This is a genomic window from Bacillus sp. FCW2 (assembly GCF_021228595.1).
Classification (GTDB): domain Bacteria; phylum Bacillota; class Bacilli; order Bacillales; family Bacillaceae; genus Bacillus; species Bacillus velezensis.
In genome coordinates this window covers 1,031,706-1,146,403 of the sequence record NZ_CP089436.1, presented here as the reverse complement: position 1 = coordinate 1,146,403, position 114,698 = coordinate 1,031,706, and the positions used below count along the sequence as shown (strand labels likewise).

121 protein-coding genes and 4 pseudogenes (2 of these 125 cut by a window edge) are annotated in these 114,698 nt (G+C 44.9%); 23 read left to right on the top strand and 102 right to left on the bottom strand.

Features of this window, described 5'->3' with window-relative positions; translation table 11 throughout:
• Positions 1-282, bottom strand: partial view of a DUF308 domain-containing protein gene (locus K3G25_RS05775; protein WP_087920773.1) — the 5' portion only. 96 nt of this gene lie to the left of the window's left edge; 282 of the gene's 378 nt are visible here — the first part of the coding sequence; its start codon is at positions 280-282; the stop codon falls past the left edge of the window.
• A 133-nt stretch (positions 283-415) separates the two neighbouring features.
• Here K3G25_RS05775 and K3G25_RS05770 point away from each other — a divergent pair, with 133 nt between their 5' ends.
• Complete coding sequence (locus tag K3G25_RS05770) at positions 416-997, top strand: nucleotidase (RefSeq protein WP_007408297.1); 582 nt, start codon at positions 416-418, stop codon at positions 995-997.
• 31 nt (positions 998-1,028) lie between these two features.
• On the opposite strand, the gene K3G25_RS05765 is transcribed toward K3G25_RS05770, so the two are convergent.
• Positions 1,029-1,439, bottom strand: coding sequence for a zinc uptake transcriptional repressor Zur (locus tag K3G25_RS05765; RefSeq protein WP_003153018.1), 411 nt, complete (start codon positions 1,437-1,439; stop codon positions 1,029-1,031).
• 123 nt (positions 1,440-1,562) lie between these two features.
• A complete protein-coding gene (locus K3G25_RS05760) occupies positions 1,563-2,444 on the bottom strand; it encodes a YitT family protein (protein WP_007408296.1) in 882 nt (293 codons plus the stop codon).
• Between the two features lie 118 nt (positions 2,445-2,562).
• On the opposite strand from K3G25_RS05760, the gene K3G25_RS05755 reads away from it, so the two are divergent.
• Complete coding sequence (locus K3G25_RS05755) at positions 2,563-2,817, top strand: DUF2624 domain-containing protein (RefSeq protein ID WP_014418397.1); 255 nt, start codon at positions 2,563-2,565, stop codon at positions 2,815-2,817.
• Between the two features lie 32 nt (positions 2,818-2,849).
• On the opposite strand, the gene K3G25_RS05750 is transcribed toward K3G25_RS05755, so the two are convergent.
• Both K3G25_RS05750 and K3G25_RS05745 read right to left on the bottom strand, forming a co-directional pair.
• A complete protein-coding gene (locus K3G25_RS05750; protein ID WP_014418398.1) occupies positions 2,850-3,743 on the bottom strand; it encodes a deoxyribonuclease IV in 894 nt (297 codons plus the stop codon).
• A 10-nt stretch (positions 3,744-3,753) separates the two neighbouring features.
• Positions 3,754-5,070 (bottom strand): DEAD/DEAH box helicase, encoded by a 1,317-nt coding sequence (locus tag K3G25_RS05745; RefSeq protein ID WP_014418399.1) that lies wholly within the window; start codon positions 5,068-5,070, stop codon positions 3,754-3,756.
• A 165-nt stretch (positions 5,071-5,235) separates the two neighbouring features.
• On the opposite strand from K3G25_RS05745, the gene vrrA reads away from it, so the two are divergent.
• Positions 5,236-5,931 (top strand): VrrA/YqfQ family protein, encoded by a 696-nt coding sequence (gene vrrA / locus K3G25_RS05740; protein WP_012118006.1) that lies wholly within the window; start codon positions 5,236-5,238, stop codon positions 5,929-5,931.
• Between the two features lie 122 nt (positions 5,932-6,053).
• Positions 6,054-6,998: a 4-hydroxy-3-methylbut-2-enyl diphosphate reductase gene (locus K3G25_RS05735; protein ID WP_014418400.1), complete on the top strand. Its 945-nt coding sequence runs from the start codon at positions 6,054-6,056 to the stop codon at positions 6,996-6,998.
• 20 nt (positions 6,999-7,018) lie between these two features.
• Here K3G25_RS05735 and K3G25_RS05730 read toward each other — a convergent pair whose 3' ends face one another.
• The 25 genes and pseudogenes from K3G25_RS05730 to rpsU form a co-directional block, all read right to left on the bottom strand.
• Complete coding sequence (locus K3G25_RS05730) at positions 7,019-8,140, bottom strand: Nif3-like dinuclear metal center hexameric protein (protein ID WP_029973408.1); 1,122 nt, start codon at positions 8,138-8,140, stop codon at positions 7,019-7,021.
• Entirely contained in the window at positions 8,133-8,846 is a 714-nt protein-coding gene (locus K3G25_RS05725; protein WP_215522842.1) for a tRNA (adenine(22)-N(1))-methyltransferase, read from the bottom strand. The genes K3G25_RS05730 and K3G25_RS05725 overlap by 8 nt, the downstream gene beginning before the upstream one ends.
• Before the next feature lie 116 nt (positions 8,847-8,962).
• Complete coding sequence (cccA, locus tag K3G25_RS05720) at positions 8,963-9,325, bottom strand: cytochrome c550 (RefSeq protein WP_003152999.1); 363 nt, start codon at positions 9,323-9,325, stop codon at positions 8,963-8,965.
• A 350-nt stretch (positions 9,326-9,675) separates the two neighbouring features.
• Positions 9,676-10,797 carry an RNA polymerase sigma factor RpoD gene (rpoD, locus tag K3G25_RS05715; RefSeq protein WP_003152998.1) on the bottom strand — a complete coding sequence of 374 codons (1,122 nt, stop codon included), beginning with the start codon at positions 10,795-10,797 and terminating at the stop codon, positions 9,676-9,678.
• A 192-nt stretch (positions 10,798-10,989) separates the two neighbouring features.
• On the bottom strand, positions 10,990-12,801 hold the full coding sequence (dnaG, locus tag K3G25_RS05710; RefSeq protein WP_007408290.1) for a DNA primase: 1,812 nt from the start codon (positions 12,799-12,801) through the stop codon (positions 10,990-10,992).
• Between the two features lie 21 nt (positions 12,802-12,822).
• Positions 12,823-13,329, bottom strand: a complete 507-nt coding sequence (locus K3G25_RS05705; protein ID WP_014418404.1) for a YaiI/YqxD family protein — start codon at positions 13,327-13,329, stop codon at positions 12,823-12,825.
• Positions 13,330-13,584: 255 nt separating this feature from the next.
• On the bottom strand, positions 13,585-14,397 hold the full coding sequence (locus K3G25_RS05700) for a pyruvate, water dikinase regulatory protein (RefSeq protein ID WP_003152991.1): 813 nt from the start codon (positions 14,395-14,397) through the stop codon (positions 13,585-13,587).
• Between the two features lie 25 nt (positions 14,398-14,422).
• Complete coding sequence (ccpN, locus tag K3G25_RS05695) at positions 14,423-15,061, bottom strand: transcriptional regulator CcpN (protein WP_003152989.1); 639 nt, start codon at positions 15,059-15,061, stop codon at positions 14,423-14,425.
• A gap of 100 nt (positions 15,062-15,161) precedes the next feature.
• Positions 15,162-17,201 carry a glycine--tRNA ligase subunit beta gene (gene glyS / locus K3G25_RS05690; protein WP_232489625.1) on the bottom strand — a complete coding sequence of 680 codons (2,040 nt, stop codon included), beginning with the start codon at positions 17,199-17,201 and terminating at the stop codon, positions 15,162-15,164.
• Positions 17,194-18,081, bottom strand: coding sequence for a glycine--tRNA ligase subunit alpha (glyQ, locus tag K3G25_RS05685; RefSeq protein ID WP_003152984.1), 888 nt, complete (start codon positions 18,079-18,081; stop codon positions 17,194-17,196). The genes glyS and glyQ overlap by 8 nt, the downstream gene beginning before the upstream one ends.
• 301 nt (positions 18,082-18,382) lie before the next feature.
• Positions 18,383-19,150 carry a DNA repair protein RecO gene (gene recO, locus K3G25_RS05680; protein ID WP_007408287.1) on the bottom strand — a complete coding sequence of 256 codons (768 nt, stop codon included), beginning with the start codon at positions 19,148-19,150 and terminating at the stop codon, positions 18,383-18,385.
• 36 nt (positions 19,151-19,186) lie between these two features.
• On the bottom strand, positions 19,187-19,330 hold the full coding sequence (locus tag K3G25_RS05675) for a YqzL family protein (protein ID WP_007408286.1): 144 nt from the start codon (positions 19,328-19,330) through the stop codon (positions 19,187-19,189).
• A gap of 155 nt (positions 19,331-19,485) precedes the next feature.
• Positions 19,486-20,391 (bottom strand): GTPase Era, encoded by a 906-nt coding sequence (gene era, locus K3G25_RS05670; protein WP_007408285.1) that lies wholly within the window; start codon positions 20,389-20,391, stop codon positions 19,486-19,488.
• Positions 20,372-20,782, bottom strand: a complete 411-nt coding sequence (locus K3G25_RS05665; RefSeq protein ID WP_017418172.1) for a cytidine deaminase — start codon at positions 20,780-20,782, stop codon at positions 20,372-20,374. The genes era and K3G25_RS05665 overlap by 20 nt, the downstream gene beginning before the upstream one ends.
• A 123-nt stretch (positions 20,783-20,905) precedes the next feature.
• Positions 20,906-21,280 (bottom strand): diacylglycerol kinase family protein, encoded by a 375-nt coding sequence (locus K3G25_RS05660; protein WP_003152974.1) that lies wholly within the window; start codon positions 21,278-21,280, stop codon positions 20,906-20,908.
• Positions 21,261-21,734 (bottom strand): rRNA maturation RNase YbeY, encoded by a 474-nt coding sequence (gene ybeY / locus K3G25_RS05655; protein ID WP_003152973.1) that lies wholly within the window; start codon positions 21,732-21,734, stop codon positions 21,261-21,263. Before ybeY ends, K3G25_RS05660 begins: the two co-directional genes overlap by 20 nt.
• A complete protein-coding gene (locus tag K3G25_RS05650) occupies positions 21,735-23,867 on the bottom strand; it encodes an HD family phosphohydrolase (RefSeq protein ID WP_053284931.1) in 2,133 nt (710 codons plus the stop codon).
• An 80-nt stretch (positions 23,868-23,947) separates the two neighbouring features.
• On the bottom strand, positions 23,948-24,907 hold the full coding sequence (locus tag K3G25_RS05645) for a PhoH family protein (protein ID WP_072176714.1): 960 nt from the start codon (positions 24,905-24,907) through the stop codon (positions 23,948-23,950).
• Positions 24,871-26,095, bottom strand: a pseudogene (yqfD, locus tag K3G25_RS05640) (sporulation protein YqfD). Before yqfD ends, K3G25_RS05645 begins: the two are co-directional and overlap by 37 nt.
• Positions 26,096-26,112: 17 nt before the next feature.
• Positions 26,113-26,394 carry a sporulation protein YqfC gene (gene yqfC, locus K3G25_RS05635; RefSeq protein WP_003152966.1) on the bottom strand — a complete coding sequence of 94 codons (282 nt, stop codon included), beginning with the start codon at positions 26,392-26,394 and terminating at the stop codon, positions 26,113-26,115.
• A 56-nt stretch (positions 26,395-26,450) separates the two neighbouring features.
• Entirely contained in the window at positions 26,451-26,885 is a 435-nt protein-coding gene (locus tag K3G25_RS05630; RefSeq protein ID WP_014418408.1) for a hypothetical protein, read from the bottom strand.
• Between the two features lie 27 nt (positions 26,886-26,912).
• Positions 26,913-27,905 carry a flotillin-like protein FloA gene (gene floA, locus K3G25_RS05625; protein WP_014418409.1) on the bottom strand — a complete coding sequence of 331 codons (993 nt, stop codon included), beginning with the start codon at positions 27,903-27,905 and terminating at the stop codon, positions 26,913-26,915.
• Between the two features lie 24 nt (positions 27,906-27,929).
• Positions 27,930-29,246 (bottom strand): NfeD family protein, encoded by a 1,317-nt coding sequence (locus K3G25_RS05620; protein ID WP_173613468.1) that lies wholly within the window; start codon positions 29,244-29,246, stop codon positions 27,930-27,932.
• 122 nt (positions 29,247-29,368) lie between these two features.
• The gene (locus K3G25_RS05615; RefSeq protein WP_007408278.1) at positions 29,369-29,815 is read right to left on the bottom strand and encodes a GatB/YqeY domain-containing protein; all 447 of its coding nucleotides are present in this window, start codon (positions 29,813-29,815) and stop codon (positions 29,369-29,371) included.
• Positions 29,816-29,829: 14 nt separating this feature from the next.
• Entirely contained in the window at positions 29,830-30,003 is a 174-nt protein-coding gene (gene rpsU, locus K3G25_RS05610; RefSeq protein ID WP_003152957.1) for a 30S ribosomal protein S21, read from the bottom strand.
• Between the two features lie 171 nt (positions 30,004-30,174).
• Here rpsU and K3G25_RS05605 point away from each other — a divergent pair, with 171 nt between their 5' ends.
• Positions 30,175-31,101, top strand: coding sequence for a Na/Pi symporter (locus K3G25_RS05605; RefSeq protein WP_021494332.1), 927 nt, complete (start codon positions 30,175-30,177; stop codon positions 31,099-31,101).
• Between the two features lie 37 nt (positions 31,102-31,138).
• On the opposite strand, the gene mtaB is transcribed toward K3G25_RS05605, so the two are convergent.
• From mtaB to gpr, 12 genes are all read right to left on the bottom strand, one after another.
• On the bottom strand, positions 31,139-32,494 hold the full coding sequence (mtaB, locus tag K3G25_RS05600; RefSeq protein WP_014305444.1) for a tRNA (N(6)-L-threonylcarbamoyladenosine(37)-C(2))-methylthiotransferase MtaB: 1,356 nt from the start codon (positions 32,492-32,494) through the stop codon (positions 31,139-31,141).
• On the bottom strand, positions 32,494-33,264 hold the full coding sequence (locus K3G25_RS05595) for a 16S rRNA (uracil(1498)-N(3))-methyltransferase (RefSeq protein WP_014418412.1): 771 nt from the start codon (positions 33,262-33,264) through the stop codon (positions 32,494-32,496). Before K3G25_RS05595 ends, mtaB begins: the two co-directional genes overlap by 1 nt.
• A 22-nt stretch (positions 33,265-33,286) precedes the next feature.
• Positions 33,287-34,222, bottom strand: coding sequence for a 50S ribosomal protein L11 methyltransferase (gene prmA, locus K3G25_RS05590; protein WP_025649832.1), 936 nt, complete (start codon positions 34,220-34,222; stop codon positions 33,287-33,289).
• Between the two features lie 23 nt (positions 34,223-34,245).
• Positions 34,246-35,373, bottom strand: a complete 1,128-nt coding sequence (gene dnaJ / locus K3G25_RS05585; RefSeq protein ID WP_003152895.1) for a molecular chaperone DnaJ — start codon at positions 35,371-35,373, stop codon at positions 34,246-34,248.
• Between the two features lie 185 nt (positions 35,374-35,558).
• Complete coding sequence (gene dnaK, locus K3G25_RS05580) at positions 35,559-37,397, bottom strand: molecular chaperone DnaK (protein ID WP_007408273.1); 1,839 nt, start codon at positions 37,395-37,397, stop codon at positions 35,559-35,561.
• Positions 37,398-37,421: 24 nt separating this feature from the next.
• Entirely contained in the window at positions 37,422-37,997 is a 576-nt protein-coding gene (grpE, locus tag K3G25_RS05575) for a nucleotide exchange factor GrpE (protein WP_003152892.1), read from the bottom strand.
• 59 nt (positions 37,998-38,056) lie between these two features.
• On the bottom strand, positions 38,057-39,088 hold the full coding sequence (gene hrcA / locus K3G25_RS05570; RefSeq protein ID WP_022552938.1) for a heat-inducible transcriptional repressor HrcA: 1,032 nt from the start codon (positions 39,086-39,088) through the stop codon (positions 38,057-38,059).
• Positions 39,089-39,168: 80 nt separating this feature from the next.
• Entirely contained in the window at positions 39,169-40,308 is a 1,140-nt protein-coding gene (gene hemW / locus K3G25_RS05565) for a radical SAM family heme chaperone HemW (RefSeq protein ID WP_012118022.1), read from the bottom strand.
• Positions 40,309-40,367: 59 nt separating this feature from the next.
• Entirely contained in the window at positions 40,368-42,203 is a 1,836-nt protein-coding gene (gene lepA, locus K3G25_RS05560) for a translation elongation factor 4 (RefSeq protein WP_014418416.1), read from the bottom strand.
• A 132-nt stretch (positions 42,204-42,335) separates the two neighbouring features.
• Positions 42,336-42,674 carry a YqxA family protein gene (locus tag K3G25_RS05555; protein WP_007408270.1) on the bottom strand — a complete coding sequence of 113 codons (339 nt, stop codon included), beginning with the start codon at positions 42,672-42,674 and terminating at the stop codon, positions 42,336-42,338.
• 16 nt (positions 42,675-42,690) lie between these two features.
• A complete protein-coding gene (gene spoIIP, locus K3G25_RS05550; RefSeq protein ID WP_007612673.1) occupies positions 42,691-43,884 on the bottom strand; it encodes a stage II sporulation protein P in 1,194 nt (397 codons plus the stop codon).
• A 67-nt stretch (positions 43,885-43,951) separates the two neighbouring features.
• A complete protein-coding gene (gene gpr / locus K3G25_RS05545; protein ID WP_014418417.1) occupies positions 43,952-45,058 on the bottom strand; it encodes a GPR endopeptidase in 1,107 nt (368 codons plus the stop codon).
• Between the two features lie 202 nt (positions 45,059-45,260).
• Here gpr and rpsT point away from each other — a divergent pair, with 202 nt between their 5' ends.
• Entirely contained in the window at positions 45,261-45,527 is a 267-nt protein-coding gene (gene rpsT / locus K3G25_RS05540; protein WP_003152876.1) for a 30S ribosomal protein S20, read from the top strand.
• Here rpsT and holA read toward each other — a convergent pair.
• Together holA and K3G25_RS05530 are read right to left on the bottom strand one after the other, a co-directional pair.
• Positions 45,490-46,585 (bottom strand): annotated as a pseudogene (holA, locus tag K3G25_RS05535) (DNA polymerase III subunit delta). The gene rpsT and the pseudogene holA overlap by 38 nt on opposite strands.
• Positions 46,586-46,624: 39 nt before the next feature.
• Positions 46,625-46,776: pseudogene (locus K3G25_RS05530) on the bottom strand (hypothetical protein).
• A 40-nt stretch (positions 46,777-46,816) separates the two neighbouring features.
• Between K3G25_RS05530 and K3G25_RS05525 the strand changes: the two are divergent.
• Positions 46,817-46,951, top strand: a complete 135-nt coding sequence (locus K3G25_RS05525) for a YqzM family protein (RefSeq protein WP_003152870.1) — start codon at positions 46,817-46,819, stop codon at positions 46,949-46,951.
• An 18-nt stretch (positions 46,952-46,969) separates the two neighbouring features.
• Here the strand turns inward: K3G25_RS05525 and K3G25_RS05520 are convergent, their stop codons facing one another.
• The 3 genes from K3G25_RS05520 to K3G25_RS05510 all read right to left on the bottom strand — a co-directional run bounded on the left by K3G25_RS05520 (position 46,970) and on the right by K3G25_RS05510 (position 50,572).
• Positions 46,970-49,321 (bottom strand): DNA internalization-related competence protein ComEC/Rec2, encoded by a 2,352-nt coding sequence (locus K3G25_RS05520; protein ID WP_232489624.1) that lies wholly within the window; start codon positions 49,319-49,321, stop codon positions 46,970-46,972.
• Positions 49,322-49,891: a ComE operon protein 2 gene (locus K3G25_RS05515; RefSeq protein WP_003152868.1), complete on the bottom strand. Its 570-nt coding sequence runs from the start codon at positions 49,889-49,891 to the stop codon at positions 49,322-49,324.
• Positions 49,892-49,957: 66 nt separating this feature from the next.
• Positions 49,958-50,572: a helix-hairpin-helix domain-containing protein gene (locus K3G25_RS05510; RefSeq protein WP_014418419.1), complete on the bottom strand. Its 615-nt coding sequence runs from the start codon at positions 50,570-50,572 to the stop codon at positions 49,958-49,960.
• Positions 50,573-50,630: 58 nt separating this feature from the next.
• On the opposite strand from K3G25_RS05510, the gene comER reads away from it, so the two are divergent.
• Positions 50,631-51,452 (top strand): late competence protein ComER, encoded by an 822-nt coding sequence (gene comER / locus K3G25_RS05505; protein WP_232489623.1) that lies wholly within the window; start codon positions 50,631-50,633, stop codon positions 51,450-51,452.
• Positions 51,453-51,520: 68 nt separating this feature from the next.
• On the opposite strand, the gene K3G25_RS05500 is transcribed toward comER, so the two are convergent.
• The 8 genes from K3G25_RS05500 to K3G25_RS05465 are packed head-to-tail and all read right to left on the bottom strand — an operon-like array spanning position 51,521 to position 56,526.
• Positions 51,521-52,258 (bottom strand): class I SAM-dependent DNA methyltransferase, encoded by a 738-nt coding sequence (locus K3G25_RS05500; RefSeq protein ID WP_015417856.1) that lies wholly within the window; start codon positions 52,256-52,258, stop codon positions 51,521-51,523.
• On the bottom strand, positions 52,255-52,611 hold the full coding sequence (gene rsfS / locus K3G25_RS05495; RefSeq protein ID WP_007408260.1) for a ribosome silencing factor: 357 nt from the start codon (positions 52,609-52,611) through the stop codon (positions 52,255-52,257). Before rsfS ends, K3G25_RS05500 begins: the two co-directional genes overlap by 4 nt.
• A gap of 17 nt (positions 52,612-52,628) precedes the next feature.
• On the bottom strand, positions 52,629-53,189 hold the full coding sequence (gene yqeK / locus K3G25_RS05490; protein ID WP_014418422.1) for a bis(5'-nucleosyl)-tetraphosphatase (symmetrical) YqeK: 561 nt from the start codon (positions 53,187-53,189) through the stop codon (positions 52,629-52,631).
• The gene (locus tag K3G25_RS05485; protein WP_017418182.1) at positions 53,179-53,748 is read right to left on the bottom strand and encodes a nicotinate-nucleotide adenylyltransferase; all 570 of its coding nucleotides are present in this window, start codon (positions 53,746-53,748) and stop codon (positions 53,179-53,181) included. Before K3G25_RS05485 ends, yqeK begins: the two co-directional genes overlap by 11 nt.
• A gap of 10 nt (positions 53,749-53,758) precedes the next feature.
• Complete coding sequence (gene yhbY, locus K3G25_RS05480) at positions 53,759-54,049, bottom strand: ribosome assembly RNA-binding protein YhbY (protein ID WP_003152858.1); 291 nt, start codon at positions 54,047-54,049, stop codon at positions 53,759-53,761.
• Positions 54,043-54,885 carry a shikimate dehydrogenase gene (gene aroE / locus K3G25_RS05475; RefSeq protein WP_003152856.1) on the bottom strand — a complete coding sequence of 281 codons (843 nt, stop codon included), beginning with the start codon at positions 54,883-54,885 and terminating at the stop codon, positions 54,043-54,045. The genes yhbY and aroE overlap by 7 nt, the downstream gene beginning before the upstream one ends.
• A gap of 19 nt (positions 54,886-54,904) precedes the next feature.
• On the bottom strand, positions 54,905-56,005 hold the full coding sequence (gene yqeH, locus K3G25_RS05470) for a ribosome biogenesis GTPase YqeH (RefSeq protein ID WP_014418423.1): 1,101 nt from the start codon (positions 56,003-56,005) through the stop codon (positions 54,905-54,907).
• Between the two features lie 2 nt (positions 56,006-56,007).
• On the bottom strand, positions 56,008-56,526 hold the full coding sequence (locus K3G25_RS05465; RefSeq protein WP_007408254.1) for a YqeG family HAD IIIA-type phosphatase: 519 nt from the start codon (positions 56,524-56,526) through the stop codon (positions 56,008-56,010).
• Between the two features lie 356 nt (positions 56,527-56,882).
• Here K3G25_RS05465 and K3G25_RS05460 point away from each other — a divergent pair, with 356 nt between their 5' ends.
• The gene (locus tag K3G25_RS05460) at positions 56,883-57,023 is read left to right on the top strand and encodes a sporulation histidine kinase inhibitor Sda (protein WP_014418425.1); all 141 of its coding nucleotides are present in this window, start codon (positions 56,883-56,885) and stop codon (positions 57,021-57,023) included.
• A 132-nt stretch (positions 57,024-57,155) separates the two neighbouring features.
• On the opposite strand, the gene K3G25_RS20720 is transcribed toward K3G25_RS05460, so the two are convergent.
• The 3 genes from K3G25_RS20720 to K3G25_RS05450 form a co-directional block, all read right to left on the bottom strand.
• Positions 57,156-57,290 (bottom strand): hypothetical protein, encoded by a 135-nt coding sequence (locus K3G25_RS20720; protein ID WP_260564654.1) that lies wholly within the window; start codon positions 57,288-57,290, stop codon positions 57,156-57,158.
• Between the two features lie 75 nt (positions 57,291-57,365).
• A complete protein-coding gene (locus K3G25_RS05455) occupies positions 57,366-58,097 on the bottom strand; it encodes an SGNH/GDSL hydrolase family protein (protein ID WP_014418426.1) in 732 nt (243 codons plus the stop codon).
• A gap of 69 nt (positions 58,098-58,166) precedes the next feature.
• Positions 58,167-58,901 (bottom strand): polysaccharide deacetylase family protein, encoded by a 735-nt coding sequence (locus tag K3G25_RS05450; RefSeq protein ID WP_014418427.1) that lies wholly within the window; start codon positions 58,899-58,901, stop codon positions 58,167-58,169.
• A gap of 235 nt (positions 58,902-59,136) precedes the next feature.
• Here K3G25_RS05450 and K3G25_RS05445 point away from each other — a divergent pair, with 235 nt between their 5' ends.
• The gene (locus K3G25_RS05445; protein ID WP_014418428.1) at positions 59,137-59,763 is read left to right on the top strand and encodes a TVP38/TMEM64 family protein; all 627 of its coding nucleotides are present in this window, start codon (positions 59,137-59,139) and stop codon (positions 59,761-59,763) included.
• Positions 59,764-59,974: 211 nt separating this feature from the next.
• Here K3G25_RS05445 and K3G25_RS05440 read toward each other — a convergent pair whose 3' ends face one another.
• Positions 59,975-61,231: an MFS transporter gene (locus tag K3G25_RS05440; protein ID WP_014418429.1), complete on the bottom strand. Its 1,257-nt coding sequence runs from the start codon at positions 61,229-61,231 to the stop codon at positions 59,975-59,977.
• Between the two features lie 458 nt (positions 61,232-61,689).
• On the opposite strand from K3G25_RS05440, the gene sigK reads away from it, so the two are divergent.
• The 4 genes from sigK to K3G25_RS05420 all read left to right on the top strand — a co-directional run bounded on the left by sigK (position 61,690) and on the right by K3G25_RS05420 (position 65,683).
• Complete coding sequence (gene sigK / locus K3G25_RS05435; protein ID WP_014418430.1) at positions 61,690-62,415, top strand: RNA polymerase sporulation sigma factor SigK; 726 nt, start codon at positions 61,690-61,692, stop codon at positions 62,413-62,415.
• Positions 62,416-62,889: 474 nt separating this feature from the next.
• Positions 62,890-63,732, top strand: a complete 843-nt coding sequence (locus tag K3G25_RS05430) for a sialate O-acetylesterase (protein WP_232489622.1) — start codon at positions 62,890-62,892, stop codon at positions 63,730-63,732.
• Positions 63,729-64,256: a PadR family transcriptional regulator gene (locus K3G25_RS05425; protein ID WP_065180886.1), complete on the top strand. Its 528-nt coding sequence runs from the start codon at positions 63,729-63,731 to the stop codon at positions 64,254-64,256. The genes K3G25_RS05430 and K3G25_RS05425 overlap by 4 nt, the downstream gene beginning before the upstream one ends.
• A gap of 554 nt (positions 64,257-64,810) precedes the next feature.
• Positions 64,811-65,683, top strand: coding sequence for an AraC family transcriptional regulator (locus K3G25_RS05420; RefSeq protein ID WP_182071858.1), 873 nt, complete (start codon positions 64,811-64,813; stop codon positions 65,681-65,683).
• 98 nt (positions 65,684-65,781) lie between these two features.
• Here K3G25_RS05420 and K3G25_RS05415 read toward each other — a convergent pair whose 3' ends face one another.
• The gene (locus K3G25_RS05415; protein WP_167408952.1) at positions 65,782-66,681 is read right to left on the bottom strand and encodes a LysR family transcriptional regulator; all 900 of its coding nucleotides are present in this window, start codon (positions 66,679-66,681) and stop codon (positions 65,782-65,784) included.
• A 130-nt stretch (positions 66,682-66,811) separates the two neighbouring features.
• Here K3G25_RS05415 and K3G25_RS05410 point away from each other — a divergent pair, with 130 nt between their 5' ends.
• A complete protein-coding gene (locus K3G25_RS05410; protein WP_232489621.1) occupies positions 66,812-68,068 on the top strand; it encodes an APC family permease in 1,257 nt (418 codons plus the stop codon).
• A 498-nt stretch (positions 68,069-68,566) separates the two neighbouring features.
• Here K3G25_RS05410 and psiE read toward each other — a convergent pair whose 3' ends face one another.
• The 3 genes from psiE to yrkP are packed head-to-tail and all read right to left on the bottom strand — an operon-like array spanning position 68,567 to position 71,009.
• On the bottom strand, positions 68,567-68,983 hold the full coding sequence (psiE, locus tag K3G25_RS05405; RefSeq protein ID WP_012118039.1) for a phosphate-starvation-inducible protein PsiE: 417 nt from the start codon (positions 68,981-68,983) through the stop codon (positions 68,567-68,569).
• Between the two features lie 45 nt (positions 68,984-69,028).
• Positions 69,029-70,327, bottom strand: a complete 1,299-nt coding sequence (yrkQ, locus tag K3G25_RS05400) for a two-component system sensor histidine kinase YrkQ (RefSeq protein WP_021494348.1) — start codon at positions 70,325-70,327, stop codon at positions 69,029-69,031.
• Complete coding sequence (gene yrkP, locus K3G25_RS05395) at positions 70,314-71,009, bottom strand: two-component response regulator YrkP (RefSeq protein WP_121984376.1); 696 nt, start codon at positions 71,007-71,009, stop codon at positions 70,314-70,316. Before yrkP ends, yrkQ begins: the two co-directional genes overlap by 14 nt.
• Before the next feature lie 267 nt (positions 71,010-71,276).
• Between yrkP and K3G25_RS05390 the strand changes: the two genes are divergently transcribed.
• From K3G25_RS05390 to K3G25_RS05380, 3 genes and pseudogenes are all read left to right on the top strand, one after another.
• Positions 71,277-72,494 carry a DUF418 domain-containing protein gene (locus K3G25_RS05390; protein ID WP_121984375.1) on the top strand — a complete coding sequence of 406 codons (1,218 nt, stop codon included), beginning with the start codon at positions 71,277-71,279 and terminating at the stop codon, positions 72,492-72,494.
• Positions 72,413-72,657: pseudogene (locus K3G25_RS05385) on the top strand (hypothetical protein). The gene K3G25_RS05390 and the pseudogene K3G25_RS05385 overlap by 82 nt, the downstream one beginning before the upstream one ends.
• Before the next feature lie 315 nt (positions 72,658-72,972).
• A complete protein-coding gene (locus tag K3G25_RS05380; protein ID WP_232489620.1) occupies positions 72,973-73,530 on the top strand; it encodes a GNAT family N-acetyltransferase in 558 nt (185 codons plus the stop codon).
• Positions 73,531-74,002: 472 nt separating this feature from the next.
• On the opposite strand, the gene K3G25_RS05375 is transcribed toward K3G25_RS05380, so the two are convergent.
• The 9 genes from K3G25_RS05375 to K3G25_RS05340 all read right to left on the bottom strand — a co-directional run bounded on the left by K3G25_RS05375 (position 74,003) and on the right by K3G25_RS05340 (position 80,109).
• Positions 74,003-74,539 (bottom strand): ATP-binding protein, encoded by a 537-nt coding sequence (locus K3G25_RS05375; protein WP_232489619.1) that lies wholly within the window; start codon positions 74,537-74,539, stop codon positions 74,003-74,005.
• 164 nt (positions 74,540-74,703) lie between these two features.
• Positions 74,704-74,922: a hypothetical protein gene (locus K3G25_RS05370; protein WP_014721544.1), complete on the bottom strand. Its 219-nt coding sequence runs from the start codon at positions 74,920-74,922 to the stop codon at positions 74,704-74,706.
• A 98-nt stretch (positions 74,923-75,020) separates the two neighbouring features.
• A complete protein-coding gene (gene tet / locus K3G25_RS05365) occupies positions 75,021-76,397 on the bottom strand; it encodes a Tet(L)/Tet(K)/Tet(45) family tetracycline efflux MFS transporter (protein ID WP_095061043.1) in 1,377 nt (458 codons plus the stop codon).
• Between the two features lie 33 nt (positions 76,398-76,430).
• Positions 76,431-76,493 (bottom strand): tetracycline resistance efflux system leader peptide, encoded by a 63-nt coding sequence (locus K3G25_RS20860; protein ID WP_368073677.1) that lies wholly within the window; start codon positions 76,491-76,493, stop codon positions 76,431-76,433.
• Between the two features lie 113 nt (positions 76,494-76,606).
• Positions 76,607-77,128, bottom strand: a complete 522-nt coding sequence (gene satA, locus K3G25_RS05360; protein ID WP_014418444.1) for a streptothricin N-acetyltransferase SatA — start codon at positions 77,126-77,128, stop codon at positions 76,607-76,609.
• A gap of 161 nt (positions 77,129-77,289) precedes the next feature.
• Entirely contained in the window at positions 77,290-77,790 is a 501-nt protein-coding gene (locus K3G25_RS05355) for a DinB family protein (protein ID WP_014418445.1), read from the bottom strand.
• A 216-nt stretch (positions 77,791-78,006) separates the two neighbouring features.
• Positions 78,007-78,339, bottom strand: a complete 333-nt coding sequence (locus tag K3G25_RS05350; RefSeq protein WP_014418446.1) for a DUF2651 family protein — start codon at positions 78,337-78,339, stop codon at positions 78,007-78,009.
• Positions 78,340-78,460: 121 nt separating this feature from the next.
• Complete coding sequence (locus K3G25_RS05345; protein WP_014418447.1) at positions 78,461-79,264, bottom strand: HAD-IIB family hydrolase; 804 nt, start codon at positions 79,262-79,264, stop codon at positions 78,461-78,463.
• Positions 79,265-79,296: 32 nt separating this feature from the next.
• The gene (locus K3G25_RS05340; protein ID WP_173613464.1) at positions 79,297-80,109 is read right to left on the bottom strand and encodes a Cof-type HAD-IIB family hydrolase; all 813 of its coding nucleotides are present in this window, start codon (positions 80,107-80,109) and stop codon (positions 79,297-79,299) included.
• Positions 80,110-80,345: 236 nt separating this feature from the next.
• On the opposite strand from K3G25_RS05340, the gene K3G25_RS05335 reads away from it, so the two are divergent.
• Positions 80,346-81,071 (top strand): MurR/RpiR family transcriptional regulator, encoded by a 726-nt coding sequence (locus K3G25_RS05335; protein ID WP_007612737.1) that lies wholly within the window; start codon positions 80,346-80,348, stop codon positions 81,069-81,071.
• A 95-nt stretch (positions 81,072-81,166) separates the two neighbouring features.
• Here the strand turns inward: K3G25_RS05335 and manA are convergent, their stop codons facing one another.
• The 6 genes from manA to K3G25_RS05305 all read right to left on the bottom strand — a co-directional run bounded on the left by manA (position 81,167) and on the right by K3G25_RS05305 (position 88,813).
• Positions 81,167-82,114, bottom strand: a complete 948-nt coding sequence (manA, locus tag K3G25_RS05330; protein ID WP_232489618.1) for a mannose-6-phosphate isomerase, class I — start codon at positions 82,112-82,114, stop codon at positions 81,167-81,169.
• A 14-nt stretch (positions 82,115-82,128) separates the two neighbouring features.
• Complete coding sequence (locus K3G25_RS05325) at positions 82,129-84,087, bottom strand: fructose-specific PTS transporter subunit EIIC (protein ID WP_173613463.1); 1,959 nt, start codon at positions 84,085-84,087, stop codon at positions 82,129-82,131.
• 152 nt (positions 84,088-84,239) lie between these two features.
• The gene (locus K3G25_RS05320; protein ID WP_232489617.1) at positions 84,240-86,192 is read right to left on the bottom strand and encodes a mannose transport/utilization transcriptional regulator ManR; all 1,953 of its coding nucleotides are present in this window, start codon (positions 86,190-86,192) and stop codon (positions 84,240-84,242) included.
• A 222-nt stretch (positions 86,193-86,414) separates the two neighbouring features.
• Positions 86,415-87,332: an MBL fold metallo-hydrolase gene (locus tag K3G25_RS05315; protein WP_232489616.1), complete on the bottom strand. Its 918-nt coding sequence runs from the start codon at positions 87,330-87,332 to the stop codon at positions 86,415-86,417.
• A 46-nt stretch (positions 87,333-87,378) separates the two neighbouring features.
• Positions 87,379-87,861, bottom strand: a complete 483-nt coding sequence (gene ybaK, locus K3G25_RS05310; RefSeq protein ID WP_014418453.1) for a Cys-tRNA(Pro) deacylase — start codon at positions 87,859-87,861, stop codon at positions 87,379-87,381.
• Positions 87,862-87,928: 67 nt separating this feature from the next.
• Entirely contained in the window at positions 87,929-88,813 is an 885-nt protein-coding gene (locus K3G25_RS05305) for a LysR family transcriptional regulator (protein WP_007408231.1), read from the bottom strand.
• 124 nt (positions 88,814-88,937) lie between these two features.
• Here K3G25_RS05305 and K3G25_RS05300 point away from each other — a divergent pair, with 124 nt between their 5' ends.
• Positions 88,938-90,146, top strand: a complete 1,209-nt coding sequence (locus K3G25_RS05300; RefSeq protein WP_014418454.1) for an MFS transporter — start codon at positions 88,938-88,940, stop codon at positions 90,144-90,146.
• A gap of 149 nt (positions 90,147-90,295) precedes the next feature.
• Here K3G25_RS05300 and K3G25_RS05295 read toward each other — a convergent pair whose 3' ends face one another.
• From K3G25_RS05295 to K3G25_RS05265, 7 genes are all read right to left on the bottom strand, one after another.
• Positions 90,296-93,457, bottom strand: coding sequence for a bifunctional cytochrome P450/NADPH--P450 reductase (locus K3G25_RS05295; RefSeq protein ID WP_014418455.1), 3,162 nt, complete (start codon positions 93,455-93,457; stop codon positions 90,296-90,298).
• Between the two features lie 27 nt (positions 93,458-93,484).
• Positions 93,485-94,051 carry a TetR/AcrR family transcriptional regulator gene (locus K3G25_RS05290; protein ID WP_014418456.1) on the bottom strand — a complete coding sequence of 189 codons (567 nt, stop codon included), beginning with the start codon at positions 94,049-94,051 and terminating at the stop codon, positions 93,485-93,487.
• A 209-nt stretch (positions 94,052-94,260) separates the two neighbouring features.
• Positions 94,261-94,800, bottom strand: coding sequence for a class I SAM-dependent methyltransferase (locus K3G25_RS05285; protein WP_007408228.1), 540 nt, complete (start codon positions 94,798-94,800; stop codon positions 94,261-94,263).
• A gap of 172 nt (positions 94,801-94,972) precedes the next feature.
• The gene (locus tag K3G25_RS05280; RefSeq protein ID WP_021494367.1) at positions 94,973-95,128 is read right to left on the bottom strand and encodes a hypothetical protein; all 156 of its coding nucleotides are present in this window, start codon (positions 95,126-95,128) and stop codon (positions 94,973-94,975) included.
• A gap of 172 nt (positions 95,129-95,300) precedes the next feature.
• A complete protein-coding gene (locus K3G25_RS05275) occupies positions 95,301-95,441 on the bottom strand; it encodes a YrzI family small protein (protein ID WP_003152787.1) in 141 nt (46 codons plus the stop codon).
• A 389-nt stretch (positions 95,442-95,830) separates the two neighbouring features.
• Positions 95,831-96,631, bottom strand: coding sequence for a formate/nitrite transporter family protein (locus K3G25_RS05270; RefSeq protein ID WP_007408225.1), 801 nt, complete (start codon positions 96,629-96,631; stop codon positions 95,831-95,833).
• A 267-nt stretch (positions 96,632-96,898) separates the two neighbouring features.
• Complete coding sequence (locus K3G25_RS05265; protein WP_007408224.1) at positions 96,899-97,267, bottom strand: Na-translocating system protein MpsC family protein; 369 nt, start codon at positions 97,265-97,267, stop codon at positions 96,899-96,901.
• Positions 97,268-97,573: 306 nt separating this feature from the next.
• Here K3G25_RS05265 and fdhF point away from each other — a divergent pair, with 306 nt between their 5' ends.
• On the top strand, positions 97,574-100,516 hold the full coding sequence (gene fdhF / locus K3G25_RS05260; RefSeq protein WP_087920802.1) for a formate dehydrogenase subunit alpha: 2,943 nt from the start codon (positions 97,574-97,576) through the stop codon (positions 100,514-100,516).
• 17 nt (positions 100,517-100,533) lie between these two features.
• On the top strand, positions 100,534-101,025 hold the full coding sequence (locus tag K3G25_RS05255; RefSeq protein WP_007612765.1) for a helical membrane plugin domain-containing protein: 492 nt from the start codon (positions 100,534-100,536) through the stop codon (positions 101,023-101,025).
• 38 nt (positions 101,026-101,063) lie between these two features.
• Here the strand turns inward: K3G25_RS05255 and K3G25_RS05250 are convergent, their stop codons facing one another.
• From K3G25_RS05250 to K3G25_RS05230, 5 genes are all read right to left on the bottom strand, one after another.
• Positions 101,064-101,294: a YrhC family protein gene (locus K3G25_RS05250; protein ID WP_012118061.1), complete on the bottom strand. Its 231-nt coding sequence runs from the start codon at positions 101,292-101,294 to the stop codon at positions 101,064-101,066.
• An 83-nt stretch (positions 101,295-101,377) separates the two neighbouring features.
• The gene (locus K3G25_RS05245; protein ID WP_021494369.1) at positions 101,378-102,520 is read right to left on the bottom strand and encodes a bifunctional cystathionine gamma-lyase/homocysteine desulfhydrase; all 1,143 of its coding nucleotides are present in this window, start codon (positions 102,518-102,520) and stop codon (positions 101,378-101,380) included.
• A gap of 1 nt (position 102,521) precedes the next feature.
• On the bottom strand, positions 102,522-103,445 hold the full coding sequence (locus K3G25_RS05240; RefSeq protein WP_014418459.1) for an O-acetylserine dependent cystathionine beta-synthase: 924 nt from the start codon (positions 103,443-103,445) through the stop codon (positions 102,522-102,524).
• A 47-nt stretch (positions 103,446-103,492) separates the two neighbouring features.
• A complete protein-coding gene (gene mtnN / locus K3G25_RS05235) occupies positions 103,493-104,188 on the bottom strand; it encodes a 5'-methylthioadenosine/S-adenosylhomocysteine nucleosidase (RefSeq protein ID WP_014418460.1) in 696 nt (231 codons plus the stop codon).
• Positions 104,189-104,208: 20 nt separating this feature from the next.
• Positions 104,209-104,850 carry a class I SAM-dependent methyltransferase gene (locus tag K3G25_RS05230; RefSeq protein ID WP_021494370.1) on the bottom strand — a complete coding sequence of 214 codons (642 nt, stop codon included), beginning with the start codon at positions 104,848-104,850 and terminating at the stop codon, positions 104,209-104,211.
• A gap of 183 nt (positions 104,851-105,033) precedes the next feature.
• Here K3G25_RS05230 and K3G25_RS05225 point away from each other — a divergent pair, with 183 nt between their 5' ends.
• Entirely contained in the window at positions 105,034-105,237 is a 204-nt protein-coding gene (locus K3G25_RS05225; RefSeq protein WP_003152771.1) for a YrzA family protein, read from the top strand.
• Positions 105,238-105,276: 39 nt separating this feature from the next.
• Here K3G25_RS05225 and K3G25_RS05220 read toward each other — a convergent pair whose 3' ends face one another.
• From K3G25_RS05220 to alaS, 12 genes are all read right to left on the bottom strand, one after another.
• Positions 105,277-105,993, bottom strand: coding sequence for a YrrS family protein (locus tag K3G25_RS05220; RefSeq protein WP_021494371.1), 717 nt, complete (start codon positions 105,991-105,993; stop codon positions 105,277-105,279).
• Positions 105,994-106,056: 63 nt separating this feature from the next.
• Positions 106,057-107,811 (bottom strand): peptidoglycan D,D-transpeptidase FtsI family protein, encoded by a 1,755-nt coding sequence (locus tag K3G25_RS05215; RefSeq protein ID WP_015240280.1) that lies wholly within the window; start codon positions 107,809-107,811, stop codon positions 106,057-106,059.
• 52 nt (positions 107,812-107,863) lie between these two features.
• The gene (gene greA / locus K3G25_RS05210; RefSeq protein WP_003152766.1) at positions 107,864-108,337 is read right to left on the bottom strand and encodes a transcription elongation factor GreA; all 474 of its coding nucleotides are present in this window, start codon (positions 108,335-108,337) and stop codon (positions 107,864-107,866) included.
• Positions 108,338-108,590: 253 nt separating this feature from the next.
• Positions 108,591-109,226 (bottom strand): uridine kinase, encoded by a 636-nt coding sequence (gene udk / locus K3G25_RS05205; protein ID WP_003152763.1) that lies wholly within the window; start codon positions 109,224-109,226, stop codon positions 108,591-108,593.
• Between the two features lie 6 nt (positions 109,227-109,232).
• Complete coding sequence (locus K3G25_RS05200; protein WP_232489615.1) at positions 109,233-110,501, bottom strand: peptidase U32 family protein; 1,269 nt, start codon at positions 110,499-110,501, stop codon at positions 109,233-109,235.
• Between the two features lie 17 nt (positions 110,502-110,518).
• Positions 110,519-111,448, bottom strand: a complete 930-nt coding sequence (locus K3G25_RS05195; protein ID WP_022552896.1) for a peptidase U32 family protein — start codon at positions 111,446-111,448, stop codon at positions 110,519-110,521.
• Between the two features lie 6 nt (positions 111,449-111,454).
• The gene (locus K3G25_RS05190) at positions 111,455-112,108 is read right to left on the bottom strand and encodes an O-methyltransferase (RefSeq protein ID WP_007612793.1); all 654 of its coding nucleotides are present in this window, start codon (positions 112,106-112,108) and stop codon (positions 111,455-111,457) included.
• A 151-nt stretch (positions 112,109-112,259) separates the two neighbouring features.
• The gene (gene mltG / locus K3G25_RS05185) at positions 112,260-113,351 is read right to left on the bottom strand and encodes an endolytic transglycosylase MltG (RefSeq protein WP_017418219.1); all 1,092 of its coding nucleotides are present in this window, start codon (positions 113,349-113,351) and stop codon (positions 112,260-112,262) included.
• 110 nt (positions 113,352-113,461) lie between these two features.
• Entirely contained in the window at positions 113,462-113,743 is a 282-nt protein-coding gene (locus tag K3G25_RS05180) for a DUF1292 domain-containing protein (RefSeq protein WP_003152751.1), read from the bottom strand.
• Between the two features lie 12 nt (positions 113,744-113,755).
• The gene (gene ruvX, locus K3G25_RS05175; protein WP_003152750.1) at positions 113,756-114,172 is read right to left on the bottom strand and encodes a Holliday junction resolvase RuvX; all 417 of its coding nucleotides are present in this window, start codon (positions 114,170-114,172) and stop codon (positions 113,756-113,758) included.
• 8 nt (positions 114,173-114,180) lie between these two features.
• A complete protein-coding gene (locus tag K3G25_RS05170; protein ID WP_003152749.1) occupies positions 114,181-114,447 on the bottom strand; it encodes an IreB family regulatory phosphoprotein in 267 nt (88 codons plus the stop codon).
• 84 nt (positions 114,448-114,531) lie between these two features.
• Positions 114,532-114,698, bottom strand: partial view of an alanine--tRNA ligase gene (alaS, locus tag K3G25_RS05165; RefSeq protein WP_232489614.1) — the final stretch only. Its footprint extends 2,470 nt past the window's final position; 167 of the gene's 2,637 nt are visible here — the last part of the coding sequence; its start codon lies off the right edge, out of view — the gene reads right to left on this strand; its stop codon occupies positions 114,532-114,534.

Below are 114,698 nucleotides of genomic sequence, written 5' to 3'. Positions count from 1 at the left end.
GATATAGCCGACGATAATGCCGCATGCCCCTAATAAAACAGGGAGCACAAACAGGGAAATGATAGAAATAGCCAATGCTGCATACCCTATCCCCCGGCCTTCACTTACTCCGTCCCGGTTATCATCACGGTCTGCTGCCCGGTCAGAAGCACGATATGGCTCTGAAATTTCAGCCGCTGTTTCTTCTGAATAAACATCACGCGTGATATCGGTTCCTTCCGATCCATGATCCACATAGTAGTCGTTGCCTTTTCGATTTTCGTAATCGTATGCCACCTTCAATTCCCCCTTTTTCTTTTATGAAAGGAGCTTTTTTAGTTTCCGCGTTTTTTACGGATTCATGTTTGCTAAACTTTTCTGGTATTGTTAATTGTTTATGTTACACTTGAAGGGATGAATTTATAGGAGTGTGGACATGTTACGGTTAGGTATAGATATTGACGGCACAGTTACGGCACAGGATACATTTGTCCCTTATTTAAACCGCTCATTTCATCTTTCCATTACCTTGGATGATATGACTGATTATGATCTGACGAAGCTTTTGAACATTACAGACGAGGAATTTTGGGAATGGATGAACGTTCATGAAGCAGCCATATATAAAGAAGCGAAGCTCGCGGAATTTGCCAAGCAGGCACTGGACGGACTGAAAGAAGAGCACCGTCTGATCTACATTACGGCAAGACGCGGCCACTTAGAAGATGTTACGCTGGACTGGTTTGCAAACCGGGACATTCATTACGATCACATTGAGCTTGTCGGAGGCCATCACAAAGTGGAAGCGGTCAAAAAACACGGCATTGATTTATTTTTCGAAGATCACCACGGCAATGCGACAATGATCGCAAAAGAAGCAGGCATTCCGGTTATCCTTTTTAACTCCCCATATAATCAGCTCCCCATCGATTCCAATATTATCAGGGTGCAGAATTGGCTTGAAGCCGTCGCCTGGATTAATAAAAACAAACATAGCTTTCAGCATGTGAAAAGCTGAAAAAAAACCTCCTGTATAAGCAGGAGGTTTTTTATCGGCACGCCGGACAGGTGCCGTAAATTTCAAACTTATGGCCGCTGATTTCATACCCTTCCAAATCATCGTGCAGCTTATCCATCGGACAGGACTCAATTTCCTTCGTTTTCCCGCAGGTTAAACAGATAAAATGGTGATGATGATGGGTATAAGAGCATGTAAAACGGAACAGTTTTTCTCCGGAAAGCTCCGTCGTTTCCAAAATGCCGAGTTCTTCATATAACGAAAGATTTCTGTATATGGTATCAAAGCTCAGACCCGGATAGTCGTCATTTAATGCGGCAAGCACGTTTTTGGCGGTCAGATATTTATCAGAATCAGCAAAAAGCTGCAGCATGTCTTCTCGCTTACTCGTATATTTATACCCTTTTTCTTTCAGCAGGTTCAACGCTTCTTGTACGTTCATGAGGACCTCCCCTTTACAACACGGTATCGCTCCAAAAAGAAAATGGCAGCTGTCTGAACAGCAGGCCATTTTCTTATGATGTATCAAATTATACCTATAAAATGATGAAAAGTAAATGAAAGCCTAGTGAATCGCGGTTTTGAACTTACCGCCCCTCGTTTCATGGGTATTCATGATCGTAATAAAGGCGTTTTTATCAATTTCAAACACAATGGATTTCAATTTAGTCACTTCAAGCCTTGTCACGACCGCGTAAATGACTTCTTTGGTTTCATCCGTATATCCGCCTTTTCCCTGAAGCTTGGTAGTTCCCCGTCCAAGCCGGTGCAATATAGCATCTGAGATCTCAGCATATTGCTCTGCAACAATAATGACCGCTTTTGTTTCATCAAGCCCCTGGATGACGGCGTCAATCGTTTTCATGGCAATATAATAAGTCATGAAAGAATACATTGCCTGCTCCGGACCGAACACAAAACCGGCCCAAATGAAAATAAACACATTGATGAGCATAACGAATTCCCCGACTGAAAAGGGCAGCTTTTTCGTGAGAAGGATACCGAGGATTTCAGTACCGTCCATCGAGCCTCCGTTTCGGATGACAAGGCCTACCCCGAAACCGAGCAAAAGCCCCCCGAATACTGTCGCCAAAATAGGCTGGGTCGTAATGGCCTCCACATGGTGCAATGAGGATTCAATCAGCGCTAAACCGACGATTCCGATAACAGTAGAGATGAGAAATGTTTTTCCGATATATTTATATCCGAAAATCATAAATGGAATGTTGAGTAACACAACGAATAAGGCAAAATTGAGGAGGGGATTGGACATAAAGAGGTGGTCTAAAATTAATGAAACACCGATAATGCCTCCGTCGATAAAATTATTAGGGACCAGAAACAATTCAATACTTACGGCGGCTGAACCCGCCCCGATCAGAATCATAATGACCCTGAAGATAAAGTGTAAAAATGATTCTCTTTTATGCTGTTTATTTGGGGTCATAAAATCTCCTTTCCTATAATAACTATTTTAAACAGTAAGCAACTTTATTTTACCATTAAAAGCTGTAACATTTTAATGATCTGCTCAATACATTATGTCTAAAGAGGTGAAAGTATCGATGATTTTAATACAAAGAATTATTTTGCAGCGGCTCAATCAAGTCACTGCGGACGATCTGCTGAAATATTCCAAGCAATACGGAATCAGCATTACGAGGAGTCAAGCGGCTGAGGTAGCGGCTCTGATGCACGGAAAAAACATCAATATTTTTGATGATCAGGAGCGGCTGCGCCTGCTGAAAAAAGTGGAAACGATAACCTCAAAAGAAACGGCGCGGAAAGTTGACGAACTTTTCAATCAATTCTCAGGGTAAGAAAGGAGGGACACCCGCCCCTCCTTTCTTTCTTATTGAGCTGATATTTTTTCAAGAAGCTCCTTATCAAACTGCTTTTCTTTCAGCATTTCGATTTCAAAACGGTACGGCGGCTTCTTATTTTTCTTGTCTTCGCCTACATACGGTGTTTCGAGGATTTTCGGAATATCGGCAAGCTGCTCGTGATGAACGATGTACTGCAGAGCGTCAAAACCGATCTCTCCGAACCCGATATTTTCATGGCGGTCTTTCCGGGCGCCTTTGATATTTTTACTGTCGTTAACATGAAGGACTTTTATCCGATCGATGCCGACGATTTTATCAAACTCGTTAAGAACACCGTCAAAATCATTAGCGACATCATACCCGGCGTCATGGGTGTGGCAAGTGTCAAAGCAGACGGATAGATGTTCATTATGCGTGACTCCCGCAATGATCTCGGCCAGCTCTTCAAAGCTTCTTCCGCATTCTGATCCTTTGCCCGCCATTGTTTCCAGCGCAATCTGCACGTTTTGACCGGGAACAATCACTTCGTTTAAACCTTCAATGATTTTTTTGATGCCCGTCTCAGCCCCGGCTCCGACATGCGCTCCTGGATGAAGCACGATTTGTTTCGCGCCGATCGCTGCCGTTCTTTCAATTTCAGAACGCAGAAAATCAACGCCCAGCTCAAACGTTGCCGGATTTGTCGTATTTCCGATGTTAATGATGTACGGCGCATGCACGACAATCTCGTCGATGCCGTTTTCCTTCATATGGGCGCGGCCCGCTTCAATATTCAAGTCTTCAATTTTTTTGCGGCGCGTGTTTTGGGGAGCGCCCGTATAGATCATAAATGTATTCGCCCCGTACGAAACAGCTTCCTTGCTTGCGGCAAGGAGCATATGTTTTCCGCTCATTGAGACGTGTGAACCTATTTTCAGCAACCCGATTCCCCTACTTTCCTTTGTTAGATTTGTTTCTTCTCTGCTTTCTTTTTATCTTTTCCATTTCGTAGCTCATTTTCTTTTTATAGCCCGGCTTCACTTTTTTCGGTTTTTTCACGAGGCGCTTCGCCATTTGGTCGGCCTCATTCTCCGATTTTTTGCGTTTTTTGCGGCGGTGGCGGTCATCGCCTTTCTTCCATTCGCCGTTTACAAGCTCCGCATAGTCAAACACAATACCCATCTTTTCGAGTCTTACGAGCGCATCTTCGTCAGAAAGCTCATAAATGGTCAGTGCTTGACCTGATGAACCGGCGCGTGCAGTTCTACCGACGCGGTGAACATAAAAATCCAGATCGTCCGGAAGCTCATAGTTGATGACGTGGCTTACGCCTTTAATGTCAATTCCTCTTGCCGCAAGGTCTGTCGCAATGACATAAGTGAATTCCAGATCATTAATCTGCTTCATTACCTTCTTACGCTCACGCGGCGTTAATCCCCCGTGCAGAAGACCGATCCTCATGCCCTTTTCAGTCAGATATTTCGCAATATGGTCAGCCGTGTTTTTCGTATTTGCAAACACAATGCCCAGATAAGGGTTCAGATGAGACATCATATCAAAAAGCAGTTTGTCTTTATCACGCTGTTTAGAAGGAACCAAAACATGTTCAATCTTTTCGGCTGTGATTCTTTTCGGCTCAACATGCGCGTACTTCGGATTTTCCATATACTTTTTCAAAAACGGCTTCAGCTTTTCCGGAATCGTAGCTGAGAACACTAGCATCTGAAGTTCTTCCGGCATACGCGATCCGATGAAATCAACGTCTTCTAAAAAGCCCATGTCAAGCATCAGATCAGCTTCGTCAATGACGAGAGACTGCGCTTTATAGACGTTCAATGCCTGCGCCTTAATCAGATCCGCGATCCGGCCCGGCGTTCCGACGACGAGATGAGGCTGTGTTTTCAGCTTATCAATTGATTTTTGCTTGTCCGTCCCGCCGATGAAGCATTTTGTCCGGATCGGCTCATCTTCCGCACCCTGTGTGATTTTGAGCGCTTCCTGATGAATCTGATTGGCAAGCTCTCTCGTCGGCGCCGTGATAACAGCCTGTACCGTATCAGAACCCGGATCAATCCGATTCAAAATTGGCAATAAATAGGCGTGGGTTTTCCCCGTCCCCGTCTGGGACTGCCCGATCACGCTTTCGTTTTTCAGTACGGCAGGTATCAGACGCTTTTGAATATCTGTCGGTTCATAAAAACCAAGGCGGTGAACTGCATCTATAATAAACGGTTTTAAGTTGTATCCATCAAATTTAGTTTCTTTCATTTTTCCCAGCTCCTTAAAGCGGCACATTCTGTGTCCATCATCACATTATAACCGATTTTACTTAAAAACACCATGTCTCGGGGGAATCCTGTTTTCGAGACAGAAAAGCAAATGCCCCCTCCGATGCATATTGTAATAGCAGAGAGACAGAAAGGAGGTACAAGTATGTTTCCACAGCAGCCGATGAGAAATATGGCGCAGCAGGGCCGGCCGTTTATGAATCCGCGTATGATGATGGGAGGAAGACCGTCATTGCCGGGCCGGCAGCTGATGCAGCAGGGCCGGCAGCTTTTCCCTCAGCAGCAGATTGCCGGAGCGGGCCTGAGAAACGCAGGCACGGGCGGCGGAGGGGGCTTAAAAGGGATGCTTTCCCGTTTTTTACCCGGTTCAGGAGGAGGAAGCGCTGCCGCGTCGGCACCGGCGGCGGCCAGCGGAGGAGCAGGTGCAGGATTGCAGGGAATACAGAACCTGGCAAGTCCGGCATCCCTGTCGAGCATGCTCGGCAACGTTCAGAAGGTGCTCGGCGTGGCGCAGCAGGTTACGCCGATGATCCAGCAGTACGGTCCTTTAGTACGGAGTCTGCCCGCCATGATGAAGCTTTACAGCCAATTAAGCAGCAGTGATGACGAGAATGAATCTGACGAGACGAAAGAAACAGACGAACAGGACAAAAAGGATGAAGCTGAAAAAACAGATGAAACAGAAGATGAAAACAAATCAGACGCCTCATCCAAAACATCAAAGAAGACGTCTGAAAAAGCATCCGCTTCAAAAGAAAAAGACGCCGCACAGGCAGACTCAGCGGAACAGCCGCGTCCAAAAAGAACATCGGGCAGATCAAAGCCGAAATTATATATTTAACATTCTTTGATATCTCACGAAAGATTAGCTATAATGAGATCAGAAGAATGCAAGATTTGAGCCGTTTAACTACGGCTTTTTATATTGCCTCTACACTCACTTTTGATAGGAGGACATCTACATTGAACGTTATCAAAATATCGCCGCGCGGCTACTGTTACGGCGTTGTTGATGCCATGGTCATAGCTAAAAACGCGTCACTCGATAAAACACTGCCAAGACCTATATATATACTCGGAATGATTGTTCATAATAAGCATGTCACAGATGCTTTTGAGGAAGACGGCATTTACACGCTTGACGGCACAAACCGTCTGGAGATTTTAAAGCAGGTGGAAAAAGGAACCGTTATTTTCACGGCTCACGGGGTATCTCCGGAAGTAAGAAAAGTCGCTGAGGAAAAAGGGCTCGTTACGATTGACGCCACATGCCCGGACGTCACGAAAACACATGACTTAATCCGGAAAGTAAAAGCTGAAGGCTATCACGTCATATACATCGGCAAAAAAGGCCACCCCGAGCCTGAAGGAGCCGTCGGCGTCGCTCCTGAAATCGTTCATCTCGTTGAAACAGAGGAAGACGTGAGAAATCTCGATATTCAGGCTGAGAAATTAATCGTTACAAACCAAACGACAATGTCCCAGTGGGACGTCCACGATATTATGGAATCAGTCAAAGAAAAGTACCCGTACGTGGAATACCATCAGGAAATCTGCCTGGCCACACAGGTTCGTCAAGAAGCTGTATCAGAGCAGGCAAAAAAAGCGGACTTAACCATTGTTGTCGGTGATCCGAAAAGCAATAACTCCAACAGACTGGCGCAAGTGTCAGAAGAAATCGCCGGAACAAAAGCCTACCGAATCGGAGACATCAGTGAACTGAAGCTCGAATGGCTGAAAGACGTCAATACCGTCGCCGTTACCGCAGGCGCATCAACACCGACACCGATTACAAAGGAAGTCATCCGCTTTTTAGAGCAGTTTGACCACAACGATGAATCGACATGGCAGCTTGAACACAGTGTGCCGCTTAAAAAAATCCTTCCGAAAGTAAAAATAAAAAACTGAGGCCCGGGGCCTCAGTTTTTTTATAAGAAGGTAAATGGGTTTGTATCTGTTTCGGAAGCGAAAATGCGCACGTCATAGTTTTTCTCTCCGGCCATTGCCGTAAGCTTCTCAGCCGTGCCTTTTCTCATGATCTTTTCAGCATAATGCCCAGGGTCCACAACGTTTAATCCCATCATCATCGCATCATGCGCTACATGGAAATAAAGATCGCCCGTCACGTAAACATCTGCACCCTTCCGCTTTGCCTGATAAATATATTTATTTCCGTCACCGCCAAGAACCGCGACTTTTTTCACCTTGCTGTTTCGCTCTCCGACCATCCGTACTCCGTTAACGTCAAACTTTTCTTTCACAAACAGCGCAAACTCTTCAAGCGTCATGTCTTGCTGAAGTTTTCCGATGCGGCCGAGCCCTTTTTCAAGCGGAGACTGCTCCACCGGATAAATATCATATGCCACTTCTTCATACGGATGGCTTTTTTTCAGCGCTTTTACGACGGTTCTCTCCATACTTGCCGGAAAAACGGTCTCAAGTCTCACTTCATGGACGAGCTCCAGTTCTCCCGTCTGTCCGATAAACGGTTCTGCCCCGTCCAGCGGCTTAAAGCTGCCGATTCCCTCAGAGGAGAACGCGCAATGGCTGTAATTGCCGATATGTCCCGCTCCGGCGTTGCCGAGTGCGGTTCTTACAGCTTCTTCATAGTCTTTCGGAACATATACGGCAAGCTTTTTCAGCGGGTCCGAGTATGTCGGGACGAGCACCTCTGTGTCTATCAGGCCGAGAGCTTCGGCAAGCAGGTCATTAACACCGCCGTCCGCTACATCAAGATTCGTATGAGCCGCATATACGGCAATATCATGCTTTATACATTTCTCAATCAGTCTTCCGCCAGGCTGATCAGTGGTGATCTGTTTAAGCGGCCGAAAAATCGGCGGATGGTGGGCGATAATTAAGTCAACTTTTTTCTCAATGGCTTCATCTACCGTTTGTTCCAGAACATCCAGTGTCACCATGACATTTTTCACCGGCTTATTCAATGTACCGATCTGCAGGCCGATTTTGTCTCCTTCCACCGCAAAAGCCTTCGGTGAAAATTGTTCAAACAGCTGGATGATTTCCTGTCCGTTCACATGTTTAGGCATGTCCGATTACCTCCTTCAGCAGAGAGATCCGCTCTTTCAATTCAGCTAATTTTTCATGATTTTCATCCTTTGCGCTGCGGCTGATCTGTTCATAAATTTGTTCAGTATGCTTAAGTTCCTGGCTCCATTTCCGAAGAAACACTTCATTCCTCTCTTTTAATAAAAACGGACCCGCAAGCATTCCGGCAGCCATCGGCACGTCCCGATAAGGCGTATCACGGTCGCCAGTTTCCGCAACGAGGATTTCATAACACTTTCCGTCTTCTTCGAGAATCACTTCATCAAGCAGTTCATAGCCTTCCTGATACAGCCACTCTCTTATATGAACGGCATGAATATTCGGCTGCAGAATCAGCCGTTCACGCCCCGTCAATTTCGTTTTTCCCGACTCCAAAATATGAGCGATCAGTGCTCCGCCCATGCCCGCGATTGTAATGGCGCCGGCTTCTCCTTTTTCAAGGACGCTCAGCCCGTCACCTTTCCTTACGGAGATAAGAGTGCTTAAGTCCAGTTTTTCCACCTGCTGTTTGGCGGATAGATACGGCCCGTCTGTAATTTCACCGGCGATTGCCCGGCTTGCCAAATGATTCAAAACGGCATAGCAAGGAAGATACGCGTGGTCCGACCCGATATCAGCAACCAGGGCACCCGGAGGGATATATTCCGCCACAGACTGCAATCTTTTAGATAGCTTCATTTCATTCACAATATCACAACTTTTCTCAGGTTCTTTTTCCTTTACTATCATATAAAAAAACCGCCCGGAATCCAAGCGGCGGATAGAGTTTTTCATATGTCTTTTATATAGGGACCGGTAAAGCTTTATTTAATGTCAGAAACCCATTTTGCCATGTCATCCAGCTTTTCGGCCGGCACAAGGCCCGCGGGCATCCCGTTGCCGCCTTTTTCAATTTTTGTTTTAATCTCAGCGACATCTTTTCTTTTGCCGACGCCTTTTAAGTTCGGCCCTGACACACCTTCATAGTTTTCCCCGTGACAGGTGATGCAGTTCGCTTTATAAATCTCTTCAGGTGAAGCGTTTGCAGTTTCCTTCTCGGCATTTTTGCTTTCACCGCCGCTTGCGATCTGATGCGCATCTCCGTTGCCTTTTACAGCTAAAAAGAAAGTCAGCCCTATTCCCAGCACTGCAATGAGCAAAAAAGGAATCAGCGGATTCCACTTCATATCTCCATCCCCCTTTTTCATTCTCCCCCTATGTAAACACTTCTAATTCTAACTTATTTTTACAAAAAGTAAATGGTCTTGCTCAGCAATTTCATTGATTTCACAATTTATACAAAAAGCAAAAATAACTGTTTTGTTTATCACAAAATTATCTTTATTCTATTGTATAATGAATTGTATACGCTTACAATAAAGAATATAAATAAACTTATCTCATTTTCCCCCTTTCAGGACATGCCGCATTTTTTCCGAACTCATTTGCAAAACATATGCTTATCCAGTAAAATAAAGGTATATTATCCATATATCTTATACATAAAAAAGAACGGATCAAAAAGACCCGTTCCATTCTATTCGAGAAAATCCTTCAGACGTTTGCTTCTGCTTGGATGTCTCAATTTGCGAAGCGCTTTTGCTTCAATTTGGCGAATACGCTCTCTCGTTACTCCAAACACTTTGCCGACTTCTTCCAAAGTTCTTGTGCGTCCGTCATCCAGACCGAAACGGAGACGCAGCACGTTTTCTTCACGATCTGTCAACGTATCCAGCACATCTTCCAGCTGTTCTTTTAAAAGCTCATATGCCGCATGATCCGACGGAGATGTCGCTTCCTGGTCTTCGATGAAGTCACCGAGATGTGAGTCGTCTTCTTCACCGATCGGCGTTTCTAAAGAAACAGGCTCTTGAGCAATTTTTAATATTTCACGGACTTTTTCAGGCGTAAGATCCATGTCTTCAGCAATCTCTTCCGGTGTCGGCTCTCTGCCAAGATCCTGAAGAAGCTGACGCTGCACCCGGATTAATTTGTTGATGGTTTCCACCATGTGAACCGGGATACGGATTGTTCTCGCCTGGTCAGCGATGGCGCGTGTAATCGCCTGTCTGATCCACCAAGTCGCATACGTACTGAATTTATATCCTTTACGGTAGTCAAACTTCTCGACGGCTTTCATGAGACCCATGTTTCCTTCTTGGATCAAGTCTAAGAAAAGCATGCCGCGGCCGACATACCGTTTAGCAATGCTGACAACTAAACGAAGGTTTGCTTCAGCCAGTCTGCGTTTAGATTCCTCGTCACCCTCTTCAATTTTTTGAGCGTAGGTGATTTCTTCTTTAGCAGAAAGAAGGTTTACCCGTCCGATTTCCTTAAGGTACATGCGGACTGGATCATTGATCTTTACGCCAGGCGGTACGCTGAGGTCATTAAGGTCAAATTCTTCTTCGGCTTTGGCAAGCTGTTGAATATTAGGATCTTCCGTTTCTTCATTTTCACTAATTAATTCAACACCTTGTTCTCCTAAAAATTCATAATACTCATCCATTTGGTCTGATTCAATTTCAAAGCTGGACATGCGTTCAGCAATTTCTTCATATGTTAAAACGCCACGTTTTTTTCCAGTTTCAGTAAGCTGCTCTTTTACCTGGTCTAATGTAAGTTCTGTTTCTGTTTCGTGGGTTTGTTTATCAGCCATTATGGATCCCTCCTTCCAAAGCTTGCAACGAATTCTAAAAGCGGTATGTTTCTTATCCGACCCGGAAGCCTTCTCTCTTTTTCAGCATGCAGGGCTGCGGATAATAAATGACAATTCATGATGAGGTTAAGCGATCTATTTGCTCCTCCGCAAGGAATCATTGCCAATCAGAACGCAAGCCTCTTTTTGGTGTTACTTTAATGATCGGTTCAATGCAACAATTTCTTGAGCCAGAGACGCAGCTTTCACGAAGTCTTTCTGCCTCTCCGCATCCGCTCTTTCTGCTTCTTTTTCCTTTATCATTGACCATTTTCGGTGATCCAACACTTTTTTTACGTAATCGGATAACTCGGCCTCTGAGAGCTCCTCGTTTACTTGGAGCATCCCTATATCTGAAAGCAGCTGGCTGATTTCCTCATCCTGCATTCTCGCCATAAGATGCTGCGGCGTCATGTCAGCACCCTCTTCATAAACAGCGTACAGGTATGCTGCCAGCGCACGATGTCCGTCAATGTTAAATTCAAAGCCGACACGCTCAATCACTTTCTTTATGACGTTTCGGTCTCTCAGCATATGAGCGAGCAGAAGTCTTTCCGCGTTCTCATAGGCGGGACGGAGACGGCGCCGTTTCGCTTTTGTCGTCACCCGGGCCCGTCTTGTCTGCGGTTCGGCGTTTTTGTCGCCGGGGGCGTTTTGTCTGGCGTAGATGGAAAGCTGTTCCGTCAAAGATTCTACCGAAAGAGAAAATTCCGAGGCGAGCTGCTTCACATACATTTCCTGCTCAAGCGACCCGGAAAGAGCGCTGATTTCTTTCAGCACTTCTTTCATGTAAGCGAGCCGGTCTCCTTCGTCAGATAAGTTTTTCCCTTTGCGGAAATATTGCATTTTAAAAGCCATGACCGTAACGCTTGCATCAATGATATCGGTCCGGAATTTTTCTCCGCCCCGGGTTCTGATATAATCATCAGGATCAAGCCCGTCAGGCAGCATGCTTACTCTTACCTTACAATCGGCTTTCTGGAGCAGGCCGGCCGCTTTCAGCGTAGCTTCGTACCCGGCTTTATCCGAATCGTAACAGAGAATGACCTCCTGAACATTTCTCCTGAGGATTTTCACATGTTCTTCGGTGAGCGACGTCCCCATTGTGGCGATACTTTCTTTTACGCCTGAGCTGACGGCGGATATGACGTCAGCGAAGCCTTCAAACAGAACGGCTCTCTCCTCTTTCCTGATCGGCAGGCGCGCCTTATGAAAGTTATACAGCAGCTTAGATTTATGAAACAGCGGCGTTTCCGGGCTGTTCATATATTTCGGCTGCTGGCTTCCGAGCGCCCTTCCTGAAAAAGCCGCCACGGCTCCGTGGTGATCATGAATGGGAAACATAATTCTGTTTCTGAAACGGTCAAAATACCCGCTGCCGTCTTCCCTTCTGATCAGCAGACCCGCTTTTTCCATCAGTTCTTCCTCAAAACCGCGCTTTTTCAAGAATTTCGTCATGAAATCCCAGGAATCCAGCGCGTAGCCGATTTCAAACTCATCTATGAGCTCTTTCGTAAAACCCCTTGATAAAAGGTAATCTAACGCTTCCTGGCCTTCCTTTGTATTTATTAGCAAATGATGGTAAAATTTCTTCAGAAGCTCGTGGGCTTCCGCCATCTTCTGCTCTCCGGAAGATTCCGGCCTGGATGCAGAGTGAATCGTTATATCATCAGGGAAATCAATCTGATATTTATCCGCAAGGTGAGAAACAGCTTCCGTAAATGAATAGCCTTCCATCTGCCGTAAGAAAGAGAAAACGTTCCCGCCCGCACCGCATCCGAAGCAATGAAAGATCTGCTTATCGCTGGAGACGGAAAACGAGGGCGTGTTTTCCCCGTGAAACGGACAGAGCCCAAAGTAGTTGCGGCCTTGCTTTTTCAATTGGACATAATCACCTATGACTTCAACAATGTCTGCTGACTGCTGCACCTGATTAACTACTTCATCTGGTATGCGGTTTCCCATCTTATAACACTCCGTCGTACATTATTCGATGTTTTGATTTGAAATCCCTTCATCATTCGACAGGATTTTTTTAAGCAGGGTAACAAATCGATTCCGATCTTCTTTATTTAATTTTTTAGGTCCTTTGGAATGAATGCCGCTTCTTCTCATTTTGCCTGACATATGACGGCTCATCAGAGCGAAGTCAATCGTGTCTTCAGTATAAGAACGGCCCCTTTCCGATAAGACGGCAATATTTCTGTTCAGCAAAAGAGAGGCTAAACCGATATCCTGCGTGACTACGACGTCTCCCGATCTCACATGGTTTGCGATATATAAATCCGCCGCTTCTTTATGAGGATCAACGTATACCCAGTTCTCGTCTTTGCTTCTGGAAAGCTGGTAGTGTTCAAATGATGCGACGAAAATAACCCGAACGCTGAATTGCGATGCAATGAGCATTATTTCCTCTTTTACGGGGCATGCGTCTGCATCGACAAAAATCGTCTTTTCTTTTTCATTTAGAAGACTAATTCTCCATCCCTCCATCAATCTCCTGCATAAAAACAAGCGAAATCGCATATGCTCCATGACTGCGGATCTATTTTGAGCTTTGTCGAAAAATTTCCGGGAGTTATTCTTGACATCTTACCCATAATAGTTTATTCGTATCACACGAAGCTTAAACCTAAAAATAAACATTTTATCACAATTTTTTATTATAATACAAACTTCGCGAAGATGCCATCCTTTTTGTTTATTCCCTATTTGCATACCCAAAAACCCAGGATAAAGCGTCCTGAGTTATCGGCCCTTTGTTTTGAGATGATGAATGATGTTCGCTGTTTCCTCGACCGCTTTATTCGAAACGTCAACGACTTGGCAGCCGATCCGGTCCACGATTTTCTCAAAATACTCCAGCTCTTCTTTAATTCTGTTGATATTGGCGTAAATGGCTTTGTCATTTAAGCCGAGAGATTTTAACCGTTCTTTTCGTATATGGTTCAGTTTATCAGGGCTGATCTTTAAGCCGATGCATTTTTTCGGATCAACGCTGAACAGTTCTTCCGGCGGATCGACCTCAGGAACGATCGGCACATTGGCCACTTTCAGACGCTTATGGGCAAGATATTGTGATAATGGGGTTTTAGACGTTCTGGATACTCCGAGCAGGATGATATCGGCTTTTAAAATGCCTCTTGGATCTCTGCCATCGTCATATTTGACGGCAAACTCGATCGCCTCGACCTTTTTGAAATAATCTTCATCAAGCTGGCGGACGCGGCCCGGTTCATATTTGGCGGTCAGACCGTAAGCCGATTCCATTTTATCGATGAGCGGACCGATAATATCGTAATACAGCACATTCGCTTTTTCAGCTTGTTCAACCAGGTATTTGCGCATTTCAGGAACAACGAGCGTAAAACAAATAATGCCGCCGTCCGCTTTGGCGAGAGACACGACTTCATTAATGGTGCCGATATCTTCCACATAAGGTATTCTTCTGATATGCGTATCATCGGCTGAGCCGTTAAACTGGCTGAGCGAGGCTTTTACAACGAGTTCGGCGGTTTCTCCGACTGAGTCTGATACTACATAAATGATGCGATTGTCCATGTTATCCCCCCGTTAGTTTTCAAGCTTATATGATTTCATTTTCTGATAAACTGACAAGTATCTTAGTCATATTCGTTTTGGTAAACCGGCCGATGACCTCAAAGCCTTTATCCGTATCTTTAATAACGGGCAGGGCATCGATCTGTTTTTCAATTAAATACTTGGCGATGTCCATCACATAATCGTCACGCCGGCAGACGGCGATATTCGGCATTCTTGTCATGATAATATGAACCGGTATTGAGGCAAGTTCCTGCTGGCCGATGCTCGCCCGCAGCAAATCTTTGCGTGACAGCACACCGACTAAGACAGCATCACGATCTACGACAAATAACGTGCCGACATCTTCTAAAAACATGGTGCAGATGGCATCGTATACCGAGACATTTTCATTGATGACAACAGGGATCGATTGAAAATCTTTCACTTGCAGCTTTTTCAGTTTATCCGCAAGCAGCTGATTTCCCGTTTTCCCCGTATAAAAATAACCGACCCGCGGACGGGCCTCTAAGAAGCCTGACATGGTGAGTATGGCCAAGTCCGGCCGCAGCGTGGCCCTCGTTAAATTGAGCTGTTCTGCGATATGCTCGCCGGTAATCGGGCCGTTTTCCTTTACAATCTGTAAAATTTGTTCTTGCCGTTTATTTAATTCGATCGTACTCACCACCTTTATGGAAGGGTTTCTTTATCTATGTTTTCATTCTGTGATGTTTATGTAAAAGGGGAAAAGACGATTGCCGATCACACAGCAACCGTCTTTTTCTTTATTTTACAATAAGATGATTCATATTAGCAAAAGACTTGATCACATCTGCAAGAGCGGTCATTTGCGCTAAACGGTTGGTTTTTAATGCTTCATCGTCCGCATTTACCATCGTGTGATTAAAGTAGTCTTCAATCGGCTCCTTTAATCCGCTGAGCACATCAAGCGCCTGTTCATAGTTTTTGGAGGCAAAGCTTTCCGCGACACTGTCTTTTGTTTTTTGATAAGCGTCAAACAGCTTTTCCTCCTGTTCATTTTCAAACAGATCCGGCTTGATATCCCGGCTCTCGCCTTTTTTGCTGATAGAGATAACCCGGCCGAGTGATTCAGCCGTTTCTTTAAAGCCGGGTGCGCCGAGGTGCTTCTCAAGCACTCTTGCCTTATGAACGGCTGCATACGGCTCAAGCTCTGTGCTGTCCAGAACGGCTTCAATAACGTCATGACGGATGTCTTCAGTGTTTAAGACGTATTTCAGACGCTGTGTAAAGAAATCGAGGAGCTCATTTTCTTTTTCCGTTTCTGTCAATGACAGAAGCTCTTTAAACGAAATGTCCCAATTGCGGTCGATCAGAATGGAAACGATGCCGCTTGCCTGACGGCGCAATCCGTACGGATCCTGAGAACCTGTCGGAATTACGTCAATGCTGAAGAAGGAAGCAATCGTATCCAGTTTATCAGCTAACGCCACGACCGCGCCGGTAAAGGTTGAAGGCACTTCTCCCCCGGCCGCTCTCGGCATATAGTGCTCATTGACAGCGGCAGCGACGGCATCATCTTCACCGAGCATGCGCGCATATTTTTCTCCCATTACGCCTTGAAGCTCAGGGAACTCATAGATCATATGTGTAACCAGGTCAAATTTAGAAATCTCTGCGGCGCGCTTCACAAGTTTTTGCGTCTGTTCATCCGCTTTCAGGCGGACGGCAAGTTTGCCCGCAATGGCGGCCACTCTTCTTACTTTATCTCCAAGGGAGCCGAGCTCTTCATGGAAAACGATATTTTCCAGTTTCTTCACGTTTTCATCAATGTTCAGCTTTTGGTCTTCTTTGTAGAAGAACGCAGCATCTGAAAGCCTTGCTCTCAGCACTTTCTCGTTTCCGCGGGCAACATTTTCAATTGCATGGCTGTTCCCGTTTCTTACCGTAATAAAATGAGGCAGCAGATTCCCGTTTTCATCTTTTACCGGGAAGTAGCGCTGATGCTCTTTCATTGTTGTCACAAGCACTTCTTCAGGGATAGAAAGAAACTCGGATTCAAAAGATCCGTAAAGCGCCGTCGGGTATTCCACCAGATGGTTGACTTCGTTCAGCAGGTCCTCATCGATCGGAATGTTCCATTTCTTCTCAGCCGCAAGCGCATCCAGCTGGCTTTGGATCATTTGTTTGCGTTCTTTCGGGTCAGCAATGACGCTTTGTTCTTTCAGCAGCTTTTCGTATGATGACGGCGCATCAACAGATACTTCTTGGCCGAGAAAGCGGTGTCCCTGCGTGTTCCGGCCCGTCTCGACATTTGTGATTTCAAACGGAATGACGTCTTTTCCAAAGAGGGCGGCAATCCATTTGATCGGACGGATATAGCGCAGATCCTGCGTGCCCCAGCGCATGTTTTTCGGAAAATGCATTCCGGCAATCAAATTTTCCAGCTGCGGTAAAAGTGTCTTCGTCTCTTGTCCCGCCTGGAATTTTTGAACGAAGACATATTCCGTGCCGTTTACATCTTTTATATACAGGTCATCCACTCCGGCGCCTTGGCCTTTTGAAAATCCGATAGCGGCTTTTGTCCAGTTTCCGTCAGCATCCAGAGCGATTTTTTTCGCAGGGCCTTTTGCTTCTTCCTGAATATCAGCCTGTTTTTCTGCTACGTCTTTTATATATACTGCCAGACGTCTCGGCGTATTAAAAAGTTTCACTTCGCCATGGGCGATATTTTTTTCAGCCAGCCAGCCGGTCAGCTTTTCACCGAGCTGCACCATGCTGTCATGTAAAAACCGCGCCGGCATTTCCTCGAGTCCGATCTCTAAAAGCAAGTCTTGTTTACTCATGGGAAGAGCCCTCCTCTTTAAGCATTGGGAACCCTAATTTTTCCCGTTCTTCATAATACGTTTTTGCCACTTTTCTCGCTAAGTTGCGGACACGGCCGATATAACCCGTCCGCTCTGTCACCGAGATCGCGCCTTTTGCATCGAGCAGATTAAATGTGTGAGAGCATTTCAGCACATAATCATAGGCCGGATGCACGAGCCCGTTATCCATTTGTCTGATCGCTTCTTTTTCATAGGTGCTGAACAAATGGAAAAGCATATCCACGTCAGATGTTTCAAAAGTATAAACGGAATGCTCATATTCAGCCATCATAAATAAATCTTTCACAGTAAATCCTGACGTCCATTCAAGATCAAAGACGTTTTCTTTGTCCTGAATATATGACGCGAGACGTTCAATACCATACGTGATCTCAACAGATACCGGTTTACATTCAATTCCGCCCACCTGCTGGAAGTATGTAAACTGAGTAATTTCCATCCCGTCAAGCCATACTTCCCAGCCGAGACCTGCACAGCCTAAAGACGGGTTTTCCCAGTTGTCTTCTACGAAACGGATATCATGTTCAAGCGGGTCAATGCCGAGCGCACGCAATGAATCAAGGTAAAGCTCTTGAATGTTATCAGGCGACGGCTTGATAATGACTTGGAATTGGTGATGCTGATAGAGCCTGTTCGGGTTTTCACCGTACCGTCCGTCCGCAGGCCGTCTGGACGGCTCAACGTAAGCCACTCTCCACGGTTCCGGCCCGATGCTTCGTAAAAATGTATACGGGCTCATTGTGCCTGCGCCTTTCTCCACATCATACGACTGCATGAGCACACAGCCTTCATTCGACCAGTGCTTCTGCAAGGTTAAAATCATATCTTGAATGTTCATTTCAAGCACCTCCACTTTCTCCATTCTTTTACAAGTGCGGCGGCAACCAAAAAACTCCCGTCTCTATGCTTGCCGGCCGCAAACATAGGGACGAGAGTTCTCCCGCGGTTCCACCCTAGTTGCTGAGGATGTGAATCACTCAGCCTCTTTTTAAAGGGTTGCTCGAGAATGCCTTTCGTTGCGCGCTCATCCTTAGCTTACACTGCCCTAAGGTCGCTTGTATGAGTTGGACGCAAGTACTTCTTTCTGTCACTGCAACATATTTTATAATAAATGATCATATAAAAAGATGGGCAGAATGTCAACTTTTGTTTTCATCCAAAAGGTTCTTCATGCTTTCCATCTGATCTAAAAACCGTTTTGACTTTAAATAAAGTCCTGAGTATTCCTCGTAATACAGATCAATGACCCGTTTAATTTCGTTTTTGGTTTCCTGTTTTAACGAGACGCTGCCGAGCCTTCCGATATCAAAGTAATAAAAAAGCCTTAGCAGCCTTGCCGTTTGCGGCGAAATCGGAACTCTGTACGGATCCTTTTCAAAGCAGCGGTGGCAGATAAACCCGTTATCTCTTATCGAAAAATGAAACGTCCCTTCCCCGCTTTTGCAGTGGACACAATGATTCAGCTCCGGATACAGCCCCATGACGCCGAGCATTTTCATCTGCACGATGAAGGTGATCACGTCCGGGTCAGTCCCGTCATTCAGCCTCTTAAAGGATTCGAGAATCAATTCGAATAAATAGGGGTTCGGTTTCTTCTCTTCCGTTCCTTTGTCAGTGAGTTCAGCGATAAAAGCGGCATACGCCGTCAAAAATAAATCTTCTCTGATCGTTCTCATGCTGAGAATCATTTCACCCTGCTGGAGCGTGCCGAGTCCGGATGTTCTTTGCATTAAAAATGACCCGTACAAAAACGGCTGGCTGACTGCTGACAGCCGGCTGGCTGACTTCCTGGCGCCCCTTGCCATGACGCCGATTTTGCCGTGTTCCCTCGTCAGCAATGTCACGATTTTATTCGTCTCCCCGTAGTCATTCGTACGGAGCACGATTCCTTCACATTTAGTCAGCATTTCCGCACCTTCCAACAACGGGAGGGGCCAAGAGGTTTACAAAATTGGAAAATCAATTCGGGCTAGCTCATCTTCCGGTTCTTCGGGTCTTTCCAGGTTCTCTTTTTCCAGTTCTTTAAAAAGAAGGTACGTATCAACACTTCCTGTTTGAGAAAATACGTTCCAGGTAAAATTCAACACAAAAAACCCACCTTTCATCATTAAACTAGCTTTGCAATCCAAATTCTTACCCTTATCTTGACCTGATGTCCTCCTTTTCATGTTAAACAAATTTTGCTAACGAATCCCTGCTTCTGTGAGGTAATCTCACACCTCAGGCATGCGCCTTAGATGAATTAATATTCATCCTCTTTGAAGCCGAAATCACGCAGCTGAGACATTTTATTCCGCCAGTCCTTCTGCACTTTCACCCATAATTCCAAGTAAACGCGCGAACCCAAAAGAGCTTCAATATCAGCCCGCGCTCTTTTGCCGACTTCTTTCAGAAGCGCTCCTTTTTTGCCGATGACGATGCCTTTTTGAGAATCCCGCTCGACCACAATCGTGGCGGCGACATGGACGGAGCCGTTTTCCTGCCCTTTAATGGACTCGATAGCGACAGCGATGCTGTGCGGCACTTCTTCCCTTGTCAGATGGAGCACCTTTTCCCTGATCAGTTCAGAAATAATGAACCGCTCGGGATGGTCAGTCACCTGATCGCTCGGATAGAACTGAGGCCCTTCCGGTAAATACGCTTCAATCTGCGCGAGAAGGGTTTCGACGTTGTTCCCTTCCAAAGCTGAGATCGGCACGATTTCCTTAAACGGATAGCGCGTACGGTACTCATCAATTAAAAGAAGCAGCTGGTCAGGGTGGATCTTATCAATTTTGTTTACGATCAGAAAGACCGGCGTGGACGTCTGTCCGAGCTTTTCAATGATAAACTCGTCGCCTTTTCCGTACCCTTCTTCGGCGTTAATCATAAATAACACCAAGTCAACTTCTTTCAGCGTATTCTGCGCCACTTTCATCATAAAGTCGCCAAGCTTGTGCTTTGGTTTGTGAATGCCCGGTGTATCAATAAAAATGGTCTGCGACGTGCCGGTTGTCAGCACCCCTTGGACTTTATTTCTTGTCGTCTGGGGTTTGTCGCTCATGATGGCGATCTTTTGACCGATGACCCTGTTTAAAAAGGTAGACTTTCCTACATTCGGCCTTCCGATGATAGATACAAATCCTGATTTAAAGCTTTCGTTCGTCATGTAAATCCTCCGATGAAAATGCGCCCGGCAATAATTCTTCCGCAGTCATTTCTTTTATTTGTCCTTGTAAGTTGGTCAGAATAACAAGCATATCCTTTGAGCACAGCTCGGAAATTACTTGTCTGCAGGCTCCGCACGGCGAAACCGGTCCCGGAGTATCCGCAGCCACGGCGAGCATCGTAAATTCCGTATCCCCCTCGGAAACAGCTTTGAATATCGCCGTGCGTTCAGCACAGTTGCACATGCTGTATGCCGCATTTTCAATGTTGCAGCCTCTGTACACTTTTCCGTCTTTGGTAAGAAGAGCGGCTCCCACTCTGAAATTTGAATACGGCACATACGCTGTGTCCCGCGCTTTTAATGCTTCTGCAATCAATTCTTGTCTGTTCATGTGTACTTAATTCCTCTCTTACCTTTATCCTGTATGATACCGCTGTCACTTTTATTTTACATAATTATGATTGGTTTTTCACGCCCATTTTTGGCAATGTAAAATAATTGTAAGAATCTTCTGCTAACATATCTTCGGCAAGAAGATGAGTAAACCAATGATACACGATATCACGGCAAAGACGCAAACGGCTCCGGCGGCCGCGTCCTTTGCCGCTTTTGCGAGCGGGTGATACTGATCGGTAACTAAATCCACAACATGCTCTATCGCCGTATTTAAAAGCTCCAAAGCAAGCATCCCTCCGATCAGCACCAAAACAACGGCCCATTCGGCTGTGCTCAGCCCGGTGAGAAAACCGCAAACGATAACGGCGCAGGCCGCGGTAATATGAAATTGAAAATTCCGCTCTGACCGCGCCGTTTTCCAGATTCCCCTCCATGCATGGACAAAGCTCTTCAGGAACCTGCTCCACTCGTTTTTATGATCTCGTGAGTCCATACTCATCCAGCAAATCCTTTTGCTTTGAAAACATTTCTTCCTCTTCTTCTTTTGTCATGTGATCATAGCCAAGCAAATGCAAAAAGCCGTGGACGGCCAGAAAACCGAGCTCTCTCATAAACGAATGGCCGTACTCTTCCGCCTGCTCTTTCGTTCTGTCTGCGCTGATGATAATATCTCCTAAAACAGGCGGCATGTCGGCGCCTACGATTTCAACCTCGTCCTCGCCTTCTTCTTCAAGCGCAAACGAAATGACGTCAGTCGGAGTGTCTTTTCCCCGGTAGTCTCTGTTGATTTCTCTGATTTCTTCATTTGTCACAATCGTGACCGATACTTCAGCCTGATCCTGAACGCCTTCTTTTTCCGCCGCGAATTGGAGCAGCTTCTCCACTTCTTGGAGCGCATCAGCTGAGACGCTGTTCGTTTCATCAACAATATCTATGAGTAAACCCATTTATTTCACCTTCTTCGTAGCCTCCGGATATTCAATCCGGGAGTGGAAAATTCCTTTTAACGTCGCACATAGTGTTTTTGCGATCGTATCCAGTTCTCGGAACGTGAGATCACATTCTGAGAATTGTCCGTCCTGAAGCTTATCGGATATAATTCCCCGCACCAGTTTTTCGATCCGCTCGGGATTGGGATTATGCATGGAACGGACGGCGGCTTCAACGCTGTCGGCCACTGAGATAATAGCCGCTTCTTTCGATTGCGGCTTCGGCCCCGGGTAGCGGAACTCTTTCTCTGTAATCTGGTCGCCCTTTTCTTTCGCTTTATAATAAAAGAATTTCAAAAGGGACGTTCCGTGATGCTGCTCCGCGATATCCACAAGCTCTTTCGGAAACTTATAGCTTCTGAGCATATTCGCACCGTCTGTCGTATGTGCGATAATGATATTTTTGCTGAGCTGCGGAGACAGCTTGTCATGCGGATTATCCATATTCATCTGATTTTCAATAAAATATTGCGGACGTTTCGTTTTGCCGAGATCGTGATAATACGCTCCGACCCGTGCTAAAAGACCGTTTGCCCCTACGGCTTCACAAGCCGCTTCCGACAGATTTGCCACCATGACGCTGTGATGATATGTACCGGGTGTTTCCGTTAAAATCTTTCGAAGCAGGGGATGATTCGGATTAGACAGTTCAATCAGCCTCATCGTTGAAAGAATGCCGAATCCCGTCTCAAAAAACGGCATCAGACCGATAATCAGAACGGATGAAGCAAGTCCCGAGACGGCCCCCATCAGCATCAGCGTTCCGATTTCAACCGGTGACAGCGCCGTATTTTGTATTAATAAAAGCGACAGCACGATAATCATATTAATAAATGAGACGAACAGTCCCGCCTGCAATATTTTTGATCTCGCATTATGTTTTCCCAAAAACAGAATGCCTGAAATGCTGCTGATTAAATAGTAAATGCCGATGACGTAATTAAATGTTCCCGTCACACCCTGATTAAACATCATACTGCCGCAGATCGCCAGAATGATGCTTCCTAAAATGGCGAGCCTTTCATTGAGCAGCAGCCTGATTAAAATCGCGCCGGCGGCGATCGGCACAAGATAGCCGATATTGGTGTATTCAATCTTCTGAAAGAGACTGACGACTTCCATAATGACGAGAATAAGCGTTGTAATGATAGAAAACAGCAAAAGAGATTTATTTTTCAGCTTAAGCTCCTGCTGCTGTTTCTCAAAATAGTAGACAAGCGTGGCAATAAACAGCCCGATCATCAGAAGGAGACCGCTGATCGGTTTTAACAGGTTGGAATTATTCAAAAGCCCCGTCAGTTCGAGCTTCCTGTATACTTCCCGGTCGATCAGATCATTCTCTTCCACGAGAACCTGTCCTTGTTTGATCTGTACCGGCTGGACGCTGTCTGACGCTTCCTGGCGTTTTTCATCCGTCGCTTTCGGATCAAATACATAATTCGGGATGACCGCGTATTTTCCGATTTCAGTCGCAGCCGCTAAATATTTTGACGGCACAGAAGCGCTTTTCAGCTCTTTTGCGACCTTATCCTTCGCTTCGGCAAGCTTTTCAGAAGGAATTTCACTGCTCATCACCGTATTCACCGCGGTAATGACGGAATCCCTCACAAATGAGAAATCTTCATTGTTTGCATGGAGAAGCGATTTAATGGCATCTTCCGAGACGGATTCATTGACATCCTGTGTCAGCTTGTTTTTCACCGATTTTACCAGTGATTTTTCCGAAGGTGACTTTTTGTCTTTTTCCGCATCTTTTTTCACTTCGCCGATGCTGTCAAAAATGGAAGTGATCAGGTCAAGCCGGTTGTCGGTATAGCCTTTTTTCAAAGTGTATTGATCTTCCACCGCATCTTCGGCCGCCTGCTTTTTCGATTCCGTCGCCTGCTGATCTTCCACTGTGGCGGGCGCGTAAATCGTCTTATCACTGACTGAAAACAAATCCAAATTAAGTGATTCAGGTTTTACATGAATAAAGAGCAAACCAAACATGATCGCTGAAAGCAGCAGGTACAGCAGCACATGGGCTGAGCGGGCATGTCTGAAACTGCGGAACCGTTCCCGGGCGCTTTTGCCCTTTCCCTTCTTTTTCAAAACAAGAACCTCCTCCCTGAAACATCAGGAACACATCATATAAAAATGACCCGATAACGGGAGATCGGGTCATTTTTGCATTACTTTTGCTTATCATAAGCTTCAATAATTTTTGCAACAAGCGGATGCCTGACCACATCTGTCTGGTCAAGTTCAATCACGGAGATGCCGTTTACGTCCTTCAGCATGTCCTTCGCTACTGCAAGTCCCGATGTGACGCCTTTCGGCAGGTCAATTTGGCTTACGTCGCCCGTAATGATCATTTTAGAGCCAAAACCCAATCTCGTCAAAAACATTTTCATTTGAGCGGGAGTGGTATTCTGGGCTTCATCAAGAATCACATACGCGTCGTCAAGCGTCCGCCCTCTCATATAGGCAAGCGGGGCGATTTCGATAACCCCTCTTTCCATAAGACGCTCCGTATGGTCGCTTCCGAGCACATCATGGAGCGCGTCATACAGCGGGCGCAGATAAGGATCTACTTTTTCCTTTAAATCTCCGGGCAGAAAGCCGAGGCTCTCGCCGGCTTCCACAGCGGGTCTTGTTAAAATGATTTTTTTAATGTGGCCGTTTTTTAAAGCGTGCACCGCTTTTACGACCGCCAAATAAGTTTTGCCGGTTCCCGCCGGCCCGATGCCGAACACCATGTCGTTTTTCTTCATCGCCGCCACATATTCTCTTTGGCCGATGGTTTTGACACGGATCGGTTTGCCTTTTGCCGTTTTCGTTATTTCCTCTTCATACATGCTTTCAAAATAGTCCAGTTCATCTTTTTTTGCCATTTTCACGGCATACAGCACATCACGTTCCGAAATCTCGATCCCCTTGCGAATTAAAGTAAGGAGCGAGCCCAATAATCTGTCAGCGATCTCAAATGTTTCATCATTCCCGGAAACGTAAATGGTTTCACCGCGTGTGATGAGGCTAATGCCCAGATCCTTCTCCATTAAATGTAAAAAAGCATCTTGGGTGCCGAACAAAGAAAGTGCTTCGTCCGGGCTTTTCAGTTTGTGATTAATCGCAAGTAAATGTTCTGCCATTCTTTAGTCTCCCTGAACAATAGGTGTGGTTTGAACGATATCTTCTATAACTTGGTAGAGAATAATCAACTTTACTTTACCATTCTCAACGGATTGGTGCAAAACTTTTTCACTTTCCACCTCTCCGCTGCCGTTTAATCGCTTTTCTACATCTTGTCTTCCCATTTTGATACCGGCCTGAACCGCTTCGCCTTTCGTATAAGTCCGCACGGATGTTTCACTTTCTCTTGTCTGTTCTTGAACGTAAGAAACCGGAAGCTTCATCCCCAGAAATTGAAACCGATGCTTTTCTTCCTCTGTTTTCGGATGTTTCAGCGGCTTCTCATTAAATTCAAAGCCCCAAAAAGGCACGCCCCATGATCCGAAAGACAGCTTGTGCTTCGTCCTTACTTTACCCGTATATAGCGTAAATGATGTTTCAAGAGGCACGGTTACTTCTGACTTGTACCATGTTTCTCCGTAAATTTCCGCTTTTGAGGCGACTTTCCGGTCTTCATTTCCGATCAGTCCTGAGACGAGGAGCTGTCCTTTGTCAACATGATCGTTCACAAAAGCCATCGGCTGCCCCTTTTGCACGAACATCCTTTTGATGACCGCCTTCTTTTTGGCAACGATATGGCGGGGGCTCACGTACTTTTCTTTTGTCGGTTCGTTTTTTTCGACCACTTTCATATGAAGGGCTGTCCCGTTCAATTCCACACCGACCCACGTAATATTATCGATACCGTTTGTTAATGATTTTTGAATTTTCTCCGGCGTCATCATTAAAAATTGCAAACGGCCTTTTTTCACACCGATTTCTTCAAGGTGCTTTACCATCTGATGCTCGGTTTCGGGCTTGGCCCCTTTAATATCAATTTCCCAAATCATGTTGGACAAAAGAAATAATATAACAAAAAATATCACAAATCCCGCAGTGAAGCCCAGGTTTAATTTTGATTTGAGAAGCAGAAAGGGAAGACCCTTTCTTTTTGTAAAGCTTGCTTTGCATTCATGTTTTCTGATGACTCTTCTGAAAGCATGTACATCCTGAAGCTGAATCATCAGCAGGACACAGTCTTGCTTTTTTTTCACCGCAAAGATGGCGATTCCGTTTCTCGTGCATTCATTCAGCAGCCGTTCAATCCCTTTTCCTTTGACTTCTACTTGGACTTTACCCGAAAAAAATGACAGCCATTTGTTTTTCACATTATTTCCCCCCGGCTTTATGAATCGACATATCGTACGTGATCTATCGTGCCTTCCAAAAGAATTTCTTCAGGAAGGATTGCCTTAATGACCAAGTTTTTTCCTGATATGATACATTGCCCCTGCTTGAGCATCAGCCTGACTTCTTCTTCGCTGAACAGCAGGAGGCCTCTGTGATTCTCTATGTAGATATGAAGTCTGCCGACCATCGTAATACGAGGCAGATCCATCATAACGTCCGGGGGAATTTCCAATGCTCTTGTCAGCCATGCCTTTACACGATTCTTTCTTTGCCCCATAAAAAAAGAACCCCCTTTCATCTCATATGTATGATTTGAAAAGGGGTTCTAACACTTTATTTTTTACCGATGTTCCGCATGGTTCGGTGCGGTTTTTTTGCACGGGGCGGACCCAAAACCTCACTGAATATAATACCTTGGACCGCAGTTTCTTTATTTATTTTGAGGGCTGATTTCTTCAGAGACGCGTTTCGTGCGCGTGCGGATGTCAGCTTATGTTCAAGCCCGTTAAACATCTGCTCCGTCTCCGCTAGGCGCTTTTCAGCTTCCCTTCTTTTTTGCTCAAAAGGGTTCTCTTTTGAAACGGCAGGCAATTCTTCCGCTTCCGGCTTATGCTCTTTCTGCGGCTGTTTTTGATCCTGCTTTTTTGCCTGATTTCCGGGACGTGTACCCGGCGGACGTTTTTCATCTTTGTTTTTCTTGCCGAATATTGCCGATATAATGCCGATGACGGCGGCAATGACGAGCGGATTTGTCAGAATCTCGTGCATATAGCGGCTCCCTCCTTAATAGAGAGGTTATTGTTGGTCTTCATCTTGCTGGTCATTCGTCAGCTTGCCGATAGAATCCCTCATGTCCGTATCCGCGTCGATATTTTTTATGTTCATATAGTCCATGACGCCGATGTTTCCTTCACGCAACGCTTCTGCCATCGCAAGCGGCACTTCGGCTTCTGCTTCCACGACTTTTGCACGCATTTCTTCTACGCGAGCGCGCATTTCCTGCTCTTGGGCGACCGCCATGGCGCGGCGCTCTTCGGCTTTGGCCTGCGCAATGTTTTTGTCTGCTTCTGCCTGATCCGTCTGAAGAATCGCTCCGATGTTTTTGCCGATATCAACGTCGGCGATGTCAATCGAAAGAATTTCAAACGCGGTGCCTGAATCCAGCCCTTTGCCAAGTACGGTCTGCGAAATCATATCAGGATTTTCAAGCACTTTTTTATGATTGTGTGAAGAACCGATTGTCGAGACAATCCCTTCTCCGACACGGGCGACAACCGTCTCTTCTCCCGCTCCTCCGACAAGGCGCTCAATATTGGCTCTTACCGTGATTCTGGCTTTTGCTTTTACTTCAATTCCGTCCATGGCGACACCCGCGATAAACGGTGTTTCAATGACCTTCGGATTGACGCTCATCTGTACGGCTTCCAATACGTCACGCCCGGCCAGGTCAATGGCTGCGCAGCGTTCAAATGTCAGTTCAATATTGGCGCGCTGTGCCGCAATCAGGGCATTGACCACCCTGTCGACATTACCTCCGGCCAGATAATGGCTTTCGAGCTGATTTGTTGTTGCGGATAGGCCGGCTTTATGCGCTTTAATTAACGGATTGACAACGCGGCTTGGTATGACGCGCCGCAGCCTCATCCCGACCAAAGTGAAAATGCTGATTCTGACTCCTGCCGCAAGCGCCGAAATCCATAGCATCACCGGTACAAAGGTGAAGAATATGGCTAACACAATAATGGCAGCAGCAACTAATGCTAAAATCGCCAAACTTGACAGTTCCATCTAATTCCTCCTCAAGGTTATCATCTATATTTCTCTCACGACAATGCGTGAGCCTTCCGCTTTCACTACTTTCACCTGTCTGTCTTTTTCAGTGAATGATCCTTCCGAGACGACATCCAGACGTTCATCATCAATAATGACGGTGCCTGACGGTCTGAGGGCTGTAGCGGTAATGCCGACTTTTCCCAACAGCTCCGTCCGGTTCTGATTTGAAACATAACCGCTCTCCGTGCTTGTTGAATCAGTTAATATTAATTTTTTAAAGAATTTCATTCGTTTCCCCAACACCCTTGTTAATATGATAAAAGCTGTAATAGATACAGCAAAGGCGATCAAGAGAGAAACCGCCATTACAGTAAAGCTGCCCGCAGCGAGAAAGAGGCTCGCTATGACGCCTGCAATACCGATAAGACCGATTATGCCTCCGGGCAGAAATATCTCTAAAAGGATAAAAACCAAGCCCGCGCAAAATAAGAATACGCTGTCATAGCCGGCGAATCCGGCAGCGATATGCCCGGTAAAAAACAGCAGCATGGCCGTCAGTCCGACAGCACCCGGTATCCCGAGGCCCGGCGAGAACAATTCAATGGTCAAACCAAGCAAAGCAAGCGTTAATAAGACGGGGACAACAAACGGATTTGTCAGCCATCTGCCCAGTTTGCCGACGAAACCTTCTTTTGCATGGTGAACATCCGCTTTGTCAAAACCGAGCTTTGTATATAAAGCATCAAGGTCTGAAACCGTGCCCTCCGAATATCCGACTTCCTTGGCTTTTTCAGCTGTCAGTGTCAGCAGTTTTCCCTTTGGGGCGCCCGCTTCCTTTGCATTGATGGCGGGATCTGCCATGGCCAGCGCATATTTCGGATTTCGGTTGTTTTTAACCGCTGCGTCCGCCATTTCTGCATGCCACAGTGATTGAGCCTTTTTGTCTGCCGCGTTTCCTTTTCCGTCGATGATGGCTGCGGCACCCATTTTTCCGCCCGGCGCCATATAGATTTCATCTGCCTGAAGCGCTATATACGCTCCGGCAGAAAGCGCCCGTTTATTAACGTAAGCGGTAACAGGCACATCCGCGCGGCCGATGATATCCGCAATATCCAAGGCTGATTGAACAGCGCCTCCCGGTGTATTGATGTCAAGAATAATGTGTGACGCGCCGGACTCCTTCGCTTCTTTGAAAGAACGCGATAAAAACGAGGCGAGCCCCTGTTCGACATTTTTCTCAACCTGGATGACATAAACCGATGGATGATCAGCTTTCGCGTTCAATTGAACCCCTAATAAAGATAATACAAATAAGCCCAATAGAGCAACAGCAATTCCGGTTTTTTTTCGGAACAAGGCAAATATACCCTCCTTCCCGTTTCGTTCTTCTTTATATACGTAACAAATGTACTTTAGTTTCATTTTTTTATGTATAAAAAAAGACATCTCTCTAGGAAAGATGTCTTTTTTCTTGTCAATTAAGATAATTGACTGCTGACAAGTCTGTTAATTACGCTGCCGTCAGCTTTACCTTTTACTTTAGGCATAATAGCACTCATCACTTTGCCCATGTCCGCTTTCGAGCTCGCACCGACTTCAGCGATGGTTTCATTTACGATTGTCTGCAGCTCTTCTTCAGAAAGCTGCTTCGGTAAATAAACTTCTAAAATGTCCAGCTCTTTTTGAACTTTATCTACTAAATCTAAACGATTAGCGTTTGAAAATTCATGGAGGGAGTCTTTACGTTGCTTAAGTTCACGAGATAGGACAGTAAGTTCCTCATCCTCGGTCAAACTGTCTTTCTTAAGCTTAATTGCTTCGTTTTGAAGTGAAGCTTTCACCATTCGAACGACAGTCAGTTTGTCTTTCTCACGGCTTTTCATATACAGCTTCATATCTTGGTTAAGTCGCTCAAGAAGACTCATAAATCCACCCTCTTTTAGAATTTGCGTTTTCTAGCAGCTTCTGACTTTTTCTTGCGCTTTACGCTAGGTTTTTCATAAAATTCGCGCTTTCTTGCTTCTTGCAAAGTACCTGTCTTTGATACACTGCGTTTGAAGCGACGAAGAGCATCTTCAAGCGATTCGTTTTTTCTAACGACCGTTTTTGACATTCTCTTTCCCTCCCTCCGAATACACCAATCGACTACCTTTAAAAAGATACATATATAAACATGTACTTTGACATTATAATATAAGCCATCAGTCAGGTCAACTAAGCGAGCTCACTTTTCCGTCATGAATAAGGCTGCTTGTCTATATAATGATGGAAAGGGGTGTTTCATTTGATGATACTGATTCTCTTTACCGCACTTATCCTGATTTTTTTACTCGGAATGAGCCTGCTCAGGCAGGGGCTGATCGCATTAACGTATTCAAAAATTGAGAAGAGCCTGCTCTTATTTACCGACCACCCTTTGAAAGCTTTTCTCATAAGCATCGTATTCACTGGTTTTCTTCAGAGCAGCTCAGCCTTCATGGTCATTGTCATCGGCTTTGTCAGCGCAGGCGCTTTATCTTTTAAACGGACCATTCCGATGATTCTCGGCACGAATGTCGGCTCCACGTTTACGACGGAGTTTTTAGCCATAAAGATGGATGTGCTCATTTGGGTGCTTTTTATCGGAGGCCTTGTGTTTATCCTCATCCGTAAATATCCGTTCAGGCAGATCGGCATAAGCTTCCTCGGTCTCGGCATCATCTTTTTTTGCATCACATGCTTCAGCCGGCTCGCCGTTCCGCTGACAGAAATGAAGGCGGGGGCGGAGGTTTTGCGCCATGTGAATGATTCGAGCTGGTCCGCTCTTTTTATCGGTATGATATTGACGGCAATCATTCATTCAAGCTCCGTCTGCATCGGCATTTTGATGAGTTTTATGAACGAAGGGGTGATCGGCATTGAACAAGCGGTCAGCGTCGTTCTGGGATCTAATATCGGGACATGCGTCACGGCCGTCATGGCTGCTGTTTCAGGCGGTTATGCCGCCAGACAGACCGCCGGTGCTCACGTTGTGTTTAATATTCTCGGCGTGCTGCTCGTATTTCCCTTCCTGTCCGCATCAGCAGGTTTTACGGAGCGCCTGTCTGATGATCCCGCGCAGATGATTGCGCATTTCAGCCTGTTATTTAACGTAGTCACCGCCCTATTGTTTCTGCCGTTCACACATTTGTTTTACCGGCTGATTGACAGGCTGATTCCTCCGAAACCGTAAAAAAACCGATGCGGGAAGGCACCGGTTTTTTTATCTGTTATGAAGACATGCGCATGTTCCGGGTCATTTCATCCTCAACGACACGGACGAATTGTCCTTCGTTATACGGATAGCCCGCTTTTTGAATTTTGACTTTGACAAGTTTGCCGATTACATCCTCCGTGCCTTTGAAGACGACTTTCATGTAATTGTCCGTATAGCCGACGAACATGCCGTCTTCATCAGACTCTTTAAACGCCTCTTCCGGAATGATTTCCAGAACCTCTCCTTCATAATCGGAGGCGTATTCTTTTGCAAGCTGGTCAGACAGCGCGATCAGCTTATGCACCCGTTCGTTTTTCACGTTCTCGTCAACCTGGTCTTCCATTCTGGCCGCAGGTGTTCCGGTGCGTTTGCTGTAAGGGAATACGTGAAGCTCTGAAAACTTATGTTCTTTAATGAACCGGTATGTTTCCATAAATTCTTCTTCCGTTTCACCCGGGAAACCGACGATGACATCAGATGTGACGGCCAGACCCGGCAGCGCTTCTTTCAGCTTATTTAAACGGTCCGCGAAAAATTCCATCGTATATTTGCGTCTCATCCGTTTCAGAACGGTGTTTGATCCTGACTGAATCGGGATATGAAGGTGGCGGACGATTTTATCAGACGCATCCAGCACTTCAATCACTTCATCAGTGATTTGGCTTGCTTCAATAGATGAAATTCTGATCCGCTTCAGTCCTTCTACACGTGTATCAAGCTCGCGGAGAAGCTTGGCGAAATTATAATCTTTCATATCTTCGCCGTAGCCGCCCGTATGAATCCCCGTCAGGACGATTTCTTTATAGCCGGCATCCACCAGCTGCTGCGCCTGTTTAATGACTTCTTCCGGATCGCGGGAACGAAGCAGGCCGCGCGCCCAAGGGATAATGCAGAACGTACAGAAGTTGTTGCAGCCCTCTTGGATTTTTAACGACGCTCTTGTGCGGTCAGTAAAAGCGGGAACATCCAGCTCTTCAAACACGCGTGCTTTCATAATATTGCCGACGCCGTTGATCGGCTGGCGCTCTTCCCTGTACTGCTCAATGTAACCGAGCATTTTTTCACGATCCTGCGTGCCGACGACGATGTCAACACCCGGGATGGCCATAATTTCTGCCGGAGAGGTTTGCGCATAGCACCCTGTTACGCAGATGACGCCGTCAGGATTTTGGCGGATCGCCCGTCTGATGACTTGACGGCTTTTTTTATCTCCCGTGTTTGTTACCGTACATGTATTAATGACATATACATCTGCTGTCTGTTCGAATTCTTTTCGTTCATAACCCGCATCTTTAAACAGCTGCCAGATTGCTTCTGTTTCATAATGGTTGACCTTGCAGCCAAGGGTATGAAAAGCAACAGTTGCCATTACTGATCACCTCTTAATAACTCTGTATGATAGGAAACTGCGCTTAACGCGTAAAGAGGCGCAGTTTCAGTCCGTAAAATTCTCGGTCCGAGGCCGCATAAGACGGCGCCTTTTTCTGAAAGCTGATGAACTTCAGACTCAGTCAGACCGCCTTCAGGGCCGAATACGATTAAAAGAGACGAACCTTGCGGAAGGCTTTTGAGCTCCGCGGCGAAAGCGCCCGTTTCTCCCTGCTTTGATGACTCCTCGTATGCAACGACACATTTATCGACATTCTCCGCCATTTCAAGCAGCTGCCGGAACGTATAAACGGTTTTCACTTCGGGAATTTCATTGCGGTACGATTGCTCCGCCGCTTCCTTCGCGATTTTCGCCCATCTCTCCCGTTTTTTCTTTGCCTTTTTGTCGTCAAGCTTAACGACGGATCTGGCGCCTTGAAAAGGGATGAACATACTTGCCCCCAGCTCGGTCCCTTTTTGGATAATCCATTCAAGCTTATCGCCTTTCGGGAGGCCGCTTGCGATCCTGATCTTCAAAGGCAGTTCACGGTTTTCACCCGTCCACTCAGCAATGCTGCATGATATATGATCTTTAGAAACCTCTTTAAGCAGGCATAACGCTTCATGGCCGTCTTTCGAACAGCAGATAATCCGGTCTCCCGCACTCATTCTCATGACGTTCGCTATATGGTGGACGTCTTCCCCCGTGATTTGAAAATCAGGAGTTTCGTCCATCTCCTGCTTCGTGAGCTCGATAAAATATCGTTGCATACGCTGTGACACCTACTAACTGTTATTTTTTCGCGATGATGCTGACCCAATCTTCCATAGACAGAATTTCTATGATGGTAAAGCCGGCTTTTTCCAACGCTTCTTTTACTTCCTGTTTTTTCTGGCCGATAATGCCTGAAGTAATAAAATGGCCTCCGTCTTTGAGCAGGTCGTACGCCTGTGATGTAAAGCGGAGAATCACTTCCGCCAAAATATTTGCGACAATGACATCATGTTCGCCCGTGATGCCGTCTAACAAATTGTTCTGCTTCACTTCGGCCGTATCACTCACTTTGTTCAATTTCAGATTCAGACGCGCGCTTTCAACAGCGACCGGATCAAGGTCATACGCATGAACCGATTCGGCCTCAAGCATGGCGGCCGCGATGCTTAAAATTCCTGAACCGGTGCCGACATCAATGATACGGTCGCCTTTTTGAACGATACGCTCAAGCGCCTGAATGCATAAAACCGTTGTCGGATGCGTTCCCGTACCGAATGCCATACCCGGGTCCATTTCGATAATCAGTTCATCTGTATGAACAGGTGTATACGTTTCCCATGTGGGAACGATCGTGAACTTTTCAGAAATTTTCACAGGATGATAATACTTTTTCCAAGCTGTCGCCCATTCTTCTTCATTAACTTCAGAAATGGTGATTTTGTTTCTGCCCAAATCAATGTCGTACAAAAGCAGATTGTTAATCGTCTCTTTAATGCCGTCCACCGTTTCGCCGAGGAAACTGTTGATCGGCAGATACGCTTTGACAATGACACCCTCATCGGGGTAATCATTGGGGTCGAGCTGGTAGATTTCCCCGTAAACATTCTCACGCTCTTTCATTAAATCAAGCGGATCTTCGATGACAACCCCGCTCGCACCAGCTTCATGCAAAATATTTGAGATGGGTTCGACCGCTTCATGTGTTGTGTGAATGCTGATTTCGGACCATTTCAAAACTACCAACTCCTATCCAATCATTACTCGCCTTTAAATGCGCGTTTTACTTTGTCAAAGAAACTCATTTCTTGTTCATCCGGCAGGTTTCCGCTGACTTCAGCGAATTCGCGGATGATGTCTTTTTGTTTATCTGTCAGATTCGTCGGTGTGACGACGCGGACGACAATGTGCTGGTCGCCTTGTCCGTAGCCCCGGACGTTCTGAACGCCTTTGCCTCTTAATCTGAATTTCGTGCCGGTTTGTGTGCCGGCAGGTATTTTCAATTTCACTTTTCCGTGAAGCGTCGGCACTTCCACTTCGTCTCCGAGTGCCGCTTGGGCAAACGTTAACGGCATTTCGCAATAAATATCGTCTCCGTCGCGCTCAAAGAACTCGTGGGCGCGCACATGGAATACGACAAACAGATCTCCCGCCGGCCCTCCGTTTACGCCCGGTTCACCTTGGCCCGGAACGCGCAGCTGCTGTCCGTCGTCCACACCGGCAGGAATCGTGACATTGATTTTTTTCCGTTTTTTCACTTTGCCCGTGCCGCCGCAGTCAGAACACTTGTTTTTGATGATTTTTCCTGTTCCTTCACAGTGGTGGCAGACTCTTCGGTTAACCACTTTGCCAAACGGCGTGTTCTGTTCGACGTTCAGCTGGCCTGAACCTCCGCAGTGCGAGCACGTATCCGGCTTTGTTCCCGGCTTCGCGCCAGACCCTTTACATGTTTCGCAATTCTCTTCGCGCGGAATTTCAATGATCGTTTCTTTTCCGAAAGCCGCGTCTTCAAATGACAGGGTCATTGTATACTGCAGATCCGCGCCTTGCCGCGGCGCATTCGGGTCACGGCGTCTCGTGCCGCCTCCGAAGATGCTTGAGAAGATGTCATCGAAACCGAAGCCGCCGAAGTCTCCGCCGCCTCCGAAACCGCCGCCGAATCCCTGGTTAGGGTCTGTATGGCCGAATTGGTCATATTGAGCGCGTTTTTGGTCGTCTGAGAGCGCTTCGTACGCTTCTTTTACCTCTTTGAATTTTTCATCTGCTCCGGATTCTTTATTGATATCAGGATGATATTTTTTTGAAAGCTTCCGATAGGCTTTTTTGATTTCATCCTTTGAAGCGCTCTTACTTACCCCAAGCACTTCATAGTAATCACGCTTACTCATCTCGCTTCACTCTCCCGAATTTCTCACATAAATTAGATTGTATCATTTTGAATTATGTTTTTTCAATTCCTTTTATCCCGGGCAAGAAAAAAAGTCAAAGCCAAGAGATGCCTGACTTTGACTTTCTGTCTGTTGAATCAGAATATGCTGTGTGTTCTTCCGCCTATAGCCACGCGGGAAAGAACTTATTTTTTCGTTTCGTCGTCTTTTACTTCTTCGTATTCCGCATCGACAACGTTGTCGTCCGCTTTTTTGCCTTCAGCGTTTGCTCCGCCTTCAGCCTGCTGCGCTTTTGCAGCTTCTTCATAAAGCTTCATAGAAAGCTCTTGAACGATTGTTTGAAGCTCATCTTTTTTCGCTTTGATGTCTTCAATTTCGTTTTTCTCGATAGCGGCTTTCAGCGCGTCTTTCGCGTCGTTTGCTTTTTTCACTTGCTCTTCGTCCACTTTGCCTTCCAGATCTTTTAATGTTTTTTCCGTTTGGAACACAAGCTGGTCAGCTTCGTTGCGGACTTCGATTTCTTCTTTTCTCTTCGCATCAGCGTCAGCGTTTTCTTCCGCTTCTTTTACCATGCGTTCGATCTCATCATCAGAAAGACCTGAAGAAGATTTGATAGTAATGTTTTGTTCTTTTCCTGTGCCTAAGTCTTTCGCTCTTACGTTTACGATACCGTTTTTGTCAATATCGAAAGAAACTTCGATTTGCGGTACGCCGCGCGGTGCCGGCGGGATATCAGTAAGCTGGAAGCGGCCGAGCGTTTTGTTGTCGGCAGACATCGGGCGCTCACCTTGAAGCACGTGAATGTCAACAGCCGTTTGGTTGTCGGCAGCGGTTGAGAATACTTGAGACTTGCTCGTCGGAATTGTCGTGTTGCGGTCGATCAGTTTCGTGAACACGCCGCCCATTGTTTCAATACCGAGAGAAAGCGGTGTAACGTCAAGAAGAACAACGTCTTTTACGTCTCCCGTGATGACGCCGCCTTGAATCGCTGCACCCAGCGCTACAACTTCATCAGGGTTTACGCCTTTATGCGCTTCTTTACCCGTTTCTTTTTTGATTGCTTCCTGTACGGCAGGAATACGTGTTGATCCGCCGACAAGGATAACTTTGTCGATTTCGCTTGCAGAAAGATCCGCATCTTGAAGAGCCTGACGGACAGGAGCCATTGTGCGCTCAACAAGGTGAGCGGAAAGCTCTTCGAATTTAGCGCGGGTCAGGGTCAGCTCAAGGTGAAGCGGACCTGCTTCTCCCGCCGTGATAAACGGTAAAGAAATTTGTGTGGATGATACGCCGGAAAGATCTTTTTTCGCTTTCTCAGCCGCATCTTTCAAACGCTGAAGCGCCATTTTGTCTTTTGAAAGATCAATGCCGTTTTCTTTTTTGAATTCTGCTACGAGATGATCGATGATGACTTGGTCAAAGTCGTCCCCGCCAAGACGGTTGTCACCGGCAGTTGAACGGACTTCAAACACGCCGTCGCCAAGTTCAAGAACAGATACGTCAAACGTACCGCCGCCAAGGTCGTAAACAAGAATTGTTTGGTCTTCGTCCGTTTTATCAAGTCCGTATGCAAGCGCTGCTGCAGTCGGCTCGTTGATAATACGCTCTACTTCAAGACCGGCGATTTTACCGGCATCTTTTGTCGCTTGGCGCTCTGCATCGTTGAAGTATGCAGGAACCGTGATAACGGCTTTTGAAACTGTTTCGCCGAGGTAGCTTTCAGCATATGCTTTCAGATGCTGAAGGATAATAGCTGACACTTCTTGAGGCGTGTAGTCTTTTCCTTCGATTTCCACTTTATAGTCAGTACCCATATGGCGTTTAACAGACATGATTGTGTTAGGATTTGTGATTGATTGGCGTTTCGCCACTTCCCCTACTTGGCGCTCGCCGTTTTTAAATGCAACGACTGACGGAGTCGTACGGTTTCCTTCAGCGTTGGCGATGACTGTAGGCTCTCCGCCTTCAAGCACTGCCACACATGAGTTTGTCGTACCCAAGTCAATTCCGATTACTTTACTCACTTTGAATTACCTCCTGCTATGTAGTTATTGATTCACTTTTACCATTGAAGGACGGATGACGCGATCCTTCAGTTTGTAGCCTTTTTGCAGTTCTTCGATAACAATATTGCTGCCGAAGTTTTCATCTTCCACCTGCATGACGGCTTGGTGAAGGTTCGGATCAAATTCCTGACCGACAGCTTCGATGGCTTCAACGCCTTCTTTTTCAAGTGCGTCCATCAGCTGGCGGCGGACCATTTCCATACCTTGCAGCAAGCTTTTTGTCTGCTCGCTTTCAGCTTCTACCTGTAGCGCCCGTTCAAAGTTATCGAGAGCCGGAAGGATTTCCGTTACGACGTTTTGAGAACGGTATTTCTGAGCAGCTTCCATTTCAAGGCGGCTGCGTCGTTTATAGTTTTCAAAGTCTGCTTGAACACGCAAAAGTTTGTTTTCTTTTTCATCAAGCAAACCCTGCAATTCATCAATTTGGTGCTGAAGGGCTTCTTCCTGACCTGCCGTTTCTTCATGCTGCTCTTGTGAAGCGGCTTGTTCTGCCTGTTCTGTCACTTCTTCTTGTTCTGCTGCTTCAACCTGTTCTGCGGTTTGTTTTTCTTCTGACATTGTGTTCACCTCCCTCAAATGCTGTAAAAAGATGACTGAAAATGATTGCCAAAATTCCCTTATTCATCATACAAACTTGTGAATGCTTTTGACAAGTCCGAAGTCACGTGCTGCAGCAGGCTGACGACTCTTGAATAATTCATGCGCGTCGGCCCGATAATCGCGATTGATCCGATCTGCTTCGTATCAACTGTATAGGTGGCCGTGATTAAGCTGCAGTTTTCCATTTCTTCGTAGTCGTTTTCTTTCCCGATTTTGATTGAAATCCCGGCTTTTGATGACTGAAACAGCTTCAGAACATCCTGCTCTTTTTCAATTAAAGATAAGAGCGAGCGGACCCTTTCAATATCATGGAACTCCGGCTGATTCAGCATGTTGATCTTTCCGCCGAAAAACAATTTCTCAACGTGGGCCGCCGGATGGAATGTGGAGCGGAGCGATTCAAGTATGCTGTCATAGTTGGCGATATGCTGCCTTAAATATGTGACAACCTCTTTGAAAATGCGCTCATTCAGTTCGGCCATCGGCACGCCCGCTAATCGATCGTTTAGTATATTGACCAGTTTTTCAATATCGGCCAAATCCACTTTAGCCGGGAAATTGATGGTGCGGTTTTCGACATGCCCCGTGTTCGTGACGAGGATGGCGACCGCCTTATCCGGCTGGATCGGAACGATTTGAATCTGTTTAAGATAGTTCTCGCTCAGCGTCGGCCCGAGGACAATCGATGTGTAGTTTGTCAGGTCGGACAGGATTTGCGCTGATTTTTGGACTGTTTTTTCCAGCTCGAAGATTTTTTCTTTAAATATCGAGTGAATTAAATCCAGATCGGTTTTTGTCAGCTTGACGGGTGACAGCAAATGATCGACATAATACCTGTACCCTTTTTCCGACGGGATCCGTCCTGAGGATGAATGGGTTTTTTCAATAAAGCCCAATTCCTCCAAGTCAGCCATCTCGTTTCTGATCGTTGCAGAGCTGAATGTAATCTCGTCTTTTTTTGAAAGAGTTCTTGATCCTACAGGCTGCGCTGATTGTATAAAATCATTAATAATCACTTGCAGGATCAACAGCTGACGATTTGTTAACATCATCATCACCCCTGTTAGCACTCAAGGTCAGCGAGTGCTAATTCTATATCAAAAGTAACAAACCAAAAGAAAAATGTCAATTATAACTCACCCAAAAAAGCGCCAAAAACCTCATTTCCTAATAATTTGCCCTCATGCGTTAATGCAACCGATTCTTCCGTGTCACAGATCAGGCCTTTTTCGGTTAAATCTTTGAGAACATCGGGAAACAGTTCGTCGACCGAGCGTCCGAATTTATCGAGAAAAGCTTGCTTTTGTACGCCGGACATTTTTCTGAGACCGAGGAACATTTCTTCTTCAATCTGCTCCTCACGTGTCACCTCGTGCGTGTCACGGTAAGGCAGCCCCTTTTCTTCGATGAGCTGCATGTAATGTTTCACAGGCCCGGCGTTGACGGTGCGCGTGCCGCTGATATATCCGTGAGCGCCAGCGCCAAAACCGAAATACTCTTCATTGCTCCAATACGTCAGATTATGCTGCGATTCGTATCCGGGCTTTGCAAAGTTACTGATCTCGTATTGACGGATGCCCGCTTCACTCATCTGCCTCATGACCGTTTCATACATCTCGGCCTCTTGTTCTTGCGCCGGGAGATGCAGGCGGCCTTTTTGCATTAAATTATAAAACACCGTTTTCGGCTCTACGATCAGCGAGTAAACGGAATAGTGCTCCGCATCAAGAGACAAAGCCGTTTTGACGGAATTGTCAAGATCGGCCAGCGTCTGACCCGGCAGGCCGAACATCAAATCGAGACTGATGTTGTCGAAGCCGAGAGCCCTCGCACGTTCAAAGGAAGTGAATACGTCCTTTTGTTTATGCACTCTGCCGATTTTTTGTAAAAGCTCATCTTCAAAGGTTTGAACACCGAAGCTCAGCCGGTTGACACCGGCATTTTTCATGATTTTTAATTTTTCCGGGGACAAATCATCCGGATTCGCTTCCGCGGCAAATTCTATGAGTCCGTCAGAAGGCTTCAGCACGCGGTGAATGGAATCCATCAATTTTTCCAGCTGGACGGGTGAGAGCGATGTCGGCGTGCCTCCCCCGATAAAAATCGTACGGAGATCAGGGCGTCCCGTCCGTTCTATTGTATTTATCATTTCCTTTTCGAGTGAGTTTAAGTACTCATCGACAGGCTGGCTCTGAATAAAATATTTATTGAAATCGCAATAGTGGCAGATATGCTCACAAAACGGGATATGAATATAAGCTGATTTCATTTTGAAACACCTTCTTCTTTACAGAAAGAAGCCGCAGTGCGGGACTGCGGCGGCTTCCGTTATTTTTTCGGGCTGTCATCCATTTTAAGAACGGCCATAAACGCTTCCTGCGGCACTTCTACTGAGCCGACCTGCTTCATCCGGCGTTTTCCTTCTTTTTGTTTTTCAAGAAGCTTCCGTTTCCGCGAGATGTCTCCTCCGTAACATTTTGCAAGGACGTTTTTCCGCATGGCCTTAATGGTCGAGCGGGCCACGATTTTCTGTCCGATCGCTGCTTGAATCGGTACTTCAAAGTGCTGGCGCGGAATAAGCTCTTTCAGTTTTTCCACAATTACTTTTCCGCGTTCGTACGCGTAATCGCGATGCACGATAAATGACAGCGCGTCGATTTTTTCTCCGTTCAGCATAATGTCCATCTTGACAAGTTTAGACGGTTTGTAGCCGATCAGTTCGTAATCAAAGGACGCGTAGCCTTTTGTGCTTGATTTCAGCTGATCAAAAAACTCATAGACGATTTCCGCTAATGGCATGTCATAGACAATGCTGACACGATTTGCGTCTAAATATTGCATGTCGATAAAATTGCCGCGTTTTCCTTGGCAAAGCTCCATCACCGCACCGACATAATCGTTCGGCACCATCATTGTCGCTTTTACATACGGCTCCTCGATTCTTTCGATCTTTTGTGGGTCAGGCATGTTGGACGGGTTGTCGACAACAACCTTTTCGCCGTCTGTCATATACACATCATAGATAACACTCGGTGCCGTTGTGATCAGGTCGATTTTAAACTCACGCTCAATCCGCTCCTGAATGATTTCCATGTGAAGCATACCTAAAAATCCGCAGCGGAAACCGAATCCGAGCGCTTGGGATGTCTCTGCTTCATATTGAAGCGATGAGTCATTCAGTTCAAGCTTCTCAAGAGCTTCCCTTAAATCGTTGTATTTGGCCGTATCGATCGGATACAAACCGCAATACACCATCGGGTTCAGCTTACGATATCCAGGCAATGCTTCGGCAGCCTGATTGGCCGCGCTTGTTATCGTGTCACCGACGCGTGTGTCACCGACATTTTTGATCGCAGCAGTTAAAAAGCCGACATCGCCGACGGTCAGTTCATCTGTCGGAGTTGCTTTCGGCGTGAACACACCGACTTCTGTCACTTCAAACTCTTTTCCGGTTGCCATCATTTTAATTTTCTGGCCCGGTTTGACCGTTCCTTCTACGACTCTGATATACGCGACGACTCCGCGGTACGCGTCATAAAGCGAGTCAAAGATGAGCGCTTTCAGCGGAGCTTCCGGATCTCCCGCAGGAGCCGGCACTTTTTCTACGATCTGCTCTAAAATGTCTTCGATGCCGATGCCCGCTTTCGCTGAAGCGAGGACGGCGTCTGAAGCGTCAAGGCCGATAACGTCCTCAACCTCTTGACGCACACGTTCTGGCTCTGCGCTCGGAAGATCGATTTTATTAATGACAGGAAGAATCTCAAGATCATTATCAAGCGCCAGATAGACGTTCGCCAATGTCTGCGCTTCTATTCCCTGAGCCGCATCAACAACGAGAATCGCGCCTTCACAGGCAGCCAGGCTTCGCGATACTTCATATGTAAAGTCGACGTGTCCGGGCGTGTCGATGAGATGGAATATATATTCTTCTCCGTCTTTTGCTTTGTATTTCAGCTGAACGGAATTTAATTTGATGGTAATTCCCCGTTCGCGTTCAAGGTCCATTGAATCAAGCAATTGTTCTTTCATTTCCCGCTGGGTGATCGCCGATGTTTTTTCTAAAATCCGATCCGCCAAGGTCGATTTGCCGTGGTCTATGTGGGCGATGATGGAGAAATTCCGGATTCTTGACTGCCTCTCTAAACGCTTTTCTTTATCTGTCACAATCTATCACTCCTACTATTAAACGCAAAATACACTAGCTTAGATTATATCAATAGGATTGTAAACATTCAATTAAAACAAGAAAGAGAAAAGCTTCCTTTAAGGAATCATCCGCTTTTCTCTTCATCAATGCTAACGGTTCAGTTTCGAAACCCACTCATACATCGCCTGCGCCGAGTCCGTCACGGTATTTGAAAGGGTTTCTCCGGCTTTTGAAAACAGGTTGAAGGTTTCCGCCTGTTCCAGCTGTTTTTGTTTTTCTTCCAGATCTTTCGCCGTAACGGTTTGTCCCAAAATGGAAGCTTCTTTTTCCTGTCCTTCTCCGCCGCCGAGCGTGAATGCTCCTTTTAAGGAGGGATCTTTGTATCCTTTCATATCAAGCATTCCGCTGTTTGCCTGCTGCATGCCGAACAAAACGCCGAAAAACATGACAATGGCGATCAGCAGGCATTTGCCGGTAAAACGGATCATTTGAATCACCTGATTTCTATTGTTTTTTCTTCTCTCCTGATTGCGAACTGACCTTTTCTGCATCCCAGTACAGTTCGCTGAACACATCGGCCACGGCATCTGATGCGCGCCTCAGTTCTTCAAGATTGTTATCCACGCCCCCGAATTCCAGCAGAAGCGACCGATCGTTTAAATCTTGGTTGTATACTCCATTATCTCCCGGAGAGCCTTTTGATAAAACACCGACGCTTAAGCCGGGGTATTTTTTCTCCATCAGCTTATGAAGTTCACTTGCGAGTTTATAGTTTTCTTCAAAATTAGCGCTTTTTTTGCCGACGACGATGGCGACTCTGGCATAGCTTTTTCCTTTAATGTCGGCTGTCGTATTTTTCTTGCGGCGGGAATCCCGGTGAATGTCTATGGTATATTGCAGGTTTTTATTTTTGGCGAGCGCGCTTTTTACGACCGGCCTTGATTCGTCGTAGCTTCGCGCATAATTTAAGCCGTCTTTGTTCAGGCGGGCCTGAATGTCGGTTTTATCTACGGTCGCTCCTACACCTTGCGCTTCAAGCGCTTTTCCGAACATATCTCCGACAAGCGTGACATTGGCCTTCGAATGGCGGGCGTTATCCGGATTTGTTTCCCCCTTTAACAGAGGAAGATAGGATTCGGTATTATGAGTGTGGTAAATAAAAACGACTTTTTTGCTGCCTGTTGAATGTTTCGGCGGCGCCGTTTCCTCTTTTTTCGTTTTGTTTTCGATTTCTGCCAGGTTCACTTCTTTTTCTTTTTCCATCACCTTTGACGGCGGCGGAGATTCAGCCGGCATATTCGTATAATCCGTCCCCTGCCCCGCCAGAAGGATCTCCGTATCGTATTGGGCAAATCCCGGCAGCTCACGTCCCAAGAAACTCCGCGGGTCTTCCATATTAATGCTTGTCGCCAGTTTTAAGGAAAGCCGGGACAGCTGAAAAGAGTCTTTTTCAGGAAGCTCTGAGGCGAAATAATGATTTTCCATGCCGAGGAGGTGTGCAAACGCGTCACCCGGAAGTTCTCCGGCAATTCCGTGAAGAGAATCCGAAGAAAGCCTCAGTTCAGGGCGAAGCGATGTGAGCACACCCGATAATACGAAAATAACGATAAGGCTTGTCATAAACAAAAACATGCCCTTGAGCGCATTTCCACCGTTTACTGCAACGACAATTTGACGGTTTCTGCGTTTTTTTCTCATGATTTGAATCCCTCCAGCGCTTGTCTAGTAATTACTCTATGAACAAGCTAGAGGAGGTAGAACCATTTTAATGATTATAAGAACCTTTGTTATCTTGTGACACTTTTTCATGAAGGGCGGTGTTTAACCCGTTTGCAAGCACATTCGCCATATCATCAATAAAGGTGTCAATCTCCTTCGGCGTGACCATCAGATTATGGCCGAGCGGAGAAAGCACTTCGTGAATCAGCTGGCGTTTTTCGTTTTCGTCCAGCGTGCCGACAATACCGAGAAAGGATTGGCGTTCTTTTTCTCCGGGAAGGTCTTCGTCTGTCAGCACCTTCTTTTTGCCGAAGTTCATTCCGGCGGGCACCAGAGATCTTGACGGGCTGTCATCTTTCATCTCTCTGCCGAAATGTTTTAAAATATAATCCACCGTATCGCTTGCGATCGTAACCGCATCAACGACAGTCGGTACCCCGATTGCGATGACGGGAATGCCGAGCGTTTCCTTGCTTAATTCTTTTCTCTTATTGCCGACGCCTGATCCCGGGTGAATGCCCGTATCAGAAAATTGGATGGTCGTGTTCACCCTTTCAACGGCTCTTGCCGCAAGAGCGTCTACCGCGATCACAAAATCCGGCTTTGATTCTTTGATCACACCTTGAATAATATCGCTCGTTTCAATTCCCGTTAATCCCATCACACCGGGAGCAAGCGCGCTGACCGGCCTGTACCCTTCCTGCACATTTTCCGGCTGAAGCCTGAACAAATGCCTTGTCACGAGAAGGTTTTCGGTCACGAGAGGGCCGAGCGCATCCGGCGTCACATTCCAGTTGCCCAGACCGACGATCAAACAGCTTGCATCCTTTGGAATCTTTAATGCCGACAGATAGGCGGAAAATTCCTCGGCAAACACTTCCGTTACTTTTTCCTGCATCTCAGAGTCGTGTTCCCGAACCCCTTGAGCCTCGATCGTGACATAGCGTCCCTGCTTTTTCCCCGATAGCTCGGCGCCTTCTTTGGTAATATCGACGGTTCTGACTTTAATGCCGCCCTTGTCGCGTTCTTTTTCAATAAACCCGTTTATTTCTTTTTTCTGACCGGCTTGTCCGTCTTTTACCGCCTGTTTCGTTTCTACCGCTAAATCCGTTCGTATCAGAAATTGATTGACATCCAGTTCGTTGTTTTTCACAGGGAAGACCTCCTTCAATCATCGTGGTACATAGTGTGGCCATTTACAAAACGAATCATGCGAATTTACCCATCAACGAAAAATACTTTACATTTATATTGCAATCTAAAGTTCTGTTTGATAGAATACAATTTGTTCTATTGTGAAGAAGATTTAACCTTAAGACACTGTGCTACAGGTTGTATCTTAGGAGGTGAAACACATGCCAAACATTAAATCAGCGATTAAACGTACAAAAACAAACAACGAACGCCGCGCTCATAACGCGACAATCAAATCTGCTATGCGTACTGCAATCAAACAAGTTGAAGCTTCTGTTGCTAACAACGAAGCGGATAAAGCGAAAACTGCTCTTTCTGAAGCAGCGAAACGCATTGATAAAGCAGTGAAAACAGGTCTTGTACACAAAAATGCCGCAGCTCGATACAAATCTAGACTTGCGAAACAAGTGAACGGACTTTCTGCATAATACAAAAACGATCCCTGTAACGGGGATCGTTTTTTTCATTCAGTCCGGAGAAGCTCAAGGAGAAAGAGCTCCAGCAAGAGCTGCTTGTCCTTTTTCCCCGTTTTCATTTCATAATCCATCACTGCGAGTCTTTCTATAATACGCCGCAGCTCTTCTTCAGAAAAAAGCCTCGCCTGATCCATCGCCAGCTTTACCCGGAAGGGGTGCACCTTTAAGTTGGAAGCGATTTGCTTTTGGCCGTATCCTTGTCCCGCAAAATACTTCGTCTGCATAATCAGACGGAATTGGTTGGCGATCAGCGCCATAATTTTGATCGGTTCTTCGTTTTGTTTTAAAAGATCATAAAATATTTGAAGACTTTCCGTCCGTTTTCGGTTCACGATTTTGTTGATCAGCTCAAAAATATTCTGCTCCAAACTTCTTGCGACGAGCTCCCGGACATCTTCAAGTGTGATCTCATGTCTGTTACCGGTGTAGGCGGAGAGTTTTTGTATTTCCTGATATATGGAAGACAGATGGCCGTTTGCAAGCAGAACCAAATGCTCGGCAGCTTCTGTATCGATCATTTTATTTTCGGATTTCGCCAGATTAATCGTAAAATCAGTCGTCTCCTTTGCATTCAGCTCCTTAGCTTCAATCATAAGGGCTTTTTGCTTCAGCGCTTTCGTCAGCTTTTTCCGTTCGTCCAGCTTCTCATACGGAGCCACAATCACAAAGACCGTGTAAGGTGCAGGCTCCTTCAGATAAGTCTCCAGAGCGGCTGTATTATGCTCTATTTTTTCTTTCTTTTTTTCCCCTGTTAAAAAAGACGGATTTTTTACGATGACCAGCCGCTTCTCTCCCATAAACGGAAACGTTTCCGCATCGGTTACGGCCTGGTCAAGCGGATCTTCTTCAAGATCAAAAACAGACAGGTTAAAATCCTTTGTCTCCTCATCAACGACAGCTTGTCTGATCCGGCTGACAGTTTCTTGGAGCAGATACGTTTCTTTTCCGTATAAACAATAAACGGAGCGGACATCCCCTTTTTTCAGGGCTTTCCAAACATCAAATACCATGATCGTATGACTTCCTCTCTTTCTTGATCCCCTTCTATCCTAAATTGAGTTCGGCAAATAGTAAAGAGGAAGCTTTAAGGACAGCTTCCTCATTTATAATAAACGCCTGATTCACAAGCTCCCGGGTCTGCTTGTAAAAAGGCGATAATCACAAGAACAGAAAACGTTACCATCACTTCTAGATTTTTCAAAACAATTCCAGTATACTTAGGGAAGTCAGGAGGGATGAAATTGAATGATTTTGAAAAAAACGTTCAAAGCAAACGAAATGATGCTGTTGACTCAGCTGTCGGTTTTGTCGTGTCCTTCGGATTTTTCGCCTTTTTGTTCGTGATGGCAACAGCCATCCATCTTATCGGCTCTTAGCCGCATTCCGGGCTGCTGTCAATCGGCAGTCTTTTTTACTTCTTGCGCCCTGGTTTCTTCTATATCATATGGAGGGAAGACGGAAAACGTTCCGGCGCCTTTTTTAAATCTGTATTGAATCGTTCCGCTGATATCGGTGCGAAGCACATTGACAGAGTACGCCTTCAAACGATCCAGCACTTCTTCATGCGGATGATGGTATCGATTCTCTTTTCCTGCTGAAATCAGTGCCGCTTCCGGCTGAAGCTGTTTCAAAAAGGCTTCACTCGTTGAGCTTTTGCTGCCGTGATGACCCGCCTTCAATATATCAGCCTTCAGATTCGGATACGTTTTCAGCACTTCCGTTTCGCCGTCCGATTCTAAATCTCCCGTCAAAAGCCAGCTCACTCCGCTTAAAACCGTCCAAAGCACCAATGACGAATCATTTTTACTCCTTCCGTCAGACGACTCCGGAGACAGCACCTGAAACTGAAGATCACCGGCTGTAATGGTGTCGCCCCGCTTTGCTTCGGCAACGGGAATGTTGTTTTCTTTCGCCATATTTAATATGGTCTGATCTTTCGGTTCTTTTACGAATCCCACGGGGACAATTAACCGTTTGACTCTATGATTTTTGATTAACACTCCGGCTTCTCCGATGTGATCTTGATCCGCATGGGTTAAAATCAGTGCATCCAGCTTTTTCACCCCTTTTCCGTTTAAAAACGGAATCAAAACCTTCTCGCCGATAGAATACGGGTGGCGTTTTTCTTTCCATGATTCTCCAGCATAAGAAATCACTCCCCCTGTATCAACCATTACGGTCCCTTTGCGGTGCGGCGCGCTTATAAACAGTGAGTCTCCCTGCCCGATATCAAGCATATCCGCTTCTCCCCATGGACTGAAATACGGATGGCATATTAAATAAGCCAAAACCGCGCAGAAAAAAAGAGCCGATTTCCTGAGTTTTAAAAAACCTCCCTTTTCCAAAGCCGCAAATAGAGTAAAAACGGAAACCGCAAGCAGAAGAAGGGAAAGAAAGTCAGGCTTTGACACAATCATAGTAAATAAATCAACGGATGCCGCATATGTAATGAAATCATGTACAGGCTTCATCACAAGGTCGAACATATCAAACAAACATTCTCCCATCTGCCCTGAAAGTAAAAGAAGAAGGAAACCAATGACAGAAACCGGAATGACAAATAACGTATAAAATGGCACCATCACCATATTCATCGGAAAACTGACAAGTGAAATTTGCTGAAAATGATAGAGAAGAAACGGAAGTGAGCTGAGCTCCGCAATGAATGAAGCAATCGCAAGCCCGGCAAGTCTGCTTTTCCCTGCTTTCTTTAAAATGGAGGATGACAGAATTAAAGAGGCGCTTACCGCAAAGGAAAGCTGGAAGCCCGCCTGCCAAAGGAAGTAAGGATTAAACAGCAGGAGCAGCAGATAAGACAGGGACAATGCAGCGGAGGAATGAATGCCGCGTTTAACAAGAGTTCCGGCGATATAAAATCCCAGCATGAGGGATGCGCGCAATACGGATGGGGCGGCACCGCTCAGCAGCGTATACACCGGCAAAAACAACAGCAGCAAAATTCCCGCTTTTTCTCTTGTCAGCCCGATTCTGATCAGAGCATAAAATAATCCCGCCGTAATAAGACCGACATGCATTCCGGAAATCGCCATTAAATGAACGACTCCCAAATTTTGATATGCACTCAGTATATCGTCCTCTATAGAAAATCTTTCACCTAAGGTCAGCGCTTCAACAATTCCGGCGGAAGATTCAGGCACGTGATTCCGAATGATCGAAATCAAATTTTTTCTGATGTTCAGCAGTTTAAACAGCGGCTGTTTGGATTTTTCACACTGCTGAATGGAAGTCACGGAAAATAACCAGTGAATCTGCTGAGAGTAAAGATATTCCTTATAATCAAAACCTCCGGGAACCGTCGCATGTGCAGGCTGCTCCAGAGAACCTGTAAACGTGCAGCGCATCCCCGGTTCAAGCTGTTCAATGAGTCTCTTTTCCTCAAGAGACCGGATTTTGTACGAAGCCGTCCATTTTTCCTTGTCATGTGTACGGATAACGGCTGACATTTTCGCTCCGTCAACCTTCGGAATGTTAGTGATGACGGCCTGTTCAGTATAACTGCCGGCCTGATACCGCGTTACATTCGCAGCGTCACAAACCGTATAAAGAAAGAAATAAAGACAAAAAGAAACGAGGCAGACAATAACCGGAGCATGCTGCTTTGTTTTTACAATAATAAAGAGAAGATACAGAAGAAAAAGGAGCAGAACCCAGAAGACATGAGCGGCGGCAATTCCCGCAGTTGCAGAAACCGCCGCCAGAGGCAGAAGAAGGTATTTATATTTCATTTATACGTAACTGGTAAACAGCTCATTGGCCTGTTCATGAATTTTTTTCAGTTCATCTGCCTTAACCCCCGCATCAGATAATTGCTGAATCAGACCTGCTACAAAAGACAATTTTTCGCGGTTTTTCAGATCGATGATCATTTCATCAAGTTCGACCTGCTCCACCTTGACTCCGGCTTGGCTGAACAGCTCTTTTGCATAAGGCTGTGTTTTGTAATCTTCGGCATAATAAACCGTTTTGATACCTGCCTGAATAATTGATTTACAGCATTGAATACAAGGATAATGCGTCACATAAATTTCGGCGCCCTCCGTCGGAACACCGAACTTAGAACATTGCAGAATCGCATTCATCTCTGCATGTATGGTCCGCTGGCAATGATTATCTATTAAAAGGCATCCTTCATCAGCGCAATGGACGCCTCCGGCAATTGAGCCGTTGTATCCGCCGGCGATCATCCGCTTGTCTCTGACTACGGTTGCCCCGACTGACAGTCTCGGACATGTGCTTCTCAGCGCCAGCAAATGGCTTTGCGCCATAAAATATTGATTCCATGAGATTCGTTCCACAAGTGTTCCCTCCAAAAAGTCTTGTTGCTTTTCTAAGTTTACATAGATTTAAGCAAAACCGTCAATTCACTTTACCGTAATGGAAGTTTTTATCCGCTCAAATGACTTTTCTCCAAAGCCTGATACATTCATCAAATCTTCAGCAGTCTGAAACCGTCCGTTTTCTTCTCGGTAGGCGATAATCGCTTCCGCTTTTTTCTGCCCCACCCCGGAAACCGCCTGAAGTTCGTCCAGAGATGCCGTATTGATATTGACAGCTGCATTCTCCTTTTCACCCGCTGTTGTTTTCGGGCGATTCTCCTCTTCGCCTTCACTCGGAATATAAACAATCGTCCCGTCCTGCAGCTGCTCTGCTAAATTAACATTCAATTCATCCGCCTTTTTCTTCAGGCCGCCGGCTTTTTCAATGGCTTGCGTCACTCTGTCTCCCGCTTCCATTTCATACACGCCGGGATTTCGGACCGCGCCTTTCACATCAATCATAATCTTATCGTCTGCGGTGTCTTTTTTGTCCGCGACGGATGCTGAGGCTGTTTGGCCGAGCACGGACTGCTGTTTGACCGGCTCTTCCTTTTCAGAACGAAACAGCCAAATACAGATAAAAACCGCTCCTGCAGCAAGACAAGCGCCCAGAATTTTCAGGTTCCGCCGCAGCCGCTCCGTCATCATCGCTTTCGTCATATTGCATTGCCTCCCCGCATAAGGTTTAGAGGATTAAGAGAAAAAGGAGGGGAATTCATTGAAAATAGGCTTTATCGGCACCGGAAACATGGGAACGATCCTGATTGAATCGTTTATCGAATCAAACGCTGCCGATCCCTCACATATCACCATCACAAACAGAACAATCGAAAAAGCATTAAAACTAAAAGAACGTTTCAGCGGCATCCATGTCACCGAGGATCAGGAAAAGCTCGTACAGGAAAATGAAATAATATTCATTTGTGTAAAACCGCTGGATATATATCCTTTGCTGAAGAAACTCACACCGCATTTACGGAAAGATCACATTTTAATCTCCATTACCAGTCCCGTTCAGACGGATCAGATTGAACATACGGTTCCGTGTCAGACGGTCCGCGTCATTCCGAGCATTACGAACCGCGCCTTGGCCGGCGTCTCGCTTGTTACGTTCGGCAAAAGCTGCAGCGAGTCTGCAAAAGCGGATATTCAAACGCTGTTCACTCATATCTCAAAACCTGTAGAAATCAGCAGCGGCATTACAAGAGCGGCGTCAGACATTGTCAGCTGCGGGCCCGCTTTTATGAGTTATCTCGTTCAGCGCTTTATTGACGCGGCAGTGGAAGAAACGGACATCACCAAAGAAGAAGCAGTAATTATGTCGACGGAAATGCTTGTCGGTCTCGGAAAGCTTCTTGAAACAGGGCATTACACGCTTCCCGCCTTGCAGGAAAAAGTATGCGTAAAAGGCGGCGTCACCGGAGAAGGACTGAAGGCTCTCGAAAGCGGTGTTCAGGATATGTTCAACCGTGTCTTTCAGCGTACACATGACAAATACGATGAAGATATATCGTTAGTGAAGAAGCAATTTCACGTGTAACTGAGTATGCCATAAAGTGCTTTACCGCGCCAATCGAAAAAAATGCATTTTAAAAACCATCGTTCCGTTTAAACGATGGTTTTTGGTTTGCCTGCCGTGAAGAAAAGACGTTCAGACTCTGTTGAAGGAGGCCGGTCTGTAAAATCAGCCGTCACCTTCTTCAGTTCAAATCCGGTCTCTGCAAGCATTTGTTCATATTCTTCAATGTAAAATGTTTTTTGCTCATGCGTCTCGTCATAGCGGTCATAAGATTGTCCGTTCCATACGAAAAAGGACATATCATGGATGACAGAAAGCTCTTCATCGCCGGCAAAGCTTTGCCAGATATAGCTGATCTGCTCATCCTGATCCGCATGGGTGCTGTCCGGAAAAAGCTCCGTCATTTTAAATGGGGAATGGACGTCAAACAGAAGCAGGCCGCCCTCCTTCAAAACTTGAAAAACACTTTTGAAGGTGCTTAAGACATCATTTTTCGTTTTTAAGTAATTTAGGGAATCACAGCAGATGACTACAGCATCAAACTGTTCTTCAAAACCGGAAAGCTCTCTCATATCCTGCTGGAGAAAAAGAATCGGCTTTCCCGTTTTTTTCTGCTGGGCACAGCTCAGCATATCTTCACTCAAATCAATCCCCGTGACTTCGCAGCCTTTTTCAGCAAGCCTGATGGATATTTCTCCGGTTCCGCAGGCAAGATCAAGCACCCTTCCCTTTTCCGGAAGAGACGCTTCGATCCAGCCCGCCCATTCATCATACGGCGCATGTGACATTAACTCGTCATATACGCCGGCGAAGCCTTGGTAAATCATGAGTTCAAGCCGAGCTCAAGCTCTGCGAGCGGCGCGTCGCCCCATAGCTTTTCAAGATTGTAGTAGCTTCTTTCATCTTTATGGAAAACGTGGACAATTACGTCGCCGAGATCAACTAAAATCCAGCGGGCCTCATCAAACCCTTCCATCTTTTTGACATCAATGCCGTTTTCTTCTGCCTGATCTTTAATTTCACGCGCAATTGCCTGAACCTGCTTATCAGAATTCCCGTGGCAGATTAAAAAGTAATCCGCTATAAGTGAGATTCCTTCCATGTCCAGCGCTAAAATATCTTCTGCACGTTTATCGTCGCATGCTTTTGCCGCGATTTTTAATACGGAAGCTTGATTCATTCTTCAAATTCCTCCTGTCAATTTTGAGACACCAGCCAGTTATAGGTTGCAAACGTCTCCGGAAAGACCGGCTGGTTTTTTTTCATCAGAAATATCATTGTATTTTTCATTGCTTGTATGAGCGCTTCGTTCAGATCCGTTTCCGCCAGACGGCGCACCTCTTCCACTCCGGGAAAATGGCGGCCGGGTTCAATGTAATCCGCAACGTAAATGACTTTGTCTAAAAGGGTCATTCCGGGACGCCCTGACGTGTGATAGCGGATTGCATCCAAGATCTCAGGATCAGTGATCCCCGCTTCTTTCTCAGCCAGATACGCTCCCACAGGGGCATGCCACAGCTCGGCATTGTAATCCAAGAGCTCAGCCGGCATTTTTTCCCGCACGATGATCTGCTTCATTTCTTCTTTCGGCCGGAATTTCGCATAATCATGAAAAATAGCCGCCATTTCCGCTTTTTTCGGGTCTGCTCCGAACCGGCCTGCGAGAATAACCGCCGTATCTGTCACGCCGATTGTGTGGATGTAGCGATGCTCGGTCAGCTGCTCTTTGACGCAGGCAAGTGCTTCCTCACGATTCATATAAATCATTCTCCTCTATATACTGCCTCACTTTATCCGGCATTAAGTATTGCGTCGGCTTTTTTGCTTTGAGACGTTCTCTCAGCATCGTTGACGAAACGTCAAATTCCGGAACGTCGGCAAAAAGCAGCGGGTACGGGGTCTCAATATGATACCCCGGGCGCCGCACTCCGATAAATTGAATGAGCGTGAGCAGTTCGTCCAGTTTATACCATTTCGGCAGATATTCAATCATATCCGCCCCGATAATAAAGAAAAGCTTGTCGTTCGGGTGCCGCTCCTTCAGCAAACGGACGGTATCATAGGTATAAGAAGGGCCTTTCCGGTCCATTTCCGCAAGCTCAAGCTTAAAGCCGGAATTAGAGCTGATGGCAAGCTTCAGCATCTCCACCCGGTGCCGGCTGTCTGTAAAGTCTCCATTCTGCTTATGCGGAGGGATTTTATTTGGCATAAACCAAATCTCATCGAGCTCCGCCTGATGAAGGACTTCATTAGCCATCAGAAGATGTCCGTTGTGCGGAGGGTCAAATGTGCCCCCGAATATTCCGATTTTCTTCATGTCAACCACCTTACGGAAGCTCGATTTGTTTATTTTCCTTTGATTCCTTATACAATACGATAGTATTTCCGATCGTCTGCACCAATTGTGAGCGGCTGCCTTTCACAAGGGCTTCTGCGACATCATTTTTATCGTCTTCGCAGTTTTGAAGCACGCTGACTTTAATCAGCTCTCTTGCTTCTAAAGCCTCGGCAATCTGTTTTACCATGTTTTCGTTGACTCCGCCTTTTCCCACTTGAAAAATAGGCGTTAAGTGATGCGCTTTTGAACGCAAAAACCGTTTTTGTTTTCCTGTTAACATTGTGTTCCTCCTAGTTTTCCTTCAACAATCGCTCTCATTAAGCCGCTGTCAGGCTCTTGTTCCGTCCACAGCTTGAAAGACAGTGCGGCCTGTTCCACAAACATGCCGACACCGTCAAGGGTTGTTAAACCTCTTTTTTCAGCTTCTTTTAAGAACGCCGTTTGAATCGGGTTGTATACGATATCACAAACGATGGCGCCCGTTTTGGCCCGTTCCAATGAGAGCGGCACGGCATCCGTTTTCGGATACATGCCGACAGATGTTGTATGAATAATGACGTCATATTGTTCAAGCTGATTTTCAGCTTCTTTTAAAGTAAGGGCGCGTTTCTGCTGAAAAGAGGGAGCAGCCGCAATCAGACTTTCTGCTTTTTCCGGCGTGCGGTTGCAAACGTCAAATTGTTTCGGCTCTCTGCGGACGATCGTCGTAAAAATCGCTCTTGCCGCTCCTCCCGCCCCAATCATGAGGATGGAGAGCTCTGATATCGGTTTGTCCAATACTTTGACTAAGGATTTATAAAACCCATCTCCGTCAGTATTATACCCGATGAGCCTGTCTCCCTCTCTTTTGACGGTATTTACGGCCCCAAGTACTTTCGCGCTTTCATGTATTTCATCCAGATGCTCCATGATCGCGACTTTATGCGGGACTGTGACGTTCACTCCGCAGATGCCAAGCGCCTTGATTCCGTTAACGGCGTCCTTGAGATGATGGGGTTCCACTTGAAACGCAAAATACTGCCCGTTGATGTTTTTATCTTGCAAAGCCGCGTTATGAATATCGGGTGACATTGAATGCCCGATCGGATTTCCGATTACTCCGTACAATTGTTTCATGCTCCCTCTCCCCTTCTCTCTATATTAATGAACGGCGGACAAATACGTGTACGCCTTTCGGAGCGTATGCCGTTATTTTTTTATCTGCTTGCTGCACCGTGACCCAGCCGAGACCGGAAAAAACGATATCCGTCTTTCCTTCTTTAATCGTAAACGTGTGGGGCGTAAGCTCCGGAAATTCATCCAAATGATCTTTTCCGGGCGGGGTAAGCAGTTCTCCCGCATGCTTTTCGTATAAGGCATCAGCATTTTCAAGCTTTGTTCTGTGAATCATCAATTCATTCGGCATATAGCAGACAAACGCCGTTTTATCGCCTGATACATAGTCAAACCGGGCAAGCCCGCCGAAATAAAGCGTTTGTTTTTCATTCAGCTGAAAAGTGCGCGGCTTCAGTTCTTTTTTCGGTGTCAGCACCTTTAAGTCACGCTTGTCCACGTAATGCGCCATCTGGTGATGGTTAATGATTCCCGGCGTATCATAAAGCGCAGATCCGTCATCAAGCGGGATTTCAATCGCGTCAAGTGTCGTGCCCGGAAATTGAGAGGTGGTAATAATATTCTCTTCCCCTGAAACCTCTTTAATAATCCGGTTGATAAATGTGGATTTGCCGACATTGGTACAGCCCACCACATACACATCGCGGCCTTCGCGGTAATGTTCAATGGCGTCAATGACTTCTTTCATCCCTTGTCCGCGGGAAGCGCTGATTAAAAAGACATCAAGGGGTTTTAAGCCGTATTCTTTCGCTTCGCGTTTCATCCATTGAACGAGGCGTTCCCGTTTTACGGATTTCGGCAGGATATCGGCCTTATTACCGACAAGAATAATCGGATTACCGCCGACAAAGCGGTTCAGCCCGTTTATCCAGCTTCCGTTAAAATCAAAAATATCAACGACTTTGACAATAAGAGAGTCAGTATCGCCGATTGTGTGCAAGATATTTAAAAAGTCATCATCCGTTAATGAAACATCTTGAATTTCATTGTAATTTTTCAGTCTGAAACAGCGCTGGCAGATGACATTCTCTTTCGTGAGCGATGCCTTTGGCGCGTATCCGAGACCTTGTTTATCCTCGGTCTGGATCGCTACTCCGCAGCCGATGCAAACAACCTTTTCCATTTCTAATCCTCCCACTGAATATGGCCTTTACGTTTCAAAGAACTCAATATTCTCCGTTCAATCCGGCGGTTAAAGCGCGTCATGACTCCGTCAGAGGAAGCGACAGGCACGACGAGGATCGTATGATACCCGTTTCTGTTTCCGCCGAGAACATCAGTAAGCAGCTGATCGCCGATGACCACACAGTCTTCTTTTTTCAGATCCATGCTGCTGACGGCTCTTTTAAAGGCGCGTCCCATCGGTTTTCTTGCCTTATAAATAAACGGTATGCCAAGCGGCTCCGAGAATAATTTCACTCTTCGTTCATTATTATTGGAGACGATCGTGACTTTAATGCCGTGCTCCTTCATTTCTTCAAACCACTCGATCAATCGAGGTGTCGCACTCGGTCTGTCCCACTCCACAAGCGTGTTGTCAAGGTCTGTAATAATCCCTTTCACATTGCGTTCTTTGAGCTTTTCCGGTGTGATATGAAATATATTTTTCACAAATTCGTCAGGTAAAAAAAACTTTTTTAACAAAACCCGCACCCTTCCTTTTCTTTCTATCATCTATATGTCGAAACCTGTCAGATTAAAAACAAAGTCGGACTCAGTAAAAAAATTTCGACAAAAATTGGGTTTCTTCACCAGTTGTGGATAAAATTACACACATTATCCACTCTTATTACATCCGGATTTATCCAGATTATAAACAAGATACTAACAAGTTATCCACTTACGAGTGTGGATAACAGAACGATTGTTCTTATTTGTATTTCATGGTAGATTAAAGATAACCTCACCATGATTGAAACGCAACCTTCCATCATATGCTTGCGTCTGATGATTGATTACAATTGTAAGGAGGTGCCACTCCCATTAATTGGGTCCCCGGCATGAGAAAGCTTTCTGATGAATTACTAATAGAATCTTATTTCAAAGCCACTGAAATGAATTTGAGCCGTGAATTTATCGAGTTAATTGAAAACGAAATCAAAAGAAGATCGCTCGGACACATTATTTCCGTTTCCTCTTAAACAGAAAAAAATTTCCGGGCGAATTTCCTTTTTTTACTCAGATGACTGATATTATATCACTTCGGTTATACGCATTACTACCACTTTCAACAAAAAACACCCCTAAAATAGAGGTGTTTAAGAGGACGGCTGCTATATATTGAACCAATACAGACCGCCCAGGACGAGAATGACGACGAGCAGCACAACAAAAAATGCGTACCAGTACCCCGCATTCACCCGAGGAGGCGGGCATACAGGATGTTGCGGAGGGAAACCGCGTTTCATAGCAATCGCCTCCAAAAAGATGTTTTTTCTACAGCCTATGAAGCAGAAGCAAAACGGTTTAGGCAGCTGACGGCGTCAGCGTTCCAAAACCCGCCCATTTTTTATGCCTTCAATTAAGATTCTGGCGCCTTTTGGCGTCATATGATTTCCGGAGGGATCTATCAGTCCGGATTGGATCAGCGCCCGGTCTGTATCTTTGCCGCCGTCCGCGCGTATAAAGTGTTTCCAGTTATCCACCAGCGGCACTTTCAACTCAGCTGCAACCTGCCTCGTAACGCCGTTATAGGAATTATGCCATTTTCTCGCGCCGCCTTTTTCTTTAAAGGCTGAGGCTTTATATCTCGAATAGTAATAGAGATGATGCGTTCCGTTTCCTTCTATAACCGGGATGCACGTCATTAAAATCGGCTTTATGCCGTGATTTCTGCTTTCGTTTATGAAATAAGTCAGGTTTTCTTTAAACCGTTTCTTTGATACCCGCGGCTGATCGCCCGTCAAAATGCCCGCATCATTTGTTCCGAACATGATAAATAAATATTGGGGCTTACGGTTCAGCACGTCGCTTTGAAAGCGCAGGCGCGCATCCTCAGTCGTCTGGCCGCCTATTCCCGCATTTATAACCGTAAGACGGCCGCGTTCCGCTGTTTTTAACATGTTTACCCACTGCTGCGCCTTCGGATAATCACGATAATCCCAGTTGGAACCGCGCGTATTGCTGTCGCCGAACGCGACAACACTTTTCTCTTTGCCCGCGGCGCATCCTGATAACAGACAGATTATCGTAATAAAAAGAACAGCAAACTTCATTTTCTCTCCCCCCAAACCTTACCTCCTATGGTACACATCTCTTTGGCGGCTTTCAACGCGGCGCTCTCTTTACTGGATATGAAAAGGGCCGGAATCCTGTCCGATCAAATCCGAAACCTTAACAAACGTGTAGCCCTGCTTTTTCAGCTTGGGAATGATTTCTTTCAAAGCCTCAACCGTCTGGCGCCGGTTTCCTCCGCCGTCATGCAGAAGAACGATATCTCCATCTCTGGCATGTGAAACAACGTGCCTGACGATTTTTCCTTTCCCGGGCCTTTTCCAGTCCCTCGGATCTTGGTTCCATGACCACATGATGATATGATAGCCCTCTTTTAAGATGCTTTTGAAAGCCGTATGATTCAGCGACCCTCCCGGCGGGCGGAATAACTTGTCCCCTTCCGGCTGCAGCGATGTGATATGATGCGCTGAGCTGTGAAGCTCTTGTAAAATGTCTTTGCGTTTCAGACGGTGAAAATAAACATGGTTCATCGTATGGTTGCCGATTTCATGCCCTTCCTCAACGATGCGTTTTGCCGTTATGGGGTATTTGTCTATACGGCTCCCGACACAAAAAAAGGTTGCTTTCACATTGTACTGTTTCAGCACGTCTAACACAGCCTCCGTATAGACAGGATGGGGGCCGTCATCGAAGGTTAAAGATAGTTTCTTTTTTTCAGACCTTATATCCCAGTACACGTTTCCCGTCTTCTCCATGTCACTTCTTTTTAAAGATTTCGCATCGGCGGACACGGCAGTGAGACTCGTGAGGACGCATATCATGATGATCAGATGAAAGCATCTCAACGTTTACACCTCCAGTAAACACTACTGTTAACGTGTCCCCTTTTATAAAAAATCATTCTCTGCATCAAATGATGCACATCACCCGCTTCCCGCTTGTTTTTGTCCAAATCCGGGTGCAGCCGTTTCTCATCAAACGGCAAATGCTGATAAATCAAATACGCTTATCGGACAGCTTATTTTAATAGAAGGAGATAGATTTGTGCTGTATACTATTTGAAAAGAGGTGAACGTGCAGATGATAAAAAAGGGATTCAGTCTTGCCGTCATCATTGCTGTCGTGATGATCGGCTTTATGCAAAAAGACGTCTGGCTCAGCATGATTCGCGCGGGCGGCATGTACGCCGTGCTTATGAGTATCCTTCTGGTCGCAGCTGACGTATTTTTTCCGATCGTTCCATTCGCCATTATCGCGGCCTTAAACGGAGCGGTTTTCGGGATTGTAAACGGGGTGTGGATTACATTGTCAGGCGCAATGCTCGGAACAATGGCATTGTTTTTTCTCGTCCGGTACGGATTCAGAGACTGGGCCAGAAAAAAGCTGCTGGCTTACCCGGCCGCGGCCCAATATGAAGATTCATTTCATCAGCACGCGTTTACGGCGGTGCTTTTCGGACGGCTGATTCCGATTATACCGTCGCTTGCCATGAATACCGTCTGCGGGCTGAGTCATATCCGATGGCCGATCTTTTTTTCTGCGTCGGTGCTCGGCAAAATTCCGAACATTGTGATCGTGACCGTCGCAGGCGCTTCATTTACAAGCAACAAACTGCTGTCTTTCGGGATTTACGGAATGTATATGCTCGTCTTAATGGCGGTCATTTATAAGAAGTTTCCCGGCCTTTTAAAAACAACGAAAAAATGAAGCGCGTACCGCCCCCTATTCCGGCGGTACGGCTCCTCTCATTCTGAGAACTTTTCCGTTACATTCTGAACCGATCACTCCATGTTTTTCTTTCTGTAAAATGACAGAGCCGCTTTATTGCCCCCGAAACTCTCAGGTGATATTCCGAAACACCCTTCGCTCTGAAAAGCTGACGAAAAACGAATCCTCACGAAATGAAACGGCCGTCTCTTTATGTTTGTTTACATTGATCCGCTTGAAATACATCAGGAGTCCTCCTTTTTGCGGCCGCAAATAAGAACGAGCATAAAACGGCTGCCAACGCCAGCATAACAGCAGCGCCTGCGATGACGATGCCGCGGACGGACGAACTGACAGAAGCCGCTCCGAAAACCGCCGTTACCACTATAATGAAGACAGCTTCGACTAATGAATAAAAGCTCCCCACTCTCCCCATGATGTCCACCGGAACATTCTTTTGATAAAACGTCAGAAAGCCTGTATTGGCAAACGCCAGAAAAAAAGCGAGAAGGAAAAATCCGAAAGCAGCCGTCCAAAAAACGTCAGAAAACGCATAAATCATATATCCGGCCGCTGTGAATAAAGAGCCCATTCCCATCAATAAAGAAGCCGGCATTTTTTTATTAAAGAACACATTGACAAGCGCCCCCGCAATAATGCCTGCCCCTGAGACACTGACGAGAAAACCGTAATCGGCATCAGTCAGCTGAAGAACCTCTTTTGCAAAAGCGGCTTCAAGCGAATCAAGCGCGGATGGCATAACGGTCATGACCAGACTGAATAAAAAATAAATGATCATGACGTTTCGCGCCGTTCGGCTGAAGCGATAGACGAGCTTCCAATCTTCTTTGTACACTGCCAAAGAAAGCTTCTGTCTGGGAGAATGTACGTGAGGCTCATTTTCAAGGTTCGGCAGCATCATCGTGATGAACCCGGACAGCACTAAAGCCGCCGCATTCACCCAAATCGCAAAAATCGGCGTGCCGGCGATAAAAAGCAGCCCGGCCGCAGCCGGACCGAGGAGAAAAGCCCCTGATTCCGACAAAGCCCTTAGTGAATTGAATCGTTTTCTCCTTTCAGCCGGGATAAGCATCGTCACATACGCCATGGAACACGGACGAAACATCGCATTGGCCATTTGAATCAAAAATACAATACAATAAACGGAAAATAAAGACCGTGCAGTAAACATCAGCGGCAGAACGGCAATGAATGCAGCCCGGATGAAATCAAGCGACATCATCATATTCCGTTTGTTGCACCGGTCGATGATGCTGCCCGCCCACCCATTTGTCATCAAAACAGCCGCAGGCCTGATTAAATAAAGGATGGAAACCGCAAAAGCAGACCCCGTTTCTTTTAAGACAATAAGATTAAGAGACAAAAAATAAATCCATTCACCAATATTTGCTATCCCGATTCCGGTTAACAGAAACATCGGGTACCGCCAAGACTTCAGGTTTTTCATCTTATCCCTCCCTTAGAAATAAAAAACGCCCTCAAGACAATAAAGTCTTGAGGACGGGAAACAGCCCGCTATGCCACCTCAATTCGGTTTGGTGCCGGCCATGCCGGGTACAAAGCTTACTCGGTAACAGGAGTATCCGCCGCATCATCCTCGTGTTGCATGATTCCGATGCGAAGCTAAGAGGTTTGTTTCAACACATCCATTCATACTCCTTCACAGCTCCCGGAGCTCTCTGTCATGAATGATATCTGTCTACTCGTCTCTTCAGCGCTTTTCGGTTATATTGTTTTTACCCTTACTTTTTTTAACAATATACAGGCTCAATCAGCAAAAATCAAGAGGCTGTGAGAAATAAAACCCGATTTTGATTAATTTCCCTGTACAGACACAAACAGCCCTACCGACACATACAGTTACATATAGGCGATTGCCTACATAACTTTGTGGAGGTGAGGACGGTGACAGGTGTTTTTGCAGCGCTCGGGTTTATTGTGAAAGAACTTGTGTTTTTAGTATCATACGTGAAAAATAATGCCTTTCCACAACCGCTCTCAAATAATGAGGAGAAAAAATACTTAGACCTTATGGCTGAAGGAGATGAACACGCCCGCAACATGCTGATCGAACATAATCTCCGTTTAGTCGCCCATATTGTGAAAAAATTCGAAAACACGGGAGAGGACGCAGAAGATCTGATCTCCATCGGTACAATCGGGCTGATCAAAGGAATTGAAAGCTATTCAGCCGGAAAAGGCACGAAGCTTGCCACATATGCCGCACGATGTATTGAAAATGAGATTTTAATGCACCTGCGCGCATTGAAAAAAACGAAAAAAGACGTCTCCCTTCATGATCCGATCGGCCAGGATAAAGAAGGGAATGAAATAAGCCTGATCGATGTCCTCAAGTCGGAAAGCGAGGATGTGATCGACACCATTCAGCTCAACATGGAACTTGAAAAGGTCAAAAAATATATCGACATTTTAGACGACCGCGAAAAAGAAGTCATCGTCGGCCGCTTCGGGCTTGATCTAAAAAAAGAAAAAACGCAGCGCGAAATCGCAAAGGAGCTCGGCATTTCAAGGAGTTATGTGTCGCGGATTGAAAAACGCGCATTGATGAAGATGTTTCATGAGTTTTACCGGGCGGAGAAGGAGAAGCGGAAGAAGTCGAAGGGAAAGTGAGCGAAAAGCCGGATCTGACATCCCGGCTTTTTCTGCATTTTAGGACATCGCTCTTCAAGTATAACTTCAGGATTTAAAAATAAAACATAACAAATGAATAGAATTGGTACAATCGTTAACCTTTTTAATAATTTTTTATTGATATTTAACCCCTTCAACACAGCCCTCCCTTTTTACCAATCCATTTCATTTGGGCTACACCCCCATCATTGAATGTATTTCCTATGAAAAATGATTTTGAACCTCGTAGGAATCCTTACATAACAGGGTTTTTGTTGTTTTTTCATTGTTTATCAAGACCTAAAGCAAAAGAACTTGCTATTTCTCAAATACATCCACCAAATGTTCAATGTTAGTTTGTTCTTCATACATACTAATAATAAAAATAAAACCTAGTTGAAACTTTACAAGACAACCTGAATTGACTATAGTCTAATTAGACTAAAATATTGATGTAAAGAAGTGAAAAATTAGATGATAAAGTCTTTTTTAATGTTGGGGCAGTCGAATATGGCGGGCCGTGGATTTTTGAATGAAGCAGACCCTATCTATAATGAAAAAATAAAAATGCTGCGCAATGGACAGTGGCAGATGATGACAGAGCCGATTAATTACGACCGTCCGGTTTCCGGCGTTGGCCTGGCGGCATCTTTTGCAGATGCATGGTCGAAAGCTCATCCCGATGAAGAAATTGGCTTGATCCCGTGTGCGGAAGGCGGCAGTTCATTGAATGACTGGCATCCGGAAGGCATCCTTTTTCAGCATGCTTTGTCCGAAGCCCGCTTCGCCCTCCAGTCCAGTCAAATTTGCGGAATCCTTTGGCACCAAGGTGAGAGTGACAGTTATCGTTCGCTGCATGAAACTTATTACGAGAAATTAACTCTTATCATCGAGACGCTAAGAAACGAGTTGAAACTTGATGAGGTACCGTTGATTATTGGAGGGCTTGGTGACTTTCTTGGGAAGACCGATTTTGGACAGCACGCGACTGAATTTCGACAGGTTAATGAACAATTGCTGCGTTTTGCTAATGAACAACAGAATTGTTATTTTGTTACTGCGGCAGGTTTGACTGCGAATCCTGATGGCATTCATTTAGACGCAGCTTCACAACGCAAATTCGGTTACCGCTATTTCGAGGCTTTTTCGAAAAAGCACCATATCCTGAAACCCATTTCGGGAGAGGAGCAATCACTGAAAGTGCATGGTGACTATTCTAAAACAGAACAGATTTACCTTCATAGTATGGATTTGGCTTCGGGTGAAATCACGTACGCGGAATTTGAGGCGCGGATGGCGAAGGTGATGAAACCATGATTCCCTTACTTATCCTTGGCTTGCTCATCCAAAACCCCGGAGCTCACGGCTATGAACTTCTGGCTTTAATGGAAAAACGTCATTACAAATACATTGTTAACTTCACGAAAGGTTCATTTTATTACAATCTGCAGCAACTTGAAGAAAAGTGTTTGATTGAACAGATTCAGCAGAAACCCTCAACCAGCGGGCGTGAAATCCGCAACTTTAAAGTCACAGATTCAGGAAGGGCAGAATTCGAAAAATTAATGATCAAATACGGCACCAAATCGGAATATGTGAACCTGCAATTTTATGGGGCGTTACTCTTTGCCGATGAATTCGACAAAAATAAATTACTGGATCTGATCCAATCACAAATCGATCAGACTAAAACTCGAATCGAGCTTCTTGATGAATACCTGTCCATCACTCAAGAAATTCCCGGCACAATCAATTACTTTCGCCGCATGAATGAAAATTCCCGTTCACATCACTTGGTTAATTTAGAGTGGTTCGAAAAATTGAAAGCAGAAATAGAGTGAACTATTGCATAATAAAAAAATGCAATGTTACATATATCAGAATATTAGTTACCTACATATAAAACCTGTGTCGCAGATATCTAGTAACACCATTGATACAGGTTTTATACTCCTTCTTTAATTAAACCAGTATAGGGTTGTCAACACTTGCCCCAAACAAGAGCAAGTGAATCTGCTGCGTGTTCTTCTTTTTCAATCCGTATGAATAACCGCTTTTTTTACACCTATTTAGTATTCAAGTAAGGCAACTGATTTTTCTCCTTCGTCCGCTAAACTGCTGCTTTCGTCGAATAAGTAAAAGTGATCTCCCTTAAAGAGGAATCACTTCCTCTTTCTTTTCAATAGAGAAAGTTTTGTTAAAGGTAATTGATAAAACAATGATAACTTCTTTCATCTTATGAAACCCAAGCAGTTATTAGGTGTTTTCTTTATCTGTACAAATACAGGTGAATAACTTAATTTATTACATATAAGTTATCCTGCAAAACTGTGCACGAAATGTCGGGTAGATACATTTCGCTCCTGTTATTCTTTTGTTAAAGGAGGTCAAATAAATGGATTCGCTTAAAAGGATGAACAGCGCATTAACGTATATTGAAGAAAACCTCACGAACGATATTGATTTCAAAGAAGCAGCAAGGCTTGCTTTCTGCTCTGAATATCATTTTAAAAGGATGTTTTCCTTCCTTACAGGTATTTCATTATCGGAATATATTCGCCGCAGACGTCTTACTCTTGCAGCTTTTGAACTTAAAGACAGCAGCGTAAAGGTGATTGATCTTGCAATAAAATACGGTTATCACTCACCAGATTCTTTTGCACGAGCATTTCAAAATTTGCATGGCATAAAACCATCAGAAGCTAAACATAATGGCCATTCACTTAAAGCTTATCCGCGAATGACCTTCCAGTTATCAATCAAAGGAGGAAATGAAATGAACTATCGCATTGAAGAAAAAGAGGCATTTCGCATCGTCGGCATTAAAAAAAGAGTCCCTATTTTGTTTAAAGGCGTGAATCCTGACATTGCATCGATGTGGGAAAGTTTAGATGAAGCAGCAATCAATCAACTAAAAGAGCTTTCTAATGTAGCGCCTGTAGGACTCATTAGTGCATCCACGAACTTTTCTGAAGGCCGGACAGAGGAAACAGGAGAGCTTGATCACTATATTGGCGCAGCCACAACGAAACATTGCCCAAATCACCTATCACAGCTTGAAGTCCCTGCCTCAACATGGGCTGTATTCGAAGCAGCCGGATCATTTCCGGATGCACTGCAGGAAGTATGGGGGCGGATTTATTCCGAATGGTTTCCATCGTCACATTATGAACAAATTGAAGGCCCAGAAATCCTATGGAACGAGCATAAAGATGTAACATCGCCATCTTTTAAAAGTGAAATTTGGATCCCCATTTCAAAAAAGTAATATATCTTATAATGAAATTAGAGGAATTGAAGGTTTTAAGGGAGGGGTCTCATTCCCTCCTCTTTTTGCACCGACTCGAAAACTTTAATGAGCATCGACTATAAAGTCTGAGTTCTTTTCCATAATTCCGCATGTTTTTTTACGATATTTATAAATTCAGCCATCGCTAAGGAATGCCATCTTTTTTTATGATAAGCCATCTGCGTTAAAATACGTGTTTCATTCAAAATCAATCCACTTAATTTGTTTTCTTTCAACTCTTTTTGTACAGTGATCAACGGTAATAACGAAATTCCTAATCCGCACATCACACACTGCTTAATTGCCTCAACACTCCAGAATTCAAAGGTATTCTCCGAAACCGGTCCTTGGTGTTTCATATACTCTTCAAAGTAAGTACGGTAGCTGCACCCATATTCTGTATATAAAATCACTTCATCAGGTGAAAAATAAAATTCATCAAATGGAATATTTTTCAATTGATGATGTTCAGGGAATATCAAGATCATTGGTTCAGTTATCAATTTTTCTATATATAAATCAGCTTCCTCTTGTTCGTACTCCAAAAGAAACGCTAAATCCACCTTCCCATTTCGGAGATCATTTTTTAATTCCCAGCATGTCGATGATTTTAATGTTATTTTCACTTTAGGAAAGAGCTTTTTGAATTCGTGAATAATTGGAGGTAAACGGTAAACCGTTAAAGATTCCGGAGCACCAATAACGAGAGTCCCCATCGGTTCATCGTTTGATTGTATTTGTTTTACTTTTTCAGATATCCTGATCATTTCGTTTGCATAAGGAAACAAAAGTTCCCCCGCTTCAGTTAACAGCATTTTCTTCCCAAAACGATTAAATAACGGTTTTCCTATTTCTTGCTCAATATCTTTAATATGTGAAGTTATAGTCGATTGAGCATAACCCAAATATTCGGCTGCCTTTGTAAATCCTCCCTTTTCCACAATTGTTATAAATGTTTTTAAGTGCCGTATTTCCATCATGTCTCCCCCTTTGAACATCACTAATTCCGATGGAACAGTTCATATATATCTATTTTACCGATGAAAGGAAACAAATTACAATTGGAATATGATCGTAAAACACGTTTAGGAAAGGATGGAATGGAAAGTGAGAGAAAGAAAACTCGGCCCCGTACTTTTAAGCGGATTAATTGTTGGTCCTATTTTAGGATCGGGAATTATATTGCTTCCACCAATCATTTATGGTAAGACTGGAGATTATGCCATATTAGCATGGTTTATGATGATGATCATTAGTTTTCTATTTGCTTCATTGTTTGGAAAATTGAGTGTTTTATTTCCGAATGAATCTGGTGTTGCGCATACAGTCGAACTTGCATTTGGACAACATATAAAACAATTAACTTCTGTATTTTTTATTATTGCGGGCAGTGTGGGGCCAGTTGCCGTTCTCATGACAGCCAGTCAATACCTAAAGGCTTTGTTCAAAAGTAATGGTTGGCCGCTAGAGACATATGGAATCATTCTGATGATGATTTGTTTATTCGTTCTATTATTGAATATCTCTTCTGTAGGAAAAGTGTCATTTATGTTCTCCACAATTGCCACAGCAATATTGTTAAGTGGCGGAATTAGTTCAATTCCCTTTATGAGGGATAAAGCTTTTATTAAAACACCATTTCATCTTGATGATTTTGGTAATAGTATTCTATTACTTTTTTGGGCTCTAGTTGGTTGGGAAATTATAGGTAATTATAGTTTGGATGTCAAAAACAGAAAAAGAACGATTCCCCAAGCAATAGTAATAAGCTCAGTGGTCATCACAACGGTTTGTATTGTTGTAGCTGCTTCTTATCAATGGATTGATTTACATCACACACACACATTAACGATTATTTTAATTCCATTGCTTGGAACGTTTGCTTCACCGACAATGGCTTTCATCACAACAATATTATGTATGAGCACATATTTATTGGTTACTGGCGGAGTATCACGTCTAATAGCCTCAGAGAATAAAAAAACAACCTTGATTTCTTTCCGCTCCAAAACAAACATACCAATTGGAGCCATAGGCTTATTAACATTAATTCATACAATCGTTTTTATTCTTTTATTTATAAACTTCATTAATGTTGAACAAATTGTCGGCATAGCAAATGCTTTCTTTATTAGTAATGCGATTTGCGGTATTTTGTCTGCATATAAACTGCTACCTGGTAAGTTTTCAAAGAGTTTATCATTAATGCTTATTATCAGCTTTTTAATTATCCTTTCTTTCTCATCAATATGGGTTTTATTAATGCTTGCCCTTATAACTGCTTTTTATTTGATCCGACACTTTATTTGGATGCGTCAATTAAAGAAACCCGCTACTAATTCTCAAGACAAATTACGATTTTAAGAATTTCTCACCCAAGCTTGGATGTATAAACAAAAACGGGAGATTTTACAGTTCGTATAGGACATAGTTATTTCTTTTACAATGATTACTTACGGACACCTTCCGCTCATTTACATCATTTTATATTCATTTTGACCAGAAAAAGGGCACTGTTTTCAGTCTGTCCAAGTAAAAAAGGAAGGGTTCTTCCCTTCCTTTAGCCCCAACTTGATCCCCTGCCATTTTGAAACCAACATTTGAAGCACTGTCTGCATCAACAAAGTGAGTAAAAGGTAAGATGCTACTTGATCCATACTGTCTGTCAATGAAATTCGACTAATCATTATTTATTAAGAATTTTAATCTCTTCCTTGTAAAATAAAGAAGCAATCTCATTTCCAGACAGTTCATGTCATGTCCTTGGGACAAGTACCGATATCAATTTTTTTATTCTGTTCCAGCTCTCATTCACAATTAGGGACATTTTAGTGGCGTATCGGTATAAAGTGAACTAATTTATTAATGTTCAACAACAGAATTTCGTCTATTGACAATAAAGAATGCACAAATCATTGCAAGAATGGCCATCGCCCACCAGAACGTTGAGATCGCCTGATCATGATCGATGATAATCAAACGAATGACAGCCGTGATGCCAATATAAATAAAGTAGCGAAGCGGGAAATGAAAGTCTGATTTGAAGTATTTGATAATCAAAGCAATGAACTCAAAGTACATGAAGAATATAAGCAGTTCCCCAAGCATCTCATAATAGCTGTCCACTTTGTTGAACAGTGACTTGTATACGAATTGCACGATGTACCATGTCTCGCTGATCAGAAGTCCGCTTAAGGCTATCGCCAGGAAGAACAGACAGACATTGAGAAGCGCTTGTAACAGGTAAGGCGCCTTTTTAAAATTGTTGGAAAATCTCATCTTGTTGTCTCCTATTACAATATTTTCGTCGTTTTGATTCGCAGCCTACATCTTTCTGTTCCAAAATCGCAGCACGATGCAGTACTTGGAATTCTTTTGTATACTGTGAAACTGCCCCTGCATGCGGGACATCATTCGCGCAATGCTTCTTTCACCGAGTCCGTTGCTGTCCGGTGTTACATCCGCAAGTTTAATCGTATTGCTAACATGAATCTCAAATATTTCTTGATCCGATATAAACGTGATGCTGATTTCTTCTTCCGGATCTGCGTATTTAAATAAGTTTGACAACACATTATCAAATACACGCCCAAGCTCCTCCAAATTCACGTTAATATAGGTTTCCGGCAGCTCGCCTGAAATATGGACCCGGAAATGCTCCTGATGAAGGATAGCAATCTGATCTGATATTAGATCGTAGATCACTTCTTTCACTGCAACGGTCTCCAGATCGGCCTCATATTCCTTGTCCAGCAGGAAATACGCAAACAGATTGTCAGACAAGCTTTTTAATTGCAGTGCTTTACCATAAGCATTGGCTACATACCGATCTTTGCTGGAACCCGCTTCGCCTCCCTCTTTTTTGGCAAACTCCAGATTCATGATCAGCGACGTCAGCGGTGTGCGCATATCGTGCGACATTTCGGTAACCAGGCTGCGGCTCTCAGCTTGCAATTCCTCGATAGCTTTAAGTTTATCCAGGAAAGCTTTCCGCAGATCCTCAATGCTCTTTGCAATCATCGCTAATTCATCATGCCCTTTTATCGTCATCTCGTAGTCCAGCTGGCCCCCTTCAAGAATATGAATCTCTTGGTGAAGCGTTTTAAGGTAGCGAAGACTTTGGCGAATGCCCAAGAGAACAATGATTAAAAAGATGAGGGTTGCACCGAGCAAATCCAAAGTAAAGGCCAGATCATAATATCGGGAAGAGTAGAAACCGTCGATAATGACTCGTCCTTCACCATCGCTGAACTTGACCGGATGTGAATGATTTTGAGCATACTGAGTCAGCTTTTCCTTTCCATAATCCGATTCAGAATAAACGGAATCATATTGCAGCTCCTGATCCTTGAATATGGTGAGGTTAATATAATTTTCTTTTTTGACCCACTCGCCAAACGCTTTTCTATCCGATGTAGACAACTCATTTTCTGAAACGTACTGACTGAATTTTTGAATGTATCTCGCTGACTCCTTGTGGTAATACTCATCCGAACTCAGGTATCCCTCGATCAGATCATCTGTGATCTTTTGCAACGTCAGAAAGATCACACCGCTCACAATCGCAGCAACCATGATCAGCAAAGCCAGTTTTTTGGTTAGCGTAAATTTACGATGTGCCAAATCGATATCCTCTTCCCCATTCAGTTTTTATATAAACCGGACGTGCCGGATCATCCTCAATTTTGGAGCGCAGCTTCCGAATATGCACCATCACCGTATTGTTGGAACAGTAAAAGTAAGGCTGTCCCCACACACTCTCATATATATTTTGAGCAGAAAATATTTTGTTGCGTTTGCTCATCAGCAGTTTCAGGATACGATATTCCAGATCTGACAGCTTGATTTGCTGCTCCTCTTTCCAAACCTCATTAAATTCTTCGCTCACTCTCAGTTTGCCCCCGATAAGAAATGTTTCTTCCTGTTCCTTCTTTTCCTGATAGATTGTATATCTGCGTAATTGAGCAATCACTCTGGCGTGAAGTTCCTCTTCCGAGAAGGGTTTAGTCATATAATCATCGCCGCCGGCGAGTAATCCCTCAGTTTTATCGAGTGTACTCGATCTGGCCGTCAGAAACAGAATTGGAACGTTAGAGGTTTTCCTGATGTGCTGACAGGTTTCGATTCCCGAAATGCCTGGCATCATAATATCCAAAATAACCAAATCGAGCGAATCATTCACAAGTTGCAATGCTCGCTGCCCATCCTTGGCTCTTAGCACCTCGTATCCTGCACGCGTAAGGGATTCCTCCAAAAGATCACCAATATCATGATCATCCTCTACGACTAATATTCGATGGGTCATGCCTCTTTCACCTCATGATTCTTGATGTTATTTCTCGTGTGACCTTACTATATATCATTCATAAGTAACACGTACGTTATAAGATACTACGTAAATCTTAACAGTTTATGAAAGCTGATGTTCGCCACAAATTTGTCACATTTTCTAAAAAAATGATGAACCTTCATAAATTGTTAAGATTCTGTCTTTATATTTATCCATTGTAAGGCTCAAGTTTTTCAGATCCGCACTGCACATTGCAATGATAAATGGAAAAGGAGTATTGATATGATTGTACAAAACGAAGGACGCGGGCAACCGGTAAGTCTGCGGGAACGGGTTCATTTTCTGGACATCGTACGTGGATTTGCCTTGCTTGGCATTATTATTGTCAACTATTTCCTGATCGCAGATTCAGTAAAGGGATTCGAAATGGCCTCCGATGACGTACTGCACAATCTGGTTTCCTGGTTTGCCGAAGGGAAATTCGTTACATTATTCTCCTTCTTGTTCGGAGTTGGGTTTATGATCTTTATGGATCGAGCCGCGCAGAAGGTAGATAGTCCCAACAAGCTGTTTGCCCGTAGGTTATCTATCCTGTTGGGATTTGGCATTTTGCACATCACATTTGTTTGGGTCGGTGACATATTGACCTTTTACGCCGTAAGCGGCTTCCTGTTACTCGCCTTCTATAAACGCACGGCCAAAACGGTGCTTAGATGGATTATCGCACTTATCGTGTTTCAATTCCTGACTCCTGTTTTCACAATGTTGTACAATGTCATCAATACTGCTGGGTCAAAAAACCCGAATTTTTCAGAGTTTACTTTGTTTAGCCACACAACCCTTACTTACATGGAATCCATCAGCACTCGGTGGACAGATATGGTCACGATGGCGGCTGGCTCTTTCTCTATGATCTATTCCATGTTTCTCATGTTTCTGCTGGGCGTGTACTTTGTTAAGATGGAATTTTTCAAAGACATGGAAGCGAAAAAGTTCATATGGAAGCGTATCTGGATCATTAGCACAATCGCTTTTCTAATAACACAAAGCAGTATATTACTAGACATGTTTAATCTTTCTGAGAATATGCTGTGGAAGGACATTTCCTCTGTCTTGGGTCAAAATGGCGGCTTAACCGGAAGTATGTTTTATATGAGCACTTTTGCAATGCTGTTTCTGTACGTTCCTCAGCTGCGAGGCCCTATGATGATATTCACCAAAGTCGGACGGATGTCATTGACCTGTTATCTGCTTCACTCTATCATTGGAACAGTTCTGTTCCTCCGGTACGGATTCGGGCTTGCGGATCATATTCAATCCGCCGGCACGTTCATGTTCAGTCTGGCCGTGTACTTCGTGCTTATGAGCTTTAGTACATTGTGGTTGAAACGGTTTAGGTACGGTCCGATGGAATTAGTATGGCGCAAGCTGACGTACGGCAAAGTAAACGGGAATCCCAAAGCAACTCCGCTGCATTCGGAAAAATCTATTCAGAAATAACCCCCTTGCACAGATTGCATGACTTCAAATTAGTTGTTGAGAAGCGGGCATTAAACGGACAGATTTGATATATATACTAGTTATTTTTATATCATTTAGGCTTCTTTGGGCTAATAAATTCACCAGAGTTTACTCAATGTGCATTGCTCATGACCGAATCTAAATTGAATCTTTTACGCATGTTCATAGGCAAAGGCGCCACATTCGACTATTTTTGCAACTTTTCGCAGGAAAAGTTTGAGAATGATGGCAAATCCCGCGTACCACACTTAATACGGCAGGAACGATAGTAAATAAGGGTTACATGCAGCTTGTTTTCCAAGGAAACAAAGAAAAAGACATCATACAAAAAGACAGGAGAAAGCTTTTGAAGTATTTTAACGCCAAATTTACCGCGGAAGAAAAAGCGGCAGAGCAGCTGGAATGTTTTACTGAACGACTGAACTCGTTATTTCAGCAACTGAAGGAGTGAGCAATCATGAAAACAAAAAAGGAACCAAAAGTTATTCTGGAACCAGCAAAGGAATCTGATCTGCCAGAATTCAAAAAAAAATTACAAGAAGCCTTTGCGATCGCCGTGATTGAAACGTTCGGTGATTGCGAAGGCGGACCGATTCCATCGGACAATGATGTTCAAGAGTCTTTCGACGCTCCCGGAGCAGTCGTATATCATATTCTTCGGGATGGTAAGAAGGTCGGTGGTGCAGTAGTACGTATCAACAGCGAAACACATCATAATTCGCTAGATTTATTCTATGTATCTCCAGAATATCACAGCCAGGGGATTGGTCTTTCTGCTTGGAAAGCCATAGAAGAACAGTATCCGGATACTGTGCTTTGGGAAACCGTGACACCTTATTTTGAAAAGCGAAATATCAACTTCTATGTGAATAAGTGCGGATTCCATATCGTAGAGTTCTACAATGAACATCACTCTGATCCGCATATGCATCGCAATGGACGCGAAGATGACAAGCCCCTGCCGGATGATGATGACTTTTTCAGATTTGTAAAGATTATGAAAAAAAAGGACTAAACAATCGAACACTGCGATATGCCGCAGAAAGTTGCCGGTAACTTTTTTAAAGATATTTGTTTGGATCAAAAAAATTCTAAGTTAACCAATAATTCCCCATGTTTACAGAGTTGATTAATAAACGATACGAGGGATAAACGGATAAAGCCTTCTCCTTCTTTTTGAGGAGAAAGTATTAAAAGGCGGAAAGCCCTTCTCGTTATGAGAGGGCTTTAATTCGGTGTAAAAATGGAATGGATAATAAAAATAAACAAAGAAATAATTAATTAGGTGTGAACGATTTATACGAATTTTAGAGAAATACTCCAACGGAGAACTTAACGAAGAACAAATCACTTCTCTATTGTAAGATGCTGCCGAAAATAAATCACTTCACAACAGAGAAACTGAAAGCGGTATAAAAAAACAGCTCCGTTAAAATGGCCGGAACCGTCTTTGACTTTTGGATTTTGCAGTTATCTCCATCGTTAGTTTAATTAGAATTCAGATAATCCAAGACACGATCAACTCTTTCATTGACTGAGTAGTCTCCTTCAATTTTTAACAATGGACAAGATAAATCTGCCATCCAATGTTCGTGTAAAGCTTTGCTTCTAACTTCCATTCCGGCATTATCATATAAAGAAGCCCACTCTAAAAATGTTTTTGATTGTTCATATTTACTGCCGCCGGCTAACACTTCGTTTCCATAACGCTGAAATTCCCTATGCCTTAATCTCTCAAGCCGTATATCCTGCGGAATCCATAAGAAGATGGCAAGGTCAAAATAACTTTTTAGATCATCGCCCCAGCCGCACACTGCGCCAGAAAGAATCCATTTCTCATTTATTGTCAAGTCTTTTTCAAGCAACTTTCTTCTTTCAGGAATTTCTCTTTTCTTAGTGAATTTATCTGTCCAATAGTAATCATCAGTATCAAGATGCGTATGAGGCAAATGCTTTGATAATGCAACACTCAATGTTGAAGTTCCGACTCCGGAGGCTCCCAGTATGTGAATATTTTTTTTCATAGTTCCCTCTCCTTATAAAGCAACGAAACTCCCTGTCCGCTGCACAAGGTTCTTACTATTATTTTAATATAAATCCCCAAAAACCTTTACTTTGCCAGGGGAATCCAGATGCGTGTTAAAACCATACTGCTTACGAACATCATGGTCATTTTCAAACAGAATGATTAACTTTCTCTCCGGCCTATTTTAATATCCTCATACACTTTCTCAAAAGTCTCGATTGGCAGTGAAAACTTGGTTGTTTTCTCGTTACGATAATTGATCACGATCTCAATTTGATTATTATTTTGTTCAAACTCAATAAGTGCATTCTCCCATTTATCTCTGATTGAAATGATACAATTTCCATTTTTCTTTTCCTTTTTCTTATAAATGTAATTCACTTTAACTCCCCTTTCATTGATCGACAAAAGGTTTCGGAATAAGGAAGCTCCTCAAAAAAAGGATCAAAACTTTTATCAAGTTTGATCCTTTTCCCTTTTTAGTCATTTCTTTGCGAACGTTTATAGACATTCATGGTTACCAGCCAGCTCATAACAACGATTCCTGCAAAAAGAATGAGCATATTACTGTACAAATAAGCGGAATGATCAGCGTTAACAGGCAGCAGCCTTTGATTCAGCAAGCGGACCGATAATAAACCGCCTGCAATCGAAATACCCGTTCCCTCTGATAAAAAGCTTGTAAAATTAAGCAGACTCATTCCGGCGCCTGCTTCCTTTTGTTTCAAACTGCCAGACACAATTGTAGATATAACCGTTTTTGTGAAGGAGAGCCCCCCAAAAACAAAAACGATGATAACGGTCATGAGCCATGGTGTCGCATCTATAAAAAAGGCAGCGATTAAAAAGCTGGAAGACATCAATGCAATCCCAATGGTCAGCACATATAAAGAACCTTTCCGATCAACAAGCCATCCTCCAATGTAACCGAAGATGATGACGCTCATCGTCCCGGGGAACATAACCCCGCTTCCAATTGCCGCAGTACTTAAATGGTGAACATCTTTCATCATATAAGGAACCATAGACACAAATCCTGCAGCAGTGCCGAATATCAGGCCTCCGCAAAGGGCGCCCATCATAAACAAGACATTTTTCCCCAGTGCAGGGTCAACAAAGGGATCTTGAGTTTTCCTAATATGTTTCACAAATATCAGGAAAGCCAGAATACTGATGATCAGAAAAGATAGTCTATATGACGTTGTAAACAGCAGAAAAAATACGATGCCTGCAGACATTAATATAATCCCCGCGATATCAAAGCGCCCGCTGATTCTTTCTTCCTTTTCCAGCAGTTTCATCAGGAATGGAACGGTGATAACTGTTGCTGTCGGAATAAGCAGCAAATATGACCAGTGAATATAATGAGCGATCATTCCGCCAATAGCTGGTCCGGCGCCTTCCCCCATTGCCACCAGCGACCCGATCAGACCAAATGCTTTACCCCTGTTTTCTTTCGGAATATAGCGTACTACTGCAACCATCACAAGAGCCGGGAATGCGGCTGCACCAGCCCCTTGAATAAATCGGGCCAGAATGAGTACAGGAAAGAAAGAGTGTCCGACAAATCCAATGATCGACCCGAAGCCATTTACCATAATTCCAAATAGAAGCAGCTTTTTAATGCCCAGCTGATCTGATAACTTCCCATACAGAGCAGTTCCGATGGAAAAGGTTAACATAAAGGCCGTGTTCACCCAGTTTGCACTCGCTGGCAGTTTATGAAAATCGTTGGCGATATCAGGTAATGAGACGTTCAAAACCATTTCATTTAATACGCTGAAAAATGACAGAACACAAAGCCAAATGAACACTTGGTTGTGCCGTAAAGCTGACTGTGAATAAGACGTATTCACAACTTTCCCTCCATTAATGAGGGCAGACGCAGTTTATAGGGCCGTTGATACGCTTCCCTCTTTTAATTGGACCCTGTTCATTTTTTTGCACTTCATACATAACTCCCCCTGCATTGATTGATATACCTTATTATAAATCCTCAAGCCGATGTTTTGAATACTTTGCGACACACACCCGCTAAATGACGAAACATCAAATACTGTTATATTTAAAATTTACAGTACCAAAAAACCGCAATTTCATTTGCTGTTGAAAAATTAGAATAAAGCATTGTATCGACCGCTCCTATGACAAAGTTATTTTTGGCATAAAAATGACAAGCTGAAACATTAATATCTTGTGTTTCAAGCATAAGACCGCATAAATGATTCTCCTTTGCCCACTCAACCGCTTTATGTAATAAAGCCGTCCCGACACCATTTTTCCTATAATCTTTTGCAACGGCAATGTCTTCAATCAGTGCGTATCCATTCCAATTAGAACGAAGCTTACTCCGGCCGACACAGTCGTTCTCTGCGTAATAAAAAAAGACAGCTTTATCCTCTTCTTCAATATAACTGACATCAATGTCTTCATCGTCATATTTTTTGACATAAGGTTCAGCAAATTTCTCCTCTGTATATGTCCAAACATTGTCCTCAAATGAAGGGATGATTCTCCCTGGAACAACGAAAGGTTCGTTTGGTTTATTGAAGTCTTTCATATTGAATCGCGTCATTTTAGTTATCATCATAATCACCTTTCTGCATTTATTGACCTTACTTTATGTCTTTTGAACTGTTGTTTCGTCTGCATGTCATGGATACCGGTTTAATAACTCTAAGACTAAAACAAAAAAGATACCAACATCGATTGGTATCATCTATTCATTCGAGCCCTTACAACAATATCCTATTTCGGAGCTTCCAAACCGAATGTTGTCCATTCCTCTTTTGCCGGTCCGTAAATACCCGGAACAGGTAAACCTGCTTGTCTCATAAGGACAGTCATTTGTCCTCGATGATGGTTTTGATGTTGAATTAAAAATAGCAAAAGTGAACCATTTGGCAATTGCTGACCAATAAAGTTGACACATTCTTGAAGTGTATCGTCAGTCCATTGCGTTTTTAACGCCTGTACAAATGCATTACTGGCTTGATGATAACTCTCAGCAATAAACCGCGCCGATGCAGGAACAGGATAATCTTCAGCCGGAGCGTGGAACGTTAAATCTGTGTTCGAGGTAATGATGTGAATGGCCGCGACAGTATGCCATGCAATACGGCCTAAAGTCCAATGTTGTGAAGTGATTTCTTGTTTAAGTGATTCATCAGTCAGATGATTCAGCAGTTTCTGTGTCGCATCGGCTTCGAACTCCCAAGATTTCAAAAAATGGTCTAAGGTTTGAAACATAAAAATCCTCCTTATCCTTTTTTGTTTTTCTATGTATCTACAGTTCAATTATAGTGCTCCGCTTAGTTAAAAAAGAACAAAACGATAGACAGACATTTTTAACAGAAAGCCCGATCTGACAACAACAGACAAAATATAAGAACATAACGGATAACTCTATACTTCTTTTTCTTCAATCGACAAAAAAGGATAGCTGTTCAAACAGGATTCTTCTGTCTAATATTTTCGCTTTGCAAAAGTCCATATCGTCTTAGTGATTGAACCGGAGATAAAACAGCTCCCCGTCATCATAGCTACCCAAATGAAAAATGTCGGCTCGGCACCTATTACAATAAACATGAATATCAAGGACAAAATGAATACAATAACAACCATCATCCATACTTTTTTAAAGATGAAATACCCTAATATCCCTAACAGAAAAGAAGCTGCCGGAAGAAAAATGAGAATGATATACGCGGGACTCAACAGCGGGCTAATACAAACACCTCCCAATTTCAAAACGAGGCAGTTCCTGCTTTTTGTCTGATATGAAGTGATTTTTTTCATCTTGATATTACACCGTTTTATTCACTTTTAACATATTTCGGGGAAATCAGGAGGGAATTAAAGTCTGAGGATAGCCCGCTTTTTCTTTCCCTAGTAATCCTGCCGCATTGATTTTAGCCCATCATTGTTTTTGCAGCGCTAATATTCTCATAATCGTGTGCATGACGCTGCTTTCCTCATTTGATTTGATGACAAAGTGCGCTGCATCTTTTATTTCGTCAATGGCATTCTTAACCGCAAAGCTGTAGGATGCCGCTTCCATCAATTCTTTGTCATTGCGGCCGTCTCCGAACGCCATTGTTTCATCAGCCGAAACCCCTAATAATCGCTGCAGTTCTTGTACTGTTGTTCCTTTATGTATTCCGATATTTGATATGTCCATCCAGGTATCCTCTGATGCTACGATATATAATTGGTGAAAAAATTCATGCAGCTTTTCTCTCGTTTCCGGACAGTTGGCGTCGGGGTCATGAACCGTAATCTTGATAAAATCGTCCTTTATCTCAGTAAAATCAGTTATTTTCGTTACATGTGCATAAGAGGCATTTACATATTTCATCTCACTTTCAGACAGATTTTCTTTTACGATCGCGCCATTTTTTGTGCATGCGATAATGCTATGCCCGCAGCTGATTTTTTCTAAAGCGCCTATAATTGACAGTCCCGCTTCATTGCTGATCAAAGATTCATATACGAATGTGCCGTTCTTTTTTATACGTGTGGCACTGTCTCCTAAAATCCAAAAATCTTTCGCGTCTTCTCCGAATAAAGCTTCGACCCTTTCACACTGCTTCCCGGTGCAGAGGGCGAAAGCGACATGCTGTTCCTCCATTACTCGTTTTGTCTTTTCAAATAACGTTCTGTCAAAATCGCCTTGATTATTTAAAAATGTGCCGTCTAAATCCGTAATCACTAATTTAATCATCGTTCAGCACCTCCGCAGTTAAAATGTCTTTTTCAGACAAAGGGTTTTTCACATTTGAGGATGGAATCAATCGCATTTAAGACCCCTTCTTCATTGTTTGATTGCGTGATATGCGCGGCAGCCTGTTTAATGCTTTCCTGCGCACTATCCATGGCGATCCCGTATTTCACGGCGGACACCATCTCCAGATCATTGCCGCTGTCTCCGAAGGCCGCGCATTCTTCATCATTTATCCCCCATTGTTTCTGGAGAAGCTTAATCCCGCTTGCTTTATGAAGCCCCGGTATGATCAGATCTATGTCACCATGCCCGCTTGATACAGGCGTGACGAAAGACCCGATGGCGTTTTTCAAATGGCTCAGAAGTACGGAACAATGTTCGGCGGGAAAGCTGATGGAAAATTTAAAAATGTGATCATCGATGTTTTCAAAATGCGGCACCCTTTTTAACACATAATAATACTTACTGGCATGCAGATATTCATCTTCACTGGCATTTTCATGAATATACGCGCTTTTTTTTCCGCAGACAATGACGTTTTTCACCTCATACTGCTCTAAAGCACGGATTACTGCTTTTATAGTGTCTTCAGACATGTTACCCGCGAATAATTCTTCTCCGGCATTCACGACGAAAGCGCCATTCTCGGCAACGAAAGCGATTTCACTTTTGATTTCCGGAAAGAAGGATGTAAGCTGCGCATATTGGTTTCCGCTTGCTGCGGCAAATTTAATTCCCCGCGCTTTTAATTCACGATACTGATTCATAAAACGCTCTTTGTTATATGCCATTTCATCATTCAAAAACGTTCCGTCCATATCAACCGCTATCAGTTTGATACTCATATTGTCCTCCTTTTTTCGGCCGCTTTTGTCAGAGACCCTTGAAGAGATCATGCATAAAGCGTATGAACGAATTATATCCTCAGTTGTTTTGCGCCGTAAATCATTGGCTGACGTCTTGTTTTGAATGACACAAAAAGTGATTTGTCACATCAATATAACACTATGTTTCTTTTAAAAATGATATGTTACGATTAGATGTACATTCACCATTCTCATAAAAAGGAGAATCCCCCTGCATGTTCACACACGAAATGATTGCTTCATTTAACGAGCTTGAAACTTCTTTATACAACTACATCTCCCAAAACAGCGAGAAAGTCGTCTATATGCGAATCCGTGAATTGGCAAATGAAACCCATGTATCGACGGCTTCTATTTTACGTTTCTGCAAAAAAATAAACTGTGAAGGGTTTTCGGAGTTTAAGGTGAAGCTGAAAATGTATACGGAGGCAAATAAAAAAACGATTTTAAAGAGTCCCCATCATTCCGTTGCCGAATTTTTTGAAAGAACAGTAAGCGGAGGCATGGAAGAAAAGCTGAAGGAAGCAGCAGCCCTTGCGGCCGATGCAGAAAGCGTCATTTTTATCGGAGTGGGAAGTTCAGGAATTCTCGCCGAATACGGAGCCAGATATTTTTCGTGCTTAGGGAAACTTTCAATGTATATTAAAGATCCTTACTTTCCGGCCCATTCCCATTTCCGCCATAACAGCATAACAATCGCATTATCGGTTTCAGGTGAAGGAGATTCTACGGTGACTCATCTGAATCAGCTGAAACAAGAAGGCAGCCGGGTCATCAGTATTACAAATCATAAACATTCAACCATTGCCAAAATGTCCGATGTGAATATTTCATATTACGTGACGGAAGAATGGGTTGAAAATGCGAATGTCACCACCCAAATCCCCGCTATGTACATACTTGAATCGATGGCTCGGGAGATATACAAATTGAGAGAATAAGTTCAGGAACGAAAACACTGATACACTGGAAATTTCGGTATTTTTGCAAAAGTGATGAGAAACCCTTCTCTGATGCTAGAGAAGGGTTTTGAGGATCACAGATGAGACACAATACAATTTGCATGGCCGGCCAGTTTATATTCTCCCAAACCGGAAGGCAGGAGAATATGATCTCCTTTTCTAAAGGGATATTCATGCCCGCCTGCAATCATTATTCCGTCTCCTTCGATCACGCTGACAAGAAGGAAGGGCTGATGCTGGAATAGATTTGCTTCACCTTTTACATCCCACTTTTCGACTGAAAAATAAGGACATTCTATTAAAACAGCCGCAAGCAGATCATCTGTTTGTTTATAGTGAACGGTCGGCCGTTCACGGACAGATGGAACGTCTATCACTTCTATACTTTTTTCCAAATGGAGCTCGCGCATCCTGCCGTCCGCATCTTTTCTTCCGTAGTCGTACAATCTGTAAGTCGTATCTGAATTTTGCTGCGTCTCTAAAATAAGTGTGCTCTTTCCAATCGCGTGAACGGTGCCGCTTGGAACAAAGAAGAAATCTCCCGGCTTTACCTTAACTCTGTTCAGGAGCCCGTCCCATTCTCCGTGCTTAATCATGGATATCAGTTCTTCTTTTGTAGTTGCGTTGTGGCCGAAAATGATCTCCGCATCTTTTGCACAATCAATGATATACCAGCATTCGGTTTTTCCAAGTTCTCCGTTTTCATGCATTTTGGCAAAGTCATCATTCGGATGCACCTGAACGGACAGGTCTTGGTCCGCATCCAAAATTTTTGTAAGAAGAGGAAAACGGTCTCCTTCAAGGTTTCCGAATAAATCTCTGTGATGCTCCCACAATTCACCGAGCGTACATCCTTTATACATGCCGTTTCGAACTGTGCTCTGTCCATTTTGATGAGCGGCGAAGGCCCAGCACTCCCCTGTCCGCTCGGACGGAATATTATAGTGAAAATCACGCAGGGCGGCGCCTCCCCAAATTCTTTCTTTGAAAACCGGATTGAAAAATATCGGTTCAGTAGACATGATCATCCCCCGCTTTATTCGATTTCTTCCAGAAGCTCATACGCCTCTTCTTTTGTCTGAACGGAGAGCAGCCTTTCCCGATAGCTGTCATCCATCAGTTTTCGGGATAACATCTGCAATATTTTCAGATGCTGATTTCCGCCGCTTTCCTTCGGTACGGCAATCATAAAAATCAGTTTTGCATCAGAACCATCAAGGCTGTTCCAGTCAACACCCGAACGTCTTATTCCGAATGCGACACCCGGCGTTTTGACGGCTTCAGACTTTCCGTGCGGAATGGCGATATTCATACCTATCGCCGTGGTTCCCTGCTGTTCCCGGCTCAAAATGGCCTGCTTAAATCCGCTGTCAGACAGCAGCATACCTTGACGGGACATTTTCTCGATCATTTCATCGATAATGTCATCCCTCGTTTCGCCGGATAAATGCGGTTCAATCAAGTCCGTACTGATAATGTCAGTCAGTTTTTTGATTTCGGTCATCCCGGCTTTTCGGCTGTCAGCCTGAGATGGTTCCTTTGTTTCTTTTGCCGCTGCAGCTTCATTTGGTGCGGCAGACGGCAGCACCTCGCCGGACGCGGGGGATTTCGCCATATCTTTCTTCAGTACATTAACCAACAGAGCGGTGACAAGAGAGCCTGCTGTTACAGCGATAAAAAACATCAATACATGATCTACTGCTCCAAGTACAGCAACGATGGGGCCGCCGTGTGCCACTCTGTCCCCCACATGGCCGATCATCGCTATCACCGAGCCGGTCATAGAACCCGCCATAATACTCGGGATCACTCGAAGGGGGTCTTGGGCCGCAAATGGAATGGCTCCTTCCGTGATACCGAAAAGGCCCATCGTAAATGATGCTTTTCCCATTTCTCTTTCTGCGGCGGCGAATTTTCTTTTTCCTAAAAACGTCGCAATCCCAAGCCCTATCGGCGGTATACAAATGGAAACGGCAATCGGGCCCATAATTTCATAATTTCCTTCTCCGATCATTGCCGATCCGAAAAGAAAGGCCACCTTGTTTACGGGTCCTCCCATATCAAAGGAGATCATCGCTCCTAAAATCAATGCCAGGAGAATTGAGCTCGAACCTTTCATTCCCGCAAGCCAAACCGTTAATGTTGCGAAAATATGAGCGACGGGGGCGCCGATCAGAAATACAAACGCCAAACCGACGATCAGTGAGGCAAACACCGGAATAATAATGATCGGCATAATCGGCTGTATTGCTTTAGGAACTTTACATTTTTTGATTCCAAGCGCCGCATATCCCGCCAAAAATCCCGCAATGATTCCTCCAAGAAATCCTGCGCCGCTTGCACTGTCGTAAAAGCTGCCGGATGCCGCAATATATCCGCCGATCATTCCGGGGACAAGACCCGGCTTATCAGCGATGCTGAACGCGATGTACCCGGCTAAAATCGGGATCATGAATGAAAAAGAAGCACTGCCGATCTGTTCAATCGTTTTCCAAAAAGACTCGTCCGGAATGACTAACCCCTTTGGTGTTTTTTCTCCTCCAAGCGTCAATGCAACCGCTATCAATAATCCGCCGACGACAATGAAAGGAACCATAAAAGAAACGCCGTTCATTAAATGACGGTAAATCGGGTTTTGTTTTTTGCCCTGCTGACTTGCGGATTCAGCTTTTGAAGCAGATTGATAGACCGGCACTTCACCGCTAAGCGCTTTTTGAATTAATTCTTCCGGTTTGCGGATGCCTTCCTGAACCCCGACAGCCAGCAGCTTTTTTCCCGCGAATCGGTCTTTGTTCACCGAACGGTCCGCCGCGATAATGATTGCGTCTGCTTCCCGGATTTCCTCTTCGGTCAGCCTATTTTCCACCCCGATTCCGCCCTGGGTTTCCACTTTGATCTCAACGCCTAATCTGCCGGCTGCTTTTTGTAAATTTTCAGCAGCCATATACGTATGGGCAATGCCGTTCGGACATGATGTAATCGCTAACAGTTTCATATAAATCCTCCTTTGCAGTCTGAATTTCAAGATCTTGTCTCAACTTTATACTGAAATCAGCCTGTGATAAGCGCGTTTTTTTACCATAAGTTCCGGAAATAACGGCATTTTTCCCTATAAACAGAAAAAAAGCAGGGAGCCATTCCCTGCTTTTAATAGTTTAAATACGATAAAAACGTCATCACATTTTTTTCTTCCGTCAGTTTTTGAATAAATGCCGGCTGCTCGCTAAGATAGGAAAGCTCACTGAATAATTGCTTTACCTTGTTTTGATCTTCGTGTTTGACGGCAAGCATAAAAACGAGCGACACCTTTTCTGTCCCCCATTCAATCGGCTCTTTTAAGGTGGCGATTGCAATGGCTGATTGTTTGATATATTTAGAGTTCGCGTGAGGGATAGCAATACCCGCCCCGATATTTGTCGCCGACATTTTTTCTCTCATTACTGCATGAATGCCATACTCTTTTTCTACATAGCCTTTTTCATACAAAGCCTGCGCCAGCTTTTCAATAACCTGATAACGGTGCTCTGTCTCTTGCTGTAAAAAAACGAGAAACGGAGTCGTATCGTTCAGCATTTTAAACGTTTTTTGCTCCCGGCGGTGTGATGTATCAAGCTGTTGCATAAATGCGCTGAGCTTCTTTTCATCAGCAGACTCCAAAAGCGGAGATACGACAATATGAGGGATCGTTACATTTCCAAGCCCTATCGTAGAAATGACGAAATCTATATCTTTATGCTTTTTGATATACTCTGTCAGCTCCGCTTTTGCGATACATTCTTTTACCGTAATGTGATGAAATTTGCGTTCAATTTTATTCCGCAGCAATTGCGACATGCCAATGCCCATATGGCAGACGATGATCGTCCTTTTAGGGTTATGACTGCTTCGGCGCAGCCGTTCGATCGCTGCCTGAAAATGCAGCGTCAAATAGGCCGCCTCTTCTTCAGGAATACAGAGATCAAATGTTTGATTGATGTCTTCTAAAACGTCAATGATAAGATGAAACAAATAAGGGTACATTTTTTTGATGTCGTGAAGCATGGGGTTTGAAACAGAGAGATCATAGCTCAGCCGCTTCAACACCGGATCGAGATGAATGTTCAATCCGTTGATCAGTTCCTGGTCTTTATGAAAATCCAGCGTTTGCAGTTCTGAAACACGATTGATCAAATGCCTGACGACTTTGGAAAGCTCAGAATCTTCAAGATCAAGCTTCTTTTCTTGCTGCGATGGATAGCGGACTTTCCCGCCTATAATATGTAAAGTTAAATAGACGGCTTCTTCCTCAGGAAACCGGATGGCAAATACCGGCTCAAGCCGTTTTAAACAAGCCAGTGTCCATTCATATTCTTTCTTCTTTTTTACCGCGTCCAGCTGTCTTGCAGAAATGGCGACCGGCTGTTTCATTTTGATACGGCGGATCGTCAGCAATGTATGCAGCAGCAAACTTTCAAATGTTTCATCCGTAAAATAGATAGAATGGTTTTTTTGTAATAACTTGATTTCTTTTCTCACAAAGTCCGCTTCATGACTTAAAAACTTACTTTTTATAAATTGGCTTGTAAATTCCGCATTATCAATCAAATCTGAAATTCGCGCCAATGCTTTTCTTTTGTTTTTTTCGTCCCCTTCAACCTTTAAACCGAGCCGCTGTTTAGATACCAGCGTGAGATCAAATCGCTTCAGCCACTCTTCAACCGCACTTACATCCTTTTTAATGGAAGCTCTGTTTACAAAATGCTGTGCGGCAATTTCTTTTGCGGAAACGGGCTTTGAATTCATTAATAAATCATAAGCGATGTGAAGTATTCTTTCTTCATCGGTCTTGTGCCTGCATGTAAAGTGCTCATTATAAATTTGCCGGCTTAACCGTGACCTTTCCTGTTCAGATATATGTAAATAGATGCCTAATCCCGGTTTGCGGATCAGCTGAGCTTGAGCATGTTCATTCAGGAAATCTTCAATCGTTTTCAAATCATTCCTGATCGTTTTTTCAGAACAGCGGACCCTGTCTGCGAAATCTTGCACAACTAAGTAGTCATCAGGTTCAGATAACAACAGATACAAAATCTTTTTCTGCCTTGAATTCATGTATTTCATCTGTTTTTCTATCCTTCCTGTCCATTTCTGCTGAAGCAATTGTGATAGGTTAAATATACTGCACATACGAAACCGTTTTCATTTTATAGTGAAACAAAAGAGTAAAAAGTTTTGTTTTTTACCGCAGGTTCCGGAAAAATCATGTTTTATACAGAGCTATTCACATGACAATAAAACACCAACCGTTTTTAAACGATTGGTGTCGGCAGCGAAAACCTGCTGTTACAGCCAAAATGTTTCGCCAAGCGCTAATGCTTTCAGGTTTTCAGGAGGTAATGCAAGCCGGTCCCACTCGCCGTGCAGTCTGCTTAATGCTTCCGGGCCTGTATCATCAGCAAGCCGGAATGCCCCGTAATGCATGGGAATGAAGCTGTCAGCCTTCAGCTCCAAAAACGCTTTCACGGCGTCTTCCGGATTGATATGTGACACTTGCATAAACCATTCCGGTTCGTATGCTCCGATCGGCATCAGAGCCGCCTTAATACGAAACCTCTCTCCGATTTCTTTAAAGCCTTCAAAATAGCCTGTATCTCCTGCAAAATAGATGGACTCGCCGTTTTCGCTTTCTATGACCCAGCCTCCCCAATGAGAGGTATCGGTATCCCAAAGCGTTCTCCGTGTCCAGTGCTGGGCCGGAACAAATGATATATTCACCCCCCGTACCTCAAAACGATCCCACCAATTCATTTCATGGACCTTTTTGCGGCCTTTTTTGTTGAACAGCTTTTTCAGTCCCGCAGGCACGTAAAAATCCGGGTTTCCTCTCAGTTTTTTTATACTCGGAAAATCAAGATGGTCATAATGCCCATGTGAAATGAGCACGGCATCAATGTCAGGCAGTTCGCTCAATTCATATCCCGGCTCTGTCAGCCGTTTTTGAAAACCCATCCGCCGCGCCCATACAGGGTCGGTCATTATGTTAAGCCCCTGTATTTGGATCAGAAATGAAGAATGGCCGATCCATGTTATGGCGGTTTCCGTCCGATTGAAGGCAACATCACGGACATCCCTTGTGACCGCTTTCGGAATGTTCTCGCTTAAGTCTTTACTTTTCTCTCTTCGTTCTTTCATCCATTTCAACACGTCCCTGAATCCTTGTTCATTCTTCACGCCATTCAAGTTTTCATATCTTTTTTTCATTATCATTCTCCCTTGACACGTGTATTCCATTAGATTCATCGGACATTTATACAATGTCTGTAAATACCGCCCCGCTTGCTTCGGCTAAATCTTGAGGCGCTGCTTTCAGCTGCATTCCGATTTTCCCCGCACTGACGATCATAAACTCCAGTGTTTCAGCGGATCTATCAATAAAAGTCGGAAACCTTTTTTTCATGCCGATCGGAGAGCAGCCGCCGCGCATATAGCCGGTCACTCCTAAAAGGTCCTTCATGGCAATCATTTCTATTTTCTTCTCACCTGCCGCCTTCGCAGCCTTTTTCAGATTCAGTTCTTTTGCAACGGGAACGGCAAAGACGTAATAACGATCAGTTCCTGCAGATGCCACTAAGGTTTTATAAACATATTCGGCAGCGTATCCGATTTTTTGTGAAACGGAAAGACCGTCTGCGGGCTGTCCCCCTTCTGTTTTGTAACCTAATAGCTCATAGGGAATGTTTTGCTGCTCAATGATACGGACAGCATTTGTTTTCACTGTTTTTTTCGCCATGGTTTTCCTCCGTTTTCTGTATTTCTATCTGCTTTATTTTCAACTTCGATTTTAATAAAATGACCGCTCAGTTGCGTGCTTTGTAATACTCAAGTGCAAACTGTTTAAAACGCTCAGCAGCGGGAGAGAGAGCATGGTTTTTCAGCTGGGCTAACGCTATGGTGCGTTCGCATTGGTAATCTGCAACCGGAAGAAAAACGACCGGAAAGTATGAATGCTCCGCGGTTTTCGGTAGCACTGCAGCCCCCAGACCCGCGGCGGTCAGCCCTAATATGGTTGACACTTCCTCTCCTTCAAATGCGAGATGCGGGTGTATATTCAAATCCCGGCACATCAGATCAAACATATACCTCAGTCCGTATCCCGGTTTAAATCCGACAAAATCCTCGTCCTGCATCTCTTTCATTTGAATGCTTTTATTTCCTGCAAGCGGGTGGTTCTCAGGTAGCACCGCATAAAGAGGCTCTTTCTCCAGCACTGTCCATTGTAAAAGCTCGCTGGGAAGCGGCGGGGAGCTGAGACAGATATCCGCATCTCCCGTTTCCACCATTTTGCGAAGCGTTTCATTTGCGCCTTGATAAAGCCGGAAGGTCACGTTTGGGTATAGCTTTTTAAATTCGGCAATCAGCTGAGGCATTAAACGCAGCCCGAGCGTATGAAGAAAAGATACAGATATTTCGCCGTGTTCCAGGCTCATATTCTTTTTCACTTGTTCAACGCCTTCATTTAAAGCTCGTCTCGCTTGTTTTGCTTTTATTAAGAACTGCTCTCCGTGCCTTGTCAGCCGGACTGCTTTTGTCTCTCTGTAAAATAACGGCGCGCCTAATTCTTCTTCGAGCCTGATAATCGATCGGCTTAATGCCGGCTGAGAAATCATTCTTTCTTTTGCCGCATTTGTGAAATGCTGATGAGTTGCCGCCGCAATGAAGTTGTCAATTTGATGAAGCTCCATTTTCTCCTTCTCCCCTTTCTTCATAACCTTTACGCATTAATTCTATAGTTATTATAAATTAGACACATTGAAATGAAAAGCGTACGATACATATATAACCAACAGTGAGAAAAGAGGGACATTCATGACGTTTATTCAGCCTCATACAAAGGCTTACAGAAAGGCCAGCTTGGCTCTGTTTATCAGCGGCTTTGTGACCTTCGCCACGCTTTACACGACACAGCCGCTTATGCCTTTGTTTTCGGAAGAGTTTCATATTTCCGCTGCGGCTGCCAGTTTAACTTTATCCATCTCAACAGCCGTTTTGGCATTTTCATTATTGGCCGCCGCTTCGTTGTCTGACGGATTCGGCAGAAAAAAATTAATGGTGCTGTCGTTAACAGCTACATCTGTTTTAGGTCTATTAACAGCGTTCAGTCCGGCTTTTCCGGCGCTTTTGGCGATGAGGGCGCTGCTCGGTATTTTCCTGGCAGGCGTTCCGGCTGTCGCTATGACATATGTAGGCGAGGAGTTTGATCCGCAGGGCCTCGGGAAAATGATGGGCTTGTATATCAGCGGCACAAGCATCGGGGGAATGAGCGGCAGGCTGTTAACGGGGCTTCTGACCGATGTATTCGGCTGGCGGCCGGCGCTTGCCATCATCGGCATTCTTTCTATTGTATTAAGCTATTTGTTTTGGCGTTTTCTTCCGGCTCCGCGCCATTCATCTCAGCGGCATGCGGGCGTAAAAGCGGCATGTAAGGAATACGGAGCGGTTCTGCACCGCAAACGGCTGCTTTTGTTAATATCTCTGGGATTTATATTAATGGGGAGTTTTGTGACATTATATAATTATATCGGCTTTCATTTAATGGCGGCTCCTTATCATTTGTCGCAGACTGTGATCGGTTTTATTTTTATTGTCTATCTCGCGGGAACGTTCAGCTCTGTCTATATGGGGAAAAAAGCAGATCTTTTCGGAAGCGCAAAAATGATTAAGATTGCGATTTTTGTTATGCTTGCCGGCGCAGCGGTGACACTTTTGCCCCAGCTTGCGCTTAAAATCGCGGGGATTGCCGTCTTTACCTTCGGCTTTTTCGGCGCGCATTCGATCGCAAGCGCCTGGGTCGGCCGCGCAGCCGGTGATCAGCGCGCGCAAGCCTCTTCATTATATCTGCTTGCATACTATATCGGTTCAAGCGTGGCAGGGTCTTGCGGCGGTTTCTTTTGGACGCATTTTCATTGGATCGGTATCATTTCATTTATTTCGGTTTTGCTATTAGTGTCTTATCCGGTTTTATTTCTGGCGGAATTCAGAAAAAAGGGACATAGCCGCCTGCATGTAAATCAATAAAAACATTAAAGATTTGTGTCTTTTGTCCGATACTAAAGTTAAGGCCGGCACGATACTCCCTATAACTATTCCTTTTGATTCAGTAGATTTCAAATATCGTGCCGGCTTTCTTCAATTAAAAAACATTCTTCAGTTGTCTCACTCTTCTGTTACATACCTGCCCAAACATCTTTCGCATATCTTCCTTCCGCCTGCAGCTGTTCAAGCCAATTCAAGGAAACTTTTGAATCAGTGTTATGCACCTTTTCATACGCCTGAAGCAGTACATTTTCTACGGCCGGAGCCATTTTGCTTCCGTCGCCGCATATATAGAGATGGCCGCCTTGGTCAAGGAGAGCAATAATCTGCGCAGCCTCGCGAAGCAGGACATCCTGTACGTAAACTTTACAGTCCTGATCTAATCTGGAATACGCCCGATGCACGGTGACAAGGCCGTTTTTCTCCGCATCGTCGAATTCATCTTTGTACAGATCGTCTTCTTCAGGATGCCGGCAGCCGAAGTATAAATGAGCTTCGCCCAGGCTGTTACCGGACATTTTTTCGGCAGCCCGCGCCTGGATAAATCCCCTGAACGGCGCAATTCCTGTGCCTGCTCCGACCATAATGAGAGGCGTTTTCGGATTTTCAGGCAATGCGAAACCCGACTGAGGCGAGCGGATGAAACAGACGGCAGGATCGCCATTCTGTAATCCGGCTAAATAGTTCGAAGCCACGCCCCGGTATTCCCCACGGCCGCTCCATGCCGGAGCCGTCACAACGCCGACCGTGATACTGAGCTCCCCGCTGGCTGCCTTCGGTGAGCTTGAGATTGAATAATAGCGCGCCTTTAAGGATGGCAGAAGTTCTAAAAAGCGCTCAAACGGCAGTTCACATGCAGGATAATCTTCCAACAGGTCCAGCATGGTCATTCGTTTTTTCAGCACGTTTTCTTTATATGCCGCATCATCAGAATAAAGATGCTCCAATTCTTTTTGGTGCGGCGGGCACACGGTATGTGCGGCAAGTTCGCGAAGCTGGGCTCTCGTTGCCGGCTCCTGCAGCTCTACATAGGACGCCAAAAGCTCCGGCGCATTAACCGGCCGGTCCATCGGCAGATGAGGCAGCTGCCGGCCCTTGATCTTAAAGTGCTGGTTCGGATCAAGACCGAATCGGCGAATGACACGGCTGATCAGTTCCCCGCTGTTTTGCGGAAGCACCCCGAGATGATCTCCTTCCTGATACGTTTCTGTTTCGGGGAGACGCAGCTCAATATGCCGGACTGAGCGCTTGCTGCTTTCGGTATGAAGCTCTTTGTTCGTGATGACCTCCGCCTCAAATGCTTTGTACGTTTTGGCAATCGGCGTCTCGGCTGCTTCACTCACGTATTCGATTGATAACTGTGATTTGTTTGTCTGTTTTGGAGCGGCCTCTATATGAAAAGCCTTCATGATGTCCTTCCAGAATGAGTCTTCCCAGGCTTCCTGACTGTACTCAAAATCATCGGCATTGTCGCCCTCCCCGATAGAGGTCAGCCGTTTTGCCCCTTTTTCTTCAAGCACTTTGTCTATCAGGCGGGGGATCCTCTGGTAAGTGGCGGCCCAGTTGCGGTCTCCGCAGCCGAAGACGGCGTAAGAAACACCCTTTAATTCCTGATCTTCAAGGGTTTCCATCCATTTCACAAAACCCGCCGCATTATCAGGCGGCGCCCCGTTATAAGAAGCCGTAACAATAACGACCGCGCCTTTTACAGGCAGTTTCCCGGCATAATCATCGAGCGGTCCGGTTTCAGTTGAAAATCCTTTGCTTCTTCCGATATCAGCCAGCTCTTCCGCGATTCCTTCCGCAGTTCCTAAATTTGATCCGTAAAGAATGAGAAGCGGCGTTCCGTGGGACGGGATTTCTTTCATTTCTTCTTTGTGACCGCTGCCTTCAGCTTTATGGTTTTGTGCGGACTGCTGATTGGACACGTCCTTGTTTTTCACACGGATTTTAAAATCACCGGGCTTAATGGTTAGAGCTTCTTTAATCGTAAGCTCATAATCAGTATGATCAATCAGTTCAAAGTGTTTCAGGACAAGGCCGAGCACCATTGTCGCTTCCTGCAGGGCAAACTGCATCCCGATGCATGCGCGCTGTCCGTTTCCGAACGGCTTATACGCATCTGCCGGAATGGCCGCGGGATCGCTGAACCTTTCCGGGCGGAATGACTCGGCATCTTCTCCCCACGCACTTTTATCCCGGTGCAGCTGCGGAGTCAGAATCGTCACCGGCTGTCCCTTCGCAATCGGATATTTCCCGCCGAGAACCGTATCTTCCTTCGCGTACAGAGAAAATGCCGGGGCAGTCGGATACAGCCGCAAAGTCTCGTTTAGCACCATGCGGATATATGTCAGCTGCTGAATCTGCTTATATTCAGGTGTCTCTCCCGTCAGCACCCGCTCGGCTTCCTGAACGGCTTTTTTCAATTTATCTTTATTTTTCAGCAGGCAATATATCGCAAAAGAAAGCAACCCGCTTGTGGTTTCATGCCCCGCGATCAAAAAGGTAATGATTTGATAACGGATATTTTCATCATCCAGCCTTTCCCCCGTTACAGGGTCTTTCGCTTCAAGCATCAATGCTAAAAGGTCAGACAGATTTTCATCCGGATTTTCCCTCCGCTCAGCGATGATCCGGTCTACAAGCGAATTCATCTCTTCAATATCCTGCTGGAACTGATGTCTCGTTTTGATCATCAGCTTGTCCTGCAGGCTGTGTCTTTGCGCTTGGCGCATGGCCTCCTGCAGCGCACGAAGCATACTTGTGATAAAAGAATGCTGTGTGTCGCGGTAAAAGCTGTTAAAGCGGTAATGAAATCCGCACAGGCCGATTGTATCCAGCGTCAGGCGCGTCATATCTTCGGCGACGTCAATTTCTTCATTCGGATTTAATCTGCTCCACTTCTGCACGAGCTGCATGGCAATATCCAGCATCATTGAATGATAGCCTTTCATCGCCTTCTGGCTGAAGCTCGGCAATAAAATCCGATGCGCTTTCTGCCAGTTCTTTTCGTGAGTCCAGCTCGTAAATAGTCCGTCACCGCCAAATTCACGGACTTTCAGCAGAGCTTTGCTGAGATTTTTGTCAAATCGCTTTTCATCACAGACTTCTGCGGCGAGCTCGCGGCCTGATACGAAGACCCCGACAGAGCTCGGAAATTCAAAACGAAAGATCGGGCCGTATTCTTCGGCAATTTTCCAAAGCGATTGTGACAGTTTTTCTTTTTCCAAGTGAGGGAGATTTTTGAGAGGCCCGTATGTTTTCGGCTGCGGTATAGCGCTTAGCTGTTTCATATCGATCTTCCTTCCTTCGGCGTATAATTAATGAGTTCTGATGGCATCCCAAGAACATTGTTCCAATTCTTTCAGAAACGGTTTTGTTATTTCGACGCTTCCCGTCCGGACAAGCTGATAGAGTTTGAGATATGCCCCGAGCAGCAGCGCCATCAGCACATTGGACGGCAGATTGCGGAGCACACCTTCAGACTTGCCGCGCTGAAAAAAGACGTCAAGCATCTGTGTTATTTCATCAAGAAGCTTACGGCTCGTTTCATTCAGAAAGTAGGCGTCCTTATTCGTTTCAAGAAAAAACAATGCATACTCACTTTCCTTCGTAAAATCAATCAGACAATAAAACAGATGATGAAACCCTTCTCTTACAGATATCCCCTGAAAGTCCGTTTTGACTTTTTTCATAAAACGCTGCGCACTTTCCTGATACAGTACGTTCACAAGTGTCTCTTTACTGTCAAAGTAACGGTAAATTGTGCCGGTTCCGACATCGGCCTGAGCGGCAATCATCGGAATCGTCGTTGCGTCAAATCCTCTATCTGTAAACAAAGTAAGCGACGCTTTCATAATGAGTTCAACCTTGTTTGAAGCTGTCATTTCATCCCCCTTTCTAAACACGGAATGAATATTCATTCCGTTTGTTCAAAATATTTAAAATGTACGGTCATCTGATTACCATTGTATAAGAAAAAAACTTTTTTTTATATAAAATAGATGTAAAATAACCAAAAATAAGGAAATATGCCCAATTTCACAAAAAGAGCTGCAGTGACTTAAGCAGCTCTTTTTATTTCCCAAGAAATATTCTATTTAATGGCAGTAATAAAATGGAATGAATCTCTGCTGACAACTGAAATGTCTCTGAAATGCTGATCATAGAGCACCTCAATCACATCCTTTTCACTCATCCGCGAAGGTTTCAAAACCATATAGAAACACCCGTCAATTTGAAGAACGCGGTACACTTCTTTACATGCTGTCCGGTAATCGCTGACTGTTTCCGCAGTATGTAAAGAGAAGACTTTATGAAAGCTGCGGTCGCGGAACGGTATGCTTTCCGGCCTTCCCTGCTGAATGTTTCCGAGCCCGGCTTTTATAACCGAACGGTTTGCGCGCTGTGTTTTCCGTATTTTACGTTTCGATGTTTCTATGCTTTTAAGACTGCCCTTTTCAAGCTGTCCGATGATTTGTTTAAACATTGAGCCGTTTCCGGTCCCGATTTCCAAAATGCGGTCGTATTCCTGTATGTCCATCAAGATTTGCTGAATGACTGACTCTGCCGGTTCTGATGCAGCAAAGTATTTCGCGCGCATTCGTTTTAATGCTGAAGATGTATGTTGCAACATTGTATAACACCCGCTTTTCCATTCCTGTGATTTATTATTCAGAAATAATATTACCTCGTATTAGTATGAGGTACTAACTAGACGCACTTCTCTTCATGAACGTTTCGATTTATTTGAAATTTATATTTGTTTTCATAAAAAAAAGACGGAAAACGTAGGTTTTCCGCCTGCTCTAGTACCAATAATACGGTGCTATATATCTTGTCTGCCGGGAAAGCACCGCCATTCTCTGCCGGCGGTACGGGTTGCCGTAGCCGTGTTTAAATGAATGGGGCATTGACGCATACCCGTGCCCGATGGATGGAATTCTGTTCTGACCGCCCTGCATGCTATCACCCGCTAACCAATTTTTCTTTCTTTACCATGGTATGCAGGCCGTCTGCGACGTGACAGCAACATCCTCGCTAAACCTGGTCCTTCTCCATTGTGTAATGATTCAGCAGTTCAATTCTGAACATGATGATCTCCTCCTTCTCCTCCGTTTTGGCCCTTCGTGTCCGTTAGTTCATATAAAAATGTTTCAGCTGGCGTTCTTTCGCTTCATTATAAAACTCTTCGACCTGCTGTTCTCGTTCATACTCTTCCGCACTTTTAAAACGCTTTGAAATGGTCAGTGTTAAAAAGAAAAGATTAATGGTCATTATCGCTCACCCCCTTTCAATATCCGCACAAGCGAAAATAACCCGCAGCAAAGTTCATATGCGCTGCGGGCAGACTAAATCCGCAGACAAAAGAAGACGGTGCTTCTTTCCCTGCGGGGAGCTGCGAATGTCCTGATACTCCGAAATTAACGTGCTTGACGGGCAGAGGTTAAGGAAGGACACGAACTCTTCCACAGGCTGAATCGGTTCAATTGTAGATTTTGATTGCCGTTTAACGTCGTCATGTGATTCAACCTCCCTTTGCTTTTTTCTTACTTTGTAAGTATATCCATCAACTTCCATTTTGTAAACATTTTTTTCAAGATTTGGACGGAAAATGTGCTGGCATTCCGCTTCAATTGTCCGTGTTTTCCGGCATCTTTCTTACCTCAGGAAACTCTTTTCATCCCTTGCTTTTTCTGATCTTTTTTTGAATATGCAATAAAATAAATAAGGCCGACAAACACTGCCCCGCCGATGACATTCCCGATAAAGGCCGGAATGAGATTGCCAATCAGATCACCCCACGAAAAAGAACCTGCAAAAATCGCAGCCGGGATGATAAACATATTGGCTACAACGTGCTGAAAACCAATTGCGACAAACGCCATAATCGGAAACCATATACCCGCGATTTTTCCGGCTCCGTCTTCTGCGCCGAAAGAAAGCCAGACGGCCAAACAGACAAGCCAGTTACAGCCGATCGCCGAAACAATAACTTTTCCAAACGGCATATCCAATTTGCCTTGTGCGACCGCAATCGTTTTTTCCAAGTAAGGTCCTGTTTCGGTTAATCCGACAACATGTCCGAAAAAGTAAGCGACAAACAGTGCGCCGACAAGATTCATCAACGTCACGATCACCCAATTTTTCACTAATGCACCGGCGGATATTCTTCTGGAAAACAGCGCCATGGATACCGACATCATATTTCCCGTAATCAGCTCCGCGCCGGCAAGAACGACGAGCACCAATCCGATGGGAAACACGGACGCCCCGATTAAACTCGACAGGCTTCCCCATTCTTTCGGAAGGTCGCCGATGACACGGATATCAAGCAAATAACCGAGTGCGATAAACGCTCCTCCCAAAAATCCTAATACAATCAGTGCTGAAAGCGGTGAATGCACCTTTTTTACCCCTGATTCGACCGCAAGCTCCGCTATTTCGTCCGGTTTACGAAAAGCCATAATAACCCCTCCATTTAACAATTCAGCCCGCAGTTTCCAAAGACGCCTAACAAAAAAGGCAGCATTCAACTAACCCGTCTGAAAAAACGAGGGTTTGAATGCTGCCTAACTTGTATGCATACCCATACACCAATATCAAGCAGAATGAAAATATGCGGTATAGAATATGTACAGATCATGCACACATTCCATAAAAAATCGTCCTTAGGCCACTGCCGGCAGTTCATATCATATCAAATGTGACAATTTCGTGTCAATTGAATATTGTCAGCTTTTGATTTCTTCTTTATGCTCTTCAATTGAGCGGTCAAAGACAAACACCGATACAGCAATATTTTCCTCTATTTTTATATCTGAAAACAGATGCACCAGCTTTGCTCCGATGAGCTCTTCCATTCCGTCAGGCGTTTGTTTTGAATACAGTTCCTGAATTAAGCTGGTCCGCGCCGCATGAACCATTTCTCTTCCTTCAGGCGTGCGTGCGATAAACTGCTCACTTGCGCTTAGATTGCCGTAAAGTGTAGATACCGCCATGTTATCCACAAAAACGGTGTGAATTCGTTCAGGCCCCTTTCCAAATAATTCTTTGCGCAATTTCCGGATAATATCGTTAAATTCATGAATTTTTTTAGACATATTGTCCCCTCCGATTTTAGCCTATGAAAGACATTCCCGGTTCCCCTTTGTGACATTTCACCTGGTTAAAGTTTTCCTTTCGTATTGTATTATAATAAATATCACCTTATAATAAAAGCAGTGAAGATGGATTTGTAATAGGAAACGTGTTACGAGTCTATCGTTTTATACAAATAGGATTGGTCTGTTAGTAAGACTTGCTAGTGAACTATTCCGCCATGCGTATTTATACCGTTCTCCGGACAGGAGGCCGGTATCTATGTGCATGGCTTTTTTTCGAGTTTAAAAGATGGAGGGGAATTGGAAGTGACAGACGTTCAGTCTATCCGTGTCAAAATTGACGGCACGGAGTATGAAGCACCAGAGGGGTCTAAGATTTTAGATATTTTAAACCAAAACGGAATTGAGATTCCGCAAATATGCCATGTACCGGAAGTGGATCCGATTCAAACATGTGACACCTGTATTGTTGAAGTAAACGGGAAATTGCAGCGCTCTTGTTCCACGGCTGCAGAAAACGGGATGTCCATCTCGCTTACGTCGGGAAGGGTAAAAGAGGCTCAGACAGAGGCCATGGACCGCCTGCTCGAGAATCACCTGCTTTACTGTACGGTATGCGATAACAACAACGGCAACTGCACACTGCATAATACAGCGGAAATGATGGGAATTGAGCATCAGAAATATCCGTATACGCCGAAAGATGATTCAAAGTGCGCGGTTGATATGTCTCACCCGTTTTACCGCTATGATCCGAACCAATGCATCGCCTGCGGCCAATGTGTGGAAGTGTGTCAAAACCTTCAGGTGAATGAGACTCTTTCAATTGATTGGGAGCGCGACCGCCCGCGGGTCATTTGGGATGAAGGCGTCGCCATTAATGAATCTTCCTGCGTCAGCTGCGGCCAGTGTGTCACTGTCTGCCCTTGTAACGCACTGATGGAAAAATCAATGCTCGGCCAAGCCGGATTTATGACAGGAATAAAAGAAGATGTCATGGAACCGATGATTGATTTAGTGAAAAATGTTGAACCCGACTATACAAGCATCTTCGCCGTGTCAGAAGTGGAAGCGGCTATGCGCGATAAACGGACGAAAAAAACAAAAACAGTCTGCACGTTCTGCGGCGTCGGATGCTCTTTTGAAGTATGGACAAAAGGCCGTGACATCCTTAAAATTCAGCCTGTTTCCGATGCTCCGGTTAACGCGATTTCCACTTGTGTGAAAGGGAAATTCGGCTGGGACTTCGTGAATTCGGAAGAACGGATTACAAAACCGCTCATCCGGAAAAACGGCGCATTTGTTGAATCGTCATGGGAAGAAGCCCTTGACCTTGTCGCTTCAAGACTCGGTTCGATCAAGGCCGAACACGGAAATGGTTCTGTCGGTTTTATTTCTTCTTCTAAAATTACGAATGAAGACAACTACGTCATTCAAAAATTGGCACGCCAAGTATTTGAAACCAACAACGTGGATAACTGTTCACGCTACTGCCAGTCACCGGCAACGGACGGCTTATTCCGCACCGTCGGTATGGGCGGAGACGCCGGCACAATTAAAGATATCGCAAAAGCGGGCCTCGTGCTCATCGTCGGCGCCAATCCGGCGGAAGGACATCCGGTTCTGGCCACACGCGTGAAGCGCGCCCATAAGCTGCACGGCCAAAAACTGATTGTTGCCGATCTGCGCAGAAATGAAATGGCTGAACGGTCCGACCTCTTTATCAGCCCGAAACAAGGGACTGACCAGGTCTGGCTCATGGCAGTAACGAAATATATGATTGACCAAGGCTGGCACGATCAGGCGTTTATTGATGAAAATGTCAACTACTTTGATGATTATAAAGAAACGCTGGAAAAATACACATTGGAATATGCGGAGCGCATCACCGGACTTTCTCAGGATACGATCATCCGCATTGCCGAAATGATTCGTGATGCAGACGGCACTTGTGTTCTTTGGGGCATGGGCGTAACCCAGAATACAGGCGGCTCTGATACATCAGCGGCGATTTCCAACCTGCTGCTTGCCACAGGAAACTACCGCCGTCCGGGCGCCGGAGCCTATCCGCTGCGGGGACATAACAACGTTCAAGGCGCTTGCGATATGGGAACTCTTCCAGGCTGGCTTCCGGGATATCAGCATATTACAGATGATGCGGCACGCGCTAAATTCGAAAAAGCTTACGGTGTTGAAATTGACGGCAAGCCGGGTCTTGATAATATCGAAATGCTCCATGCGATTGAAGAAGGAAACATGAAAGCCATGTATCTCGTCGGTGAAGATATGGCGCTCGTCGATTCAAACGCCAACCATGTTCATGACATTTTATCCAGCCTTGATTTCTTTGTTGTACAGGATATTTTCCTTTCAAGAACGGCGCAATACGCGGATGTCATCCTGCCTGCGGTTCCATCTCTTGAAAAAGACGGAACATTTACAAACACAGAGCGTCGTGTGCAAAGATTGTATCAGGCGCTTCCGACACTCGGCGATGCAAAACCCGACTGGTGGATTATTCAGGAAGTCGCCAATCGTTTAGGCGCTGATTGGAATTACACGCATCCTAGCGACATTTTCTCAGAAATGGCGAGCCTTTCTCCGCTGTTCGGAAAAGCAAGCTACGACGTTCTTAGCGGCTGGAACAGCTTCCTGTGGGGAAGCTTTACGGGAGAAAGCACTCCGCTTCTTTATGAAGACGGCTTTAACTTCCCGGACAAAAAAGCCCGCTTTGCGCTGAGCGATTGGGTGGAGCCTGCTGTATTCCCTGAAGAATATGACCTGCATATTAACAACGGACGGATGCTTGAACATTTCCACGAAGGAAACATGACAAACAAGTCAAAAGGCATTCAGTCTAAAGTTCCGGATGTATTTGTTGAAGTATCGCCGGAGCTCGCGGCTGAACGCGGAATTTGCGACGGAACAATGATCCGGCTCGTCTCTCCTTTTGGGGCGGTTAAATTGAACGCGCTTGTGACAGACCGCGTCCGCGCAAATGAGCTTTATCTGCCGATGAACTCTACAGATAAAGATTCTGCGATTAATTTCCTGACCGGGCCTGCGTATGATTCACGGACACATACACCTGCCTATAAGCAGACAAAAGTCCGCATGGAAGTGCTCGGTTCCTGTGATACTCCGCCGCTTCCGAAAACGAATCCGCGGAACAAAAAACGTCATCCGCAAAACGGTGTGGAAGCTCAGCGAAAATGGAACCGTCCGGGCTATGTGCACTTAACTGATTAAGGAAAGGAGGAAACATTATGGCAAGCCCAATTACTGAAATTCAAAAAGAAACGAAAACAGAGGAACAGCTGAAAGCTGAAAAACTGGAAGAGCTGAAGACGCTTCTCGCAGAAAATGAAGAAGCCGTCGCGAAAACGATGTCCATCATGGCAGAGCTGAATAGCTTGGGCATTTTTGATGCCGCCGGCTATATGCTCCAGGCAAAAGAGGAGATTGCCAAAATCGCACTCGGACAGATTTCCCGGGAACCTGTCACCAATCTCCTGAATACGATGATGGCCGCGGGAGGCGCGCTGTCAAAAGCTGATCCCGAATTTATGGGCAGACTTTTAGAAAGCGCCATGGCCGGGACGGATCAGGCGCAAAGATTTTTAAAAGAGGACAGGAAAGTCAGTATGTTTGAACTGATGAAAGCCGTCGGTGATCCTGATATTAACCGCGCGCTCGGCTTCGGGCTGCAGTTTTTAAAAGGAATGGGAAAAGAATTACGCGAAACCCCGTCTGAATAAGAAACGAAAAAGCCATTGTCAAAAGACAATGGCTTTTTTTATTCATCGGCCTCTTCCAGCCTCTTTTTATAAATAAGTGAACGGTCAACGCAGAAATAAGCGCCCGCTAAAAATACACAATCCGTTACAAACATCAGCATTTTCTGGCCCGCAGTCAGCCCTTGTCCGGGAAGAACCGCGCCGATATAAATGAAGGTGCTGACTGCAAGCAGAATAAATGCGTAATGCTTAAAATCTTCTATTAATGATTTCAGTCTTTTCTTCTCCATATAAGGTCACCTGCCAGTTTTATAGTCTACCAACATTATAATACAAGCTGACAGCCGACAGAGAATGTAAATCTATCCATTCTTTATAAAAGTGAATCAAGCGCCTGTTTCACATCCGCCGTTAAATCCTCAGTATCCTCAATACCGACTGAGATCCGCACGAGCCCGTCGGTAATGCCAAGCGCAAGCCGGCGGTCGCGCGGGATCGAAGCGTGCGTCATTCTGGACGGCACGGAGATTAAGCTTTCAACCGCTCCTAAACTTTCCGCGATCGTAAACAGGTTCAATTTTTCTAAAAACGCGTCGACGCGTTCGCTGCTGCCGACATCAAAGGAAATCATTCCGCCGAAACCGGAGCTTTGCGCTTTTGTCAGCTCATGGCCCGGATGTTTCGCTGATCCCGGATAGTAGAGCGTCTGAACGGCATCATGCGCTTCAAGCAGCCCGGCGATTTTTCCGGCGCTGTGATTGATGGCATCCATTCTGAGCCCCAGCGTTTTAATCCCTCTCATCAAAAGCCATGAATCCTGCGGTCCTAAAACGCCGCCCGTTGAGTTTTGCACGTAATGAAGCTTTTCGCCCAGTTCTTTATCAGCCGTGACGACTAAGCCGCCGACGACATCGCTGTGGCCGCCGAGATATTTCGTCGCGCTGTGAAGCACGAGATCCGCGCCGAAGCTGAGCGGCTGCTGGAAATACGGCGTGTAAAACGTATTATCGACGATAAGCAATACGCCCGCTTCTTTTGCGATGTCAGACATCAGTTTGAGGTCAGTCACTTTCAATAGCGGATTTGTCGGTGTTTCGATATAAATGGCTTTCGTATTCGGGCGAATGGCCTTTTTGACTTTTTCTTCATTGCTCGTATCAACAAAGTCCGCTTCAATGCCGAAGCGGTTCAGCACACCTGTCATCACCCGGTAAGTGCCGCCGTATACATCATCCGTCAAAATAACATGATCGCCGCTGTCAAACAGCATCATGACGGCAGTAATCGCAGCCATGCCTGAGCCGAACGCATATCCCGCCGCGCCGCCTTCAAGCTCCGCAATTAAGCTTTCAAGCGCCGTCCGCGTCGGATTGGCCGTTCTTGAATATTCATAACCCGTGTGCTCGCCCGCTTTCGGCTGCCGGTACGTGCTTACTTGATAAATCGGTACGGAAACCGCTCCTGTTTTTTCATCTCCCGTAATTCCTCCGTGCACCATCAGCGTTTTTTTCTTCATCTTACTGACCTCCTTGAAAAATGTTTTTGCTTATATATCGATCGCTGCCATCAGGGAAAATGGTGACGATATTTGATCCGGCGGGCGCTTTTTTCGCTTCTTCAAGCGCTGTATAAAGAGCCGCCCCTGAAGAGCTTCCGATTAAGAGGCCTTCTTTCTCGGCCGCTTCTCTGACAAGCGAAAACGCCGTATCGTCTTCCACCGTGTAAATGGCGTCAAAATGGTTCTCGTCCATATAATCCGGGATAAACTCCATGCCGATGCCTTCCGTTTTATGGGCATGCGGCTCTCCTCCGTTCAGGATCGAGCCTTCCGGTTCAACGATCACCGTTTTGACGGCAGGATTTTTCTCTTTTAAATAAGCTGCTGTACCGGCAAAGGTGCCGCCGGAACCTGCTCCTGCGACAAAAGCGTGGATATCCCCGCCGAGCGCGTTCCATATTTCGGGTCCGATTGTTTTGTAGTAAGTCAATGGATTTACTCGGTTTTTAAATTGTAGAACGGCATAAGAATTATTAATCTCTCTCTCCAGTTCAAGCGCTTTTCGGATGGCTCCCTGCATGCCTTCTTCTCTCGGCGTATGCACGATGTCCGCTCCGAGAGCTTTCATAATTTGCTGCTTTTCTCTGCTGAAATGCTCCGGGACGCAAAAAACGGCGCGAAGCTGATGCTTTCTGGCGCACAGAGCGAGTCCGATCCCGGTGTTTCCGGCAGTCGCCTCAATGATAACGCCGCCCGGTTTCACCTTTCCCGTGCGAAGCGCATCTTCAATGAGCATCCCGCCCAGCCTGTCTTTAATGCTTCCGCCCGGATTCATCATCTCAAGCTTAGCATAAACCGCTGTTCCCTCCGGTATATCAAAATGCTTGAGACGGAGCAGCGGTGTATTTCCGATCAGTTCTGTAATATCTGTTATCACGTTCAATATGTGTCCTCCTCCTGGAAAAGCGGAGGAGAACGAGAATCCCCCGCTTATTGAATTCGTTTGATGACATTCAGGACAAGCTTAGTTGAATGAACGGCAGCCTGTTCTAAAAATTTATCAAATGAAACGTCAGATTCTTTTCCGGCAATATCAGATAAAGCTCTGATGACAACAAAAGGCGTTTTGAACTGGTAGCACACCTGTGCGACAGCCGCAGCTTCCATTTCAACCGCGTACAAATCCGCAAATTTGGCGCGTACGTCTTCAACCCGCTTCGGATCATTCATAAAAGAATCTCCCGTAGCGATTGTGCCTTTGGCGACTTGAATGCCGTTCAGTTCAGAAACCGCTTCCTCAGTAATGCTGATCAGCTTTTCATCAGCTTTGTATGCTGCCGGAAGACCCGGCACCTGTCCGTATTCATAGTCAAACGCCGTCACATCCACGTCATGATGGCGGACATCTGTTGAGATGACGACGTCGCCTACATTCAATGTATGATGAAAACCGCCCGCTGAGCCTGTGTTAATCACATAATCAGGTTTGAAACGGTCAAGCAGAAGCGTCGTGCTGATCGCCGCGTTGACTTTCCCGATACCCGATTTCAGCAAGATGACTTCGACGCCTTCATAGCTGCCAGTTGTAAACTCACAGTGAGCGATCATCTCTTGTTTTGCGTCTTTCAGTTTGCTTCTTAAAATCGTAACTTCCTCTTCCATTGCTCCGATGACTGCCAGTTTCATTTATACACAATCCCTTCGATTTACCGTTTAATCGCCTCCATTATCCAGACAAAGTCATTTTGCTGCGTAAACCGCGCGGCAAATCCCTCTTCTGAAAAGATGTTTTTCATTGTCGCGAGTGTCGGATAATGTTCCGTCTTTAAATCGTCCGCTAATTGATGATAGCCCTTTCGGCTTGCTTTTTGAATGGCTTCATCATAAGCTTCATGATCTTTAAAGACAGTATCGGCAAACACTATTTTATCATGCTTCTGAAGGATTGCGCCATACTGCTTTACAGCCGTTCGCTTTTCTTCATCGGTTAAATGATGAAAGGCGTACGAGCTGACGATGGTATCTATTTGAAAAGGCGGAGCGGGAAACTCCAGAAAATCTCCGTCACTGAACACGGCTTTGTCAGAAAGCTTGTCAGCCGCCAGTTTTCTCATTGACGGAGACGGTTCTACACCAAACACCTTTTTGTTCGCGGCGGCTAATTTCGCCGTTAAATTCCCCGTTCCCGGTCCGAACTCTAAAACGTTTGAACCTGAAAGTGCGACAATGCTGTCAAGAATGTTGTCATATCCTTTAAAAACAGCAGCATATTGTTTGTCAGCCCCGTGCACTGTGGCGTCATAAGTCGCTGCCCAATCTTCAAATAAAGGAATAAATTCACGGCCCATATTTTTCACTCTCCATAATTTATAATTCCTATGAGTATAGTATGGATTAATCGTGGAACAGTTCCTATCCTATCACAAAAAAGAATGGAAGGGTACTAAAATACTTTGGGATTATTGCGCAATTACGGCAGAAAGGCTTATACTTTCATTGACTCAGAAGAAAAATCAGGAGGATCTGTACTGATGAATTTTCAATTGGATTTAATCAAAGATAAAGTAGAATTTTTCGAAGCGGCATCTTTGCAGGAGCTTGAAAAGAAAATAAACGTTCAGATTGAAAACAACCAGGCGATTATGCTTCGCGTCCGTTCCGTATCCCATCAGGTGACGGCCGTTGACGGCAGAATCCTTTACAGTGCGTCGGTGCATTTTTCAGCTGACGTATGACAGAAAAAAGCAGCTGATTACTCAGCTGCTTTTTTGCGGTTATTTTAAGGTTTCTACTTTTGTCGGCTTCCAGCCTTTTTTGTCTTTCCAAGTGATGGTGACCTGATACTTTTTGCCGTTCGTTTTGTCTAAAACTTTACCCTTCGCATCTTGCGGGCTTCCATTGTTTCCGAGCCACAGCACTGTCATGTGATCTTTTGACACGCCTGTTGCGTAAGAGATGGCGTCAAGCATTTCGGACCAGTCTTCAGAGCTTGAGTCATACGTCGCCGCATGTTCTCCCGTCTGCTTTGTGCCGACCGCTTTCCATTTTGGGTTAACAATTGTTTTCTCGACATCGCTTGATGAGCCGCCCTCTGTTATTTTTGCGCCTTTAAAAGGATCGCTTGAATCAGAGTCTTTTTTGCTGCTGTCATCACTTTTCGATGAATCATCGTCTTTTTTGCTGTCAGAGTCTGAAGATGAATCAGATGTGTCCTTATCCTGTTTATCTTTTTTGTCATCGTCTGATGCCGTATCTTTTTTGCTGTCTTTTATGTCTTCATCCGATGTCTGCTTCGTCTTGCCTGATGCAGGTGTTTCCTGCTTCTGGCTCGTGTCCGCTTTTTCGCTCACGTCGCCCGACGGACTGTTGATGAAGAGGCTGACGGCAACGACAACAATAAGAATAGATACGATAGCAATTAAAATGTTAAGCACCATATTTGCTTTTCTGCGCTTATCACGGTTTTCAAAACGAGATTGTTTATTGCTCAATCATTCTGCACTCCTTTATCCCTCTTGCTCAGCATATATTTTAACATGGGCTGAGCGGTTGTTCTATGTCTGATTTATTTCATTTTCATGTACCTTTTTAACAATATCATAAAACACTGTATTTGTCAGAGCCTTATCCCCCGGCGTGTCCATGTGCAGCACCACGAGAGCGTATTTCGGCTTGTCCGCGGGAAAGTATCCCGCAAACCATTTGTGGTAAAGCGTCTGTTTTTCTTTTGTGAACATTCCCGTCTGGGCCGTTCCCGATTTGCCTGCTATCTCATACGGCAGGTCCTGAAACCTTCGGCCGGTTCCTTTCGGTGAGGTGACGACTTCTCTGAGAATTTTTTGAAGCTGCTGCGCCGTATATTTGTCGATGTTTTCCCCTTTTAATGGCTGATCTTTGAATGACGCCATCGTCGTTTTGTTTTTGTATTCAATTTTGTCCGCGATTTTGACTTGTTTTTTTTCACCGCCGCGCGCGATCGCCGCCATCATATTGGCGACTTCAAGAGGCGTGACTTTCACGTTTTTTTGCCCGATCGCTGTCTGTGCGACGGCTTTTTTTACGGTTTTGTCTTTGTCATCTCCCCAAATGACCCCGCTTTTTTCATTATACAGCTGCCTGAATCCGTCTTCCCGGTACAGCTTGCCTTCCCAGCCCGCCCGCTGGGTGAGACCGAGTTTTTCCGCCATGTTTTCAATAACGGAATCATCTTTTTTGATCAATTTTTCCGCAAGGCTTGTAAACGTATAATTGCAGCTTTGGGCAAAGCTTTCTCCAAAACTGAGCGTGCCTTTGTCATCCCCCGGCTCTCCGTACAGGTTGAGATTGCAGTTAAAGGATGTGCCCGGCTTCACTTCGTTTTGTTCTATTGCGGCTGCGGCGATCACCGTTTTAAATACTGATCCCGGATAAATCGGCGTCAGCATGTAATTTTGCAGTGTCTGCTGCTTTGACATGTCGGCGTCAGGCTTTGATACCATTCCGAGCACACTGCTTTTTTCAATGTCTAAAAGGACGGCTCCCCCCTTTTTTAACCCGCGGTCTTTCAATACATCTTCCATTGCTTTTTGAATATTGCGGTCGATGGAGGTTTTGACTTGCAGCGGATAAAACGCGTTTGCTTCAGCCGTATATTTGACGTCCATTCCGAATAAAGGGTTTCCCCTTCCGTCGACATGATACAAAAGTTTTGTGTCCTGATCCGCCAGTAAAAACTCATCAAACGTCCGCTCCATCCCGCTTGTCCCGATTTTTGCCGTGATCGGCAGTTCCTTCCTGCCGGGGTATTTCTTTTTCAAAAGCTCAGGGTCCTGGTTTGTCGCGCCCAACAAATGAGCGGCTATGTTTGTTTCTTTGCTGTCTTTCATATATACGCCGTAAATGCCGGGATATTTCAAAGAATTGATATTTGACACGGATTGTTTCGTCAAATGTTTTATTTTTCTGCTGTTCAGGACCACCGGTTTTTTTGCTTCCGTGAGCAGCTGCCTGAGCTCCCCCTGTTTCATTCCGAGAATGTCTGATACCCGGTCAACCGGCCAATCCTGCGTCACGAGAAAAGGAAACAGTATGACGGCAGGCTGCTTTTTTCCGGTCAGTTCTTTGCCGTTCCGATCAAGAAAAGAGCCGCGTCCGTCTGAAATAAGGACTTCTTCCGTCCGCTGCTTGACGCTTTCCTGAATCAGATTAATATTGGATTTTGAAAAAGATTCTGTAAAAAACAGCTGAATTTCAGCCAGCCTGGCAAGCAGAAAGAAAAACACGAGCAGAAAACAAATCACGGCCGCTTTCAGCCTTTTTGATACGATCATAAAAAACACCTCATCCACATTTTGGACGAGGTGTTTCATTGTTAAACGGATCTTATGAAATTTTCACAATTTTCACGAGCATTTCTCCGCCCGGCGTCTGAACTGTCACTTCTTCGTCCACTTTTCTGCCAAGCAGGCTTTTGGCGATTGGCGAGTCGTTTGAAATTTTCCCTTCAAACGGATCAGCTTCAGCGCTTCCGACAATCGTGTAAGATTCTTCTTCACCGTCCGGCAATTCGATGAATGATACGGTTTTTCCCAAACCGACTACATTTGAACCGCCGTCGTCCTCGATGATTTTCGCATTCCGGATCATGTTTTCAAGCGTCGTGATGCGCCCTTCCACAAATGCCTGTTCTTCTTTTGCAGAATCATACTCAGAGTTCTCTGACAGATCTCCGAAGCTTCTTGCGATTTTAATACGTTCTACTACTTCTTTACGTTTAACCGTTTTCAATTGCTCTAATTCTTGTTCAAGTTTTTGTTTTCCTTCGTGAGTCATCGGAAAAACTTTTTCTTGTGCCATGTTCCTTCACTCCTTGGTGGTTGTCCCTCAACAATAACGTGTGATTATGTATGAGAGCATAAACGAAAAAATCAAGAATGAGAACACAGGGCAGTCCTCGTTCTTCTCTCCCATATAGGTACTGTTTATCTTAAACTGAATGTGTGTTTTCTGCAAATGTTTCGGTTTATAAACAGGGAAAGAAGGGAACTGTCTCATTCCCTTCCAGCCTATACATAATATGGTCTGAGTTATTTATGTCTATGCTATGGTATTACAAAATTGCATTTTGTTCAAGGATCGTTTGAATCTTCGTGACCATCAGATCGATTGCGACGTGGTTTTGCCCGCCTTCCGGAATAATGATGTCCGCGTAGCGTTTCGTCGGTTCAACAAACTGATTGTGCATCGGTCTGACGACGGACACATACTGCTCAATGACAGAATCGATTGAACGGCCTCTTTCGTTAATATCTCTCATAATCCGTCTGATGATACGGAGATCTGCGTCCGTGTCGACATAAAGTTTCATATCCATGAGGTCGCGAAGCCTTTTATCTTCGAGAACGAGAATGCCTTCCAGAATAATGACATCCTTCGGCTCAACCGGAATGGTTTCCTCAGAACGCGTATGCAGTTTATAATCATAAATCGGCTTTTCTATCGGCCGGTAATTCAAAAGCTCTTGAATATGCTCGATTAAATAGTCATTATCAAATGCGAGCGGGTGATCATAGTTTGTGTTCAGCCTTTCTTCAAACGGAAGATGGCTTTGGTCTTTATAATAAAGGTCTTGCTGGATCATTAAAATCGAGTGTCCTTTAAACTGTTCATAGATGGAACGGGTGACGCTTGTTTTTCCTGATCCGGAACCTCCTGCGATGCCTATAACTACAGGACTCTTACCCATTGGTGATTACTTCCCCTTTCTCATCATGTTGCTCGGATAAATCTTTTTGTCTACTTTAAATGTAACGATTTGCAGGGGATGGCGGGCAGCATCAAGCTCGTTTCCGTCTTCGTCCCAAATAGTGCCGATTGTGAATGTGAAATTGTCGATTTCAGGACCGAAAAATTCCACTTCGTCACCTTGTTTAAAGAAATTGCGCTGCTGGAGCGTCACCATTTGAGTGTCCTCGTTATACGCGAGCACGAGACCGGCAAAATCAAATGTTGTTTTCTTTCCGTGTTCACCGAACATCTGCTCTTCATACCCGGGCGTGCCTTCAAAGAAAGCAGGCGCGGTATCCCGGTTTGCACATTTGTCCAGCTCATCCAGCCATTCTTTTTGAATGACAAAGTTTTCAGGATCAGCGCAGTATGCGTCGATGACTTTGCGATACACGCTGACAACCGTCGCAACGTAATGAATTGATTTCATCCGGCCTTCAATTTTCAGGCTGTCGATGCCCATCTCGATCATTTGCGGAATGGATTCAATCAATTTTAAATCTTTCGGGCTCATCGCAAACGGAGCGTCTTCTTCATCATAGAGCGCGACCGCGTTTGCACCGTCTGTCTGATACAGGTCATAATCCCAGCGGCAGGACTGACAGCAGCCGCCGCGGTTGGAATCCCGGGCCGTCATGTGATTGCTCAGCACGCATCGGCCTGAATAAGCGATACACATGGCGCCGTGGATAAAGGTTTCAATTTCAATATCCACCTTTTCCTTCATTTCTTTAATTTCCAGTCCGCTCGTTTCACGGGCAAGCACCACGCGGTCAAGCCCTTCTTCTTTCCAGAACTGCACCGCTTTCCAGTTGGAAAGGGACTGCTGTGTGCTGAGGTGAATTTCTACATACGGGGCCACTCTCCGGCATGTTTCAATAATCAGCGGATCAGCGACGATAATTCCGGCAACTTTTGCGTCACCCAACGCTTTTAAGTATTCTTCCAGACCGTCCATATTTTCATTATGGGCGAAAATGTTTGTTGTCACATATATTTTTGCCCCGTATTTTTTGGCAAATTCTACGCCCTCTGCGATTTCTTCTATTGAGAAGTTATCCGCATTTGAGCGGAGTCCGTATTCCTGTCCTCCGATAAAAACCGCGTCCGCTCCGTAATGAACGGCAATTTTTAATTTTTCAAGGTTTCCTGCCGGAGCAAGGAGTTCAGGTTTTTTCGTAATGACGCGTTTTCCGTTTACGACTTTGGAAATGGTTTGATTTACGGCTGTCATCCGTTGCACCCTCCTTTTTAATAGACCGTTTCTTTAAAGAAGAATCCTGTGTCGATGCTTCTGTTCACAGGCTGAATGCTTTCAATCCGCTCTATCCAGCTCTCTTTTTTCTCTTCGTATGTCTCTCGGCTTTCGAAGCACAAATCGATTGCTTCTCTGTACATGCGGGTCACTTCAGTTAAGTATTCAGGAGACTTCAAAACTCCGTCGATTTTGAAAGAATCGATGCCGGCGTCCATCAGGTCCTCTAATTCATCAATCATGCACACATCGTTCGGGCTCATGATGTGCGTGCCGTTTTCATCTTCAAAAATCGGGTATTTATTGCCCCGTTCCTTGTCATGCAGAAACATCCCCGCTTCTTTTTTCTTCTGTTCGATGTCCATGACTTTACCCTGGTATTCGAAGTAATGGCCCACTAAAGAACGCTTCGATTGGAACATGCACGTCATGCCGTGGATTTGAATTTCAATTTCCACTTCGGCGTTCTCTTTTATGTCAATGATGCTGTCCATATTTAATTCCTTAGCCAGCACTGCCCGCCGTGCGCCTTTGCGTCCCCAGTAATTGCAGGAATAGTAGTTGGTTCCCGTTGTTTCCGTGCTCCAGTGCAGTTTAAGCTCGGGAGCCGCTTCACGCGCCGCCATTAAAACGGCCGGATCACCGAAAACAGCCGCATCAACGCCGGCCTCCTGCAAAAAGGCAAGATAGCCGGTCAGCTCGTCCACTTTTTCATTGTGAAAAATAGCATTGACGGCGGCGTACACTTTCGCGCCTTCCTGATGAGCTGTCTTTACGGCTTCTTTTATATCTTCTCTTGAAAATTCACCGGCCAGTCTCAGGCCGTATCTCTGTTCTCCGACTAACAGGGCCGTTGCGCCCGCTTGAATGAGCGGAAGAATATCCTGTACAGAAGTCGGAGTCACCAAAAGTTCAGGTTTTTTCATGATCCTTCACCTCTTCTTTTTACTGATGGCGATGCCGTCTCCGACCGGCAGTATGACCGTTTGATAGTCAGGCCGGTCCATCAGCCATTGGTTATATTGATCAATTTTTTCAACAAGCTTCCGTCTTCTTTTCGGCTCAATGTCCGAGTGATTTTGCGCCACCAGTCCTTTAAACAGAACATTGTCCGTAAAAATGACTCCATCCGGCGCAAGCATCGGTTCATAGAGCTCAAAAAAGTTCGTGTACTGGCCTTTGGCCGCGTCGATAAAAATGGCATCATAAGGAGCCGTGACACGGACAGACTCAGAAAGTTCCAGCGCATCCCCGTGCATTACGTGAATCCGATTTTCCATTTCAAAGTCTTTTATATTGTTCACAGCTTCTTCATAGCGTTTGTCGTCCCGTTCAATCGTGTAAATATTCGCATCCGGAAGCTCAAGCGCCATCCGTATGGCGGAATATCCGATTGCCGCGCCGATTTCCAAAATGTTTTTCGCCTGTTGAATCGACAGCATTTGAAGCAGCACTTCAATGCCCGCTTCTTCCATAATCGGAACATGGTGCTCTTTTGCATAGGCTTCAAGCTTTTTCACTTTATCAGGCCGAGGCTTCAGCATCGCGTTTATATACTCGTTTATTTGTTCATACCGATCATTCACGGCAAACAGCCTCCGTTCTAAAAAGGAGTGCCCCTGACGAATCCGCGGGGACACTCTCTTAAGACACTTCTTTATCCATAAGTAAACAACCCGATATATTTTATCATAAAACCTTTCAGAATGGAATAAAAGGAGAGCTTTTGCCCTCCTTTTATTCGCTGTCTTTTTTGGAAATATACTTTTCCTTCGCTTTATTATGGTCTTTTAATGTTTTGGTGAAAACGACCTCGCCGTTTGATTTTGCAAGGAAATAGAGATAATCCGTTTTGTCAGGGCGGAGAGCCGCTTCCCATGATGAATCACCGGCATTTGCAATCGGTCCCGGCGGCAGCCCCTTATGTTTATAAGTATTAAACGGAGAATCAATTTTCAGGTCTTTGTAGTAGACCCGGCTTTTATGCTTACCGGCCGCATATAATACCGTCGGGTCAGTCTGCAGCGGCATTTTTTCTTCGAGCCTGTTGTAAAAAACGCTGGCGATTTTGTGACGGTCGGCTTTGGCGGTGGCTTCTTCTTCAATAAGTGATGCCATTGTCAGCGCGTTATGGACGGAAAGTTTCTTTTTTTCCAGTTCAGATTTATACGTTTCGATACGGGTGTTTGTTTCCTGAACCATTGCCGTCAAAATCGTGTCAAGCGATGCATCCGGATCATTAAACGGATATGTGGCCGGATACAGATAGCCTTCGAGCGGATGCTTGAGCTTCTTGTTTGAAAGCGCGTCCGTTATCGTATCAGGAAACTGTTTTTTCAGTTTGCCGATGAATGTTTTGTCATCCAGTTTCGCCATGATCTCTTCTTTTGAATATGATGTTTCTTTTGCGATCGCATCCGCAATCTGTGTAAGCTGTTTTCCTTCAGGAACGGAGATCTGAAAGGCATATCCCGTAGATCCCGCGGTCAGTTTTTTGATAATCGCATCCGCATCCATTCCTTTATTCAGGTGGTAAAATCCCGCCTGAAACCCGGAAGCGCCTTTATACTTCACATACAGCTGAAATGCTTTTTTGCTTTTGATGACATGCTGATCCTCAAGAATTTCAGCGATTGCCGAAACGGAAGAACCGCTCGGAATATTAATATTGACTGCCGTTTTGCTGCCTTTGTCAACCGGGGACAGCAGAGATTTTCCATAGAAAAAAGCACCGCCAATGATGATAAGCAGAGCGATCACGGAGGACAGTATTATCGTCGTTTTTTTGTTTTTACGCGGAAATGAATTTTTAGTCTGATTGATATTCATACAAGTATTTTCCTCCCAACAGCTCTTATACTACATGATTCATGTGCATTCGGCAATTTATTACAAAAGAAAGCCGAAGCGCATATGCGCTCCGGCTTTTTCCGTTCATTTTATTCTTCGTCTTCTTCCGCTAAAAACGTGTTCAGCGTTTCTTCGATCATTTCCCACTCTTCATCGGTTTCAATCGGCATCAGTTCGCCGTCTTCACCGTTTTCGTTCGGTTCGAAGCTTGAAGCGTGAATTTCGATTTCATCATCGTCTTGAGCATCAATCGGATAATAAAGTACGTAAGATTTGTTGAATGTGTCGTTTTCAAATGTGAACAGCACTTCGCAAAGCTGTTCGTTTCCTTGATCATCGACAATTGTAATGTGTTTTTCGCCGTGTTCCATTTCTTTCACCTCTTAGTTTAAACTGTCCAGATATCCTTGAAGGATCATGACAGCCGCCATTTTATCAATGACTTTTTTTCGTTTTTGCCTGCTGACGTCAGCCGCGATCAGCATTTTTTCAGCCGCCATCGTCGTCAGACGCTCGTCCCACAGCACAACAGGGACATTGTACGCTGTTTCAAGCAGTTTCGCAAATGTTTGGCTGGCTTCGCCTCTTGGACCGATCGTCCCGTTCATGTTTTTCGGAAAACCGAGCACGATCTTCTCTACATTATAGTCTTTCATCAGCTCGGATAAACGGTCCAGACCGTAATCTCCTTCAGCCTCGTTTATTTTTATCGTCTCAATGCCTTGAGCGGTCCAGCCCATTTCATCGCTTAAAGCTACGCCGAGTGTTTTCGTTCCAAGATCAAGTCCCAATATTCTCATGAATGTATTTACGCCTCTTTATGCTGTTCTAGATAGGATTTTACCAATTCCTCGATTAATTCGTCACGTTCCAGTTTGCGAATTAAGTTCCGGGCGTCGCGATGCCTAGGAATGTATGCAGGATCTCCAGACAGCAAGTATCCGACAATCTGGTTGATAGGATTGTACCCCTTTTCCTGAAGCGCATCATATACCGTAATCAGCACTTCTTCGACGTTTGTTTCAGCAGAATCATCGGAGAAATTAAATTTCATCGTTTTATCAAACGAGCTCACCGTTTTGCACCTCTTTCCCAAATTCGCAGGCAAAGTTCAGCCTGAGGTCCTCATCTTATCATCATTCTACACTAGTTGAAAGGATTATAAAACGGATTTTATCCAATCTTCCGCAGATGCGAGCGCCTCTTCCAATTTTTCAGGCTGCTTTCCGCCGGCCTGCGCCATGTCCGGACGGCCTCCGCCTCCGCCTCCGCAGACTTCAGCCGCTTGTTTGACCATTTTGCCGGCGTGAAGGCCTTTTTCGATCA

Coding starts and splice junctions, on each gene's coding strand:
- K3G25_RS05390 (WP_121984375.1), top strand. CDS start 71,277: ATGATTGTACAAAACGAAGGACGCGGGCAACCGGTAAGTCTGCGGGAA.
- vrrA (WP_012118006.1), top strand. CDS start 5,236: ATGTTTCCACAGCAGCCGATGAGAAATATGGCGCAGCAGGGCCGGCCG.
- K3G25_RS05265 (WP_007408224.1), bottom strand. CDS start 97,267: ATGTCTAAAAAAATTCATGAATTTAACGATATTATCCGGAAATTGCGC.
- K3G25_RS05455 (WP_014418426.1), bottom strand. CDS start 58,097: ATGAAGTTTGCTGTTCTTTTTATTACGATAATCTGTCTGTTATCAGGA.
- K3G25_RS05445 (WP_014418428.1), top strand. CDS start 59,137: ATGATAAAAAAGGGATTCAGTCTTGCCGTCATCATTGCTGTCGTGATG.
- greA (WP_003152766.1), bottom strand. CDS start 108,337: ATGGCACAAGAAAAAGTTTTTCCGATGACTCACGAAGGAAAACAAAAA.
- dnaG (WP_007408290.1), bottom strand. CDS start 12,801: ATGGGAAACCGCATACCAGATGAAGTAGTTAATCAGGTGCAGCAGTCA.
- mtnN (WP_014418460.1), bottom strand. CDS start 104,188: ATGAAACTGGCAGTCATCGGAGCAATGGAAGAGGAAGTTACGATTTTA.
- K3G25_RS05630 (WP_014418408.1), bottom strand. CDS start 26,885: ATGCACGAGATTCTGACAAATCCGCTCGTCATTGCCGCCGTCATCGGC.
- K3G25_RS05755 (WP_014418397.1), top strand. CDS start 2,563: ATGATTTTAATACAAAGAATTATTTTGCAGCGGCTCAATCAAGTCACT.
- K3G25_RS05460 (WP_014418425.1), top strand. CDS start 56,883: ATGAGAAAGCTTTCTGATGAATTACTAATAGAATCTTATTTCAAAGCC.
- K3G25_RS05430 (WP_232489622.1), top strand. CDS start 62,890: ATGATAAAGTCTTTTTTAATGTTGGGGCAGTCGAATATGGCGGGCCGT.
- manA (WP_232489618.1), bottom strand. CDS start 82,114: ATGTCTACTGAACCGATATTTTTCAATCCGGTTTTCAAAGAAAGAATT.
- K3G25_RS05645 (WP_072176714.1), bottom strand. CDS start 24,907: ATGGCAGAACATTTACTTGCGATTAATCACAAACTGAAAAGCCCGGAC.
- cccA (WP_003152999.1), bottom strand. CDS start 9,325: ATGAAGTGGAATCCGCTGATTCCTTTTTTGCTCATTGCAGTGCTGGGA.
- rpoD (WP_003152998.1), bottom strand. CDS start 10,797: ATGGCTGATAAACAAACCCACGAAACAGAAACAGAACTTACATTAGAC.
- ybeY (WP_003152973.1), bottom strand. CDS start 21,734: ATGGGTTTACTCATAGATATTGTTGATGAAACGAACAGCGTCTCAGCT.
- K3G25_RS05760 (WP_007408296.1), bottom strand. CDS start 2,444: ATGACCCCAAATAAACAGCATAAAAGAGAATCATTTTTACACTTTATC.
- K3G25_RS05705 (WP_014418404.1), bottom strand. CDS start 13,329: ATGGAGGGATGGAGAATTAGTCTTCTAAATGAAAAAGAAAAGACGATT.
- K3G25_RS05295 (WP_014418455.1), bottom strand. CDS start 93,457: ATGAAACAGCTAAGCGCTATACCGCAGCCGAAAACATACGGGCCTCTC.
- K3G25_RS05350 (WP_014418446.1), bottom strand. CDS start 78,339: ATGAAAAAAATCACTTCATATCAGACAAAAAGCAGGAACTGCCTCGTT.
- aroE (WP_003152856.1), bottom strand. CDS start 54,885: ATGAAACAATTGTACGGAGTAATCGGAAATCCGATCGGGCATTCAATG.
- yrkP (WP_121984376.1), bottom strand. CDS start 71,009: ATGACCCATCGAATATTAGTCGTAGAGGATGATCATGATATTGGTGAT.
- yqeH (WP_014418423.1), bottom strand. CDS start 56,005: ATGGAAAAGGTTGTTTGCATCGGCTGCGGAGTAGCGATCCAGACCGAG.
- floA (WP_014418409.1), bottom strand. CDS start 27,905: ATGGAACTGTCAAGTTTGGCGATTTTAGCATTAGTTGCTGCTGCCATT.
- K3G25_RS05325 (WP_173613463.1), bottom strand. CDS start 84,087: ATGAAACTGTTAGCGATTACATCATGTCCGAACGGCATTGCCCATACG.
- K3G25_RS05375 (WP_232489619.1), bottom strand. CDS start 74,539: ATGAAAAAAAATATTCACATACTGGGAGCCTCCGGAGTCGGAACTTCA.
- K3G25_RS05280 (WP_021494367.1), bottom strand. CDS start 95,128: ATGCAGGGCGGTCAGAACAGAATTCCATCCATCGGGCACGGGTATGCG.
- K3G25_RS05180 (WP_003152751.1), bottom strand. CDS start 113,743: ATGGAACACGGCGAAAAACACATTACAATTGTCGATGATCAAGGAAAC.
- K3G25_RS05415 (WP_167408952.1), bottom strand. CDS start 66,681: ATGGAAATACGGCACTTAAAAACATTTATAACAATTGTGGAAAAGGGA.
- K3G25_RS05615 (WP_007408278.1), bottom strand. CDS start 29,815: ATGAGTCTTCTTGAGCGACTTAACCAAGATATGAAGCTGTATATGAAA.
- yqeK (WP_014418422.1), bottom strand. CDS start 53,189: ATGAATCGTGAGGAAGCACTTGCCTGCGTCAAAGAGCAGCTGACCGAG.
- spoIIP (WP_007612673.1), bottom strand. CDS start 43,884: ATGAGAAAAAAACGCAGAAACCGTCAAATTGTCGTTGCAGTAAACGGT.
- K3G25_RS05335 (WP_007612737.1), top strand. CDS start 80,346: ATGTTCACACACGAAATGATTGCTTCATTTAACGAGCTTGAAACTTCT.
- K3G25_RS05700 (WP_003152991.1), bottom strand. CDS start 14,397: ATGGACAATCGCATCATTTATGTAGTATCAGACTCAGTCGGAGAAACC.
- K3G25_RS05285 (WP_007408228.1), bottom strand. CDS start 94,800: ATGTTGCAACATACATCTTCAGCATTAAAACGAATGCGCGCGAAATAC.
- K3G25_RS05340 (WP_173613464.1), bottom strand. CDS start 80,109: ATGAGTATCAAACTGATAGCGGTTGATATGGACGGAACGTTTTTGAAT.
- psiE (WP_012118039.1), bottom strand. CDS start 68,983: ATGAGATTTTCCAACAATTTTAAAAAGGCGCCTTACCTGTTACAAGCG.
- K3G25_RS05270 (WP_007408225.1), bottom strand. CDS start 96,631: ATGGCTTTTCGTAAACCGGACGAAATAGCGGAGCTTGCGGTCGAATCA.
- rpsT (WP_003152876.1), top strand. CDS start 45,261: ATGCCAAACATTAAATCAGCGATTAAACGTACAAAAACAAACAACGAA.
- K3G25_RS05425 (WP_065180886.1), top strand. CDS start 63,729: ATGATTCCCTTACTTATCCTTGGCTTGCTCATCCAAAACCCCGGAGCT.
- K3G25_RS05485 (WP_017418182.1), bottom strand. CDS start 53,748: ATGAAGAAAATCGGAATATTCGGGGGCACATTTGACCCTCCGCACAAC.
- ybaK (WP_014418453.1), bottom strand. CDS start 87,861: ATGGCGAAAAAAACAGTGAAAACAAATGCTGTCCGTATCATTGAGCAG.
- K3G25_RS05315 (WP_232489616.1), bottom strand. CDS start 87,332: ATGAAAAAAAGATATGAAAACTTGAATGGCGTGAAGAATGAACAAGGA.
- rpsU (WP_003152957.1), bottom strand. CDS start 30,003: ATGTCAAAAACGGTCGTTAGAAAAAACGAATCGCTTGAAGATGCTCTT.
- yqfC (WP_003152966.1), bottom strand. CDS start 26,394: ATGGGGCAAAGAAAGAATCGTGTAAAGGCATGGCTGACAAGAGCATTG.
- K3G25_RS05320 (WP_232489617.1), bottom strand. CDS start 86,192: ATGAAATACATGAATTCAAGGCAGAAAAAGATTTTGTATCTGTTGTTA.
- mltG (WP_017418219.1), bottom strand. CDS start 113,351: ATGAATATCAATCAGACTAAAAATTCATTTCCGCGTAAAAACAAAAAA.
- K3G25_RS05245 (WP_021494369.1), bottom strand. CDS start 102,520: ATGAAGAAAAAAACGCTGATGGTGCACGGAGGAATTACGGGAGATGAA.
- grpE (WP_003152892.1), bottom strand. CDS start 37,997: ATGTCAGAAGAAAAACAAACCGCAGAACAGGTTGAAGCAGCAGAACAA.
- K3G25_RS05440 (WP_014418429.1), bottom strand. CDS start 61,231: ATGAAAAACCTGAAGTCTTGGCGGTACCCGATGTTTCTGTTAACCGGA.
- era (WP_007408285.1), bottom strand. CDS start 20,391: ATGACGAACGAAAGCTTTAAATCAGGATTTGTATCTATCATCGGAAGG.
- K3G25_RS05255 (WP_007612765.1), top strand. CDS start 100,534: ATGGCAAGCCCAATTACTGAAATTCAAAAAGAAACGAAAACAGAGGAA.
- glyQ (WP_003152984.1), bottom strand. CDS start 18,081: ATGAACATTCAAGATATGATTTTAACCTTGCAGAAGCACTGGTCGAAT.
- hrcA (WP_022552938.1), bottom strand. CDS start 39,088: ATGTTAACAAATCGTCAGCTGTTGATCCTGCAAGTGATTATTAATGAT.
- glyS (WP_232489625.1), bottom strand. CDS start 17,201: ATGAGTAAACAAGACTTGCTTTTAGAGATCGGACTCGAGGAAATGCCG.
- yhbY (WP_003152858.1), bottom strand. CDS start 54,049: ATGTTAACAGGAAAACAAAAACGGTTTTTGCGTTCAAAAGCGCATCAC.
- K3G25_RS05660 (WP_003152974.1), bottom strand. CDS start 21,280: ATGGACTCACGAGATCATAAAAACGAGTGGAGCAGGTTCCTGAAGAGC.
- recO (WP_007408287.1), bottom strand. CDS start 19,150: ATGCTGACTAAATGTGAAGGAATCGTGCTCCGTACGAATGACTACGGG.
- hemW (WP_012118022.1), bottom strand. CDS start 40,308: ATGAAATCAGCTTATATTCATATCCCGTTTTGTGAGCATATCTGCCAC.
- K3G25_RS05225 (WP_003152771.1), top strand. CDS start 105,034: ATGAATTTTCAATTGGATTTAATCAAAGATAAAGTAGAATTTTTCGAA.
- K3G25_RS05420 (WP_182071858.1), top strand. CDS start 64,811: ATGGATTCGCTTAAAAGGATGAACAGCGCATTAACGTATATTGAAGAA.
- K3G25_RS05765 (WP_003153018.1), bottom strand. CDS start 1,439: ATGAACGTACAAGAAGCGTTGAACCTGCTGAAAGAAAAAGGGTATAAA.
- K3G25_RS20720 (WP_260564654.1), bottom strand. CDS start 57,290: ATGAAACGCGGTTTCCCTCCGCAACATCCTGTATGCCCGCCTCCTCGG.
- rsfS (WP_007408260.1), bottom strand. CDS start 52,611: ATGAATCAAGCTTCCGTATTAAAAATCGCGGCAAAAGCATGCGACGAT.
- K3G25_RS05290 (WP_014418456.1), bottom strand. CDS start 94,051: ATGACAGCTTCAAACAAGGTTGAACTCATTATGAAAGCGTCGCTTACT.
- K3G25_RS05250 (WP_012118061.1), bottom strand. CDS start 101,294: ATGGAGAAGAAAAGACTGAAATCATTAATAGAAGATTTTAAGCATTAC.
- K3G25_RS05595 (WP_014418412.1), bottom strand. CDS start 33,264: ATGCAACGATATTTTATCGAGCTCACGAAGCAGGAGATGGACGAAACT.
- K3G25_RS05500 (WP_015417856.1), bottom strand. CDS start 52,258: ATGATTTACCAAGGCTTCGCCGGCGTATATGACGAGTTAATGTCACAT.
- K3G25_RS05300 (WP_014418454.1), top strand. CDS start 88,938: ATGACGTTTATTCAGCCTCATACAAAGGCTTACAGAAAGGCCAGCTTG.
- K3G25_RS05305 (WP_007408231.1), bottom strand. CDS start 88,813: ATGGAGCTTCATCAAATTGACAACTTCATTGCGGCGGCAACTCATCAG.
- K3G25_RS05230 (WP_021494370.1), bottom strand. CDS start 104,850: ATGGGCCGTGAATTTATTCCTTTATTTGAAGATTGGGCAGCGACTTAT.
- K3G25_RS05770 (WP_007408297.1), top strand. CDS start 416: ATGTTACGGTTAGGTATAGATATTGACGGCACAGTTACGGCACAGGAT.
- K3G25_RS05195 (WP_022552896.1), bottom strand. CDS start 111,448: ATGAAAAAACCTGAACTTTTGGTGACTCCGACTTCTGTACAGGATATT.
- udk (WP_003152763.1), bottom strand. CDS start 109,226: ATGGGTAAGAGTCCTGTAGTTATAGGCATCGCAGGAGGTTCCGGATCA.
- K3G25_RS05275 (WP_003152787.1), bottom strand. CDS start 95,441: ATGACCATTAATCTTTTCTTTTTAACACTGACCATTTCAAAGCGTTTT.
- K3G25_RS05355 (WP_014418445.1), bottom strand. CDS start 77,790: ATGTTTCAAACCTTAGACCATTTTTTGAAATCTTGGGAGTTCGAAGCC.
- K3G25_RS05215 (WP_015240280.1), bottom strand. CDS start 107,811: ATGATCGTATCAAAAAGGCTGAAAGCGGCCGTGATTTGTTTTCTGCTC.
- dnaJ (WP_003152895.1), bottom strand. CDS start 35,373: ATGAGTAAGCGTGATTACTATGAAGTGCTTGGGGTAAGTAAGAGCGCT.
- K3G25_RS05510 (WP_014418419.1), bottom strand. CDS start 50,572: ATGACGAAAGCGATGATGACGGAGCGGCTGCGGCGGAACCTGAAAATT.
- K3G25_RS05345 (WP_014418447.1), bottom strand. CDS start 79,264: ATGATTAAATTAGTGATTACGGATTTAGACGGCACATTTTTAAATAAT.
- ruvX (WP_003152750.1), bottom strand. CDS start 114,172: ATGAGAATATTGGGACTTGATCTTGGAACGAAAACACTCGGCGTAGCT.
- K3G25_RS05520 (WP_232489624.1), bottom strand. CDS start 49,321: ATGAAATATAAATACCTTCTTCTGCCTCTGGCGGCGGTTTCTGCAACT.
- satA (WP_014418444.1), bottom strand. CDS start 77,128: ATGATAACTAAAATGACGCGATTCAATATGAAAGACTTCAATAAACCA.
- mtaB (WP_014305444.1), bottom strand. CDS start 32,494: ATGGCAACTGTTGCTTTTCATACCCTTGGCTGCAAGGTCAACCATTAT.
- K3G25_RS05665 (WP_017418172.1), bottom strand. CDS start 20,782: ATGAACAGACAAGAATTGATTGCAGAAGCATTAAAAGCGCGGGACACA.
- K3G25_RS05380 (WP_232489620.1), top strand. CDS start 72,973: ATGAAAACAAAAAAGGAACCAAAAGTTATTCTGGAACCAGCAAAGGAA.
- K3G25_RS05730 (WP_029973408.1), bottom strand. CDS start 8,140: ATGCCTAAACATGTGAACGGACAGGAAATCATCCAGCTGTTTGAACAA.
- K3G25_RS05555 (WP_007408270.1), bottom strand. CDS start 42,674: ATGATCCGTTTTACCGGCAAATGCCTGCTGATCGCCATTGTCATGTTT.
- K3G25_RS05745 (WP_014418399.1), bottom strand. CDS start 5,070: ATGAAAGAAACTAAATTTGATGGATACAACTTAAAACCGTTTATTATA.
- K3G25_RS05200 (WP_232489615.1), bottom strand. CDS start 110,501: ATGACAGCCGTAAATCAAACCATTTCCAAAGTCGTAAACGGAAAACGC.